Consider the following 115343-nt stretch of genomic DNA (forward strand, 5'->3'; position numbering starts at 1 on the left):
TGATAGTGACACAGTTCATGAATCACAATTCCGCGGAAGACTTTCATGTCATCGATGTATCGTTTATTGAAGTCTAAGTGATGATCGCCTATGAAGTAGCGACCACCTGTCGTCTTTAGGCGTGGGTTAAAATAAGCTTCATGTCGAAACGATAAGGAAAATACGTCGAGCGAAAGTTGCTCGACGTATCGTTGTAATTGTTCATTCGTCATTTCGGCGGAACCAGCGTCAAACCAATGCGTCCTCGCTCCGGTTCAACATTCGTCACCCATACCGTCACGATATCCCCGACAGCGACAACATCAAGTGGATGTTTGACACGCTTACGACTGAGCTTCGAAATATGGATCAATCCATTCTCTTTCACCCCGATATCAACGAACGCACCAAAATCAAGAACATTACGGATCGTCCCTTGGAATTCCATCCCGACTTGAATCATATCCATCGATAGAACATCTTGACGAAGTAACGGTTTATCGAGTGCTTCTCGCGGGTCACGTCCCGGACGTTGTAACGCCTCGATGATGTCACGTAACGTTGGCTCTCCGATCTCGAGCGTCTGGGCCATCTCCGGTAATGCCAATGTGGACAATTGTTCCCGGAGTGCATCCGTTCCGACTTGATCGAGCGTTAAACCTAGTGTCTTGAATAACCTTTCGACTGTTTTGTACTGCTCCGGATGGATTGGCGTCCGGTCGAGCGGATGCGTTCCATCTAAGATCCGGAGGAATCCAGCTGCCTGTTCATAAGCTTTTGCCCCAAGACGAGGGACTTTCAATAATTCCTGACGCGTCTTGAACGTTCCAAGTTCCGAGCGACGTTCGACGATTTTTTTCGCCGTCGCTTTCGTGATTCCTGCGACGTAACTCAAAAGCGGTTCTGACGCTGTATTGACATCAACTCCGACCTGGTTGACGACCGTTTCGACGACAAAATCAAGCGTCTCCTTCAATTTCGTTTGCGAGACATCATGTTGATATTGACCGACACCAACAGATTGCGGATCGACTTTGACGAGTTCTGCCAGTGGATCCTGCAAGCGACGTGCGATCGAAATTGCGGATCGTTGTTCGACTTGAAGCTCCGGAAACTCCGTTCGGGCAATCTCTGAAGCGGAATAAATACTTGCCCCTGCCTCGTCGACGATCGTAAAGGCAATATCTTTCTGCCCCTTCATCCAATCCGCAACGAATGCTTCTGTTTCCCGCGAAGCCGTCCCATTGCCAATCGCAATCAATTCAATACCATACGTGTCGACGAGCTTTGAAAGGGTTTGGCGCGCTTCTTTCGCTTTTTGCTCTGACATCGTCACGTAGATGACACCGACTTCCTTCATCTCACCCGTCGGATCAATGACCGCCCACTTACACCCCGTCCGATAAGCCGGATCAAGACCAAGCATGACTCTCCCTTTCATCGGTGGCTGCATGTAGAGTTGACGGAGGTTCTTACCGAAGACGTCAATCGCCTGAAGTTCTGCTTTCTCAGTCAGTTCGTTCCGAATTTCTCGTTCGATAGCAGGAAAAACGGATTTTTTATACCCCGTTGTGATTGCCGCTTCGACGATGTCACGTTTCTTTGGCGCCAGTTGTGCATATGAACGAAGTAACGTTGGTAAAACCTGCTGTTCCTCTAATACGACCTTCACCGAGACGATTTTCAACGACTCAGCACGGTTGATCGCAAGAATCCGGTGCGGAACAATCTGTTGAATCCGTTCGTTGTAAGCATAGTACTGTGCAAAGACACCTTTTTCATCGACTGCGTCCTTTTTCTGTTTCGTAACGATTTCTGCTGAACGACGTATTTGCTTGCGTATGAACTCACGCACCGTCGCTTGTTCGCCCCACTCCTCAGCGATGATTGATTGAGCTCCGGCAAGTGCTTCTTCCGAATCGAGTGTACCGCTCAAACGCTGAAATGTTGCCTCATCATAGGCAGACTTGTCGCGTAACCAGTCAGCAAGTGGCGCAAGCCCTGCTTCCCGTGCAATTTCCGCCTTCGTCCGACGTTTTGGTCGAAACGGTAAGTAAATATCTTCCACTTGTTGTAAGGTCGTCGCTTCTTCAAGCGTTCGACGGAGTTCCGACGTTAGTACACCTTGTTCCTCGATTTTTTCAAGGACGTCACTTCGTCTACTTTCAAGTTGTGTTAATTGTTTATGTCGATCGAGGATCGCTTTAATCGCGACCTCATCGAGTTCTCCAGTCTGTTCTTTCCGGTAGCGGGCGATGAACGGAATCGTACCGCCTTCTTCCGTCAATTGTAAGACTGCCTTCACTTGAGCAGGACGTACATTCAATTCACTTGCGATTCTCTTTTCCATCTGCTTCACCTCTCATTCATTATACCGAAGAATGCATGGAAAAGAAAAAAGACTGACACGAGGTCAGTCTTTTGAGAATACTTCATTTGGTTCAACTTTAATCGCTTCACGTAACTTCTGCAAAGCACGTCGTTGGAGACGGGACACATGCATTTGTGAAATGCCGAGTAGTTCTCCCGTTTCTTTTTGACTCATATTGCGATAATAGGCACATTCGAGGATAGAACGCTCGCGGTCCGTTAAGACAGCAAATGCCTTTTCAAGAATCAGACGCTGATCGACAGAGTCATAGCCATTCTCTTGATTACCAACGAGGTCGAGCAAGGTAACGGTACTACCTTCCTGATCTGCCTCAATCGAGCTATCGACGGAGAGAGCTTGATAACTCTTACCCATCTCGAGTGTTTCAAGGACTTCCTCTTCTGATACTTCAAGGCGAGCAGCAATCTCATCGATGCGCGGAGAGCGTTGTAGCTCCGTCGTCAATTCCTCGACTGCCTTCTTAATTTTCGGACCGAGTTCCTTAATGCGACGTGGAACGTGGACGCTCCATGTCTTATCGCGGATGAAACGTTTGATTTCTCCGATGATCGTCGGAACAGCAAACGATTCAAAACTGCGACCAAACTCCTTATCGAATCGACGAAGCGCCGCGAGTAACCCAATCATACCGACCTGAACGAGATCGTCATGAATCGGTCGACCACGCGAAAACTTTCGGGCCAAAGCTTCTACCAAGTCTGAATAACGCTCGAGTAATGCCGCATGCACTTCCTCATCTTGGTCGTCCTGCTGATACAAATCAATCAGTCGAAGTACTTCATCATCACTGTGATGGCGTTGTTGAGACTTTGCTGGCACTTTGACCCACCTCATCTCTATTCATATATTTTGTCATATGGACAGTGACGCCGTTCGCTTTCTCGATCGTTACTTGATCCATCAATGCTTCGATCATCAAGATACCAAGTCCTCCTTCATGCAAGGAATCGAGATCGTGTGCGTCCGTAATCGGCTCACTTTGGCGTTTAACCTCATCTTTATCGAACGTAATGCCGTTATCTTTAACGATGATCTCAAGACGATCATCTGGATAGACGTTGCATGTCAAGGCGATGCTACCATCTTCTTTTCCTTCGTACGCATGTTGAACAGCGTTCGCACATGCTTCTGAGACAGCGATTTTGATATCTTCGATGTCATCGTACGTATACCCCATTCGGTTCGCGACGCCTGAAACCGTCAAACGAGCGATGGCTACATATTCCGGTTTGGCCGGTAATGTCATGTTCAGTTGTTCGTTCTTCATTGCGTTCCACCTCGTACACCACTATCAATTGTAATGATGCTTGAAAGACCTGTGATCTCGAATAGACGACGGATACGTTCAGAGACGCCAACGAGCGTGAACGATGTTCCGTTCTTTTTCGCTGCTTTGAGGGCACCGACGAACACACCGAGACCGGTTGAATCCATATAATGAACTTCATCCAAGTGCACGATGACATCATTCGTTTCGACTGCCGGGACTAATTCTTGGCGAAGCTTTGGTGCCGTATACGTATCAATCTCACCTGCGATATAAAGATGCGTCTGACCGTCTAGCTGCTCTGTTTTAATTGTTAAATCCATCTTCAAGTTCCTCCTCAAGGAAAATCTGTCTATGTGGTCTTGCTATTCATCCTACCTCTTCCCTTTATAAAAAGGTCACTTGGGTATGTTTCCCCGTAAAGAAAACTTTGAAACCCATTTTTAAAAAAAGAGGTCAAAAAAAGTCGTATACGCTAGTATCGACTCTTCTTGTGTTGCGCTTCTATGTAAGTGCCTAAAAATCAACCAAGCCTAAGCTGATTGCGACGGCACTATTTACTTTCATCATCGTGTCCGGATCTAGATGTGTGACTTTATCCGTTAGACGGCGTTTATCAATTGTACGGATTTGCTCAAGTAAGATGACCGAATCACGTTCTAATCCGTGTCGCTCTCGATATACTTCCACATGGGTCGGTAGTTTGGCTTTGTCGATCTGTGCCGTGATCGCAGCCACGATGACTGTCGGGCTGAATCGGTTACCAATATCATTTTGTAGAACAAGCACGGGACGAACTCCCCCTTGTTCCGATCCGACCACAGGTGACAAATTTGCATAAAACACGTCGCCACGTTTGACTATCAAAGCTTACACCCCGCTTACTTGACGTAGGAGTGAGAACTCCGCCTCCGTTTCAATCTGGAACATTTCGCCTACGATCGATAAATTGATTGCTGCCATTTCTTCGTAACCACGCTTCAATTCCTCACGTAGCTGACGCTTGCGTTCTTCGGTCGTATGATTCGACTTCATCCCAATCGTCTCCTTCGCTACATTTCGCTCAACAAACTGCATTTCCCGTTGTTGGACCAAGATAATGGCACCTCCAGATTCACTGAAACCTTAACGAACGACTCACTTTCTACTTCAATATATCAGTCGAATTCAGAAAATACAATCAAAATTCAAACAAATAACATATTTTTGCCATCTTATTGATGTCTTATTCGAATCACTGACGCGGAACACGTTTTGAGAATTGACAGAGAACTTCATAGTTGATCGTCCCGAGCCAATGGGCCGCTTCCTCGATTGGTGCCCCTTCTCCAATCAAGATGACTTCCGTTCCAATCGGATATTCTCGCGGTAAACGAATCATCAAGCGATCCATACAGACACGACCGACGATTTCGCACGGTAGACCGTCTACAATCAGTGAATAGCCCTGAAACTTGCGTGACCAGCCATCTGCATAACCAATCGGAACGGTACCGATCCATTCATCTGTCGGTGCCGTATAAGTCGCTCCGTAACTGATCGTCTGACCCGGTTCGACTTGTTTGACCTGCATCAGACGACTCTTCAGTGAAAACGCTGGTTTTAAAAATTCATAATGTCCTGCCATCTCATCCGACGGCATCGCCCCATATAACGCGATACCGACCCGAACGACGTTAAACGGCGCTTGTCCCGCTAAGCGAATCGCTGCCGCTGAATTAGCACAATGTACGTAACGAATGTCCGGTACTAGCGCGACATAGGATAAAAATGTCTCGAGCTGACGTTCGAACAATCGACTGTTCAGCTCGTCAGCGGTTGCGAAATGCGTATAGATGCCTTCGAGTTCGACAAGATCATCATTACACTCAACCAAAATATGCTTCAACTCATCGACATGCTGCAGTCCGAGTCGCCCCATCCCGGTATCGACCTTGATATGCAAACGGAGATGATCGATTTCCGTCAGATGCCGTTTCGCTTCTTGGAGCCAATCGGCTGAAAAGACAGGAACGGCGACATCGTAATTCGAAGCGACTGGCGCATGCTCCGGCAGTAAAGCTTCAAGCATCAAAATTGGCGCTCGGATACCCGCTTCTCGCAACTCAATCGCTTCTTCAAGGAGCGCAACAGCGAGTAAGTCAGCTCCATTTTCAAGGGCAATCTCAGCGACTGTCACTGCACCGTGACCATAGCCGTCTGCCTTGACGACTGCCATCACCTGTTGCTCGCCCATTCGTGTTTTAATTTCGCGTATATTGTGTGCGATCGCTTCCCGATCGATTTCAATCCAAGTTGGTCGATACATCCTAATCCCTCTTCTCTAATAAGACTTGCGCAGACGCGTAGTGCTCTGAATGTGTAATCGAGACATGGATGACGCCATCGAATGGTCCGCTCATGATCGGTCGTCCGGTCTCATCGTTTAAAACTTCGACGTCCTGCCAGGAAACCTCTTTTCCGACACCGGTTCCAAATGCTTTAACGAACGCTTCCTTTGCGGCGAAGCGACCTGCCAGGTACTCAATTTGCCGGTGTCCTGAAAGCGATTGAAATCGTTCCTGTTCTGCCTGCGTCAAAATTCTTCCTGCAAAACGTGGCTGTCGCTCGAGCGTTTGCTCGATTCGATTTAGTTCGACTAAATCGATCCCAATTCCATAAATCATCCGAGACGCCTCCACAGTTCTATTCTTCGCCATCTTCATATAGAATGAAGATGAAGCGAGGTGTTGTCATGTTTAGTCGAACGGAAAATCTACAAACGTTCACACGTTCTTATCCGGTCGTTTCGTTGTTCATTTTAATCCAAGTCGCCCTGTTTGTCATCGAACAGTTAGGTGGACTCCTTAATCTGACGTTCTCTCCCTTAAGTGCAGGCGCAGCAATTAATCTCTTAATCGGGCAAGGTGAATGGTGGCGCGTCGTCACGGCAACGTTCTTGCATTATGATTTTTGGCATATTGCGTTCAATACGTTTGCTCTCGTCATTTTCGCACCGCCTCTCGAGCGGATGATCGGGCATACTCGATTCGCTACTTTTTACTTGCTCGTCGGTACGCTTGCGAACGTCTTGACGTACTTCACGAAAATCAATGAACCGTTCTATGGACAAGCCGGAGCATCCGGTGCCATTCTTGGTCTGCTTGGTTTTTATGTCTACTTGAGTCGTTTCAAACGAACGGTCATCATGGCAGACGATACACGGCTTGTGTATATCTTCACTGCAGTCACGGCAGTCTTTACGTTACTTGGATCGAACGTCGCTGTCTTCGGTCACTTGTACGGTTTCGTCCTCGGATTCCTTTTCGGATTCGTCTTCGGCAACCGCGCCGTGCCATTCACACGTCCGTTCCAAACGGGTCGTCGGACAAGTGGTGGTCCTGTCTTCGTAAGCGGTTCTGGGCAGTTGGGTCGTATCTTCTTCTATGTCATCATCGCCTTTGCTGTACTCGGATTATTCTTCCGTTACCTGTAAACCAGCATACAAAAAAAGGACTACGCTACATGCGTAAGTCCTTTTTTTGATTATTTGCGTAGAACTTCTGCCAAGTCCTTCACATCATCAATCAAGTTATGGATCGTCTCCTGATTATCCGTATAAAGTGCTTTTAATTCCTCAAAGCGTCCTTTCGGATCTTGTTTGACAGCAGACAATTGTGTTCCTGCGCCACTGAATGTTCGTTTCACTGCCGTGAACTGCGCTTGACGCGTATCTTTATGCAGTAGTGATAAAGTAGCGCCGACAAGTGCGCCACCAAGTGTTGCTACGACAAAATAGTTCTTCTTCATCTGTTAGTCCCCCTGCATCTCACTCATTTGTTGGTGGTACGATTTGATACCGTTTCATGACGGGAGAAGGCGCGAACGACTTCCCTGCCTCTTCAGCATACTGGTCTACCGTGAGACGTTCAACTGATTTTGCATAACGAGCCCCGTCGCTTGTCTCATGGAACTGAATCAATAAGACGAGATCCGTCCCCTTCTCGACACGTCCAATTCGAAAAGCCTGGAAGCCACCATATTCTGCTCCAATGACTTTTGGATTCGACATCACTTGATGTACGAATAAATCTCCGCTATTTTGATCTGCCGGAATCGACCAGTAGAAGAGACTGCCTTCATCCGAAAAATTTCCACGTGATTCGAGCAACGTGTAGGTATTGCCACTTTGAAAAGGTGATTTCGAGTCCGTCTCTATCCAGAGGATAGCGTCACCGCTTCCGCTAGCAACACGAATGTGAGCGTCCCGAGAACGAATTTGTTCAACAAACGAACCGCTACCGAATGTGATCGAAAGTTTAGATGGCATCACAGGCCTCCGCAAGTTGAAAGTCTTTTTCCGTCAATCCGTTTTCATCATGAGTCGTCGCCGCAAGTGTGACGTTTTTATAGTCAATCACGATCCGTGGATGATGATTCAAGTTTTCGGCGATACTCCCGACTTCCTGTACGAAATCCAGTGCAGCAGGAAACGATGGAAGTGTATACGTTCGGACGATTTCATCATCGACGATACTCCAATCCTGCAATCGTTCAAGACGCTCTTCCACTTCATACTCATTCAACCTAGCCATCCCTTTCTCCTCCTCTACTATCATTTTCGTCCTATACTTTATACCCCATTCTATTACTTCTCTATACCTGTTTGTATCCGATTTCTTCCTTTCGCCTTCTATGTGAGATAGAGTACAATGTGAAAGAGAACACTAATTCAAAACCGAAAGGGGCTCACGCACATGCGCGCTCTGATTGTCATTGATTACACGATCGACTTCGTTGCTGACGAAGGGAAGCTGACTTGTGGAAAACCAGGACAGGCGATTGAAGACCGGATCGCTACATTGATGGAGGAATTTTCAACAGAGGACTACGTCGTCATTGCCAACGATATTCATGAGGAAGGTGATACGTTCCATCCGGAAACTGTCCTTTTCCCGCCGCATAATATTCGCGGAACACATGGACGTGATTTGTTTGGGAAAGTCGCAGCCATGGCACGTGTCGCTGATCACGTCATTGATAAGACGCGTTACAGTGCGTTCGCCGGGACGGACCTTGATTTACGCTTGCGTGAACGTGGTATCCGCGAAGTCCACCTCGTTGGCGTCTGTACGGACATCTGTGTCCTTCATACAGCTGTTGATGCCTACAATCTCGGATATCATATCGTCGTCCATGCCGATGCGGTCGCAAGCTTTAACGCGACGGGTCACGACTGGGCGCTTACACACTTTAAACAATCGATCGGCGCAGAAGTCGTCGGCGAATAAGAAGGGATTTGTCCGTTATGTTACAACGTAATCTTGCACTCCATACCGATCTATACTTACCACGGTGGATGTATATCTACTGGAAAGAAGGACGTCACAATGAACGTGCCGTCTTCGATGTCTACTACCGTTCGAATCCGTTTGCAGGAGGGTATGTCGTCTTTGCGGGTCTTGAGAACATCATCGAGTACATTCAAACACTCCGTTTCACGGAAGAAGACATCACGTACTTGCAAGAGATGATCGGCTTCCCAGATGAATTCAAGGATGAACTGCGTCAATTCAAGTTCAACGGTTCGATTTCCAGTGTCAAAGAAGGTGAGATCGTCTTCCCGAACGAACCATTGATTCGGATCGAGGCACGAATTTTTGAAGCGAAACTCTTACAGACCGCGATTTTGAACATCGCGAACCATGAATCACTCATCGCGACGAAATACGCACGCATTCGTCAATCGGCACCCCGTGCGAAGTTTCTTGAAGCCGGTGCCCGACGTGCGCAAGGCATCGATGCTGCTTACTTCGGAACGCGTGCTTCGTACCTCGCTGGTTTTGACGTCACAAGTCTTGCTTCAGCAGGACGCGATTTCGGAATCCCATGTGGCGGAACGATGGAACATGCCGACATTCAATTCCATGATGATGAACTAACAGCATTCCGGACATTTGCTTCTCACTATCCGGATCAATCGACGTTACTCGTCGATACGTATGACACACTCAAGAGTGGTCTGCCGAATGCCATCACGGTCGCAAAGGAACTCCAAGCCAAAGGACATAAACTGCGCGGAATCCGGATCGATTCTGGTGACTTATCTTATTTGTCAAAACGTGCTCGTAACATGCTTGACGAAGCCGGCTTCCCAGAAGTCGACATCGTCTTGTCAGGGGATCTCGATGAGTACGTCATCCAAGATTTGCGCATCCAAGGCGCCCAAGCGAATACGTTCCTCGTCGGAACACGTGGTATTACAGCTTACGAGCAACCCGCTCTCGGAATGGTCTATAAACTGGTCGCACGTGAAGTAGACGGCGAACTCACGCCTGTCATCAAAGTGTCCTCGTCAAAAGCCAAGACGACGACACCACACATCAAGGAAGTCTATCGCATCATCGATCCGGTGACGGATAAGTTTAAAGGGGATTACGTGACGTTGATGGATGAGGATCCATCGACACTTGAAGCCGTCGATCTCATCGACGTCCGGGACCCATCGTTCCGTAACCGTGTGGAGCAGTTCAAGGTCGAACGCTTGCTTGAACCGATCTTCAAAGATGGAGAGCTAATCTATACAGTTCCAACGATTGAAGAGATCCGTCACTTCCATGAAACGCAGATTGGTCGTCTTTGGGAGGAGTACAAACGTCTCCGTTTGCCAGAGATTTATGCCGTCACATTCAGTGACCGTCTCTGGAAACTCAAACTCGACATGATTCGGGAAACACGACTCGCGAGTGGTTTAAAATAAGACGCACAAACAAGCGCCGTTCTTCCTCCCTCAGGATGAACGGCGCTTTTCTCATGTTAATCCTGCTTCGTTTCCGACAGGTGTCATTTCTGTTGGCGCTTGTTCCATCTTCTTACGAAAGTACCACGCGAAACCAAGCGCACCTCCGATGAAGACGATATACGTTATGCGTTGACCGAATTCTGCTAAGGAATCCGCGTAAAAAATACTGATTAAATGATCACTTCCACTAATGAGTAGCAAACAGGCAATCAGGAGCGCAATGCGATATGCAAGCGTCGGGCGGTCTGTCGGTTCAGCATGCCAATACATGATGATATGGTGGGCAAGTAAGACAATACCCAGGATTCCTAATATTCCAATGAGTACTTGCGGCATAATGAACGATCCTCCTGTTAGTAATATCTAGTCTTATTTAAACATAGTTCACACGAATTTCGTCAGGAAAAGTTTCCCGTCCCCCATTCCTCACGGTATACTGTAGAAAAATCGTAAGCGATCAAGGGAGGGCATTTTTTCATGAAAACCTTTAAATTATGCACATTGCGCATTTTAATGGACGAGTCAGGACGTGATACGACGATTCCCGTCGCCATTCAAGACGGACTAACGGTCAGTACCGAACAAACGGCACAATGGGTCGCAGAAATCGTCGTTCCTTCGAGCGATCAGCCGATCGTCGATGAATTGTTCACAAAACATTTACGTGCTTTGATTGAAATCACGATCTCACGACCCGATAATGACCCTGCCGCGATGATCGTCACGCCTCTTGAACGGACTGCCTTAAGCGAACACGTCTCCTATGTCTTCACTGGTAAGATGGTCATGATGAAGAATGATTTATCCGAATCGATCTTACGTGAAGTCGTTGAGGATGGATTCGCTGGTGAGGAACTCGTCCAAGAATACAAGGATCGTCGTTCAAAACGCGGTGCACATATCACGAGTATCGCTAAAGAAACATTTAAACAGTATCTAGCAGAACATCCAGAAACACCGATTTCTTAAGGTTTTTCGACTTCGTCCGTGATGTGATCCGCTACATTGATTCGATCAATCGTATAGTGGTCCGTATATTGGATATAATTCGCACATGCATTTTTCAAAGGTGTCCGGTAACTGAATGTCTCATCAATCGACGATAAGGCTGCTTTGATCGTATGCGAGTGACAGACGATTAAGATTCGTTTCCCCTCATACGTTCGTGTCACTTCCTGTAATACTTCGAATACGCGATCCTGAATCGCTTGTTCCGTTTCAAGACCCGGAACACGTTTCGTATCGTTCGCTTGAACAGCTTCATAAATCGACGCAACCGGTTCACCGGAAGCAGCACCAAATTCACGCTCGACGAGTCGGTCATCGGTCGCTGTGATCGTCAATCCGACCGCACGTCCGATGATTTCTGCTGTCTCAACAGCGCGAGACAACGGGCTTGCTAGCAAGACATCCCACTTTTCATTGGCTAGATAAGCGGCGCTGAGTTCCGCTTGTCTTTTTCCTGTTGCATTCAACGGGATATCTTCTCTTCCTTGGATTCGTTCATTTAAGTTCCAATCCGTCTGACCATGTCGCACTAAACAAATTTCAGTCATGTCTCTGTCTCCTTCATTCAAGAAATATGACTGATTGTATCATGTTTTTCATCGGGAAGTTGTCGCGGTGGCAATAACAACACCTGACAAGTGAAGCGTTCAATTCGTTCGAGCAGTCGTTCAATTTTCAATGGATTTTCTGTCTGTGCAAAACTAGCAAGTGAGTGGGTACCGTTCGGAAAAGAAAACAAACGGACATCAGCTCCGACATCGGCTCCTTTTTCAACGAAGTGAAGAGCTTGGGAAAACGGAACGATTGGATCTTTTTTGCCATGTAGGAGCATGATCGGTGGGGCGTCTGACGAGAGATGCGTCACAGGTGAAACGTGGGTCATGAGCTTGCGCCATTCTTCCCGTCCACCTTTATAAAACTTAATGTGAGCGATCCAGGTCTGAATGAAAGTAAACAATAAAAAATTCGTCGGTGGATATAAGGCAATGACACCACTAATCAATGGCATGTGTCGTTCATCGCACTCACCAACGAAAGCAGATGGGGCAAGTGCCGTCGTCAGCATGAGTGCAGCTCCGGCTGAGTCTCCCCATACCATCATCCGTCCTCTTAAAATGCGAAGATCTTCTGCTTCTTTGTTCAAAAAGCATAAGGCATCCCGTACATCTTCGAGATTATCCGGAAAATAACTCCCTTCTTCAAACAGACGATAATCGATACTACAAACAGCAACCCCAAGTTCAAGCAGGCGATCAACGATCGGGCTAAAACAGAACATATCCTCGCGCTCTCCACGAACGAATGCGCCACCGTGCGCGTAGATCGCGACCGGAAACGGTCCTTCCCCCGGCGGATAATAGAGATCGAGTTGTAAGGTACGGTCTCCCACTTGTTTGTAAGTGAGTGTCCGCGGTGCGAGTTGTTTTTCTGTGATTGGCAAGGCGGGTTCAGTCCACCGAAGTAATGCACCGTAATTATTCCAGATACTTGCTCCCGCAGCTGCCGTCGTTAGTAATGCAGCTCCCCCCATTAGCCATGCAGTTTCACGTTTCACTTGATCACCTCCAAAAGACGTACCAATTCCTTCACTTTTTTATCCTTTTACCCCGTTTTAAAAGAAGTCGAACGTCTCGGTATTCGTACTTGACGCTTCTCAAACGTTCCGCTATAGTGAAAAAGTCCAAATCGGAATAATTACGTTTTAATAACGGAGGTAACATATAATGAAAAAAATCATTCCTGCTTTAACGGTCGCATTCGCGAGCGCAAGTATCCTCGCAGCTTGTGGATCAAACACCGATTCATCGACTTCAGATGATAAAAAGATGGAAATCTATACATCGACGTTCGCAACAGCTGCCATTGCCCGTGAAATCGGTGGTAATCAAGTCAACGTCAAGATGATCGTCCCACCTGGAGCAGATCCGCACTCCTATGAACCGACGTCAAAGCAACTCACTGAGATTGCCAAAGGTGACCTTTTCCTTTTGACGGGTACGACACTTGAACCCTATTCAAAAAAAATCCAAGAGAGTCTAAAAGGCACGGACGTCCGGTTCGTCGAGACGAGTAAGGATGTCACTTTGCTGGAATCGGATGCTACGCTTCACGCACATGAAGAAGAGGGACATACTGAGCATGCGCACGAAGAAGCAGGGCACGATGATCACGCAACTGATGAACATGCTCACGAAGAGGAAGAACACGATCATGGAAAATACGATCCACACGTCTGGCTTGATCCTGTCAACGCCAAAGCAATGGCACGTTCTATCACAGTCGCCTTATCAAAAGAAGTACCAAAAGACAAAGCAACATTCGAAAAAAACTTGAAAGCGTTCGATCAGCAAGCTGACGCACTCGATAAAGAGTTCAAGCAAGCCGTCGCTGACGGATCAAAAAAAGAACTTCTCGTCACACATGCCGCTTACGGTTACCTCGCCGAACGATATGGTTTCACGCAGCTTCCAATCGCCGGAATTTCCCCTTCCGATGAACCGTCACAAAAGCAACTGGCTGCTTTAGTGAAAGAAGCGCGGATGCATGATTTGAAATACGTCGCGTTCGAAGAAACGGTTTCACCAAAGGTTGCGCGTGTCATCCAAAAAGAAATCGGAGCTAAATCCGTGACGATCCATAACCTCGAGTCGGTGACGAAATCGCAACAAAATAGCTCGTATTTCAAATTGATGGAAGAAAACGTCCAGACGTTAGAACAGGCACTTCAGTAAAGTACAGTTGACACGCGTTACTCAATGCGGTACGGTAAGAAACGTGTTTTACAACAATTGAATGACTTCTTTTTATCGCGAGAAACGGAGGGACTGGCCCAATGATGTTTCGGCAGCGGACGATTTGATTCGTACTGTGCCAAATCCAGCAAGCGAAAGCTTGAGAGATAAGAAGAGCGTCTTTATTTCATAAAGACCTCCTTCTTTCTTGCGAAGGGGTCTTTTTTTGTATCTTTGAGAAATGAGGTATCAACAATGAAAGAAACGATTACGCCTAACAAATGGGCACTGCTTCCGCTCGTCGTATTCCTGGTCCTCTTCATCGGAGCCGGTATCTTCTATGACGATTTTTACAAATTTCCGATTCTGATCGCCGCTTTGATCGCGTTGATCTTTGCTGCAATCATGACGAAAGGATCGATCAATCAAACGGTCGAACGTATCGCAACCGGTGCCGGAAATCCTGATATCATGATCATGGTCTTCATTTTCTTATTAGCCGGTGCGTTCTCTGGAACAGCGGAAGCGATCGGCGCAATCGAAGCAACTGTCAATGCTGCTTTGACGTTCTTACCTCCTTCACTCCTGATGAGTGGGATATTTGTTATCGCAGCATTCATCTCGATGGCAATGGGTACCTCGACAGGAACGATTGCCGCTCTCGCACCGATTGCCTTCGGTATTCATGAAGCAACAGGTATCAACGTTGCGATCGCAGCAGCGTCAGTCGTTGGTGGTTCGATGTTCGGTGATAACTTGTCGTTCATCTCGGATACGACAATCGCTGCCGTTCGGACACAAAAAACGAACATGCGCGATAAATTCCGGACGAACTTCATGATCGTTCTCCCGGCTGCCGTCTTAACGGTCATCTTACTCGCGTTCGTTTCTGGTTCTGGCGATGCGGCAGCAGCTAAAGCATTCGAGTTCTACAAATTAATTCCGTATCTCGCCGTCATCGTCCTTGCACTATTTGGTGTCAATGTCATTCTTGTTCTCGTCGGTGGCACATTGCTCACTGGAATCATCGGTATGATCGACGGTAGCTTTGGCTTAAGTGGGTTCGTCCTTTCGATGTCTGAAGGAATGATGGGCATGGCAGAAATTTCAATCTTGACACTCCTCATGGGTGGTCTCGTCAGTTTGATCACGTTCAATGGCGGAATCGCCTACTTGAAAGAGACGTTGACGCGCAAGATTTCACAGCGTCGCGGTGCTGAATTCAGTATGGCAGCACTCGTCAGTGCGACGAACCTCGCAACGGCGAACAATACGATCTCGATTCTCGTCGCTGGACCACTCGCGGCTGAAATCGCTGATACGTATGAAATCGACCGCAAGAAATCAGCGAGTATTCTTGATATCTTCTCTTGTGGTATTCAAGGCATCATTCCGTATGGGGCACAACTGCTGATCGCAGCAGAGTTGACGAAGACAGCTTCACCAGAACTGATTCCGTATCTGTTCTATCCGTTCCTGCTCTTCGTCTGTGGATCGATTGCCATCATCTTTGGTTTCCCACGTCCGAAAAAATCAGTTGCTCAACAGGAAAAAATCTCTTCTTAACCAACGACAGGTCCGATCATGGTGATCGGACCTGTTTCATTATTTTTTCTGCTTCGCTTGTCGTTCTAAAATCAAATACGCGATTGCTGGAAGTGGAAACTGAAGGAGTCCCGCGCCTCCCCATACCCACGGATTACGTCCTGATTTTCGTGCACTGAAAAATAGGCTAACTGCTTGCGTGACCAACAAGGCACTAATACTAAGCCAAGCTCCCTTTGATAGCTTTTTATTCTTTTGAGCCATCCTTTCTCCCCCTCTTTCTGACATACGGTCAGATGTGATGAAATCTCTTTTATTTTAACCCATTCTATTCCTCCATGAGCATGGAAACGGACGGTTTCGTTCGTTCGTGCTAAACTAAACGAGCAAATCTAAACTACGTTTTATGAGGAGGAGTAACACATGCAATACGCAAAACTTTCAAACGGTATTACGATTCCCCAAATCGGATTCGGTGTCTGGCAAGTAGACGAAGAAACAGAAGCACCCGCTGCTGTTGCTGAAGCACTACGTGTCGGCTATCGTCATATCGATACAGCTGCTGTCTATAAAAACGAGCGCGGTGTCGCAAAAGGAATCAAAGAAAGCGGCGTGAAACGTGAGGATCTCTTCTTAACGTCGAAAGTCTGGAACGATGATATTCGTGCCGGTCGGACGAAGGAAGCATTCGCAGAATCGCTCGAACGTCTCGAAACAGACTACCTTGACCTCTACCTGATCCACTGGCCAGTCGAAGGCTATATCGAAGCGTGGAAAGCAATGGTTGAACTTTATGAAGCAGGCAAGATCAAAGCGATCGGTGTCTCGAACTTCAAGGAACATCACCTCGATACATTGGCAGAAGAGGGCTTGATGGCACCAATGATCAACCAAGTCGAATTGCATCCACAATTGCCGCAACACGAACTGCACGAATACTTGCAAGATCACAACATCCAAGTCGAAGCATGGAGTCCACTCATGCAAGGGAAATTCCTCGAAATCAACGATTTCAAGGAAATCGCAGAGAAGCATGGTAAGACACCTTCACAAGTCGTCTTGCGCTGGCACCTCGACAACGGTATCGTTGCTCTTCCAAAATCCGTCACACCAGAACGCATTGCAGAAAACTTCGACGTCTTTGATTTCCAACTCGATGCCGATGATCTTGAGAAAATTGATCGTCTAGCAACGGATGTCCGCCTCGGACCGGATCCAGACGAAATCGATTTTTAATCTAAAAGTTATTGTAAAAAGAGTGATTTCCATGTGAAGTCATCTTGATTTAGATGAACGACAAGAGACCCGTTTCCAGTCGACGACTTGGAAGCAGGTCTCTTTTTTATAGATGGTACTAGTCATACGTAATAAATCAAAATCGTATCTTCCGCTTCTTCTGCCTTTTGAAAATAGGCACGCAGATCGGCGAACTGCTCCCAGACATATTCGAATTCGCCCGGTATTCCAGCTTCATCATGAATCGAAGCGAGTGCCCGTTGATCGAAGTTTCGCATCACTTCAGCGGAAATGATCAAAAGCGGTAAAGGAAGAATACCGACGATTGCCGCTTTTTCCTCATTGACGATCAACTCTTCACCAATGATCGCTCGCCCTAGATTATAGTGCGTGTCCTGATCAATATAGATATCGATTTGATTCATCAAATGGTAGATGGCATTCGTTTGTTCGAGGGCAAACAATTGTTCATGGTCGGGTTGTGTCTCATGAATGAATAATATCCAGTCCATGATGATGTGGGGATCGTTTCCGAACGACTCCCAGACCGCATCTGTGACGCGAACGAAATGTACGTTTTCCATTCTCCCCCTCCCTTCTGTACTCTGTATTCCCTTTTTAAATTCGTTCTATACAAAAAAAAGAGCCAGATTTCTCTGACTCCCTTTTCTTAGATCGCTTTTTCGTCTTCTTCTGACCCATGCCATGCTTCAAGCGTATGTTTTCCTGGCAAGTTCGGAATTGAATCCGCATAGAAACGCGGCTCTTTTCCTGCTTTTCGTTGTGTCACGTAATCATCGAGCGCAAGCTTCGCGATTTTTGCGAGGCGGAAAATCGCATATAGATTAACGATTGCCATCAGTCCCATACAGATGTCCGCTAAAGCCCAAACGAGACTAGCCGACTCGACAAGTGAACCGAAGACGATCATGACGAGGACGAGTGCACGGTATGCCATCATGACTTGTTTATTGTCACGGATGAACGTGATGTTCGATTCACCGTAATAGTAGTTTCCAACGACAGAACTAAAGGCAAAGAGGAAGATGGCAAGTGCCATGAATCCTGTCGCAAGTGATCCAACTTGCGACGCAAGTGCCCCTTGCGCTAAATCAATACCGGCTAAGGCATCTCCATTCGCATCTTTTGTCGGAACACCACTGACGAGAACAATCATCGCTGTCGCCGAACAGACCATCAACGTATCAACGAAGACCGCGAATGATTGAATCAAGCCTTGTTTGACCGGGTGGGAGACTTCAGCCGTTGCTGCTGCGTTCGGTGCCGAACCCATACCGGCCTCGTTCGAGAACAAACCGCGACGAATACCATTTAAAACGGCCGCTCCGATTGCTCCCCCTGCTAGTGTCTTAAATTCGAATAATCCTTCTTGGAAAATCAATTTAAAGACGTTCGGTAATACTTCAAGATTCGTCACCATGATATACAGGGCGATCAGGATATAACCACCTGCCATGATTGGAACCATGAACGAAGCGACTGTCGCAATACTACGAACACCACCAAAAATGATCAGTGCCGTCAAGACGACCAATCCGACCGTAATCCACATCTTATCCACACCATATTGACTTTGCAGTGACAAGGAAATCGTATTCGATTGGACAGAGTTGAAGACAAAACCAAATGAGATCGTGATCAGAACACTAAAGACGATTCCTAACCACCGTTGTCCAAGCGCTTTTTCCATGTAATAGGCTGGACCACCACGCCATTCTTTTCCGTCACGTACCTTATAAATCTGAGCAAGTGTACTTTCAACGAATGCTGATGCCGATCCAATTAAGGCAATCAACCACATCCAAAAAACTGCTCCTGGACCACCTAGTGCAATTGCAGCCGCTACACCCGCGATGTTTCCAGTACCAACACGCGCTGCCGTACTGATTGCGAATGCTTGAAATGGAGAGACACCGTCTTTTCCATCATCTGTTCCTTGGAACAATAAGCGAATCATCTCCGGAATCATCCGGAATTGAACGAACCGCATTCGGAGTGTAAAATAAATACCTAACACGACTAGCAGTGTGATCAATACATTTGTCCATAACAAATCACTGACTCTATTCACTAACTTCATTAATTCCTTTTCCATCAAAACTCCTCACTTTCATCCATCTTTTCTCTCTATTTGTATGTAAGTTTTTTTCACATGTGATTTATCATACGCAATTTTTTTTGAAAAATCAAACTCACTTTTACCTCGGAACATAAAAAACGTGTTAAACCTCACATCAGATGTCAGGTTTAACACGTTCACATAGTTAATTCTTTTATTAGATGAACAGATTCAGGTTAGCACCATCTGTTGCGCCGAGATAACTCGCGACACCACCGTAATCAATGCCGTCGAGGAGTTCTTCTTTCTTAATGCCCATGATATCCATCGACATCGTGCAGGCAATCATGCGGACACCGGCCGCTTGCGCTTTTGCCATCATCGTCTCGAGCGCATCGACTTGTTTATCCTTCATGACTTTTTTCATCATTTTTTGACCAGCACCTGCCATATTCATGTTCGAGAGTGGCAGTTCCCCGGCGTGTTTCGGCATCATCATCCCCATCATCCGCTCAATACCGGCTTTCTCGACGGCAGGAGCATCCGGTTTTCGAATGATGTTCAAGCCCCAGAACGTAAAGAACATCGTCACTTGCTTCCCCATTGCTTGTGCACCTTGTGCGATGACAAAGGACGCAAGTGCTTTATCAAGATCACCACTAAAGACGACCATCGTCGCATCATCTGCCGGATTGACTTGAACCGGTGTTGCAGCAGGTGTCTCCCCTTGCCCTTTTTCAAGCAAGACCTCAACGACCCCTTGATTCATCTCCGCTGAATGGACCGAGTGTCCTAGTTTTTTCGCCCATGCTTGAACGTCCGGTAAGAATCCCGGATCCGACGCTTTGACAAAAATTTGCTCGCCATCCGTCATCTGATCGATTTTTGTTTTTAACTCTAAAATTGGACCCGGGCACTGTAAGCCGCACGTATCGAGCAACATCACTTGTGCCGGTGCAGTCTTCGTTTTTGGTTCACGTTTCGTTAACGTTACAGCTGTCTCCTCCTCCGCTTGGTTTCGTGCCTTTTGATCTCGATGCACGACCGACCATGTTTTGTAGCCGCCGCTTAAGTTTTTGACATCATAACCGTGTTGTTGCAACAATTGACTCGCGACATATCCACGTAATCCGACTTGGCATGTTACATAGATCGTTTGATCCTTCGGCAGATCATCTAACTTCTCACGTAACGTCGGTAACGAGATGTTGACCGATCCCGGAATCGCACCTAACTCGTTTTCCGATGGTTCACGGACATCGAGTAACAAACCACCGTTTGCGACGATTGCATCGATTTCGTGCCAATGAACGTTCGTACTGTCACCTAAGACGATATTCGACGCGATATATCCTGCCATGTTAACCGGATCTTTTGCTGAACTATACGGTGGTGCATATGATAGTTCAAGATCTGGTAAATCAAGCACTGTCAAGCCGCCTTTAATCGCTGTTGCGAGGACATCGATTCGTTTCTCGACACCTGTCATACCGATTGCCTGTGCACCATAAATCGTTCCTTCAATTGGATCAAATAACAGCTTCATCGAAATGGGACTCGCCCCTGGATAGTAACCCGCATGGGATCCCGGATGGAGGTGAATCGCTTCATAACGCATACCGAGCTGACGCAATCGTTTTTCGTTGTTACCGGTAGAAGCGACTGTCAAATCGAAGACTTTCGCTACTGCTGTACCGAGCGTTCCACTGTACCGGACATCGCGCCCGGCAATGATGTCGGCGACGAGGCGCCCTTGACGGTTCGCAGGCCATGCGAGCGGTACATGTGTCGCTTCCTTCGTGATAAAATCTTTAACTTCGATCGCGTCACCAATCGCAAAGATCGACGGATCGGATGTCCGCAGTTGATTGTCGACTTGAATCGTCTGTTTGATTCCAAGCGTTAAACCAGCATCTGCTGCGAGCGTGCTCTCCGGTGCGACACCGATTGATAAGATGTTCATCTCTGTCTCAATCACGCGTCCACTTGTCAAGACGACACGACGACCTGCTTCTTCAAAACGAGCGACGCCATCTTCTAGAATCAGCTCGACGCCTTTTGCCCGAAGATGTTCATGAACGATCGCTGCCATTTCCGGGTCGATCGGAGCCATGACTTGGTTTGCCATTTCAACGAGGGTAACGTGTGCCCCACGTTCGACAAGATTTTCTGCCATCTCGAGACCGATGAATCCTCCACCGATGACGACTGCCCGTTCCGGACGTGTCGTATCGACGTATTCTCGCATCCGGTCCGTATCCGGAATGTTCCGTAACGTAAAGACATTTGTTGCATCACTCAGTCCTTTAATGTTCGGACGAATTGGTTTTGCACCTGGAGAAAGAATCAGATGATCGTACGATTCATCGTATTCTTCACCTGTGTCAACGTTACGGATCGTGACAGTCTTCGCTTCACGGTTGATCCGAATCGCTTCCGACAAGTTACGGACGTCTAAATTAAATCGTGCATGCATCCCCTCTGGCGTTTGGACAAGTAATTTATTGCGATCTTTAATGACATCTCCGATATAGTAAGGCAGTCCGCAGTTCGCGAACGAGATCTCTTTTCCGCGCTCGAGCAAAATGATTTCTGCCGTTTCGTCAATCCGGCGTAGTCGTGCCGCTGCCGTTGCGCCACCTGCGACGCCACCTACGATGATCGTTTTCATCTAAATGATTCCTCCTTGAAGTACTATCTGCCACTCAATATACCCTGTTAGGTATGTATTTTCAAGTCAGTTGCTTGCAGCTTCACAGATATGACATATCCCATTCGTTTTGTATTTTCTTCCTATCTGAACGGACATTAGTTGCATTTCCTTCTGAAATGCTTGAAACTAAATCTATAGTATATAAAGGGGGATTTTGCAATGGACCAGGAACGTAACTCGAACGAATCAAACGAGAACAATAAAGTGACACCGATTCACCAAGATCGTCAACCCGAAACAAACGAACAAGGAATCGCGCCACAACAGCAACAACACTTGGAAGCTTTCCAAGCTTTCCTCGTCGAAAAAGGCATTCCAATGGAAGCGCGTGAGAATGAGACACACGTCTTCTTCATGACACAAGAAAAAACACCTGCTGGAGCAGAACCGATGATGATGATTGTCTTCAGTAAGACGACGACAGATGTTGAATTGTTCGCTCGTACGGTGACACACGTACCAGACGGTGTCGAGGATCTTCCGATTCTTAATGCCATTAACGATTTCAACCAAGAGTTCAAATACTTCCGCGTCGTTCTCGATAGCGACCGTGATGTCACGATCGCATCGACAATTGATCTGGATCACGGCTTCAATCCAGCAGCGATCTTCGGACATTCTGTCATGATGTTCCAAGCATCGGACGAAGTCTATACGTATTTGACAAAACTGTATGAACAGTTCTGATTTTTGATTTTGGACGGCTTTGGATTCTTATTCCAAAGCCGTTTTTTATTTAAAGTTCAATTAAAAATATGAATTATTCTCCTTACGTTCAGATTTCTGAAAACAACTACATGATAGAAACTTCTTATCACTTTTGTAGGAGGTCACGATTATGAAAAAGCGCATAAAAGTAGCTTCGATCTTTATGTTAGCTGGCATCTTAGCTGCCTGCGGTTCGAACGAAACCGATACGACTGTACCGAAAAAAGAGCAGTCGACAGAAACGAAATCAGCGGATGCTGGAATCGCTGCAACGACATTGATAGATGAATTGACGATCTACAGCTCGATCAAAGCAGAACTCGACAAAGCGAAAGACGGACAAGCAATGGATTGGAAGATGGTCAAGACGAGTTATGAAGCAAAACTAAAAGGTGGTGTCAAAACGGTAGCACCAGAAATCGACCAAGTCATTCAATCCGCTTTAATAGATGTTGAAGCGAAGAATCTCGATCAGAACATCGCACGTCAACTCGTCGATAAAGGTCTACAATCCTATTTCTATCAATTACAAAAGGCAACTCAAGCAAAAGCTGAAGAAGCACTCGTTGCGGGTAAACCGGAAGCTGCAACAGAAGCACTCAAAGATGTCGAAGCAATGGCAAAGACCGTTTTCATCCCGACAGCGAAAAAGTGCGACGTAAGCTACGATTTCAAAAATGAAGACGCGATTGCTCAAGCAATTACTTCTGGTCTATCTGCCCAGCAAGAAGCCATTGATACTAAAAAAATCGGTGACTTCAATGTCGCGAAACAAGTGACGGATAAATCGATTTATCGTTCGTTCTACTTGGCTGCACTCGATTATGCTCAAAAAATCGAGGATGGTGTCAAAAGCGGGACGGACGAAAAAGAATTACAGGTAGGGCAAGCAGAAGGATATGCTTCCCTCCTTGCAGTTGAAAAATCTTTAGCGGATGGCGAGGAAGAGACTGTCAAAATACTAAAAGAACGTTATGACTTCTCGAAGACAAAGCCAGCTGACGTTTCTTACAAAGAAATCGAAGGATTATTCGCACAAGCGTTGACGGAAAAAGTCGACGAATCTTATGAAGAAACACAAGAAGCAATCGAGAAGAAAGACATCGATACAGCACGGGCAAAAGCAATGGAAGCTAACCTGTTCATCGTTGCGATGAAACCCACGCTTGAAAACCGTCTCGGTAAAGAAAAAGTAGCGCAAATCACTAAAGATGCGAACGAATGGTTCGCGCTCGTTGAAAAAGGTGACGTCAAGGCCAAAATGATAGGTGAACGGATTACGGACGCACTCAAACCATTTAACTAAGCAAAAATGTTATGAAAACGGAGTGCTAAGGTGAACCTCTTCATGTCTACACCAAGCTTCCGCTTTACGAGTGATGCCCGATACGAATCAGAAGACGCGCAAGCGATTTGTATCAACTAACGATGCCATGATGGCATGACTATAAAAACCATGTCGATTCCCGAATGACACTGTGGAGATCGACATGGTTTTTTCATTGCTGTATATCGTAACGACGTTCCATATAATCAAAGGTACCGCCGCTAATTTCAATCGTCCGGACCGGTTTAAAGCCAAGACGGCGATACAGTCGCCGCGCTCCAACGTTCGTTTGATCAGCGTTTAACGTAAACGCTTCTAGTCCCCGTTTCTCGCCTTCTTCCGCTGCTGCCTGCAACAGTTCCGTACCAATTCCTTTTCCACCATGACGCGCATCCACTGATAAGGTATCCAGGTAATAGACCGGTCCTTCCGTCTCGACGTCGATCTGGACGTCTTGACCTGTCCACTGTTTCAATTGTTCTTTAATTGGTTCGTCGAGTTGTTTCGCCTCTGTTCCGGCATAAGCGATCACGATGCCCGCTACTTCGTCCTTGATGATTTTCACGAGGATGTTCTCATGACTGAGCCGGTTTCCGGTTTGGGAAACGAAATAAGCGAGCCTTTCTAGAACCTCTTCTTTTTCTGTCGTTCCCGTCAATGTCTCAGCAATCTCATGAATCGCTTGCTCAATCAACGGGGCAATCTGTTGTGCTTCAGAAGCATCTGCTTGTCGAATCATCTAATCGTTCTCCTTTGAACTTATTTTCTAATTAATGAACCTGAAAAATCGGACTCGACGATGTCGAATCCGATACATGATTTTTTTAGATATTCATCCGTTTTTACTGCGTCACTCTCTTTATGACAGGTGCTGGTACGATGATAGGCTCCCGTGTCATGACAGCAACGACACGACCGGCAATCGCTACGGCCAGTAACGTATATAACGTTAAGCTAAGTGGCAGATAAACAAGTGAAATCACTAACACGATGGCATCGAGTCCGAACAAAATCGTCCCGATTGATAGACCTGTCAGTTTGCTGAGTCCCATCGATAGCAAATCGTCTCCACCTGTTGCCGCTCCACTTTTCAAAACAAGTCCGAGACCATACCCGGTCACGATTCCGCTAGCGATCGCTGCGATGAGCGTCGCTGGCCAAGCCTGTTCTGGAAAGTGGAACAAATCGAGTCGGTGCCACATTTCATAAAAGAGTGATAACGCACCTGCTGATAGTAATGCTTCACTGACGAAACGCTTGCCTTTGAAGTACAAGGCACCGATGAAAAATGGAATATCGAGCACGATCATCGAGATCGAAGGATTGATATCAAAAAAGTATCGACCAAGCAACGATAATCCGATAAAGCCGCCTTCTGCTAATCCGAACTGTTCATTCAATGTGTAGTAACCGAACGCCATGATCAGCGTTCCGGTTAAGATGGTTGCGATTCGTTTCATGTTTTATTGTCCTCTCCCATTTACATCGTGGGAGAGGTTTTATACGTCCCGTTTGGGTATTCATCTATTTTCGCTCTCCCTGATTTTTATAAGCCATTACCGTCTTGTTCGTCTTGACCGGTACTGCTAAAAATCAGGTAAGCTGAATAGATGATTGGTCCTCTCGGTATCCATCGGTTTCCACCCCTTCATTAAAAATCTATTTTCATTATAACCCGAATTTCAGTAACTAAAACAGTTTTACGCATTCTTCACATAATCCAAACACTTTTGCTCACTCATTCACAATTTAGACAAGATTATGCTCAATGTTGAACAAACTACTTGAAAGTGAACTTGTGAAGGATTACACTAAGTATATCAAATGAATGTGATTTACATCACAAACAAAACACAAAGGAGACTTTACCCATGAAAGTAGCAGTCATCGGATGTACACACGCAGGAACAGCAGCAGTCAAAGAACTCGCTTCACAACAAGATGTCGAGATCACCGTTTATGAGCGGAATGACAATGTATCGTTTCTCTCTTGTGGGATCGCACTTCACGTCGGTGGTGTCGTCAAGCACGCGGAATCGCTATTTTACTCGTCACCAAGTGAACTTGCTGAGCTCGGAGCCGAGATGCGTCTGAAACATGATGTACTTGAAATCGATAGTGAACGTCAAACGATCGTTGCGAAAAACCTCATGACTGGTGAAGTCGTTCACGATACGTACGATAAACTCATCATGACGACTGGATCTTGGCCAATCATTCCAATGCTTCCTGGCATTGAGTTGAACCAAATCGAGCTCTGTAAAAACTATCATCACGCTCAAACAATCATCGAAAAAGCAGCAGATGCAGAGCGGATCACGGTCGTTGGTGCAGGCTATATCGGTGCTGAACTCGTCGAAGCGTTTGAAGCCTACGGAAAAGATGTTACGTTCATCGACAGTGCAGATCGCATTCTCAACAAATACCTCGACCGCTCGTTCACTGACGTCATTGAACGCGAATTAACAGATCGCGGCATTCGTCTTGAACTTGGACAAACCGTCCAAAGCTTTAAAGGGGAAAACGGTACTGTCACACACGTCGTCACAGACAAAGGCACATTCGAAACGGATCTCGTCATTCTCTGTGTCGGTTTCCGTCCAAGCACGGAACTCTTAAAAGGACAAGTCGATATGTTACCGAACGGTGCCATCATCGTTGACGATTATATGCGGACAAGCAACCCGAACATTTTTGCTGCTGGTGACAGCTGTGCCGTCTATTACAACCCAGCTCGGACACATGCCTATATTCCACTTGCAACGAATGCTGTCCGGATGGGTACGCTCATCGGGAAAAACTTACTTGCTCCAAAGATTCGTTACCAAGGAACACAAGGCACATCTGGTCTTCGCTTATATGATTTGAACATCGCGTCGACTGGTTTGACAGAAGAAGCGGCACCCTTGTTCGGACTTGAAGTGAGCAGCACGACAGTTACCGATACGTATCGTCCAGAGTTCATGCCAACAGCAGAAGACGTCCAGTTGAAGCTCGTCTTCGAGACGGCAACACATCGTGTCGTCGGTGCACAAATCATCTCAAAAGTTGATTTGACACAGGCAATGAACACACTTTCTGTCGCGATTCAAAATGACATGACACTTGAAGAGCTCGCTTTCGTCGATTTCTTCTTCCAACCGCACTACAACAAACCGTGGAACTTACTAAACCAAGCAGCTCTGCAAGCCATGAGCGAGCGCCAATCAGCTCGTGTCTAAATTTATTACAAGATAGATTAAGTGCAATTTTTCTCTATTATGAGGAGAAAGATTGCACTTTTTGTTCATTTCGAATCATCTTCTACAAAAGAACACGTCATGCAGTTTGCCCTTTGAATGCATAATCAATGACTGAACGTTACAGTCACCTCTTCATTTTTTCCGTTTCAGTCTGATAAAGATGCTGCCAGTCCTGATACGACATCGTTCCGTTCATCGTCTCCATATCAAAGCGTAACGGTGCGATCAATTCGAGTGAATTGCCATCTGGATCCTCGAAATAGATCGCTGCGTGCGCATGTGGATGATTATCGAGAACGAGCGGTTGATTAGCTCCTGCTACACCAAAGGCTGATCGAACTTCAATCCCTCTCTCCTTTAACCAGTCCTGTGCTTTATCGATATTTTCTTGCTCCATCCGAAACGCAACGTGGCGAATCGACGGATGATACGGTAACTCAGCTTGACCTGCTTTCCATAGCCCCAACCAACTCTTACCGTGCTCGATCCAAAAGAAAGCGACACGTTCATTTCGGAACGCACATTCAAGACCTAACTCTTCGTAAAAGACAATCGATCGTTCGAGCTCTTTGACCGGTAAATGGGCTTCATACAGTCCAGCAATCATCTTCTTCACACTCCTCTTTTTCGAGTGTAAACCATCAATTTCCAAATTTACTACCATCAAAAACGTTTAATCCGACTTGTTGAGGGAACATACAACCTATACCAAAACCAACTTTCAGGAGGAATGTTTACATGGCTGCATCGAAAAATCCGTTAACACAATACTTCAATGACGATTTCCCAAAACAATATCAGGACGCCCCAGCGGTTCAAGCAAAAATGGAACCTGTCCCCGATTGTGGAGAAGAAAGTTATAAAGGTTCTGGCAAATTGATCGGCAAAAAAGCACTGATTACGGGTGGCGACTCCGGCATCGGCCGAGCAGCAGCAATCGCCTACGCTCGTGAAGGGGCTGATATCGTCCTTAACTACTTACCGGAAGAACAACAGGATGCTGAAGAGGTCAAAGCACTCGTTGAAGCAGCGGGACAAAAAGCATATCTCTTACCTGGTGATTTAAGTGATGAAGCGTTTTGTGGACAACTCGTCAAAGAAGCACACGAATCACTCGGTGGACTCGACATTTTGGCACTTGTCGCTGGTAAACAACAAGCTGTCGAAAACATTCTCGACCTTTCGACGGAGCAATTACGCAAGACATATGAAATCAACGTCTTCTCCCTCTTCTGGGTCGTCAAGGCAGCCTTGCCACTCTTAAAGGAAGGCGCTTCGATTATCACGACGACATCTGTCCAAGGATATAATCCAAGCGCGAATCTCTTGGATTACGCTTCGACGAAATTTGCCATCAACGGTTTCACACGTGGACTCGCTAAACAAGTCGCGCCAAAAGGAATCCGTGTCAACTCCGTCGCACCTGGTCCGATTTGGACACCGCTTCAAATCTCGGGTGGTCAGCCAAGCGAGAACATTCCAGAGTTCGGACAGGAAACACCACTGAAACGAAGTGGTCAACCGGTCGAACTGTCCGATGTCTATGTCTTCCTCGCTTCAGACGCTGCAAGCTATGTTACAGCGCAAATCTATGGTGTCACAGGTGGAATCGAGTTAGCATAAGGATCGAATCTCGACAGGGTAGCTTCGGCTATCCTGTTTTCGCGTGTCTTAACGGGATATCAGTTGCATCACCCGGTGCCATTTAGTCTAATGAAAGTAATAACGATGAAGGAGTGAGTCAGATGACTGAAAAAGAAAAGATGATTCAAGGAGAACTCTATTTAGCACAAGATCCAGAACTTGTGGCCGACCGCATCCGAGCACAATCGCTCTGCTATGAGTTCAATCAATTGAGTGTCCATGATCGTGCCAAGCGAAAGATGCTTTTACAGCAATTGTTTCAGACGGAGCAAGCCGACTTTTACATCGAACCAACCTTTAAATGTGATTATGGCTACAATATCACGTTAGGGGCTCGTTTTTATGCCAACTATGACTGTGTCTTGCTCGATATTTGTCCGATTGCGATCGGCGACAACTGCATGTTTGCTCCAGGAGTACATATCTATACCGCGACCCACCCACTCGATCCTGTCGAGCGCAATAGCGGTTATGAATTAGGAAAACCGGTCGTCATCGGGAACAATGTCTGGATCGGTGGACGCGCGGTCATCAATCCCGGTGTGACGATCGGAGATAATGCAGTTATTGCCTCAGGTAGTGTCGTCGTCAAGGATGTACCGGCAAACAGCGTCGTTGGTGGAAATCCAGCTCGGATCATCAAGACGATCTAATTCTCATCAAATTCTAATCTGTTCCTCAGTTTCCTTTCACGTGGTCTGGTTATTCTATGTATAAGAACAACAGCCACTACTTAAAGGAGGACATCATCATGACTGAAAAACGAACAGATAAAGGAAATAAACGCTTCAAAAAAGGAATCGCTACACTTGCCGTAACGGGTACAGTCTTAACAGGAGCCGGTGCGTTCCTACTCCTCACAGGCCCAGGACACTCTCTCGTCAACTCGACGGTCACCACTTCACAGCAGGCAGAGCAAAAAGTCGAAGCTGCTTCGCGCCAAGTCGAACAAAAGCTTCCTGCTTCCATGCGTGACAATCAAGAAATCGAAGGCACATTGCAGAAACTATCGGATCGTTCGATGACGATCGACGTTAACGGTGACGCTCAGACGTATGACTTTGCATCGTCAGTCGAACGCGAAGACGTGCAAGAAGGCGATTGGGTTAAAATCGATTTGAATGCGAATCAGCAAATCACGGAACTTGAGCGAGAAGATCAAGATGATCGCAATGACCGAGAGGACGATGGCAATCGTTCAAATGATTCATCGAACGATGCGAATGAACGGTACGGCATCCTTCGTGCCCTATCACAAAGTGAATTGACACTCGAACAAGAGGGACAAGAGACGATCTACGCAATGGCGGATCGTGCGGAACGTGACGCTGCGAAATCTGGGGATATCGTAAAAATCGAATTGAATGCAGACGGTCAAGTCCGTGAGCTTGATCGGGAAGATGACGACGAAAATCGTAATGATACACGCGATGAAGACCGTAACGATGCACGGGAGCAAGAAGTCCGCGGTACACTCTCTAAAATAACGAATCAAGAGATCATCATTGAACAGAATGGTGCGCAAAAATCGTACTCTCGTGCATCAAACATGGAACAAGATGATGACGTCCGAGTTGGTGGTTCCGTCAAACTTGAGTTGAACGCGTCAGACGAAGTGACAGAAATCGATGAATGATCATTAAAGGAGGATGTTTATGCCAACCACCATCTTAATCGTTGAGGACGATGCGAAAATCGCACGCCTCCTTGAACTCGAACTCCAATATGCCGGGTACGCGACACGTGTCGCCTCCAACGGAAAAGATGGTCTCGCTGCCGCTGAGCATTCGGTTGATCTCGTCTTACTCGACGTGATGATGCCGGAGCTGAGCGGCTTCGAAGTGTTGCGCAGGCTCCGTGGAAAAGGTATTCACGTCCCCGTCATTATGCTAACAGCACGCGGAGAAGTCTACGATAAAGTCGCGGGACTCGATCTTGGTGCGAATGATTATGTGACGAAACCGTTCGAGATGGAGGAACTCCTTGCCCGGATCCGAGCGTTATTACGCACTCCGACTTCAACTAGTAACGCATCGCGCACGTTACAGTTCGCCGATCTTGTACTCAATCTTGATCGACATGAAGCATTTCGCAATGAAGGGCGACTCGATTTGACACCGCGTGAGTTCGAACTTCTGACATATTTACTAGAAAACAAGGAACATGTCCTGACACGCGAACAAATCCTAAATCACGTCTGGGGGTACGATTACTTCGGCGAGACGAACATCGTCGACGTCTACATCCGTTATCTTCGCAAAAAAGTCGATGCCCACCCTCCAGCTTTGATTCAGACCGTTCGTGGGGTTGGTTATGTGCTACGGGAGGCGATCCCATGAAGCTTCGAACGAAGCTTGCTTTATCCGTCACCGCCTTTACGACACTCTTGTTATTCCTTTCGTTCATCGTCGTGACACTCGTCGTCCAAAATCATTTAATTGAATCGCGTTATACCCAACTGGAACAGGCAGAGGAATTGATGGAAGATGATTCATCGGTCCGGACATTGCTGACGCTTCATGAGGATGCTGTCGTCTTATCGAACGAAAATGGACGCTGGGTCATCTCAAACGATGAAGATGGCGACGACTCGTCTACTGTTAACGGAGACGTACAAGCAAATGACCTCCCCGGTATCCCACGCTCGAAGGAACCTTTTAAGTCTGGCGATTGGTTCGGCATCGTCTATCAGGATCAAGCCTATCTGTTCGAAGATGAGAGCGTCGATGATACAGTCTCGACACTCGTTTTGACCTTCACCATCGTGTTGGTCGTTGGAATCCTGATCGCGTTCATCAGTAGCTTCTGGATTGCTTATCAGACGCTCCGCCCGCTCAGGCAACTAAATGATACGATGCAACGAATCTCCTCTTCTGGAACGCTTGAGACCGTGCAGACCAAACGTGATGATGAGATCGGTCGCCTCGGTCGCGTCTTCAATCAGATGATTGGTCGTGTCGATCAGACGATGGAACAACAACGGCAGTTCGTCGCGGATGTCTCGCATGAAATGAAGACACCCTTGACCGTCATTGAGGGATACACTCAATTATTGAAACGCTGGGGCAAAACGAAGCCCGACGTACTCGATGAATCGATCGAACACATCTTGCAGGAGACACATGCGATGCGGACGACCTTGATTGAGCCTATGCTCGAATTGTCTCGTCTCGGTTACGAGGAAACATCTGTCGAAGTGATTGACTTAGCAGAGCTTGGAAGCGAACTCGCTGATCGGATGTATCACGCAACAGGGACGATCATTCCTGTTGATGCCTCCGGAACGATTCGGGCAAATCGCGAAGCGGTGTTACGTATCTTGACGATCTATATCGATAATGTCCTGAAGTATGCTACTTCACCAGAATTGTACCTGCGCAAAGAACGTCTGGCTGTCCTTGATCGGGGAACGTCTCTAACGGACGAAGAACGCGCTCGGTTATTCGACCGGTTTTACCGACTCGATGCAGCACGCGATCGTTCAGGAAGTGGACTCGGATTGTCGATTGCTGCTGCACTTGCGACGACACATCATTTTAAGGTTGGTAGTGAAGAGCGTCAGCCAGATGGAAGCTGCTTCTATTTAATCCCCGAGCAGTCTGAATGAAACTTTTTCTACAATTGTGTCGTACACTTAAGGAAGAACGTCACATGATGAAAGAAGGAATTTCACGATGGCTAAAAAACGTTGGGGTGGACTTGCTGTTGCCGGCGCCTTTCTCTTGACGAAAGGAAAGGTCATCCTTGCCTTATTGAAATTTTCAAAGTTCGGAGGCACTTTGATTTCGTTCGGAATCTCTCTTCTCTTTTACGCTCAAATATTCGGTGTTTGGTTCGGGGTCGGATTGCTCTATCTCCTATTCATTCATGAGATGGGACATCTACTCGCCGCTAAACGACTCGGTTTTAAGACCGGTCCTGCCATTTTCGTTCCGTTCATGGGAGCCGTCATCGGCATCAAGGATACATTTCGAACGCCAAAACAAGAAGCGATTCTCGCGTACGGTGGACCACTCGCTGGTCTCGTATCCCTGATTCCGCTTGCGATCGGATATGCTGTGACGGGAAATGACTTCTGGCTCGTCATCTTCCACCTCGGGGCTCTATTGAATCTCTTCAACCTACTTCCCGTCAGTCCGCTTGACGGCGGACGGATTCTTGCGGGACTTCCGATCATCGTCTGGGTCGCGGGACTTGCTGCCTTGATTGCCTACGGTATCACCCACTTTAGTCTGATTTTGCTCTTGATTGCCTTTTTAGGCGGTAGTGCCGTTTGGAAAAGGTATAAGTTCGCGAAACAATATGAGGCGAACCGGTCGACCTTAATGTTGTACCGTGCCGCACGTGAACGCGTTTTACGGGCAAAGGCAGAACAAGAACGTGCAGACGCTGAAGTTGCACTTGCTCCAGAACTAGAAGGTGAGGAAGAACAAACAATCGAGAGTACCTACGATCCGATCGCTTGGTCGCTTCGTCTCGATTTACAAGACTTGCGACAAGCGAGTCCGGAAGAGGCACGTCAGGAAGCAGATGATCTGTTACGGTATCAATATGATGCCGCCAACGATTACGATGCCTTATTGCGACGGATCGATCAGCGGATTGAACCACTTCGTCTTGCTGAAGAGTCTGTTCAGTATCATCAGATGCCGAAAAAACAACAAACGATCACGCTCCTCGCTTATTTGGCGCTCGGTGCTATTTTATTCATTGCTTTCGAATATTCGAAAGGTTACCTGCCTACACCATCTTAAATCGAGATCCATCGGATGCGCTTCATGGCGCATCCTTTTTTCATAGAACGAACACATTGACTAGAGTGATTTCTTGCATCTCGTTAAAGAAGCGACTACTCTGAGTAAAACCCTACTTACCACTTGTCTAAAATAGGAGGTCCTCCTTCCATGAATAAAAACACTGCCCGTTTGGGTGAAGCACCTGTTAATCAGCTTTTACTTAGTCTCTCTTTACCAGCGATGGTCGGGATGCTCGTCACGGCACTCTACAATATCGTCGATACGATTTTCGTCGCTCAAGGAATCGGTACGGCTGCCGTGGCCGCCGTCGGAATCGCTTTCCCCGTCCAGCTCGTATTAATGGCAATCGCCAACTCGATCGGGATCGGTGGTGCTGCAATTGCGTCACAACGACTCGGTCAAAAACAAACAGATGGTGCCAGTCGTGCTTATGCCAACGTCTTGATGGCTGTTTTCTTCATCAGTATGCTCGCTATCATCAGTGCTTTCATCTTCGTCGAACCGTTGCTACGTCTCTTTGGAGCGACGGATGAGATCATGCCGTACAGTATCGCTTTCTTACGTGTCCTCTTGATCGGATCTCCTTTCTTCATGTTGACGATGGCGTCGAGTGCGATGCTCCGCGCAGAAGGACGCGCGAACTATCAGATGCGCGTCATGCTGACGACGGTTGCGATCAATATCGTCCTGACACCGCTGTTCATCTTTGGTCTTGATTGGGGCATCCAAGGTGCTGCACTCGGGACAGTCGTTGCGCAAATCGTTGGTGCTGTACTTGTTTTTCGATTCTTCTTTACGAAACGCCGACAAACTGGCTTGACGCTCAATCGGAGTGCTTTTAAACCTGATTTCCGATTAACGTTCCGGATGATGCAAATTGGATCATCGTCGTTCATCATGCAAGTCTCTCAATCCGTTCTATTCATCACCGTCAATCATATGCTCGTCCGGTACGGGGGTACGACAGAACTGGCAACGTTTGCGGTCATCAATAAGTTCATGGCGCTCGTCGGTATGCCGATCATGGGGATCGTGCAAGGGATGCAACCGATTGTCGGGTATAATTTCGGATCCCGGCAGTTTAGCCGGATGTCGCTTGCCATCAAGTTGGCAATCCGCTACGGCTTATCGTTATCGATCAGCTTGTGGTTACTCATTCAACTGTTCCCTCGTTTTTGGGTCGGCTTGTTCACAGAAGAAGCGACACTTCTACAGGAAGGCTCGAGTGCGATGCGTATCTTATTCGCCTTATCGTTCGTCTACGGAATTCAAATGATTGTCAACGGAATGTACCAATCGCTTGCAAAAGCAAAAGTCGCTTTATTCTTGTCCTTGTCACGCCAAACGTTATACACGATTCCACTCGTCTTGATATTGCCAGTGTTCTTCGGTGTCAATGGTGTCTGGTTCGCTTTTCCGATCGCTGATGCAATGGCTGTTTTGACGGCCCTTGTTTTCGCCTATAAAGATCGCGTTCTGTTATTTAAACCGGAAGAGTACGTCGCAGAGGAACAAAAAGTCGCTACCGCGAAGTGAATGGAATGGATCTAAGATCGTCTGCTTTGCAGATGGTCTTTTTTGATGGACTTCCAGAATACGAACATGTATTCTGTTACTAGTGAATGACAGAAAGGAGCCTGCTGGATGTATACATTAGCAATTGACTTTGAAACGGCAAACCGAAATAGCCGAAGCATTTGTGCGTTTGGTTGGTCCGTTCTCTCGAACGGTCGTGTCACGGAGAGTAAACAGGTCTTAATCAATCCAGAAGAAAATTTCGATGCTGGAAACATTCGGGTCCACGGAATTCGTCCGAGCGATGTCTTTGATGCGCCGACGTTACCTGAAGCAATGGAAGCCCATGGCTTATACGATTTGATTGCAGGCGCTCAACTGATCGTTGCTCACAATGCATCATTTGATATGGGGGCACTCCAAAAAGCGATTCAAAAATACGATATGTACCAGATGCCCGCTTTCACCTACGGCTGCACGGTCAAATTATCCCGCAAATTGTATCCTTGGTTGCCGAACCATCGATTGAATACGATGGCAGAGTTTCTCAACGTCTCTTTCCAGCACCATGATGCGAAAGAAGATGCCTACGTCTGTGCGTTACTCTTAAACGATATGTTGGAACGAACGAACCTACAGGATCCGGTCACTTTGCATACGTTCTGCGGCGTTCGGATGGGACAGGTTGCCTACTAAACAAAAAAACACTCCCGACTGATGTCAGGAGTGTTTTTTTCATGGTGTTATTTGCTCGTTTGTTTGATTGGGAACCAGCCTGGGCGACTTGTGATGCCTGCCCATAATGCATCTGGAACGACGAGTTCTGCTTGTGCTTCTGGATCAAGTTCTGTCCGGATTGACGCAAGGTCACCCGCTTCGACTTTCTCAACCCATTTCGGTTCCATGATCAGTTCACGACCAAGAGCGATCATTGGAACGACAGCCAAACTTTGTTCGACTTCGTCCGCTGTGTGAAGCGATCCGACACCGATGATAGGTACTTGTTCACCAACACGTTCTTGAACGAGTGTAATAGGTGATGTCGTTTCATTTTCATCACGAATTGAACCTGCGAAGAAGTCCATCACGGAAACGTGCAAGTAATCGAGGTCTTTTTTCGCCAGCTCATCGACGAGGCGCATCGTATCATCGAGTGTGATTCCTGGATTTTCAATTTCTTCTGGAGAGAAACGGTATCCGACGATGAACGAAGGATTTTGTTTAGCGACAGCTTCGACTGCATCCACGACAGCTAATGGGAAGGCGAGACGTTTTTCTAAGCTACCGCCCCATTTATCTTCACGACGATTTGAGTGTGGTGAGAAGAACTGTTGGATCAAGTACGTGTTTGCACCGTGAATCTCAACACCATCAAATCCAGCTTCCATCGCACGGCGTGTCGCTTGACCGAATGCTTCGATGATTGCTTCGACTTCTTCTGCCTCTAACGCACGTGGTGTCATCGCACCTTCACGCACGGGTGCAATAGCACTTGCACTGACCGTTTGCCCACCGACGAGTTCTGGTGGTGCCATACGACCAGCGTGGAAGATTTGTAAGATCGCTTTTGCGCCTTTATCTTGAATCGTTTTCGCGAGTCGCTTCAGACTCGGCACGAGATCGTCACGATGCGCACCAAACTCATTCGGGAATCCTTGACCGTCTGCTGTGACGTTCGCACATGCTGTAATGACAGCGCTGACGCCACCTGAACGTTCTGCGTAGTACGCGAGTTCCGCATCCGATACTTCGCCGTTCTCTTGTGCCGCATAGTTCGTCATCGGTGCCATCAAGACGCGGTTTTTCAGCGTCACACCGTTTGGTAGTGTAAATGGTTCAAACATTGCTTGAGTTGCCATGAGTGAAGTGCCTCCTCTAATTTCTTGAATTGAATATCGACAGTATACGCTCGTCTTCCTCTGAATAGCTACTGATGTGCTTACGCGATGTGTCACTTGCGGATCGCTTTACGACGCCCTCCCGGCCACCACCAGTTCCAGTGACCAAATAGCTTCATCAGTGCGGGGACAAGGAGCATCCGGACAATCGTAGCATCAATAAAAATTGCAAGCGCGATACCGACGCCAAGTTGTTTGATCGGACTAACACCTGTAAAGGCAAACGCACCAGTGACGACGATCATGATCAAGGCAGCGGACGTAATGATTTTACTCGTCTTCGCCAGTCCCATCTCGGTCGCATGATCGTTATCGCCCGTCTCGTCATAATATTCTTCCATTCGCGAGACGAGGAACACTTCATAATCCATCGATAAGCCGAAGACGAGTGAGAAGATGAAGACCGGTGTTAGAATGCCGATCGTCTCCTGCGGAAGAACTGCGCCGGACTCGAACAAGACGACGAGTAATCCAAACGTTGCTCCTAAACTGAGCAAATTCATCAGAATCGCTTTGATTGGAATCAAGATGGATCGGAACGCGATTAGCAGAATGATGAATGTCGCCAAGACGACGACACCGATAGCCAGTGGGAGTTTCGATTCAATGGCATCATAAATTTCCTGATTAAAGGCTGCTGGTCCCCCGACAAGGTAACCGTCCGCCTGCACCTTCCGTACCCAGTCTTGCGAAGTAGCATCGCCGGGATTTCCTTTTAAATTGACGTTGATCCGTGCTTGATCGTTCTCTGATAGAAACGGCTTCAGTGCATCGCGCCCAGCCGAAACAGCGAGTAACTGCTCGAGCGGAACCTGTTGCTGTTCCGCGATCGTTGCGGCGGACACGACGGAACGCACTTCTGAATCTGATTCGAGTCGAATCGTCACATCTTCGATTTTTTCTCGTCCCACCTCTGAGGAAGCATCCGCAGACAAGATGAGAACGGCGTCCGTTCCATCGTTCCCGAATGTTTTTTCCCACGACTCAAAGGCCAGACGCGACGGATAGGATTCCGGCAGGGCAGTTGCTTGCGGAATGTTCAACGTCAAGTCACGTAACGGAAATAAACAAGGTAAAAGAAGTAATAAAGATAGAATCGTCACTGTGACAGGGCGCTTCATGACGAAACGTGCGAGGCGGCGCCAACGATCTTCTCCACGACCTGCTTGTTGCCGGAAAAGTCGTCCTTTTTCTAGTACCTTCCCGAAAACGATTAATAGTGCCGGTAGTAATGTCAACGCACTGACAACCGCCCCGAGTACCGAAACGAGTGTCCCGATTGCGACAGCGCGGAAGACATCAACATCAATCAACAACAATCCGGCAAGTCCGACGAATACACAGATTCCGGAAAATAAAATCGAGCGTCCTGCCGTCTCGACCGAACGAATCGCTGCCGACCGAATCCCTTGTCCGTCCTGCCGTTCTTCACGGAACCGATTAACGTATAACAACGAAAAATCAATGCCGAGTGCCAGCGAAATCATTGCGACCGCATTCAAGACGAAGATCGATAACTCTTGTTGTCCGGCAACGAAATAAAGAACACCGGCACCAAAAACAAAAGTGACGAGTCCCATGATCAAGGGTAAGATGGCGGCAACGGGTGTACCGAAAACGAGTAGTAAGACGATCAATGCTGCCGGAATTCCGATTAACTCAGCTCGGATAAGGTCATTTTTGGACGCTGTATTCAAATCATCAACGACGACCGGTTCACCCGTTAGCCGAATCGTCCCGGTACCATCCAGTTGACGTGTGACCGCTGTTGCCCATTTCGCATCAAGTGTTGGTACACCGACTGTCACGTATCCCTTATCGTCCCGCATCGCTCGCTGATTTTCGACGGGACCAATGACGTTCCCGACTCCTTTGATGTCACGGAAGCGCTCGACATGTTGTACCATCATTTGTCGTAGATTCTCTTGATTCTCAAATAGGACGATGATCGTATGTGGATCCTGCCCAAAATCTTGAGCGAGCACCGTTTCGACACGTTGAAAATCACCGTCACGTGTAAATCCATTTCCTTCTAGACGATCGGGTAATTGATATGCAAAATAACCAAGCACGACGAGTAGAAGCCCCCAAACGACCAACACTCCTCGAAAATACGCACTAATCAGATGACCAAGCCGTTCCATGATGCGTCTCCTTCCTGTATAAACGTACAAAAAACATCCTTCTTGCTGAAAAGCGAAAAGGATGTTTCATTACGTCTTTTGAAAAATTTGAACCCATGTGTTGCCGAATGTAGTCGATGTCGACACGATCGCAAGACGCCGCGCCTCTTCATCGAGTAACACACTTTTGAGTAAAACGGAGGAGTAGCATCCCTCGAACTTATATTTCAGCTGACTCTTCTCATACAAGTAAAACCGAGAGGAATCGGTGATCGAAAACAATTGGTGCCGGTGGTCAACGAGTGAATACTCCGCGTAATCCGAAAAAGGAATGACCGATTCCTGATTCGTCGCGGCATCCCAAATCACATACCGTTCTTGTAGATCATCATAGGAGATGATCGTCGTAGGTGCGATGAATCGCTCGAACGTCAAACGTGTATCATATCCTCGCTCAACTAAGCGTCCGAACAGCGGCACCTCTTCATAGTTTGAGTACCGCCAGTCCCCTGTTTGAACGTTCACACAGACGACGTCCGTTTCTGCCGTGTATAGGAAGATTTCATCATCTTGCCACAAGAATAAATTACTGAACCATGCTTCGGAGAAAGCAGCGGGTCGCTTAATGTAATTTAAATGCCCTTGCTCTAAATCCAATAAACCAAAATAAGCTGACTCTTCAAATACGATGAACAATCGTCCACCGCCTGGCTCAATGTACCAGGAGAATGGAACATACGCACATGCTGTTTCCCACAGTGGTCTTAAATCCGCATCACATTTCATAAATCCGTGGCGATCTCGAAAAAGAAGCAAATCCTCCCCGATGCGATCAAACAGTGAGACGGATTCATGGAGTAACAGCTCTGCAGCAGGTTTATACATATGCATCACTTCCTACTTCATACGGTATCAACCTTCTCAGTTTCTCGCTACTATTGATGCGCTTGGCTTGCACCTCCTGTTATACTAACTTCATGGAAAAAGGAGGACGAACACGATGAAACCTTTACAATTATCCGCAGAGACAGCTGTCGAACTTGCGAAACGTCTGAACGTACCACTTGAACAACTAATGCATATGCCACGCCATATCTTGATTCAAAAGCTCGTCGAACTCGAGCAGGAACAAGCGAACACGGAACCTGATTCGTCTAGCGAATCGGAATCTTGAGTAAGTAGCCTCTTTTCCAACGGTGGAAGGAGGCTTTATTTTTTACCTTAGGATTGCGGATGGTATTCTGATTTACCGTACCGGAAGACATTAATGATCGCTTTCCCATCACTCGGATAACCGTTCGGATGATCGATCGGGAAGAGGGAGAAAAAGACGAAATAAAACGAAAAATACGCGAATTGATAGGTAAAGATCGACGCCTCGAACACACCGGCATAAATCAGACCATTGATGGCTAAGATACTCACCACGTTTGCAATCGATCCACCGGCATAAACCAGAATGTTAGCGAATTTCGTCTCTTTACGTAGTGCCTCATATTGACACCAGCCATCCCAAAAATAGACGCGATTCAAACGAATCGGACCAACACGAAGCAACGACTTTCCTGAACCGATATTGATCTCCATGTTTCCGCCGAATAATCGGGCAAAAAAGTAATGTCCCATCTCATGAATCAATGTCACGATAGGCAATAGTAAAAAGAACGACAAAAAGAATTTCCATAAATCACCGAAACCGAACATACAACGTACATCCTTTCACGTCAAAACAACATTTAAAATACTACATATGAATTGTTCCCGAAAGATGTATGTTCAAACAATCTTTCAATGATTTTCGTAAGTCAATTGTATGACAGGCTGACATCGGACTGTCATCCGCACACAAAAGAAGGACGAAGCCATTTAGTGCTTCATCCTTCTCCATTTAATCGGTTTTCTTTCGACGCTTGTTCGCTGCGTACAACAATCCGATGATCGTCAGTGCTGCACCACCTGCTACCGCGTATTTCTTGTAATCTGCTTTTCGTTCCGCAATAACCGTAGTCGTCAATGCTGGAACGACTAACTGTTTTTCTTCGTGCAACCGTGGTGCGTGTAATTTAACGGCACCCGACTCAACCAACACCTCGAATTCACCATTTGGCAATTCAATCGTGATATCTTTTTCCGTCGCATTGTGATAGACACGCTGCCGTTCGACGTATCCTTCATATGTTCGCTTCAGTTCAAAGGCAATGACACCTTCCTCTTCTTCAAGGAAACGAAGATGTTTTTTAATCATCGCCGCGTTTGCGAGACGGAACATCGGATACTGACGACGAAGGGCAATCAATCCTTTGACGTACTCGACTGCTGGACGCTCTGTTTCTGCCCGTTCATAGTCGAGACGATTCACGACCTCTCCGGCATTGAAGCTGTCACGAATACCGTCTTTCGTCCGGAAGAACTCTTGTCCGGCATGGAGGAAAGGAATCCCTTGTCCCGTCAAAATGATCGCATTCGCAAGCATTTGCCGTTTCCGACGAAGCTCTTCCGTGTCTTCTGGACGAGACACCGTCAATTTATCCCAAATCGTCAAATCATCATGAGCCTCGACGTACGAGACGACTTGATTGGGCTCATCGGCAAACCCTTGCGAAGAGACGTTACCAGCGATTCCCCGTTTGACTTCACTCGTCCGGTCAAATGCACCACTGATGAAACCACGGTCTTCTGGCGTTTGGACGTCGCCTTTGACCCCGTCCCGTAAACCGTTGTTGAAATGAGCGATTCCTGGCATCTTCGGTGCGTTGAAATAGTTCGCTTTTTCTTCCGGATCAAGTGGCGTATCGAGATCCCAGCCTTCACCGATGATCAGAATCGATGGATCAATCCGGTCAAGTGCATGGCGCACTTGATTCATCGTCTCAACATCATGAAGTCCCATTAAGTCGAAGCGGAACCCATCGAGATGGTATTCTTTCGCCCAGTACGTCACACAATCAAGAATGAACTTTCGCATCATCAGACGTTCAGATGCAGTATCATTTCCACAGAAACTACCGTTTGAGAGACTCCCATCCGCCTCTTGACGATAAAAGTATCCAGGAACGAACTGACCAAGCGGAACCGTCGCCGCATCATACGTATGATTGAAGACGACGTCCATGATGACACGGATCCCGCGATCATGTAACGCCTGCACCAATTGTTTTAATTCAAGGATCCGCGTTCGTGGATCATCCGGATTCGAGGAGTACGAACCTTCCGGCGCAAAGTAGTTCACCGGATCATAACCCCAGTTATAGTTATCCGGGTCGTTCGGCGCTGTCTCATTGACCGAGCCAAAATCATAGATCGGTAGTAACTGGACATGTGTCACACCGAGGTCTGCCAAATAATCAAGCCCTGTCAATCCACCATTTGGTGTCCGTGTCCCTGCTTCCGTCAGTCCAGCGAACGTACCACGTGCAACGACACCACTGGCCGGATGACTCGTTGCATCGCGTACGTGTAATTCATAGACAACTGCGTCTTGCGAAGAATGGAACAATGGACGTTCTTCAATCCATCGTTCTGGTGTCACACTGGTCGGGTCAATTAATGCGCCGCGCTTTCCGTTCGTTCCGACGGCTTTCGCATACGGATCGACCGCCTCGACCTTTTGTCCGTTGATGCTCGCTTGAAACGTATAGAAATAACCTTCATATGTCGCTCGATCGAGTTCAACGACGTACGTTCCCCGTTCGTCTGCCACCATCTCGACCTCTTCGACTTTTCGTGCGCGTAGTGTCTTGTAGAGACGAATCACGACACGTTCTGCTGTCGGCGCCCACAAGCGCAAGTGAATCGCTGTCTCTGAGAAGGTCGCTCCTAAATCATTTCCACTATAGGCAAATCGCTCATCCAGTTCTTGCGGTGTGAGCGTCAACATGTCTGCTGTTTGTTTCAAAGCTAAGCACCCCTTTCATTTCATGGTTTTTATTATAACAAAATTTCAAAGCAGTGGACGCTTCCGGTATTCCTCTCTAAAATAGAGAGTGGAATGAAAGGGGAGATTGAAATGGCAGCAAAAGATAATTCATTTGATATCGTGTCACAAATCAACATCGAGGAAGTCAAGAACGCGGTCCAAATCGCACTGAAGGAAATCACGAACCGCTTCGACTTCAAAGGTTCAAAAAGCGACATGAAGCTCGAAAAAGAGGATTTGATTCTAATCTCAGATGACGATTTCAAACTCGATCAAGTCAAAGATGTCTTAACAGCAAAATTGATCAAGCGAGAAGTCCCAACTAAAAACCTGCAGTACGAAAAAGTCGAGCAGGCTGCCGGGAATACAGTCCGACAACGTGTCATCCTGAAAAGTGGAATCGACCGTGACGACGCGAAAAAGATCAACAATGCCGTCAAGGAATCGAAATTAAAAGTGAAGACACAGATCCAAGATGACCAAATCCGCGTCACAGGTAAATCACGTGACGACTTACAACAAGTCATGCAGATCGTTCGTGAGCTTCCATTATCAGTCGATGTTCAATTCATTAACTTCCGTTAATCGATTGATCTGAACGCTCATATTCAAAAGATAGGCATAACGCATTTTCGGGTATCTCCTTAACAAAGGAGTGGTCGATCATGCGTTATGCCCTTTTTGCGGATCTTCACAGTTCAGTAGCCGACACAGCGGCTGTCCTAGCTGACATACGACAGCTCGCTCCCGATGCGCATTTGTTTTGTCTCGGTGATGTTCATGAATGCCATGTCGGTAAAAAGCGAGCGAAGCGCTATTCTTTCGAATCGCTCTCCCTCGTCGTGACGCTTGATGATGATTTTTTAAACCTAATTGATTTTAAGACGTTACTGGGTAATCAAGAAGAGCGCATCCTGTCGCTCGTTCCACCGCAACTATCTCCTGTCATCGATGCGTTACGCGACTGCCCTCGAAAACAACACATCGAGGGTGCATTGTTGATTCATGGAGATCAATTGAATTGGTCCCGTGATTTTTTGCCTGATCTGTCACAGCAACGTGAACCAGTACTCTTTTTTGGTCATAGTCATATCAGAGGTTTGTTTCGAAATGGTATTGCTCTGTCGAGCCCATTGTATCAATCTTTATCCATTAATGGAGGACGATATGCCATCAATCTAGGTCCTGTCGTGTTCGAACGAGAATGGTGTCTTTACGATTCAGTGCAACAATCGATCGTATTCTATCAGGCGAAGTAAGAGGATACGACAAAAGCCGTCGGGCACAGGGCTCGACGGCTTTTGTTCATGCATCTTATTGATCAGAGATAACGGACAAGCGATGCCTTGACGATATCCACTTGTGTGAAGTTCGTCTCTTCCGCGAATGCTTCGATGACTTGACGGACATCCCCTTGACGACGAACGAAGCTCGTCGGAACTGGTGTTGTACCGACAAGTTGCTCATGCAAACTCGTCAATCGATGATCATCGATGATCGTCGTCATCAAATCAAGGAACAGAAGAACATGCAGACGGTTCAAATAATCCCATGGTTTATCTTCCGAACGGAATTCATTACGAGCGAGCCATTTTTTTAATCCGATCGCATCGATTTGACTCAACGTCTCTGTCGTGCGTGCCGACTTCCAAAGCGTCAACAGTTCGCCGAGTTTTTTTCGTGTCTGTTTCTTACGCATGAAGAATTCAAAATTGTCTTTCGTGCGCAACGCGTCTCCTTCGATCGGAGCAATCAAATCAGCTTCCGGCGCCGTCACGAAATCGTGAACGAAATCGACAGACTCTCCCGGTAACCAAGCAGCGACTTTCCCGTGAAAATCAGCCATGAAGGCGACGGTTTCTGCCAAAGGCTCCTGCTTCATCTGTGAAGCAGCTTGCTGTAATCGGTCTTTCGTCTCAGTCTTCATAATCTACCTCTTCTTATTCGTGGATTGGTCTTACATTTCTTCCGGAGCGCCGACACCAAGTAAACGAAGACCTTCTGTCAAGACGATCGTGACAGACTTGACGAGTGCAAGACGCGATTGTTTTGCTGCGTCATCTTCGAGAACACGGACGTGTCCGTAGTATTTATTAAAGCTTTGTGCAAGATCTAAGACGTAACGGCTGATGATTGACGGCTCGCGACGTGTGAATGCACGATCGATGACCGTCGAGAATTGGTTCAGCATCGAGACGACACCCCATGCATGATCATCGGCACTACCAGCGAATGGTGTGCCATCATAGCTACCTTTACGGAGCAATGAGTGCGCACGAGCATTCGTATACTGGACATACGGTCCTGTTTCACCTTCGAATTTCAACATCTGCTCAAGATCGAACTCGATATTATTCATCCGTTCATTTTTCAAATCATGGAAGATGACGGCGCCGACACCTACTTGACGAGCTGTGGCTTCGGCATTCGCTAAGTTCGGATTTTTTTCCGCGATGTTTTGCTTCGCGACGTCGATTGCTTCTTGTAGTACTTCTTCAAGCAAGACGATCCGACCTTTACGCGTCGACATTTTCTTTCCGTCTTTCATAATCAAACCGAACGGTACATGGTGCATTCCGTCGACGTTCTCAAATCCAAGTTTCTTCAGGACTGCGAACAATTGCTTAAAGTGAAGCGCTTGTTCACCGCCAACGACGTAGAACGCTTGCTCAAAACGGTACGTTTCGAGACGATAGACAGCAGCTGCTAAGTCACGTGTCGCATAAAGCGTTGCGCCATCTTTCTTTTTAATCAAGGCAGGTGGCATACCTTCTGCTTCGAGGTCAACGACCATTGCCCCTTCTGATTCGACGAGGAGATCTTTTTCTTCGAGCAAATCGATGACGTGTTGCATCTTATCGTTGTAGAAGGCTTCTCCGTTCAAACTATCGAATTTAACACCGAGCATCTCATAGACACGGTTGAACTCGACGAGTGAGACTTCACGGAACCACGTCCAAAGCGTCGTTGCCTGCTCATCACCTTGTTCGAGTTTTTTGAACCAGAGACGTCCTTCGTCCTCAAGCGTCGGATTTGTTTCCGCTTCTTCGTGGAACCGGACGTATAATTTCAACAATTCCTTGATTGGTTCTGCACGGACCGCTTCTTCCTCACCCCACATCGTGTAAGCCACCATCAATTTCCCGAACTGTGTTCCCCAGTCCCCTAAGTGGTTGACACCGACGACGTCGTACCCTTTTTTACGTGAGATTTGGTTGAGCGCATTTCCGATTACTGTTGAACGTAAGTGACCCATCGAGAAAGGTTTTGCGATGTTTGGTGATGAAAAATCAGTGACGATCGTTTTTCCATTCGCTTCACTTGATCCGAACGCCTCTTGCTCCGTCAGGACTTGGTTGACGATTTCTTGCGAGACGACTTCCCGGTTCAAGAAGACGTTAATGTAAGGACCAACAGCTTGAACGTTTGAGAACAACGGCGCATCAATTTTTTCTGCGAGCTCCGAAGCAATCATGTTCGGTGCTTTACGGAATGCTTTCGCGAGCATGAAACATGGGAATGCCAGATCTCCATGATCTTCATGTTTCGGTTGCTCGATCAGTTGTTCGATTTGTTCAACCGATAAGGCACCTTCCATGACTTGATGTAATACTTCTGCGTATTGCGTTTTATAACTCATCTTTATTTCCTCCTGCTTCACTGATTTTTGGCAATAAAAAACGCCCCTTGCGCCACGCGCAAAGAGACGGAATGACCGCGGTACCACTCTTCTTGGTGTCATTTTTGACACCCACCTTGTTCGGGGATAACGGGGTTCCCCCGGCTACGCCTTTTCCTTCAGGAATCGGGTAGCGTCTCAGAAGTGCGCTTCACGACCGGTTCGTCCTCAGGCTTCCACCATTCCCTGATTCGCTAGTTGACGAAAATCAACCGTTACTCTCTTCATCATCGACTGTATTCGATATCTTTCACATTATACGCAATTCTTTCTTTTCTCTCAACCTTATTTTTTTGGTAAATGGCTTATCAAAATTTCCACAATTCGGGTATAGGAATAAAAGATACTTCTCAGGGGGAGGGATGTTTCATGCGCTACTACCAACAGGTAGCCCGGACGAGCTGGATCGTTTTCAGTCTCGTCGCCTTGACATTATTAGTGATTGGCATCGTTCATCCACCTACCTTCCATCCTTCCATCTCCATCGTCAATACTCTTTATTTGTTTGGGCTCGTTCTCCTGTTTCAGTTCGATAATGTCCGTCGTGGCGGCATTTATTATACATTCCAAGAAGGAATCATCTTATTTTTATTCCTCAATTACGGTTTGACGTACGCTTTGATTTTAAGCCAAGTCGGTATTCTCGTCTTTCAATTCATGTCTCACCGAAAAGCGATTCGCTGGAAACGTTTCGCCTATCTCTACCCGATCAACGCCTTGTTTGATTTAGTCTACATCTCGCTTCCGGTATTTGCGTATGAAGCGCTCGGTGGACCGATCGGCTCAAACTTTACGTATACGAAAGCCCTGCTTCCCTTCATCGGCTTTTTGATCACTGTCTTCCTTGTCTCTTACTTCCAATGTCTGTTCGTCAATCGCTTCCTCTACTTGAAATACGATTGGCGACGTCTCGTGAAGTTGCAGTCCCTCGTTTATGGAATCAGCATGTTAAGTGCTCTACTTGGAATCTGGTTCTACGATGAAAGTCCGCTTGTCGCGGCTACAGTATCCGCCTTGATTCTCTTCTTGTTCAAACGTCTGTTGCAAGAACGTGGTGACTTCCTTGAAGCAAACGATAATGCCAAACGATTTGATGATGCGAAGGAACACTTGTTGATTTCCCGCTTCGAGCGCGAGACGATCGATTCGTTACTCCTCGATTTACCACATCTGTTGCCGTTTTCTGAAGGTTGGATCTCAATTCAACAACAGCGGAAACAAGTCATCTATAACATTCGGACGAAACAACCAATCGACGTGTTACCACTATTTCATTCCTTGTCAGCTGACGATTTGCATACCCCAATCATCTATGGTCTGCGTTGCGACTGGGGAAACGATATTCAAATCGGATTGCCTGTCGATCGTCACTCGATGCTAGCGATTCCTTCGATTACGAGCGGAGAGGTCGATGTTTCGATCATCCTGTTCCATCAAGTCGCAGACGCCTATGATGTGACAAATGCTGACGAATTATCTCGTTTGCTTCGTACCTTTTGTCGCGTCTTAGAACGCTCACGTGAAACGGTCCAACTCTATACGGAAAGTCGGACCGATGCTTTGACCGAATTACCGAATAGCCGTGCTTTTTATGAACACGGTCGGCAGGAATTTGCCGCTGACTCCTACCCGCTCTCCGTAATTCTGTTCGATATCGATCATTTCAAACGTGTCAATGATACGTACGGTCATAAAGTAGGTGATCTCGTCCTTCGTGAACTCGGTCGACGCATCCAGACGATCCAATTGCAACATGATGATGTCTTTGCTGCTCGTTATGGTGGGGAGGAATTCGTGCTTCTGTTGCGAAATGGTAGTCAAGAGGCTGCTATTCAGATTGCCGAGACGGTCCGCCATACGGTCATGGATCGTCCCTTCCTCGTCGATGGTCACCGACTGTCCTTAACCGTCAGCCTCGGAATTGATACAGTGGATGAAAGATATCAACGGACGTTCGAAGAATCGTTACGTCAAGCCGACCATGCACTCTATGTCGGCGGAAAACACAACGGACGCAATTGTACCGCGCATTATGCAAACCTTTGAAAGGTCGTGACTCTATTGTCGATTACGGAAATTGAAATGACGCTACCGACATCACAAGCCCACCGGACGATTCGAATTCATCGTCCGCCCCATTTGGATCCTTCTGAAGCATTACCAGTAATTTATATGCACGATGGACAAAACGTCTTTAGTGGAGAAACCGCCTCGTTCGGAAAAGGCTGGGAGATTCATCTTGCACTACAACAGACACAGATTCCGGCAATGGTCGTCGCGATTGACAGTCCAGAAGATGGAATGGATCGGTACGATGACTATGCTCCTTGGAGCGACGAAGCCTTATTGATGCGGAGCGCCTATCCTTCGCATCGGACGTCAATTGGTGGCAACGGTAAGGTCTATATGGACTGGATCATCCGCGAGTTAAAACCATACATTGATGCCAACTATGCGACACGCCCTGATGATACGACAATGATCGGCAGTTCGATGGGTGGCGTCATCTCGCTATATGGATTATTCGCGTATCCGGAAGTCATCACGCGCGTCGCTGCCTTATCGACTGCCGGATGGGCAAACTTCTCCTCACTCCTTGAATTCATAGAGCGAAGCCCGTCTCTGTCTGCAACGCATCGCTGTTATATGGACGTCGGCACAAAAGAAGTGAGTGGTCCGATGACCGAGACGGATTATTTACACACGAATGATGTCTTAGCGCGAGCGGTTGAACAGAAACTCACTCAAAGTCGCTATACGATCATTCCGGAAGCAATCCATCATGAAACGGCCTGGGCCAAACGTTTGCCAGATATTTTACGTTACTTGTTCCCGTCCTCTTGAATACACAAAAAAAGCCGGACGGTTTCTATTAAAGAAATCATCCGGCTTTTTACGCGTGCCTTATACTAATTCTTCTTGTTGCTCTTTTTCATAACGGTTGCGCGGATGCTCCCGGCATTCATCGGAACACGAACGCATGACTTTTGGTTCGCATTCTTCACAGCAGAAGTGCTGTCGATTACATTCCGGGTTTGCACAATTAACATAGCGCGTCTCCGGTTTTCCGCAGTAGTAACATTCTGAGACGACAGACGGATTGACGGCATTGACAGGAACTTGTACACGCTCATCAAAGACGTATAGTTCACCTTCCCAGTCTTCTCCTTGTGTCTGTTCATCTTTTCCATACATGACGACTCCGCCTTTCAGGTGGAAGATATCATCACTCTGTTGCCGTTTACGGAAGTACGCCGTGAATTTCTCACAACGAACGCCACCCGTACAGTATGTGAGAACCTTTTTCCCTTCAAACAAATGCTCGTTCTCGTCTAGCCATTCAGGGAATTCCCGTGAAGCATCGACATCGACTTTTACGGCATTCTTGAAGTGTCCGAGGTCGTATTCGTAGTTGTTGCGTACATCGAGAATGACGACGTCATCTTGTTTCATCATTTCTTTCCACTCTGCTGGTTCAAGATACGCAGCGTGTTCTTCTGGTACGTTGAATTCGTCCTCAAAACGCCATGTGACGAGTTCTTTTTTGTAACGGACGAACGTCTTTTTGAAGGCATGCTCTTCAACTTCATCAATTTTGAATTCGATGTCAGCGAATCGTGGATCCGCCGTCAAGTCCTTCATGTATTGTTCCGTTTGTTCGACCGTTCCAGAGAGTGTGCCGTTGATTCCTTCTGGTGCAATCAAAATCCGACCTTTGATACCGAGCTCTTTACAGTAAGCAAGATGCTCTTTCGTTAGCTGTTCCGCATTTTCAATTGGAACATACTTATAAAATAATAGTACGCGATAAGGTTTCATATTCCTCATTAGCCCCCATGTCAGTTTTTTGCAGTAAAACGAACGTTGGCAAACGAAGCGTCTAGCTATTGACTAGCTGGGAACGCCTGCAAAACGCACCCATTTAAGTATAATACCAACTCCCTTTCGAATGTACAATCTACAATTCCTGAATCCCTTTCAAGGAATTTCATTCCCTTTCTGAATCAGAAAGAGGTAAAATAAAACACAGTAGTACATCTCGCAAGGAGGATTCCGAATGCTCCATACACTTCGTGACTGGATCGAGCAGATGATTTTCTTTCTCCAAGACTTACCTGGAGGAGCTGCCACCGGTTTGATTGCCCCGTTTCTTGAGTCTCTATTTCCTTTCCTACCACTCGTCCTGATCATTTCCGCGAATGCGGCAACTTATGGTTTTGGTATGGGTGTTCTCGTATCATGGGTCGGGAGCATGCTTGGATCACTCGTCGTCTTCGCTTGTATTCGATATCTATTTCGTCGTCCGGTCACGCGTTGGCTTGAAAAACACCATGCCGCGCAACAGTGGATTGAACGTGTTCGTCACATGAGTCCCATCTCACTCGGATTCTTTTTTTCGCTTCCATTCATGCCTGCGTTCATCATCACGTCCATTTCTGCCATGATTCAACTATCGCTGCGGACGTATTTGATCGCTGCTGGTGCCGGGCGTCTGATCGTCGTCATCATCTTCTCGCTAATCGGAAAGGAATGGTCCACGTTCCTCGAACGTCCGATGCGTCTTGTCCTTCTATTTTTGATTTTACTCGCCATCTGGGGAGTTAGTCGCGGGACGGAAGAATGGTTGAAGCGTCGTGCCCTTTCAAAACGTGCGGATCATTTACGAGAAATCGAAGATAAGATCGAACGTCCATCTGAAAAATGACTCAAGCCTGTCTATGATTCCATAGACAGGCTTTTTAAGCTGTTCTCATTTTTCTAGGGACTAGGTCTTTTGAATCATTTTATAAAGTGATTAATATATAAAAATAACGTTCAAACAATGTTCAATATTGAAAACGCTTACATTAAATTGGTATGACCAATATTAATATAATAATGATCTTTTCTTCTTAAAAATTAGGATAGCTTTTCCAGAAACGACATCCTTATAATGAATTTACATTCATTCCTTAAAGGAGGCGTCCTCATGCATCAAATGTCCGAAGTTCAAAAAAATGAAGCGACTCAATCTGCTCCAGCAATCGTCGAGAGTGCTACCTTTCAACAATTGATGCGCCAAAAGAACGGCTTCATTCTTCCAGCTATTAGTTTTTGCCTTATTTTTTATTTTGCGCTTCCGATTTTGACAAGTTACTTCACGATTTTGAATGAGCCAGTATTCGGTGATATTACAGGAGCTTGGGTATTCGCATTTGCCCAGTTCATCATGACGTGGACGTTCTGCATGATGTATAGCAAAAAAGCACGTGCCTTTGATCGACTCGTCGAACAGATCAAGGAGGAGTCGAAATGAATTATACTGCCATTGCCCTATTCGCAGCGATCGTCGGTTTGACGCTCGTCATTACATACTTTGCTGCCCGTAAAACAAAAACAGCTAACGACTTTTATACAGCGGACGGCGGACTCACTGGTGCACAAAACGGGATGGCGATTGCCGGCGACTACATGTCAGCCGCCTCGTTCCTCGGAATTGCCGGGATGATCGCTTTAGCCGGATTCGACGGATTCTTTTACTCGATCGGCTTCCTCGTTGCTTATCTTGTTGTCTTGTACCTCGTTGCCGAACCACTTCGGAACCTCGGAAAATACACGATGGCTGATATGATTGCCGCTCGTTTTAACGCCTCAAAAGTTCGTGGAGTCGCTGCCATGAACTCGATCGCGATCTCGATTTTTTACATGATCGCGCAACTCGTCGGTGCAGGTGCCTTGATTGAATTGTTGTTAGGAATTCCTTATACGACGAGTGTCATCATCGTCGGTATCTTAATGACGGTCTACGTCGTCTTCGGTGGTATGACTGCGACTTCGTGGGTTCAAATCATCAAAGCGATTCTCTTGATGGCAGGAACAGCCGTCATCTCGTTCATGGTCTTCGCGAAGTTCGATTTCTCGATCTTCAAGATGTTTTCAGAAGTGAAACAAGCCACGCCGCTCGGGGATTCATTCTTGAATCCTGGAAACAAATTTAAGTTACCACTCGATACGATTTCGCTCAATCTCGCGCTCGTTCTTGGAACAGCTGGATTACCACATATCTTAATTCGTTTCTTTACTGTTAAGGATGCTCCGACAGCTCGTAAATCCGTCGTGTACGCGACATGGATCATTGGTGTCTTTTATATCTTGACGATTTTCCTCGGCTTTGGTGCTGCTGCTTTCGTTGGTTCTGAAGATATCATCGCTGCTAATGCTGCTGGTAACATGGCTGCGCCACTTCTCGCTAAAGCACTTGGTGGCGATTTACTCTTTGCATTCGTCGCTGCGGTCGCTTTTGCGACAATCCTCGCCGTTGTTGCAGGACTTGTCTTATCCGCTGCGTCTGCCTTTGCTCATGATTTTTATAGTCATATTCTACGCAAAGGGCAAGCAACGGAAAAAGAACAGATGACGGCAGCGCGACTTGCTTCCATCGCTGTCGCCTTGATTTCGATGGTACTGGCATTGTTCGCACAATCGATGAACGTCGCGTTCCTCGTATCGCTTGCCTTCGCTGTCGCGGCAAGTGCCAACTTGCCAGTCATTCTCTTGACGATCTTCTGGCGCCGTTTCAATACTGGCGGAGCTGTCACAGGTATGGTCGTTGGGTTATTCTCTTCACTGATTCTCGTCGCACTCAGTCCAAACCTTTGGGCAGTCGACGGTTCAGCCTTGTTCGTCGGGGAAGCCCTCTTCCCGCTGACGAATCCAGGAATCGTCTCCATCCCGCTTGGTTTCCTCGGAGCTATCGTCGGGACATTGTTGACGAAATCGAACGAGGTTGCCGGTAACTTCGAACGTATCTTAGTCAAGGCCAATACCGGTATCGATGCAGCAACGGAAGTCGCCGCGTCAAAAGAATAAGTTCCCCTTAACGGCTCCTTCAACCCCCTTGAAGGAGCCGTCCCCTTTTACATTCTTCTCATTCATTGCCATACTAAGTGAATAATAGAGAAGAAAAGGAAAGGAAGACTGTACATGGATCTCGCTTTTTATTATTTCTTAATCCTCGGATTTTTCATTGGAATCATTTCCGGATTTTTCGGAATCGGTGGCGGTATCATCTTGACGCCCCTGTTACTCATTTTAGGATATGCTCCAAGTGTCGCGATCGCGACGAGTCTTATGCTGACACTTGGATCTACCGTTTCAGGAACGATCTCTCACTTACGTCTTAAAAATGTCGTCTGGCGCGATAGTCTCGTCGTCGGTGGCGTCGGAATCATCGGTTCGACGATCGCGACACCACTCGTTCTTCGTCTAGAGGCAGTCAATGGTGCTCATCTCGTTATCTCAATCGTTTATATCGGTCTCTTACTCTACTTCGCGAATAAATTCTTACGTCCGAAATCAACGACGGGTGAACAGACGGGGTGGAAAAATCGATATCTCGCTCTTGCCTTCACTGGTTTGTTCGCCGGATTCATTTCTTCATTACTTGGTGTCAGCGGTGGCTTCATCATCACCCCGTTACTCGTCGGGATCGTTGGCTATGAGTTGAAACGTGCGGTCGGAACGAGTATTGCTTCCGCGTTGCTGATTGTCCTATCGGGACTTGTCAATTACACGGTCGCAAGTACGAACATCGATATCCTGGTCGGAATCATGCTGATCGTCGGTGCCTTGCTCGGAGCACCGATTGGCGCAAAGCAATTGACGCACTTCGAAAGCCCATTCGTCAAAAAGTACCTCGGTATCTTCTATTTGACGGTTGCGATCAGTGTTTTACTCGAGGTCATCGGCTGGAACGTCGCTTCACTCTCTGTCCTCGTTGCGCTGAGTTTGATTTTCTTACTGACACTCCTCATCTACAGTCGTCGTCGGACGAATGGATGAATCGTCTCATCATAAAAGCCGTGGTGCCTGTTTAAAGGCATCACGGCTTTTGTTCGTTTAAGCGACTCGTTTATGACCCGCCCGTTCGTAATTCCTCGTTTGTTCAATGACCAAGTGCGACAAGAACAGCATCCCGATCAAGTTCGGAATCATCATCAATCCATTTGCGATATCTGCGACGAGCCACAACGGTTCTAATTGCGCGACGGCACCATAACAGGCTGCGAGTGCAAAGAATACACGGTATCCTTCGTTGAAACGTGTCGTACCGCTCAAGTACTCCAAGCACTTCTCTCCATAGACATACCAACCGATGATCGTCGAATAACCGAAGAAGAAGACGGAGAATGCGACAGTCCATTCTCCAAATGATCCAAGGACGCTCGCAAAGGCGGTTGCTGTCAGTGCTGCCCCGGAAAGATTCGCATCATGCTTCATACCTGAATGTAGTCCGCCTGACGGATCCCAAAAGCCTGTCGTCAGAAGGACGAGTGCCGTCATCGTACAAACGATCAAGGTCACGATGAAGGTACTCGTCATCGAAATCAATCCTTGTTCGACCGGACGCTCACTTTTCGCAGATCCGGCAATCAATGCTGCTGTCCCAAGTCCTGCTTCGTTCGTGAAAATACCACGTGCTACACCGACTTGCATCGCCATCATGATCGATACACCGGTGAAGGCTCCTGCAGGCGCAAGCGGCTGGAGGGCGTACTCAAAGATTAAACCAAAGGCTGGTAGAATCTGATCCGCCTTCAATATTAAAAGGACACAAGCGGCACCGATATAAAGTAAGCTCATGATCGGAACAAAGATCGTCGAGATCGCACTGACGCGTTCAAGTCCACCACGAATCGATACATAGACTGCCAGCGCGAGCAGAATGCCGAAGAGTAGAAGCGGTACATGAAACGATTGCTCAAGCACCGTTGCCATCGCATTCGCTTGCACGGTGTTCCCGACACCAAATGATGCAATCAAACCAAATGCCGCAAACAAGATGGCGAGGAATTTAAATTTTGCACCTAGTCCCTTTTCGATATAATACATCGGTCCACTGACAGCTTCGCCGCGTTCATTTCGACTTCTAAAAAGAATCGCAAGAAGACTTTCCGCATATTTCGTCGCCATTCCGATCAAACCGATGATCCACATCCAAAAGACTGCACCCGGTCCGCCCATCGTCAAGGCGACCGCGATTCCCGCGATGTTTCCGTTCCCGATCGTCGCTGCAAGAGACGTCATTAACATCTGAAAGCTACTAATTTCCCCTTCACCCTGTCCTGATTTTTGAACAGACAATTGAAACGCTTGTTTCAAGCGACGAAACTGAAGACCACGTAAACGAATCGTAAAGTACACTCCCGTTCCTACTAACAACACCATGCTTGGAATTCCCCAGACCCAAGCAGATATCAGACGTAACACATCCATGCCATTTCATCCTCTCTCTTTTTTCCGAGGCTTACCGTAGCATGGAGTTGTGTTTTTATACAATACGAAAGAATAATTTTTGTGATTTTACACAACAGAAGCTATACTAAAGATACTGAACGAGAGAGAAAGAAGGGATTCCTCCATGTTAGAAGCTTCATACCATTCGTTAGACGATTTAGCGGAAGCGATCGGTATCGCCTTAAATGCGCCGATTACGATTGAAGATCGTAATCACCGTCTCCTTGCCTATAGTACGCATACTGCTGACACGGACCCTGCTCGTGTCGCAACGATCATCGGTCGCCGGGTACCGGAATCGGTCATCGACCAACTCTGGAAAGACGAAGTCATCCAGAGTCTCGCTACTCAAGACGATCCGCTCATCATTTCTGCGCGCACGGATGTTGGACTGAATGACCGCGTCGCCATTGCCATCAAACAAGATTCAGAAATTCTCGGCTACATTTGGTCGATTGCTCGCAGTACCCCGTTCACTCCATCAGAACTAGCAGATTTAAAGAAAGGAGCTCTGCTTGCTCAACGTCAATTACTAGCGATCGACATGCAGAAAAAACGGAAGGAAGAGCAGACGGAACAATTCTTCTTTGAGTTATTACATGAAGAACTATCCGAGTCGGAGATCCTGAAGATGTTTTCTAAGCTCCATGTCGCACCCCCTGGTATTAGTCGTTTGACGGTCATCCGTTTTTCAGAAGCAATCACACCACGACTTGCGGATCGTCTGCGCTATTTATTGACGATCCAACAGACGGTTCGTCCATTACTTTACGCATATGATGAAACAGATTTTATCTTGTGGATCAGCACAAACGACCGCGACGCAGAACAAGAGCGTCTACAGTTTGACGCCTTCATTCAGTCCTTCCGTCAATTGCTCGCGGAGCGGTTTGATTATACGGATTTCGTTGCGGCAAGTAGTGAAGTCTTCACGGGCGTTCAAGCGCTTCCGGAGCGTTACGAAGAGGCGGGTATCGTCTTACGTTTGAAAGATGCCTTTCCATTCGAACTGAAGAACGTGACGCGTTACGAACGTCTCGGCTTGTTTCAGCTCTTGCCAATTTTTTCAGAACGTTTGCGACGACGAACGGTTCGTCTCGAAGAAATCGAGCGATTGCGTGCTTACGATGTGAAACATGCCTCCTCTTTATGTGAGACGCTAGAATGGTTTCTTCATTATGATGGGAACGTCAAGCAAGTCGCTTCCCATCTCCATGTTCATCCGAATACGATCCTATATCGGATGCGACGGATCGAGGAGGAAGCTGGTATCCGGATGGAATCACTACCCGAACGTTCCTTGCTTTATTTGTACCTAAAAGCAGACCGATATCCTTTGTGATTTTACACAAAGGATATCGGTTGTTTTTGAAAACGCCGATAAAGTAGAGCGCTTTCATTTCTCGTATAATGAAGAAGAAGAGAAATTGATTTGTTTATTTGCGAAAGGGGATCGCGTTCACATGATCATTGGAGTATTAAAGGAAATCAAAAACAACGAAAACCGTGTTGCATTAACACCTGCCGGGGTAGCAGCGTTACATGCACAAGGACATCGTGTCATCATTGAATCGATGGCAGGCATGGGGAGTGGCTTCACGAACGAGGAGTACGTCAAAGCTGGTGCTGAAATCATCGCGACTGCTGCTGAAGTCTGGGCAACAGCCGAACTGGCTTTAAAAGTCAAAGAGCCAATCGCTTCAGAGTACCAATATTTCCGTCCGGACCTGACATTATTCACGTATCTCCATCTAGCTGCTGAGCCAGAACTGACACGTGCACTCGTTGATTCGAACATCACAGCAATCGCTTATGAGACAGTCGAGAAGAACCGCACACTTCCATTGTTAACACCAATGAGTGAAGTCGCCGGTCGTATGGCATCACAAATCGGTGCACAGTTCTTGGAAAAACCACACGGTGGTATGGGCATCCTTCTTGCAGGTGTCCCTGGGGTTCGTCGTGGAAAAGTAACAGTCATCGGTGGCGGTGTCGTCGGAACAAATGCTGCGAAACTCGCTGTCGGTCTTGGTGCAGATGTTACGATCATTGATGTTAGTCCAGAACGCCTTCGCCAGTTAGATGATATCTTTGGTAACTCGATCAATACATTGATCTCAAACCCGTACACGATTGCTGAAACGGTCGCTGAAAGTGATCTCGTCATCGGTGCTGTCTTGATTCCAGGTGCAAAAGCACCGAAGCTCGTCACTGCCGACATGGTCAAACGGATGAAGCCAGGTGCTGTCATCGTTGACGTTGCCATCGACCAAGGTGGAATCTTTGAGACGGTTGACCGCATCTCGACGCATGATGATCCAACGTACGAAAAATTCGGTGTCGTTCATTACGCGGTCGCGAACATGCCGGGTGCCGTTCCACGTACGTCTACCCTGGCATTGACGAACGCAACGCTTCCGTATGTCCTTGAACTCGCGAATAAAGGCACACATCGTGCGCTTGCTGAAAACGATGCTCTCGAAAAAGGATTGAATGTCGCGCAAGGCTTCGTCACGTATGAAGCGGTCGCACGCGATCTCGGATACACGTACAAATCCGTTGAAGATGTACTTCACTTACACGCATAATTTCGAAAGTAAAAATAGCCGATGCTTCCTTTTCTAGGAATGATCGGCTATTTTTTATGAAAAGAAGAAATTGCGGACGAATCTCTTCATTATTTCTTGAGGCACCACTCGGCTTGTCATATGATGAAAATAAAAATATATGATTTTGAACTAATAGAGGTGATTTCATTACATGACACAAACCGTAACCGCTCATTCTCATGAACTTCAGAGCCATGTCGCTGAAGTTGCGTTACTCGAAGCACTGACATCTGATACAGAAGAGAACGTACGTATTGCCGCAACCGAGCGCTTACGTGTTCTTGTTCCATCCCATCCATTGCTCAACATTGCTACAGCCCATTCCCTTTATTTTAAGAACGAACTCACTCAAGCGCGTCGACTTATTGAAGAGACGCACCAGCAAATCGGCGAGCATGTGCAAGGATACATTCTTCTCGGTATCATCAGTGAAGAGGAAGGATATATGCACGAAGCAGAACAGTTTTTCCTTTCAGCCATCACACGTTTCCCGGAAGAACCGGCAGGACATCGTTCTCTTGCCGTCCATTACAATCATCGACAATTTTATGGAGAATCAGCCGTCCATGCGTTTACATATTTAAAGAAAGTTGGCGCATCTGGAATCGATACGCTGATGGCTATTGATTCCATCCAACAACTAGACGGTCATTCGATCGATATGTTGGAAACACTCTATGCGTTAATCATCGGGGTATCTCATCTCGATAAAACGGCTGTCTTTCATGCGACTGCTTCTGCTAATCAAGGTATTCAATACGAGATGCTACATGCTACATTGAGCGAAGACAGCGACGATACACTCTACGCTAAACTCGACGAACGCATTTCCAATATGCTCGAGCACGGCTTGTACGCAGCTGTTTATGACGATTCCGAAGAAAAAATCTATCGCTATGTTTTCCGTGATATGTGTCGAGATATGACCATCCGTCATGCAGGATGGCGTGCGTACCCAGACTATATTCGACTACGTTTTCTCTATTTCAAACAATTGTTGTTACGCGACTGAAAGTCAAAAAGCAAACGCAACGAGTGCCGCGATCGTCCATGGCAAGATTAAGTTGTCGAGATCGCGATATGAGATTGCTTCGATTAAGGCTGCGATGTTTGCAAGCAAGAAGCCGTAACTGACAGCGAGCCAAATCGGTTGTCCATAAAATAAGAACGTTACAGTCAAAACAAGGAATGACGCTAAAAACAAAGCGATACTTCCTTCAAAGGAACGTTTCGTCTCACCGCGGACGTAAAACGTCTTCCCGAAGCGTTTTCCGACGAGTGCCGCGAGACCATCTCCCCAAGCGAGCACCATGCTTCCCGCAACGAGTGCCATCGGTTGTCGTTCGAAGAAGAATAGGACGAGTCCTGCCAATGCGAGCGGATAATAGACCGTTCCATAAGAAGGACGGTCGACGCCATGCATCTGTCCAATTCCTTTTCGTAATGTCAACAGATTGACGAGAGCAAAGAAAAGTAATGGTACGATCGCGATGTACCAGTGATCAAGCCATAGCAGCGCAAGAAATACCCAGTGACCGACAGCGACATGAATCCATTTCCGAACCGTCTCGGGAGAAAAACCGAAACGGCGTCCAACGAATTCAAGAATGACGAGAATGAAGCCGACGATTCCAATCGTGCCAATGGCAGCAAACCATTCCATCGTGATTCCCCCTTTCCTATTATTGTACGTTGTTTTAGTTGCCATTTGCCCTATTGAACCTTCATTTGATAACATAAGGTCAAATGACGTCCTAGAGAGGAAGTTTTGGAAATGTATGATGCTCAAGCAGTCCAAACATTATCAAGTTGTCTGCAACGCCTGAACGAGGGGAAAGGAATCGAACCCCTCGTCGCAATAGAAGGAACGGAATTGCCAAAGGTAATCAATCGCCTGAAACAATTCGATCCATTAAAAAATGGTTTATCGATCAATGAAATCGTTCATTTGGCAAATGCTCTAATCGGAGAACACATGTCAGCGACGACGATCCAGAACTGGACGAAACGTGAAGTTCGGGACATCATCGGCGTACCGCATCGTGGGAAAAAATACTCGATCAATCAAGCCGCCATCATCTACCTGTTGGATGATTTAAAACACCTCTTTTCGTTAGAAGAAACACGGGAACTGCTGACGATCGTCTTCCAGAACCCAAATATCGATGAGGATGATTTAATCAGCCCTCTTAATTTTTATCTCGTCTATACGCAGCACGCGGAGACAAGTGGACCGATCGAATTAACGGAGAAGCGTCTCAAACGCTCGCTCGAGCGGATTAACGCCTACCGCCCTGAAACTGTTCATGTCTTACAACTCTGCCTCTACGCCCGTCGTGTGTCGCATTTGACACACGAAGCCAAACAACGCCTCCATCATGTCCTGCAAACGACATGATGAAAAAAAGATGCCATCCATGTCATGGAAGGCATCTTTTTTTATTTAAACAGCTGTCAGTGATTTATAGTGAACGTTGTTCGTCAGACTTTTCAGGACAGAGAGTAGTTCGTACATCGAGAGCTTGTCAGCATCCTTGACAAGACGGTATTCATCACCGTCCTGCAATAATTCCGCAACGACTTCTCCGGCTGCACTCCGTACGGAGAATTTTCCTTTTGTCAGGTCGAAGGAAATCGTGAACGTACCACGCTCATATACGTTGTACTCACATTTCTTCGAGAAGAGCGAAAACTTCTCGCGCATTTGACCTACCTCTTGTCCATCATGGTTCATCACGACCCATTTCTTACATGTCGGAATGAACTTACCAAACGCTACCCCTCTACCTTCACCATTCATTACTTGAACACGACCGTTTTCGTCGTGTTGAACCGCACCGATCATTTGGTGCGCTTCATCATAAATCGCGGCATGACCTTGCGAAAAAACGCAACCCTGCACATAGACAACTTTGCGCAACAGAAATTCTCCTCTCACTGCTAAAACGTGCTGGTTTTTCGTCCCCAGTTTATTTAGACATCCTGTATAGTTTAACTTTCTTTATCTGTATGATATTTCGTTAACGAAAATGATTATTGCACCGTTTCTTCAAATTGACAACCCCCTTTTGTCGACAATCATTCGACAAGTTCAATGCAGGTTCATCTCCTTTGCAAATGCGAGCAATTCTTCCCGATCGATGAGGCGAACTTGATTCGGTTCTGCCAGTTGATACGCGGCTTCTGTAAAGGTCGAATTCGTAACGACCCATCCCTCGTCCATTTCGTAGAATGGAACCGAGGCAGCGACCTGTTGAACCGCTTCGAGCCCTACAGCCGCACTGTATCGCTTCGCCTGGATGGCAATCTTATACCCTCGTTCATCCTCTATCAACAAATCTGCTCCGAAGTCGCGTGAGGCAGGTGTCAACTCGACCCGATATCCTGCTGTTTCAAATAAATCGGCAAGCCATTCTTCAAATTCTCGTCCTTCCATTCGATCGAGTCTTTTTTCAAGCGACGGCGTTAAAACGGACAAAAGAAGAAAAAGGATACACCCTACTATACTGATGATTAAGATTAAAGGTTCCCAAGAACTCGAAAAAAAATAAGTTCCGAAAATTCCTATCATGGCAAACAAAGCTGCTAGTAACAATCGTTTTCTTTTTAATTGTTTCATCCTACTTTTCCCCTCTACTTCGTCGTGACCTTTTTTTCACTATACTAAAATTCTTCGTTGGTTGCTTCCTTCGACAGGAAACGCGGCTTGTCTTGCAGAAGTAAACTAACGAGGAAAGACTGTCTTAAAATCCACGGTCGAAGACCAGTCAGGAGGTAGCTCATGGCAGAACATTCATCTCCTTCATCGCTACGGATCATCCATTCGACGTTACGTGCTATGAAAGAACCCGTACTTCTTGTCGATGCAGATGGAAAGATTCACTTTCATAATGACGCGTTTCAACACCAGTTCATGACCGCTCCGGATAAAGAAACGATCCAGGAACTTTTTTCGATTACGGATGATTTGTTTCCGATCCAACAGGAAACCATCATTTTGACGACACATCAGTTAACAGTCACAGCGATTGAAGAGACGGACTATTTTCTTGTCCATGTCGCTTCTCTTAAAATAGAAGACTTATTCGATTCAACGCTTGATGCTGCCTTATTCATCACAGATCCGGAGTTTCAGATTCGAGCATACAACGAGGTAGCCAGTACCTTATTCCGATTCGATCTTGCTGAAGACATCATCGGTCTAAAACCGACGATTCTCCATGACGCAAAGGAAGTCGCTACCCGCCGTCAACATCTTGAACAACTGAACTTAAAAGATTTATCAGATGAACAACTCTTCTTACTCCATGGTCGGGAAGCGGAAAATGAATGGACCTATCATCGTCTGGATGGTTCGACGTTCCATGGACGGCTTTATATGACACGTCTGCCGAATGATACGTACTTTTTACTCATTCAGGACATCACGACACAAAAACAAATCGAATGGCACCTGACGAAAAGTGAACGCCGCTTCCGACTCTTCTCGGAGTCCGTCGTCGAAGCCGTCATTTTTCATGATCATGGCATCATCATCGATGCCAACCGTGCAGCAGAGGTCATCTTCCGGACGAAGCTTGAAAAGATGAAAGGAAAAACGACACTTGAGTTGATTCATCCGGATCATCATGCGCGTGTCTTACAACGAATCGAAGAGCATCGAGAAGAGCCCTATGAAGTTCTTGGTCAACGTGCTGACGGAACTTCTGTCGAAATCGAAGTTTTCCCACGTGAAATCATCTACAACAATATTCGCATGCGCGTCGCCGTCGTTCGTGATATCACGGAACGAAAAAAAATCGAGAAAATGCTTGAACGTGAAAAAAATGCCATCATGCGTCAACGTGACATCACACAATCGATTCTTCAAGCCTCTAATGAAGGATTCCTGCTGACGGAAGAGGATGGAAGTTTCATCTTCATGAACGTCAAAGCACGCAAGTTACTTGATGTACCAGGGATTGCGCCAAGTAAGATCCAAGAACGGATCAGCTTGATCCCGAATCTTGATTTGAATACCCGATTCGATATGTTACGACAAGTCGAAGAGCTACTCGCCGGAAAACATTCTGAACTATCGTTTCGTTTTACGTTACAGCGACCGAACGAATCAAGTCCACTTTATTTTGAATTTTATGCGACGGCGATCAAGAAGGAAAAGAGTCGTATTTCTCGTCATGGTTTCTTATTCGTTTTCCGTGACCGAACTGAGGAAGCAAAGATGGATCAAGTCAAGGATGAACTTGTCAGTACCGTATCGCATGAGTTACGGACGCCACTCTCATCGATCCTTGGGTATATGGAATTGCTTCGCTACCGAGAGCAACCAGCTGATAAAATCAAACGTTATGTCGAAATCGTTCACGAAGAGACCAAACGGCTGACGACACTATTAAATGAGTTTTTAGATATTCAGCGTCTAGAGGGTGGAAAACAGGAGTATATCTTTACCTCGTTCTCATTACGCGATCTCCTCACATCGACCGTCGATGCATATCGGGAAACCGTCGAACACCGGATTGAATTGGAACTGCCGGAAGATCCTGTACTCGTTTTTGCGGATGAGCACAAAATCAAGCAAGTCATGTTGAACTTGCTTTCGAATGCTATTAAATACTCTCCACAGGCGGATCACATCCAAGTCCGTCTCTCGGCAAACGAAGAGAAAGCGACGTTCTCCGTGACCGATTACGGACTCGGTATTCCACAAAATGCATTCGACAAACTCTTTACGAAATTTTACCGGGTCGATAACTCAGACATCCGGAAAATCGGCGGAACCGGACTCGGTCTTGCCATCTGTAAGGAAATCATCGAATCACACGGAGGAGCGATTTCAGTTGAATCAGAAATCAATGATGGTTCGACGTTCACCGTCGTTCTCGAACGCGATCCAAGAAAGGAATGGAATTGATGCGGACCTATTTCATGACGGGTTTTCCCGGCTTTTTAGCGACCAAACTAATTGAACAACTCGCACGTATTCCAGATCAAATCGCTTGTTTTCATGTGCTTCATTTATCGTCAGAACGAAACGCAGCTGTTAAGCGACGCGATGATCTTTTAGAACGCACATCCTTACGACCTGAGCAACTCGCGTTGCACGAAGGCGATATCACGCTCGAACAACTTGCTTTGTCGTCTGATACACGGATGATCCTGCAACAAGAGGTCACACATATCTTTCATCTCGCCGCACTGTACGATTTAGCTACGGCATATGAACCAGCCTTTCGGATCAATGTCATCGGTACCGCGAACGTGACACAGTTTGCCCACACGTGCCGTGCTTTAGAACGCTACATCTACTTCAGTACAGCGTATGTCTCCGGTCTGCGCTCCGGAACGATTCTCGAAGAGGAATTACAGGCAAGTCGCTTTAAAAATGCTTACGAAGAAACAAAATACCTTGCTGAAGTGCGCTTACGCAAAGAACTCGGAACGATTCCCTATACAATCATCCGCCCCGGCATCGTCGTTGGACATTCTGAAACAGGTGAAACACCGAAATGGGATGGTGTTTATTTCGTTTTGAACGCGATGCGTCTCCTGCAATCCTTTGCTCCTCTTCCGTATCCTGGTCGAGCAAACGCGCTCGTCAATCTCGTGCCATATGATTATGTCATTGAAGCGACTGCTTATCTCAGTCATGCACCCGTCGGAAAAAATAAGACATATCATCTGACGGATCCATTTCCACATGGCGCACGCGCGATTTTCGAGATGTTACATGTCGCCTATTATGGACGTTACCCGCGTGGTATCGTACCATTTCGGCTCATCAGTACAGCGTTGACACCCACCGTCGCAAAACGACTCCAGATGCAACGGCAGACACTTGACTACTTCATTCATCCCGTTCAATACGATACGACACATGCCTTACGTGACTTACGGGACACTGGTATTATTTGTCCAGATCTTGCAGAAACGATGCCTCGACTCGTCCAGTATTACCAAACACACGCAACACACTAAAAAAAGTCCAATCGTTCTTCCACAAGGGAAGTCGATTGGACTTTTTAAATCGGTTACCCGATCAACATATTTTCTTTTGGATAACGAATCGTCCGGTCTCGTTGTGCCGCAAACGTGAACAAGATCGTCAAGGATCCCACACGCCCGAGCAGCATCATGAACATGATCAAGAACTTCCCAAAGCTATTTAACTCTGGTGTCACATTCAATGATAGACCGACCGTCCCGAATGCAGAGACGGTCTCAAAGAATAGACCGATGAACGATAGATTCGGTTGACTCAACGCAAGGAGCGTCGTAATCAAAGCGATGAACAATAAACTGAAGACAGCAATCGCATACGCTTTTTGGATTGCCTGTGCTTGCACCGTCCGTCGCATCAGAACGGTCTCACGCTGTCCGCGTAGATACGTCCAGACATTCTTTAAGATGACCGCCGCCGTCGTAACCTTGATCCCGGAGCCTGTCGACGCGGAACCTGCTCCAATATACATTAAGACCATCATCAAGCCGATCGAGAGCGGCACCATCGTCGTTAAGTCGATTGTCTGGAAACCAGCCGTCCGTGTCGTGACGACTTGGAAGAATACGATATGAAGTGCATGAAAGAACGACTCGTCGCGTAATGAACCTAAGTGAGACACCCATTCATAGAGCATCATCGCTAAGACACCCAGTCCGTTAATGACGAATAACGACAGCACCATCAATTTCGAGTGTAGGGAGATTTTTTTGAAGCTTCGTTTTCCCGCGATGTCAGCAATGACCGTAAAGCCTAATCCACCAATCATCAAGAGCGCCGCGATCGTCAGGATGAACGTCGTATCTTGTTGGAAACCAATCAAGTTATCGCCCCAAAGTGCGAACCCTGCATTGTTAAAGGCAGATACGGCATGGAACAAACCGTAGTAAAGTGCTTTCCCAAAGCTATATTTGTATTGAATGAACAAATCCAGCGCAATCAAGAACATACCAACGATTTCGACAAGGACTGTCGTGACGATGATATTTCGAACAAGACGAATCGTTCCCCCTGGGCTATCGAGGTTGAACATTTCTTGGATGATGATGCGCTGACGAATTCCGATCTTTCGCCCTGTCACGCTCAGCAAGACGAGCGCAATCGTCATGAAGCCGAGCCCTCCGACCTGAATCAAGAGCATCATGATAAGTTGCCCGAACAGATTAAAGGCTTCCGCGATATTAATCGTCGATAGACCGGTAACGGTTCCGGCAGAAGTCGCGACGAACAAACAATCGATGAAGGAGATATCTTGCCCCTCCTGTTGCGAAATAGGCAACCATAACAAAAAACCACCTAGCAAAATCGTCAATGTGAAACCCGTCGCGATGAAGCGTGCCGGTTTATCGAACAACTGATGGTACATCAATTCACCCACACGACCAAAACGTGCCAGTGGTGAACGTCTTTTATGCGAGAACATCTTACTCCCCCTAGATTTTTTTCAGACAGAATTGTCTTTATCATACTCCCTCGAATTAAGAAGTTCTATCGAAATATGCAATCGACTAAACGTTTTCTTATTTTTTTGGTAAACTAGATAAAAGTGGACGTGTAATCATTAAAGGAGGTTGAGGGAAACAGTGGACCCTAAGACGGCTGATCATTCGATTGAGGATGTCTGGCGAAGGCTGGAACGGCAATCACAATGGATGCCTGCGCAATTGTATTATCAATTTGAGGAACTCTTGTCACTACATTTGGAGCAACCGATTCTAAATGAATTGTATCAAGTGTTAAAAAAATACGACGTACTGACCGATATAGAGCGTGACGAACGAAACGAAAGCATTCAAATGCTAATCGATGAAAACGGCGCTTGATTCTCGGTTTTTGGATTTCCGAGCAGAAGAAGTGTCTTCTGCTCTTTTATTTTTCGTTCTTATACGCATTACATACAGAAAGGTGGCACACATCAATCATGGATATCGTGTCGATAATCGGGATCATACTAGGTCTTATCACATTGATCGGAGGAATGATCTTAAAAGGTGCGCCTCCAGTCGCCCTACTTAACCCTGCAGCCCTCGTCATCATCTTCGTCGGGACAGCCGCTGCCATCATGATTTCCTTCCCGAAGGAACGCCTAAAGGTACTACCGGCACTGTTTAAAGTCATCTTTTTCGAACAAAAATTAATGACGAAACAAGTCTTACTCGGACAGTTTCTGACACTTTCGACGCAAGCACGGAAAGAAGGACTGCTGTCATTAGAAGCAGCTTTAGAAGAAGTCGACAATGCGTTCATGAAGCGTGGTGTCATGATGGTCATCGATGGGCAGCCATCTGAATATGTCGAGGACGTCATGACGCGCGACCTCGAAAACATGACGGAACGGCATCATGCCAATGCAAACATCTTCACGCAAGCTGGAACTTACGCTCCGACCCTTGGAGTTCTCGGTGCCGTCGTCGGTCTTGTTGCCGCTTTATCCGATCTGTCGGATATTGAAAAATTAGGTCATGCGATCTCAGGTGCCTTCATCGCGACGCTGTTCGGGATTTTCACTGGGTATGTCCTTTGGTTCCCGTTCGCAACGAAACTGAAGCAAAAATCAGCGAGCGAGATTCAACTGTACGAGATGATGATCGAAGGCATTCTTTCGATCCAAAACGGTGAATCACCAAAAAACTTAGAAGATAAGCTACTCGTGTACCTGACACCGAAGGAGCGTGCGAACTATGAAGCGGAAAAAGAAGCCGCATGACGAACATATCTCCGAAGGCTGGTTGATTCCCTACGCCGACTTATTGACCTTACTTCTAGCACTCTTCATCGTTCTTTTTGCTTCGAGTAATGTCGATGCCGTCAAGCTAAAAGCGATGTCCCAGTCGTTTAGCTCCGTCTTCAATGGTGGTTCAGGGATGATTACGAACAGCTCGCTCTCCACTCAAGAAGAAGAGGATTCGAAAAAACTCGACGCGCGAACGAAGGCACAAAGCTATGAAATCGCAGAACTCGAGAAGATTAAAGACGAAGCAAACAAATATATCAAAAATGAACAGCTCGAAAAAGACATCAAGGTGGAAATTACAAATGAAGGACTTGTCTTCACGATTCGTGACCGAGCCCTCTTCTCGCCAGCTCAAGCAGAAGTAAGAGGACGCTCGCTTCAAATCGCAGAAGGCATGAGTGCACTACTCGTCAAGGCAGGACAACGTCAGATTCAAGTCTCCGGTCATACGGATAATATCCCAATCAATACGGCACAGTATCCATCAAACTGGGAACTCAGTGCAGACCGGGCGATCAGTTTCATGCGTGCCTTACAACGCAATCCAAAGCTCGAACCAAAACGGTTTACTGTCAGCGGTTACGGAGAGTTCCAACCGATTGCGTCCAATCAAACAGAAGCCGGTCGTAGTCAGAATCGACGTGTCGAGGTATTGATTCGACCATTGATCGACTTAAAAGCAAACGTACTCGACGAAACGAAAGTTAAGTCCGGCACGTAAAAAAAGATCCTTCGTGGTTACCCACGAAGGATCTTTTCAATAATACGGACGAATCATGATATAGACGATGACGCCAGTGAAGCTGACGTATAACCAAAGCGGCATCGTAAAGCGTGTCCATTTTTTATGCTTTTCGAAATTTTGATTCACAGCATGCGCGAGTGACATCAAGACGAGCGGAACGATGACTGCAGCTAGAATGATGTGCGTAATCAAGATGAAGAAATAGATCGGACGAACAAATCCTTCTCCACCAAACTTCGTCGATTCACTGACTGCATGGTACGTGACGTATGAAATCAAGAATAGCGTTGTCGTCGTCATCGCACCACCAATGAAGCGGCGATGATTCACGCGGTTACCGCGACGAATCGAAATCCATGCGCCGAGCAACAGCATGAAGGTAAAACTATTAAAGATGGCGTTCAAAAAAGGAAGTAACGTCCAATCGAATCCTGAGTCGACTTGTACAGGTGGCGCAAAAAATAAGAGAGCCACGAGTAGGTTGATGACAAGAGTCAACAGGATGACGAGTGGGACAAAATTCCGTTTAGTAGCAGGTTGTTGCATGAATCATTCTCCTTGTTTCCAGTCGAAATAACGTTTCAACCATTTTGGGATCGGACCAGCGAATAAACGCTCACGCCAGTAGACATCAGCAGCACGCTGAACGGCAGCACCACGAATCGGATACGGATGCACGACACGTGACAGTTGACCGACCTTATCTTTACGTGCCATTGCATAGACGACTTCTTGCATCCACTCGCCGGCTTGTTCTCCGATCGCATGTGCCCCGATCAGTTTCCCGCGTTTATCGGCGATGAGCTTGACGCGCCCTTCCGTCTGACCATTGATGACGAAACGATCCACTTCATCGAGACCCGTCTGGTAGACTTTGATGTCACCGTGTTTCTTACGTGCTTCTTCTTCTGTCAAACCGAGATGGAACAATTCAGGCGTTGTGAATGTTACCCACGGGACCGCTCGATAATCAGGTTTCGTCCGTAAACCGAACAAAGCATTTGTGACGACGGTTTTTCCTTCTAGTCCTGCGACGTGCGTAAACGGTAAGGAATCAATCGTATCTCCGACGGCAAAGATATGCCGCTGACTTGTCCGGAGCGAACCGTCGACTTGGACGAATCCTTTTTCGACATGAACACCAGCCCGGTCAAGACGTAACGCCTCGATGCGTGGCTTACGACCGACCGCGACAAGAACGGCATCCGTTTCGATGACACGTGATTCCCCATTTGCTTCGACCGTCACTTCGATGCCTCCAGCTGACTTGCGGACATGCGTGACCTTCGTATCGAGATGCAACGTCAATTCTTGCTCGAGCTGACGTTGAATGACTTCGACCATGTCACGATCTTCTTTTCCGAGCAGCGTCTTCATGCCCTCGATAACTGTGACTTCCGTTCCGAGGTGCGCGTAAGCTTGCGACAGCTCAAGACCGATCGCCCCACCACCAATAACGAGCAGCCGCTCAGGACGCTCTGTTAATTCAAAGATCGTCTCGTTCGTTAAATAATCGATCGTATCTAGTCCATCAATCGGTGGAATGATCGGTTGGGATCCTGTTGAGATCGCAAACTTTTCACCAACGACAAGCTGTCCCGCTACTTCGACTTCATGTGCACTAAGGAATGTCGCTTCTCCGATATAGACATCGACACCAAGATCTTCAAATCGTTTCGTTCCATCATGTGATTGAATGATGTTACGCGCACGATCAACGCTTGCTTTCGTTTTGGAATAGACCGCGTCTCCGTTCAGCGTCACGTTGTATTTTTCAGCCGTCCGCTTCATGACGTGCACGTCGTGTGCGGCTTCAATCAAAGCCTTTGAAGGAACACAACCATAATGGAGACAATCTCCACCTAGATGTGCATGACGTTCAATCAGGGCAACATGTGCACCAAGACTTGCTGCACCGGCAGCAATCGTCATTCCGGCTGCACCACCACCGATGACAACTAATTGATAGGTCTTCATCGCAAACCCTCCTCATACCGACGTGTGATGTCTTCCATCCGTTTACGGTTGACGCCCCAGTCAGAGTATCCGACGCGTGATGCCGAACGGAAATGAATCACTTGTGCGGCTTCATCGAAGTAAAATTCGACGTCATCCTTGAAGCGAAAGACTTTACTCGTAAAGATGGCATGGATGTATGTTCCTTCCTCCTTAACGATTTTTACTCGGTCGAGGCTTTGTAGAATACGTAAGAGGTGGAACTTCGAATCCGCAAGCGTTCCTTTGAACGGGAGCGGACGCATTTTCATATCCTGTAGATCGGTTTGAGTAGATACCGCATTCGGTTTTCCGGAGAGCGGTTGAAGCGTACCATTTGAAACACCAAGTGCCATGACTGATTCCTCCGTTTCCTATCATCTGATCCATTTCGTACTATAATCCACTTTACTTTACCAGTTTCTGTTTCACTCTGCCTGTCTGAGTGTTTACGCTTTCGTGACAGGGAGCAGAATCGTCGCGATGACGCCGCCTTCTGGCTGATTGTCGATGAATAGCTTGCCTTCATGTGCTTCAACAAGCTCTCGACAAATCGATAGCCCGAGTCCCGTTCCGCCCTTTCCTTTTTGCACTTGATAAAACTTTTCCGTGACATGACGTAGGTGTTCTTTCGGAATACCAGGTCCTTCGTCACTGAAAGAAAGGAATAACACACGCTCGGAACGAACGAGTCGAACCGTAATCGCTCCTCCAATTGGTGAAAAACGGATTGCATTATCAAGCAGGTTCAAGAAGACTTGTTTCAATCGGTTTTCGTCGTATAGACCAATGACTTGCGCCGGTAACTTTTGCACAATCTGAACATTTTTCTCTTCCAGCTTTTGACGTAGTTGCGCTGCGACGGTCTCGATGATTTCCGTTAAGTTGACTTCCTGACGGTATAGGACGAGACGACTCGTCTCGAGTTTTGAGAAATCGAGTAACTGTTCAACGAGCGAAATTAAACGCTCCGTCTCTGAATGAATGATGCCCATCCCAAGCGACGCCTCTTCCGGCAACTGATCCTGTTCGACGAGTAACGTCTCACTCCAGCCTTTGATCGATGTCAACGGTGTCCGTAACTCATGGGAGATACCCGAAATGAATTCATCTTTCAATGTTTCCTGTTGTTTGATCTGTTGCCCCATATAATTGATCGTCCGTGCTAGTTCTCCAAGTTCGAACGAATACTCCTCGTTCACCTTAACGTCGTAATGTTGTTTCGCGATTTGGTCCGACGCACCGATTACCTCTTGAATAGGTCGAACGATCGAAGACACCAGACGTGAGGAATAAATGAAGGCAAGTCCCCAAACTACTGTACCCAAGAGGACGATCGCTAAACAAATTTCAATCACACGTCGGTCGATTCGTTCAAGCGATGTCGTATAACGGAGCGCTCCCGTCGTCTGACCGAATGACACGACAGGTTCCGTCACTTCCAGCAAATGCTCTCCCGTCGCCTCATCGTCATATCGTTTCGTGACGGTTTGACCCGCTCTTACTTGATTGACTGCTTCTCGCGTCAATTTACGTTGCGAAATGAACCCTGTCGAGGAATAACGCGGAATGCCTGTCGCATCCAACACTTCGATTTCTGCATCTGGATAGGCATAAGAATCGAGTACATCATGAATCGTCGCTTCGGAATCCGTGTAATCATAAGCGAGACCGCTATTTGCAAACAACACCGCACTCGCATTCGCATGACGTTTCAAGACATCCGTCGCCGTCACGTAATAATAGTTATAGGTCACGAACGAGAGAATCCCGATGACAAGTAGGACCGTCACCGTGATGATCGTCATGAACCGCATTAATATCTGGCGCTTCATTCTTCGTTACGCCACTTGTATCCATGTCCCCACAGTGTCTCGATGAACTTCGGTTCCGCTGGATTTTCTTCGATTTTTTGACGAAGACGGCGAATGTTGACATCGACTGTCTTTCGATCGCCGAAATAGTTCTCGCCCCATACCGCATCGAGTAGTTCATCTCGCGACATGACTTGATCCTCATTTTTAATGAAATGACAAAGTAAATCATATTCAGTCGGCGTCACTTCGACGTCAATGCCGTCTTTTTGGACACGCTTCGCTCCTAAATCAATTCGGAACGGTCCAGAAACAAGTTCACGCGGCTGTTTTCTGCGGCGTAATGTCTCTACCCGTCGTAACAGCGACTGGATACGTGCGAGTAATTCTGCTGGACTGAACGGCTTCGCGATGTAGTCATCCGCCCCTACGCTTAGTCCCATGACTTTATCTTCTTCTCGCGTCCGTGCCGTCAGCATGATGATCCCGACCACTTCATCCTTCGCCCGCGCCTGTTCACAGACAGCGAAACCATCGACTTCCGGCATCATGATATCCAGTAACAGAATATCAAAGGTTTGTTGATCAAATTGCGCGAGTGCCTCTTTTCCGTTTTCCGCTTCAATGACGTCATAGCCTGCCCGTTTCAAATTGATGACGATGAAACTGCGAATCGCGTGTTCATCCTCGGCTACTAGTATTTTGGTCATTCTTTTCTCCCCCTGATTCTTTATTCCACGAGTGTGACACGATTGACGAACATTTCATAATCCTTCGTCGCATCGATCACATAGACATAATCGATGCCCTCTTTAATTTTTCGTTTTTGGTCACTAGCAATGTATTGATTCTTTGGAATGATCTCTAATTCAAAATCAACCTGCTTCGTATCCCGATTGATGAAACGAACGCGATTTTCACGTTTTTCGATCGTTTCCCGTGTCGCCCAATTGGCCGGGAAACGCATAACGAAATTGTATTCCTGATCAATGTACTGCTCTTCCCGTAGTTCGAATCCACTCTCAAGAAATGGCGGATTGTCCGATCCATTCCATGTGTAGTACGCGGTGATACGTGGTTTCGGCTCACCTTCACGCCCTTCACTACCGCCCGGCGTATATTGATGACCGAACTCGACGATTCCGTCTTGATCGACATCCTTCGGAAACGTATACATCGGTTCAACGATCTCATCGACTTGACCGAAGCGCACTTGTTCCAACGTATCGTTCGCTAAACGGAATAATGCGATGTGCATCTTAGCATCACGTGTATAAGAGACAATCAAGCCTTTATTGCGCGCAGCATTGATCGTATCGACTTCAAATAAATCATGTTCTGCGAATAAATCGCCATCTTTTGTCGCTAGCGTCGTCTCTTGACGCTTTTTCGACAAGATATCCTTATAATAGATCAAACGAGATGGACTTCCCTTTTGTAGAAGCACCATATCTCGCTCGCGATCTTGATTCAAATCATCCACCGACAGGCGGTCATACCGATCCACCTTCGTGACATCTCGTTGCTTCGACAACAGCTGTTCAATGATATATAACGTGTTTTCACCATAACTGGTAATCCCGATGACTAAATGGTTTTGTTTATGTTGCGCGTCAGATACGACTTCGAGTCGATCGATGGCTCGCCCATCAGCAACTGTCTGCCGTGTCACAAGTCGCCATTTTTCACCTTGTCGTTCATGAACGAGAAGATGAATCGTGAAACGTCCATCCTGCTCACTACGGTAGAAGGTGATCGCCTCATCCTTACCGTTTCGATCTAAATCAACGAGTTCGTATAGACGGGATACTGCTTGATTTCGTGGCGCCACGATTTCTGCCTGTTTCGGCAAATCGCGGTCAATCCGCTCTTTCAACGACTGCTCCCATGCCGGAAGGGACGGATGTTGGAGTAGAGAGGCGGGATGCGGAAACATCGTACTGCATCCTGCTAATAATAGACTTGATATGATCATGAAGAGATATTTCATAAAGTTGGAATCCTTTCCGTACGGGCTCTGTTTCCACTTTATCATACTCTCTCAATGGAGAGTATATTGTCGAATGGGACACAAGTTGTTACGATATACAGATAATTGAAAGGGGTTTGAATGTATGACGTACAAAATGATTGTTCTCGATTTAGATGATACCTTGTTGACAAGTGATCATACGATTTCACCACGTACGAAAGAAGCCTTACTTGCTGCGCAACGTCGTGGGAAGAAAGTCGTTCTTGCAAGCGGTCGTCCGACATATGCGATGCTTGATCTTGCAGAAGAACTAGAACTCGCACGATACGGAAGCTACATCCTGAGCTTCAACGGAGCTTCGATCATCGATTGCAAAACGAACGAATCACTTTTCCTCAGTACCCTCTCTCCGGAGACGGTCCATCGTCTTTATGATGTAAGTAAACGGGAGGATGTCTACATTCACACGTATGTCGGACATGAGATTCTGACAGAACAACCGAACGAGTATACGACACTCGAAGGACAATTGACTGGTATGGACGTCATTCCCGTCGCTGATTTTAAAACAGCGATTCAAACACCTGTCGTCAAGTGTTTAATGATGGCAGAAGAGACACACCTCGCGCGGGTCGAGCAGACGCTTCAACAAGAGCTTGCAGGGGAACTCGCGGTTGCTCGCTCAAAGCCATTTTTCCTTGAATTCACGGAAGACGGTGTCACAAAAGGCACAAGCCTTGCCTTACTGTCTGAGAAGCTTGGTATCGCTCAGGAAGAAGTCATTGCTTGTGGAGACGGCAACAACGATCTATCGATGATCGAATGGGCAGGTCTTGGCGTCGCGATGGCGAATGCAGCCGATACCGTTAAAGAAAAAGCCCAGTATATGACCGCTTCGAACGATGAAGATGGTGTCGCCCTCGTCGTCGAAAAGTTCATGATGGATGAAGAACCGACTATCTCAAGTCACTAAGTAACTCAAAAAAGCGTGTGTTCCGCATTCAACGGAACACACGCTTTTGATTTACGATAAACACCAGTCAATTGGCTCTCTTCCCTGCTCTTTCAGCCAAGCATTCGTTTGCGAATAAGGTTTGCTACCGAAAAATCCTCGGCTCGCTGATAAGGGACTTGGATGAACGGCCTCGAGAACAAGATGACGATTCGTATCAATCAGCACCTTTTTACTCTTCGCATGATTTCCCCATAGGATGAACACGATCGGTTGTGTCTGTGTTCCTAGGACTTCAATGACCCGATCCGTGAATGATGCCCAGCCTTTTTTAGCATGCGATCCCGCTTTTCCTTCTTCAACCGTGAGCGACGTATTCAGTAAAAAGACACCTTGTCGTGACCAAGCTTCGAGATTTCCGGATGTCGGAGCCGGACAACCGATATCCGCGACGAGTTCCTTATACATGTTTCGAAGGGACGGCGGGATCGGAACTCCGTCATGGACAGAAAAGCTGAGTCCGTTCGCTTGTCGTGGACCATGGTAGGGATCTTGTCCTAAAATGACGCACCGGACGTCTTCCGGTGCGACCGCATCAAACGCATGAAAGATCCGCTCTTTCGGAGGATAGACGGTCGTCGTTTGATAGGCTTCCTTCAAAAAAGCCCACAATTCCTGAAAATAAGGTTTTTCCTTTTCTTCTTTTAACACCGTTTGCCAAGATGGATGCACATGGATCCGCTCCTTTTTCAGTCTCAAGTCGCTGTTCGTACGTCTTGATTCTGCTATGATGGATGATGAGGTGGGAAACTATGATTCAGACAAAACAATTATTTGGACTACCATTCGTCGATGCGACACCTTCGCAATGGTATACCCATATTAAAACAATCTTACACGACCGCGGAAAAGCCTTTCTTGTCACGGCGAATCCTGAGCTCGTGTTGCGTGCATTGCGCGAACCTTCTTACGAAGCCATTTTACGGCAGGCGACGTTTATCACACCAGATGGAATTGGTGTGACCGCTGCCAGTAAACGAATGGGAGCGCCCCTCACTGCGACATTGCCAGGGATCGAGACGGCACGTGAACTATTGCGGACGGCAGATGCACTGAAGAAGCGTGTATTTTTGCTTGGTGGACGCCCGGAAGTTATGAAATCGTTGATCCATCAGTTATCGATTCGTTTTCCGAACATCCGCTTCGTCGGAACGTTTCACGGTTTTGGAAAGACAGAGGAAGCAACGCAAGCGATCGCAGAAGCACAAGCTGATCTTATCCTCGTCGCACTCGGTGCGCCAAAACAGGAGGAATGGATCGCTTCTGTTTATGATCAAGTCGATCACGGCATCTTCATCGGTGTCGGTGGTGCATTCGATGTCTGGTCCGGACATAGTAAGCGTGCTCCAAAATTATTCCGTCGCCTCAAGCTAGAGTGGCTCTATCGTATCTCGACGCATCCCCGCGGCTTTGAGAAATTAAAAGATTTGTTGCTCTTCCTGACGCTTGTGCTTCGCAAAAAATCAACGCTCTCTTAACTCAATACAAATACAAAAAGGCTCCCGACACGGCGGGAGCCTTTTTTACGCTTATCTTATGCGTTGACAGTCGAGAATGAACGACCGAGTTCTTTCGCTTTTGCGATTGCTGCTTCTTTGATTTCTTCTGCTTTTTCTGGGTTCATCGCCATACCTTCGATGAAGAGGGCATCGTAGTCTGTTACACCAGTGAAAGCAAGTGCTTGACGGAGGTAGTCATCACCGAAGTTAAGACCAGATCCTGTGTACACGCCACCTGTCGCTTGGATGTGGAGTGCTTTTTTGCCTTCCATCAAACCTTTAGGACCTTCTGCAGTGTAAGCGAATGTTTTACCTGCAAGAAGTACGCTGTCGATGTACATTTTGAGACGTGCTGGGAAAGAGAAGTTCCACATTGGTGTGACGAAGACATACTCATCTGCTTCCATGTATTGTTCGAGATGTTTTGTCATCGTACCAACTTTTGCGATCTCCACTTCTGTTAATTCTTCGCCTGTTGCGAATTTGCCCCATGCGCTTAACACGTCTGTGTCGATTTCTTGGACTGTTTCGTTATATAGGTCAAGAACTTCTACTTCAGCTGAAGGATTCGCTGCTTTATAGCTTTCGAGGAATGCTTCACCGACTTGAAGGCTGAAAGAGTGTTCTGTAGCTTTTGGGTTAACAGTTACATAAAGTAATTTAGTCATTATTATTTCTCCCTTTTATTTAAAGTAAATTCTGTAACTAAACATACCAACCACCTTTTCGTTTGTCAATTAGTTTGACTTCTGATTGTAGAAAAAAAGCTCAAGTCCGTGACTTGAGCCTTTTCCATCATATGAGTGCTAATCCTTATGCATTTTCGAGCGGCGTATAATGTTCGGCTCGTAAACCGATTCGTTTCAATTGATCAATCAACTGTTCCTTTTCCGACACTGACAAATCCTTGAACAAGTCTGCTAAAAAGGCTTCATGCTTCGGGAATGTCTCTTCCATCAGTTCGCGTCCAGCTTCCGTTAATGTTCCAAACGTGACACGACGATCCGTCGCACATGATTTTCGCGCAATCAATCCACGCTTTTCGAGTTTATCGACGACATACGTCACACTGCCGCTCGTTAACAGAATTTTATCACCGATCTGTTGTAAAGGCGTATCCCCTTTGTGGTAAAGCAATTCCAGGACTCCGAATTCCGATAAATTCAACTGATGTGTTTTGATGTCTGCCTTTACTTGCTCCGTCACCGCATGCATCGTCCGAGATAGAACAACGAGCATTTTTAATGCCAGCTTCGAGTCTGTCGATTCCATTTTACGTTCGCCCCTCTTTGTGTTGTATCGTCACAATCATAGACTTCTTTGTCTACTCGGTCAATTCTTGCTGAATTTTCTCAATCAATCCATTGCTCAAAAATAGTTCTTGCCGTGAAACGCGTTTCATACCCTATCGTCTTGATATACACTAAAAAGGAGGTAATCATCATGTCGATCCATACTCGGTTAACCCAGCTATTCAAGCGGAATGTTGCTTTTGAATGGGCGATTGAACAATTGCATACACCAGCAGGCTATTATTTGTGTCAACACACGTTGGTTGATCAATATCCTGATTTGTCTCCTCAAGAAAAAACACGACTGCTCTCAAAAATCAATGAATTGGCTGAACAGACATCTCCATTCTCGGCTCCCGTCTCCCGACAGGATTGGCGCCGACTTGAACAACGATTATCTCGCCAGACCTAAAGGAGGGATGCGCGATGACGAACATCCGAGACTTGGCACGTGAAGCAAACGTGTCCGTCACGACAGTCTCACGTGTACTAAATGATCACCCATACGTGGCGAACGAGAAGCGACAAGCTGTCCGAGAAGCGATAGTAAAACTTGGCTATATCCGTAATCAAACCGCTGTCCATCTTTCGACGGGCATGACGAAGACGGTCGGTGTCATGCTCCCATTCGTTGATCATCCATATCACGCCGCCATTCTCCAAGGCATCGCACAAGCGGCTTTTGACGCCAGTTATCGTTTCTTGACGTGGCAAACGAATTATGTGGAAACGCGTGAGCAACTCGCTCTTGATGCGCTAGCGCAACAGGAGATCGACGCACTCATCGTCGTGTCGCACAGCCTTCCGTTATCAGCGATTTTACCGTACGAACGCTATGGACCGATTGTCTTTTGTGAACACCACGAAGACGTCGCTGCTGTCTATATCGATCACTATACGGCCTTTCAACAGGGACTTGCACATCTACGACAACAAGGACATACAAGCATTGGTATTTGTCTCGGGCGCCCTGACAGTACGAATAGTTTGGCGCGTAAACATGCGTATCAAGAAGTTGTCAGTGACGCGTTCGTCTACGAACTGACATTGACGATCGAAGATGGTGCGAACGTCGCAAGGCGCTGGATGCAACAGAAACAACGACCGAGCGCCATCTTGACTGCCAGTGATCACGTTGCCGCGGGACTGATCTTGGAACTACGAAAACAAGGCTATCAGGTCCCGGGAGATCTCTCTGTCATTGGCTTTGATGGAAGTGAACTCGCTGAAGTCTTATCGATGACGACGATCGCGATTCCATATGCTACGATCGGACGACATGCTTTTCAGCTAACAGTTCGAAACGATATGAATATTCGTCCGCAAATCGAAGTACCGTCAACGTTCATTGCTGGAACGACCGTTCTTCCTTATACCTGAATCCATATAAAAAAGCGACGAGTTCATCGATTTGAATTCGTCGCTTCATTTCGTTTAAAGTGCCCCTGCTGCTACATACCGTGATCCCCAGTAGCCGCCACGGAACGATTCTTTGACAACTCTTCCATAATACGAGTTCGCATTGATCATCGTACTCCCATCGACAGCGATCCCAACGTGCTGAATGCCACTACCGTGTGTAAAGAAGACGAGATCCCCGGCACCAGGAGCTGTACGTTTCGTCGATGAATACTGAGCAGCTGCTGTGCGCGGAAGTGATTTTCCTAGTGCTTGATAGACGTAACGTGTAAATCCAGAGCAATCAAAGCTAACTGGACCCGTCGCGCCAAAAACATAAGGGCGTCCTTTAAGACCTTCCGCTACCGATACGATTGTTGACCCTGTTTTGCTCAATCCTTTTGTTGCTTTTGCATTGTATGCTTTCGTATACATCGAAGCGATATACGCTGTTTTTCCTTGATGACGAATTTGGTACCAATCTTTCACTTTTCCGCTCACTGCCACAGACTGTCCAAGTTTCAATTGACCGACTCGCTTACTCGATGCTGTCGCTTTCGCTCGGATATTTAACACATCCACGGAGATCGTGACTTTCTTACTCGTTGCGGCTTGTGTTGATGACGGAACGAGTGTCCAGCTACTGATTAGTAACGTTAAGGTTAGCAAAACGCGAGTGACAGTTTTCATCGATTCATTCTCCTCTTATGTATGAGTATAATATGCACTTGAATTGTCAGATAATTTCTGTTTTTATCCTATCACGTTCCAGATTTTCATCATGTTACAGTTATTTAACGCGAATTCTTTCTTGTAATACTTTTGTAACAAAACAAAAAAACAGATATGCTGAATGGCTTATTCTCGCCATTTCTGCATATCTGTCCGTTTTAGTGATTTAATCGTTTTTTCAAGAATCAATTGACTTCTTTTTTCGGAAACGTGCTAAGAATTCGTACACGATTGGAACGATAAGAAGTGTCAACAATGTCGAACTTGTAAGTCCACCGATGACCGTCACGCCTAATCCTTTTGAAATTAATGCGCCACCTTCGAGTCCAAGGGCGAGTGGTGCAAGGGCACCGATCGTCGCAAGGGCTGTCATCAAGATTGGACGTAAACGTGTACCTGCTGCATCGAGTAGTGCTTGACGCGTCGATAAACCTTCTGCTTCTTTATGAATGACACGGTCGATCAAGACGATCGCATTTGTCACGACGATCCCAATCAACATCAAGGCACCGATTAAGGACGATACAGAAATCGTCTCGCCTGTAATCAGAAGTGCAACGAGCCCACCGATGATTGCGAATGGAAGTGAGAACAAGATGACGAGTGGCGTCAATGCTCCTCCGAACGTAATGACAAGGACGAGATAGACGATGGCTACAGCTGCTGCCATTGCTAGACCGAGTTGTGTGAATGATTCTTGGATCTGTTCAGTAACTCCGCCTTGCTCATATGAGACACCCGTTGGACGATCGATATTCTTGACGGATTTTTCAATCGCTTGAGAAGCTTCTGTTGCTTTATCCGTTTTCAGTTCTGCTGTCACAGTAGCAACGAGTTTTCCATCGCGTTCGTTGAGTGAGTCAGGTGTCGTTCCTTTTTTCACTTCAACAAAATCGGACAGTTTACGAACACCAAGTGGTGTCACGACATCTGTCTCTTCCAAGTCTCGTATCGAATCATATGTCGTTTGTTCGTTTGGAACGATGACATCGAGTTCCTTCCCATCCACCTTAATAGTAGAAAGTGGTTTTTCCTCACCTTGGACATTCGCGATACCTTGTGCGAGTTGTGCTGTTGAAACACCGAACTCAGCCGCTTTTTGCTGATCGACTTCGAACGTATACTGCGTGTAAGCTTCTTTTAAATCTGTCGTTACTTTTCGAACATATTTCGTTTCGCCTTCGATCGCATCGACGAATTTCGGTGTAACTTTTTCTAAATCTTCAATGTTATTCGCGAAGATCGAGTACGAGACACCTGACGACGCAGCTCCACCACTAAAGTCTTGCTCTTTCCATTCTCCTGTCGGAATGTCGGCATTCAACTGCTTGATTGCTGTCTGTTTAACATCTGCGAAATCTTCTGTGTCTGGATCATACTGGACGATAAAGACACCTTGTTTTGTATTCCCTGGGTTCAATGGATTTTCTCCACCGACGGTAAACTGAAGATTGTCGATATTTTTTTGTTTGTTGAAATAATCTTCTGCTTGATCAGCTGCTTTTAACGAATCATCCAACGTTTGTCCTGGTTTTGGATTGTACGTGACATACAGTGTTTTTTCTCCTTCTTGATTCAAGAAGTTGACACCAATTGTTGGTACAAGTGCAAAACTTCCGATCAATAGTAGGACGGATAGTCCAAAGACGATGAATTTATGGTTCAACGACCAATTCAGCATACGACGATAACCGTTCGCTAACTTCCCACCTTCTTCTTTTTCTGGTTTTGGTGCCTTACCGCGCTTAAAGAGCGAGTCCGCAAACATCGGAACGACCGTGACCGCTACGATCAAGGACGCAAATAGTGCAAAGACGACTGTCAATGCGAACGGTAAGAAGAGTTCTCCGACGAATCCCGTAACAAATCCGAGTGGTAAGAATACAGCAATCGTAACGACCGTTGACGATGCGATTGGAATGAATACTTCTCGTGTTGCACTGATGATCAGTTCTTTTCCTTTTAACTTTTCTGTCGGATCCGTCAAACGACGGTAAATATTTTCGATGACGACGATGGAATCATCAACGACTCGACCAATTGCGACCGTCATTGCCCCAAGCGTCATGATATTTAAAGAAATATCCATCTGCTTCAGCACAAGAATCGCCATCAGAAGAGATAGTGGAATCGAAATGACTGCGATGATCGTTGATTTGATGTTTCGAAGGAACAGCAAAATGATGACGATGGCAAATAATGCACCAATCAGTGCCTTACTAATCATCGTTGAAACGGATTCCTCGATTGGTTTTCCTTGATCAAGTGTCACAGATGCATTGACCGAACCGTTTTCTTTTTCAAAGTCTTTAATCGTCTGCTTGACGCCATTGACGACATCAACCGTATTTGCGTCCTGCGATTTCGTCACTTGAACACCGATCGATCTTTCGCCATTCGAACGAGAAATCGATTCTTCAATCCCTTTGTCTTCAATCGTCGCGACTTGCGACAACGTGACAGTTGGTACTTGTGTTGGTGCTTGAGTTGCTTGTCCCGACGTAGCACCTGTCGACGGTGTCGTTTGGGATGCTGCCTCTGCCTCTCCTGTTGCTGATGGTGCTTGCCCTGCTTGCCCTGCTTGCCCTGCTTGCCCTGCTTGCCCTGCTTGCCCTGCTTGCCCTGCTTGCCCTGCTTGCCCTGCTTGCCCTGCTTGCCCTGCTTGCCCTGCTTGCCCTGCTTGCCCTGCTTCAGGAGTATTCGCTGCTGGCGGTGTATATGGAAGACGAAGATCTTTTAATTCTTTGACCGTCGTTGCTTTTCCATCTAGTACAACTGCCTGTTCTTTATCTCCTAGCTCGTACAAACCAAGCGCTAAACGTGAATCATTAGCTTGAATTAATTGTTTCGCATTCTCTTCTGTTAAACCGTAACGTTCGAGTTTTTTCTCATCAAATTGAATCTCAATTCGACGAATTTCTTGACCTGCAACTTGAACCGTTTGAGCACCTTCGATTCCCTCAAGCTTCGGTTGAAGTTCGTTTTCGACGAGTTTCGTCAACTCAGACAGAGAGCGTTCCTTGTCTGAGACAGCGAATCCGATGACTGGAAATGCATCAAAGGAAATCCGTGATACTTGTGGCTCTTGGACACCTTCTGGTAGTTCTACGTTTGAAAGAGCTTCTTTTACCTTTTGCTCTGCTTCTTCCATGTCTGTACTGAAGTTGTAGTCAATTTGTAAGTTCGATGCATTTTGGAAGGACGTCGAACGTACAGTATCGACACCTGGTAAATTTTCGACCTTACTTTCAAGTTCTCGACTGACTTCATCTAAAACCTGTTCTGGTGTAGCACCCGGATAAATTGTCGTCACGGACACGGTTGGTGTCGTGATGTCTGGCAATGTCTCAAGCTTCATCGATGTTCCCGCATAAATACCGGCAACTGTGATGATGATCGTCATAAGCCAGAGGGCAAACTTATTGTTCACCGAAAACTGGATGATCTTTTTCATCGTATGGTTCTCCTTCACTCTTCAATTTGCTTGTCTAATTGTCGTGCACGTTCTATTAATTGCTGAATCAATTGTTGTCGGATAGTCGGAGAAGGTGCACCAAACTGAAAATGCTCCGACAGTTTCAAACCGTCTAATGTAAAACGAATCGATAACACCTCAACCGGATCCATCTGTTCTGTCAGTTGGCGGAAGAAATGCTCAACTTGTCGCTTTCGTTCCTCGACGAACGTCGCGTGATCCTTTAACAAGGACAATAAGTAAAGAAGCGCATCCATATCGAGGTGGAATTCCTCTTGTTGCTGGATTTGCAACGTCACGAACGCTTCCATCGGTCCCATCGTCAACTGATGCTGTTCGTACAGTTCAAATTGACGTGCTTCTTGCGCTTCGATGACTCCCATCAGCAACGCTTCTTTCGAAGCAAAATGATACAATAGTCCACCTTTCGAGACATTTGCCTGTTTCGCGACTTCATCGAGCGTTAGCTGAGTAAAGCCTTGTTGCAATATGATCGCTGTCGTTGCTTCAAGAATCCGGCGACGTGTCTCTTGTGCTTTTGCACTAGCCAAAAGCCTCCCCCTTTTCCTATCTATTTTACTGTACCGTCTGGACGGTTTCTTTTTATAGTGTACGGATTCTCATTTCGAGATGCAATCGCTTTGCTTATGTTTCACGTGAAACTTTCGTGAACAAAAAAAACGCTTACGCATTTTATTATACGTAAGCGTTCTGAAGTGGATTATTCGTTTGCTTCACGTGCACTCTCTCGTAGCGCCGCTTGCATCGTTTCGAACAGGTGACGCTCCCGTAACACTTGGACACCACGATCCGTCGGTCCACCAGGTGCTGCAACGTCAGCAATGAGACGATCTGTGCTCTCATTAGAACGCATGAGAATTTCAGCTGAACCTTTCATCGCTTGAGCAACGATTCGACGTGCATTTCCCTCTTCAAAACCGGCATCCGTCAAAACTGGTACCATACCAGCTACGATTTCATAGAAGAATGCTGGACTACATCCAGCTGCCGCCATGAACGCTGGCATCGTTGTTTCATTTGCCTCCGCGATTTCTCCGACACGTTCAAATAATGCCTCGACTACACTTCGGATCTCTTCGTTCACGCGTGAGCCGAACCATAGTCCAGTCATTCCTAATCGATGGGCAACGGGTGTATTCGGCATGACAGCAACTGTCGGACGTTCCGTTAACCGTTCGATTTCGTCCGGTGTAATATGAGCCGCAATCGAAACGATCGTTTGATGCGTCCATTGTTGGTTTGCTACGTAGGCAAGTACACCATCGGGTTGCATGCCAAGCATGACGACATCATATAAGGAGACATCTTCTTGCTCGACTGTTTGAATGCCGTGTCGCGCCGCGACTTCCGTCAAGCGTGCTCCACCACTGCGATTCGTCATCGTAATGTCCTCACGCTTAAATCCAGAAGCGACCCACCCTTGAACGAGCGCCTCACTCATCGCACCTGCTCCTACTACTAATAGTTTCATCGTCTATCCTTCCTTTCCCTCAAAAAAAGACCAGTCATGACTGGTCTTATGCGGGTCCATTATACACGAACAGCTAAATCTTCAACAGCGACGACACGAAGACCCTTGTCGTCAAGTTTCTTCACGATTTTTTTCTTCGTCTTCTCGTCACAATCCGTTGGTAACGTAATTAATACGCGACGCATGACACTACTCTTTGCATCGAGAGTCATCAGACTCGCCACCGTTGAATATTTGTTAACGATCTTCGAAATTTTCTCGAGCGCCCCTTTTTGTTCACTTAAGGCTACCGTTAAGACGTAACTTCCCGAATCACGATTCCACGCTTCCTCAAGCATTCCAAGCATCTTCCCGTGCGGTAAGATACCGAAGAAATGACCGTCGTCATTTAAGACCGCAATATACGGTAATTCCTTAATTGAGAAGAAGACTTCAAAGAAATTACTTCCTGTATAGATGTATTTGGATGTATTCTTAATCAGCGACATGACATTGTCGTCTAAACTGCCACCATTCATCCCATGACGATAAATGTGCATCTTATAGATATTCCCCTTGAAATCCTGTCCTGTCTGACTAAGAACCGGGACACATCGGTATCCGGTTTTTTCAAGCGTGTCAAGCGCTTCACGGATCGTCGCTGTTTCGGAAATCGTGACACATTGGTGCTTCGGGATACATAAACTTTGAACGAGCATAATAAAATCCTCCTCTTTTACCTAATTACGCAGACTTAATCATATCATTCGATTTTCATACGCCATATCCTCTTTTCCCACTTCTGATGCGCTTTTATTCTTACAATCACAAGACATTCGCTTGTAATCACAACGCAATCCAACCTATTTCAATTAAGTACACATGTAATCTCCTATTGTCAGATAATTTATTAAATCTACAATCACCTTCATATTAAGATTTATTAAGATTTCGTAAAGACGCTTCATAAATGTATTCTTTTACAATACCGTCTGCTACAATCGAACTCGTGAAGTTGCTTCACTATTCTATTCTTGTTCTTAATATGGAGGCAGAAGAAATGTTTAGTAAAAAACAAGATCCATTCGCAGTTAAATTATCAGAAATCGCAGGACACTTAAAAACGACTTCGCAATTCTTCGTTGACTTTAAAATCAACGGCATCGCGGATGTAAAAGAATTTGCACATAAAGTAAAAGACTTCGAAACAGCTGGGGACGATTTGATGCATCAGTTGATCATCGACTTGAACAACGCGTTCATCACGCCAATCGATCGCGAAGACTTACTCGCACTCGCTAACGCACTCGATGACGTCTTAGATGGCTTTGAAGAATGTTCTGCTATTTTCGAAATCTACAATATCGTTCAAGCAGACGAGCACATGATTAAGTTCGTTGATGAAATCAACATCGCTGTTTCAGAACTCGCAACGTCAATGGATCTTCTTGTTGCACGTAAATTGCAACCGATGCGTGAACACGTCATTAAAATCAAAGAACAAGAGACTATTTGTGACAACTTACGCCGTAAATCAATCAAAGCGTTGTTCGCAACAGAAACAGATCCAATTAAAATCATTCAATACAAAGAAATCTATGAATCGCTCGAATCAATCGCGGACTACTGCCAAGACGCAGCTAACGTCATTGAAACGATCATCATGAAAAACGCTTAAGTGAGGAGCTAACGAGATGGATAGCCTGTTTATCATCACCGCCATAATCGTGATTCTCGCACTTAGCTTCGACTTCATCAACGGTTTCCACGATACAGCGAACTCAATCGCGACTGCTGTATCGACTCGCGCTTTGAAACCACGCCATGCCATCATTTTGGCTGCATCGATGAACTTCCTAGGTGCAATCACATTCACTGGAGTCGCAAAAACGATCTCTGGTGACATCGTTGACCCGTCAACACTTGAACACGGGAGCTATGTCGTCATCGCTGCCTTGATTTCAGCCATTGCTTGGAATCTCTTGACTTGGTACTTTGGTATTCCGTCAAGTTCGTCGCATACACTGATTGGTTCGATTGCTGGTGCAGCTGTTGCCTCTGTTGGATTTGGTGGCATCGAAGCAAAAGGGTTCTTGAAAATCGTTGAAGCTTTGCTGATTTCACCAGTACTCGCCTTCACACTCGGTTTCATCGTATATGCAGTCTTTAAAATCATCTTCAAAAAAGGAAATTTGGCGAAAACGAATCGTCGCTTCCGCCACGTCCAAATCGCAACTGCTGCATTACAATCGTACACACACGGTACGAATGATGCGCAAAAAGCGATGGGGATCATCACACTCGCTTTGATTTCGTCTGGTTTCCAAACGGATCACGAAGTTGCCACTTGGGTTAAACTTTCCTGTGCGATCGCAATGGGTCTCGGAACATCTGTCGGTGGATGGCGCATCATCAAAACCGTCGGTGGTCAAATCATGAAAATCCGTCCAGTCAATGGTGTAGCAGCTGACTTAACATCAGCAGCAATCATTTTTGGTGCAACGGCGATTCATCTTCCTGTTTCGACGACACACGTCATCTCATCTGCCATCTTAGGTGTAGGTACATCGCACCGTAAGAAAGGTGTCAAGTGGGGAACAGCGCAACGCATGCTTATCACATGGGTCATCACATTGCCGATTTCAATGGCTTTAGCTGCTATGATCTACTATATTCTCGACTTCTTATTCATTAAATAAGTACGCACCCCGCCTATTCAAGATAGGTGGGGTTTTGTCTACGCTAGAAGCGTCGACAGTTGTTGTTTTTCCCATAATTCGCTATCATGAAGAACAAGAAGGATTGTCTATTTCTTTAGGAGGAATGCCCCATGACAAAACGTAAAGCCTTAACGATTGCTGGTTCCGACACGAGTGGTGGAGCTGGCATTCAAGCTGATTTAAAGACGTTCCAAGAACTTGGCGTCTACGGAATGAATGCCTTGACGGTCATCGTCGCTCAAGATCCTGATCACTCTTGGCATCATGCGGTTTACCCAATCGACACAGAACTCGTCCGGACACAAATCCACACGGTCCTTGGAGGTATTGGTGTTGATGCGATGAAGACGGGAATGCTCCCGACTGTCGAAATCATTGAAGCCGTTGCCGAAAAAATCAAATCATCCGGCGTCCAAAACGTCGTCATCGATCCTGTTATGGTCTGTAAAGGCGAGGATGAGGTGCTAAACCCTGATACAGCGAACGCACTTCGTGATGTCTTGACACCACTTGCGACAGTCGTCACACCGAACGTCTTTGAAGCAGGTCAATTATCGGGTCTTGGTAAAACGCCAGCAACGATAGACGAAATGAAACTTGCAGCAGCGCGGATTCATGAAAAAGGTGCGCAATACGTTCTTGTTAAAGGTGGCAGTAAGATTGACCATCCACAAGCAGTTGACGTGCTTTATGACGGAAAAGAGTTTATCCTGATTGAGGACGAACGAATCGAGACACCGTACACGCACGGTGCCGGCTGCACGTACTCTGCAGCAATCACGGCCGAACTCGCAAAAGGTGCATCGGTAGAAGCTGCTGTCCGTACAGCAAAATCTTTTATCACTTCTGCGATTCGTCATTCATTCCGTTTGAATGAATACGTCGGACCAACTGATCACGCTGCACATCGTACAGTCCAGTCTTGATCCGCTTAAGAAGTCCGCGATATCCGCGGACTTCTTTCTGTATAGGAGAGGAGAATGATTTATGCAAGCCATTGATTTACAAGAGATACAGCGTTATATCGACGAACATGCGAATACACCGTTATACGTACACGTTGAGACGACGAACGGTGCCTACGCGACGCACCAAGATCCGACCTTCCATAGCGCAGGGATGTTTTTCCGTAATGCGGAAATCACTTACGAACGTGGTTTGATCACAGGAAACGGTCCTTACCGGATCGGTTTGAAACTTGCACACGGCTGGTTATACGGTGAGGGATTAACTGATTTCGAATTTGCTGGGGATCAATTGTTGATTGCCGGTCACGATGTCGAAGGACGTCTTGCGATTGCTTTTGAACTTAGCCCGACACCATTTGCTCAAGGTGCAGAGGAGGTAGACGCATGACACACGAAGATCATTTACTCGTCGTCTTCCCTCACCCGGATGACGAAGCCTTCAGTTCTGCTGGTACGATCATCGAGCACGCAGAAAATCGTGGTCCTGTCACATATGCTTGTTTGACGCTCGGTGAGATGGGCCGTAACATGGGACGCCCTGTCTTTACGAACCGGGAACAGCTCGCAACGATTCGCAAACGTGAGTTGATCGATGCAGCTGAAAAAATGAAGATTTCGGATCTCCAAATGTGGGGACTTCGCGATAAGACCGTTGAATTCGAGGATGAAGCGGCACTTGCTGACCGTATCTTTACGTTGATTCAACAGACGCGCCCGACTCGCTTGATTTCATTTTATCCGGGTTACGCGGTCCATCCCGATCACGAAGCGACAGCTCGCGCCGTCGTTCGTGCCCTTCGGATGATGGATCCTGCCAATCGCCCTGAGTTCCTTGCGGTCGCTTTTGCGAACAATACGAAAGAAGAGCTTGGAGAAGGAACATTCATTCACGATGTCAGTGCCTATACGGATCAAAAGATCAAGGCACTCGAAGCACACGCTTCTCAAACAGGTGGTTTGATGAAAGTCATCTCGGAAGACTCGAACATCCGTGACCTGCTCGTCAAAGAACGCTATTACCACTATCCGCTGTAATTTCCTATTAAGAGATGCCGATCGTCCGAGCGACAATCAGCATCTCTTTTTTGGCCTTCATTAGAAAACGTCGACTTTTTTGATGGCTTCTGCTAGTGTGAATAGTTGAGACTACGTCTCCGGAGTTCGTAACCTCCTCCGTTATAAAAACTAGGAATGGAAGTGTACATTATGAAAAACGAACGTGCTCTTGTCGTCTTCAGTGGCGGCCAAGACTCAACGACTTGTCTGTTTCAGGCACTGAAACAGTACGAAGAAGTCGAAGTCGTGACGTTTAATTACGGACAACGTCATGCACAAGAACTCGAAGTCGCACGCGACATCGCCTCTGAGCTCGGTGTCAAACACCATGAGCTTGATCTCTCTCTTCTCAGTCAACTAACGAGTAACGCCTTGACTGACCACAGCCAAACCATCACGACGAACGAAGATGGTCTCCCTTCTACTTTTGTAGATGGACGGAACCACCTGTTTCTTTCGTTCGCAGCCGTCCTCGCGAAAGGACGCGGAATCCGTCATATCGTCACTGGCGTATGTGAAACGGACTTTTCTGGTTACCCAGACTGCCGTGATGCCTTCATCAAGTCACTGAATGTGACATTGAACCTTGCAATGGACTATCCATTCGTACTGCACACGCCACTCATGTGGCTCGACAAAAAAGAAACGTGGGCGCTTGCCGACTCGCTCGGTGCGTTTGATTTCGTTCGAAATCGCACGTTGACGTGTTACAACGGCGTCATTGGAGATGGTTGCGGCGAATGCCCGGCCTGTGAATTACGAAAAAATGGATTAGATGCATACATCAAGGAGGTTCAACACACATGACATTCAATTACGAAGCACCTGAAACGGTCGAGCGCCCGACTGGCGACTCGCTTATCTATACGAAATCCCGCGTCATGATCGTAAAAAAATTAACGTTTGACGCAGCACACCACCTATATGATTACGATGGGAAATGCCGTGCGCTTCATGGTCATACGTACCATGTCGATATGGGCATCAGTGGTTTTCTTGATCACCGCGGTATGACACTTGATTTTGGTGATCTTAAGAAAATCTTTAAAACACATCTCGAACCACTTCTCGATCACCGTTATTTAAATGAATCATTACCATACATGAATACGACAGCTGAAAACATGGCGGCGTGGATTTTTGAGACGCTCGGACAACACCTTCCAGACGAACGTGGACTTCGTGTCGAATTCGTCAAACTTTATGAGACGCCGACTGCTTTTGCTGAAGTCCGTCGTGAGTGGATGAACGAAGCATGAGTGCCTTAACGAAAACGCCAAAAATTCCGGTTCTCGAGATTTTCGGACCAACGTTCCAAGGGGAAGGACGATCAATCGGTCAAAAGACGATGTTCGTCCGAACCGGTGGCTGCGACTATTCCTGTTCATGGTGTGACTCCGCCTTCACATGGGATGGTTCTGAAAAACCTGAACTCTTGACGGCAGAGACGATCATGGAACGCCTCGATGCACTCGGCTCTTACGGACATGTCACGATTTCTGGTGGGAACCCGTTACTTCATGCTTCGATCGGTACGCTGGTTGAGGCATTAAAAGAACGAAACATCACGATGTCGGTTGAGACACAAGGTTCTTACTGGCAAAATTGGTTACTTGATATCGATGACGTCACACTCAGTCCTAAACCGCCTTCAAGTGGCATGAACATCGATTTTGATCGTTTGGATGTTTTTTTCAAGCGTCTACCAGAACAACAGCGTGCCGTTAAAATCGTCATTTTTGATGAAGCAGATCTTGATTTCGCGGCGATGATTTCAGAGCGATATGCCTTAAAAACGCTCTATCTATCACTCGGAAATCCGGATCCGCACGAAGAAGGTACGATCGCCCCACGGATGCTACACGATTTAAAAACACTTTGGGAACGCGTTGCTCGTGATGAACGTTTTAATCACGCACGTGTCCTACCACAACTACACGCCCTCGTTTTCGCGAACGATCGTGGCGTCTAAGGAGAAATGATTCATGCGCCCTGAAGATCTAAACGACTTATCGTTACTCGGCCAAAAAGCCGTTCCATACATTTTCGAATACCAACCCGAAGTTCTCGAAGCATTCCCGAACCGCCATCCGGAAAATGATTACTTCGTAAAATTCAATGCACCAGAATTTACGAGCCTTTGCCCGATTACGAATCAACCGGACTTCGCGACGATCTACATTTCGTATATCCCGGATGAAAAACTCGTCGAATCGAAATCACTTAAATTGTATCTATTCAGCTTCCGTAATCACGGTGATTTCCACGAGAACTGCATCAACGTCATCGGGAAAGATCTCGTGAAATTGATGGAACCGCGCTACCTCGAAGTGTGGGGGAAATTTACGCCACGTGGGGGAATTTCGATTGACCCGTACTACAACTACGGAAAACCTGGTACAAAATATGAACGAATGGCAGAACATCGTCTATTCAATCACGATCTCTATCCTGAGACTGTCGATAATCGTTAAACGCTCAAAAGAGGAACAGTGGACTTTTCCACCGTTCCTCTTTTTCATACCCATTAACTCGATGGGATGTCGATCAAGGTCGTACGATCGTGCTGACAGATGACTTCAGATGACCAAATATAAATATGCCGTAACAAATGATCCGAAGGAATCTGCAAAGCACGGACCAGCCGCTCAATCATCGAAAAAGACGGATTCACAATGCTATTTTCGATACATTGAATCATCTCAAGTGTCATTTTAGTCAATTCAGCTAATGTATGCTGATCTAACTGATGACGTTCTCGTAATGTACGAATCCGCTGACCGTACTGCCCGATCGGTTGAATCCATTCTTTCATCCGCCCAACATCTTTTCTTTTTTGAAACCAAACAATGTTCACTGTAGCCTTTTTCTCTTTTTTTTTAATTTGAATACCTTTCCGAACTGTCATTTTTCCACTGAAATAAATTTCCGAATGTTTTTCTTATAAAACACTAGCTTTTTAAAAAGTTATCGCTTACAATTCTATATGCAAACGGTTGCATTAATCGCTTACATTATTGCACTGTTCTTACACAAATATTAGAGAAAAAGAGATCCAAAAGGAGTGAATGATCTTGAAAAATGCTATTTCGTTCGATTTTTGGCAAAAACTCGGTAAAGCGTTGATGGTCGTCATCGCTGTTATGCCTGCTGCAGGAATCATGATCTCGGTCGGGAAACTGATCGGCATGTACGGAGGCGACATCGTATTAATGCAAACGATTGCCCGGATCGTTGAGGATTTAGGTTGGGCTATTATTACGAATCTCCACGTCTTATTCGCTGTCGCGATTGGTGGATCGTGGGCAAAAGAACGTGCTGGTGGTGCGTTCGCAGCGTTACTCGCCTTCATTTTGATCAACCGTGTCACAGGCGCTATCTTTGGCGTCAATGCTGACATGATCGCGGACCCAAAAGCAACGGTCAATTCATTGCTTGGTTCTGAGCTCATCGTAAAAGATTATTTCACTTCAGTTTTAGGGGCACCTGCGCTTAACATGGGGGTCTTCGTCGGAATCATTTCTGGTTTCCTTGGTGCCGTTCTCTTTAATAAATTTTATAACTTCAGTAAATTGCCAGATGCGCTCGCCTTCTTTAACGGAAAACGTTTTGTTCCATTCGTCGTCATCGGTGGATCGGTTGTTGCAGCATTCGCATTGTCACTCGTTTGGCCGTTCGTCCAAGGATTGTTGAATGACTTCGGGCGCTGGATTGCCTCTTCACGTGATTCTGCACCGATCATTGCACCGTTCGTATACGGTACACTGGAACGTCTATTACTTCCGTTCGGTCTGCACCATATGTTGACTGTACCGATGAACTACACGGAATTAGGTGGAACGTACAAAATCTTGACAGGTGCTGCTCAAGGATCGACGGTTGCTGGTCAAGATCCGCTTTGGCTCGCTTGGATCACTGACCTTGTCAACTTAAAGCAAGCCGGTAACACACAAGGATACAATGACTTAATCAACAGTGTCGTTCCTGCCCGCTTCAAAGAAGGACAAGTCGTCACATCACTTGCTTCATTGATCGGTATTGCTGTCGCAATGTACATGTCAGTCGATGAAGATAAGAAAAAAGCATACAAACCGGTCTTCCTATCTGCAGGACTCGCTGTCTTCTTGACAGGTGTCACAGAGCCAATCGAGTTCATGTTCATGTTCATCGCTCCTGTTCTTTACGTCATCTATGCTGTACTAACAGGTGTTGCCTTCGCACTAGCGGATGTCATGCATCTTCGGATTCATGCGTTCGGTGCGATCGAACTTCTGACACGCATTCCATTGATTGCAAAAGCTGGTTTGATTGGTGACTTAATTCGTTTCATCGGTGTGTGTGTGTTCTTCTTCTTCTTGAACTTCTTTACTTTCCGTTTCGTCATCAAGAAGTTCAACTATGCGACACCAGGTCGTAACGGGAACTATCTGGACGATATCAACGTATCGACTACTGAAGCTTCAGATGAGGCTGCTGCGACATCCGCTCCTGCCGATGGTTCACAAGCTTCTCAAATCATTGATTTACTGGGTGGACAGCAGAACATCGAAGACGTCGATGCCTGCATGACACGTCTTCGTGTCACCGTTAAGAATCCAGCGCTTGTCGCACAAGAAGCGGACTGGAAAGCAAACGGTGCACTTGGTCTGATCCTTAAGAACAATGGCGTGCAAGCCATCTACGGTCCAAAAGCCGATATCTTAAAATCAGATATCCAAGACCGGATCGGCGCATAAACCTGCGAGATTAGGGAACTACCTAAAGGTGAAGCTCTTTCATAAGAGTTTCACCTTTCTTATTTGAAAAATCAGGAGGATCACTCATGCGTCTACTCACATTGAACTGTCATTCGTGGCAAGAAGAACAGCCACTCGAAAAATTAAAGCAGATCGTCCAACAGATCCTCGCACAAGATTATGATGTCATCGCACTGCAAGAAGTCAGTCAATTAATGGATACACCGATCGTCCATGATGAGGTGCGTAATGATAATTTTGCTTATTTAATTCAGCAAGCCTTAAAGGAACAAGGTCAAACCTACTCCCTCATCTGGGATTTTGCCCATATCGGATACGATAAATACGAAGAAGGACTCGCCTTATTGACGAAACACCCGATCTTGAAGTCAGACAGTTATTATGTCAGCCGTAGTCAGGATACACTCGATTGGAAATCACGGAAAATCGTCCGTGCCACGATCCAAGTCGACGGAACACCCATCACGTTCAATACCTGTCATCTCGGCTGGTGGGCAGATGAAGTCGAGCCATTCCAGGAACAATTCAACCACTTGATGGCTCGGATGGATCCACTTGAATGGACGTTTTTCCTCGGGGATTTCAACAATGATGCCTTAGAACGAAATACAGGGTATGACTATATGATGCAACGAGGATTACATGACGTTTTTCTGCTTGCTAAGGAAACGGTCGGGATTGAAACGATCGATGGCAACATCGATGGATGGGAAGACAATCAACAAGGATTACGCATCGATCTTGTCTTATCGAACCGAAAGATCGATGTCGAGCGCGTCGGTGTCGTCTTCGATGGGATTCACGGACCCGTCGTTTCCGATCACTACGGGGTTGAGGTTGATATTCGGATTCAAAAAAATGAAAATTGATTGTTGACAACGCTTTCTTTTCTGCTTTATGATGAAATCAAATCAATAGTGCGGATTGTGACAGTATGGCTGGCAAGACCGAAATGACACCTTCTTAGGAGAGGTGTCGTTCGGTCTTGCCTTTTTTTGTCTCATCTAGCGTGTTTCACGAAAAAAGGAGGACTTTTCCGATGGACTATCAACAAACTGCTAAACGTGTACTTGAACTTGTCGGTGGACGCGAGAACATCATTACTGCCGCTCACTGCGCGACACGCTTACGCCTTGTTTTACATGACGAATCAAAGGTAGATCAAGCGGCACTTGAAGATTTGGATGGTGTAAGTGGTGCCTTCTCGAGCTCTGGTCAATATCAAATCATCTTCGGGACCGGTACCGTTAATAAGGTATTCGCTGCGTTTGCACCACTCGCTGGTGTGAAAGTCGATGGAGAAGAGCCACTCGACGTTAAAAAGGCTGCATCTCAAAAATTAAACCCGTTCGCCCGTCTTGCCCGTTCCCTTTCGAACGTCTTCGTTCCACTCATTCCGGCCATTGTCGCAGCTGGTCTCTTGATGGGATTACTCGGTATGATCAAAGCATTCGGTTGGGTCGAGGGCGATTCGCCGATTGTTCAACTACTTGATATGTTCTCGTCTTCAGCCTTCATCATCTTACCGATCCTGATCGGTTTCTCGGCAGCTCGTGAATTCGGTGCAAATCCGTATCTCGGTGCCGTCATCGGGGGAATCATGACACACCCGTCCCTCTTGAATCCATGGACACTTGGGAACAGTGATCCTGAAGTCATGAAATTCCTCGGAATGAACATCGAGTTAATCGGATACCAAGGAACGGTCTTCCCGGTTCTCTTAACTGTCTGGGTCATGGCAAAGATTGAACAACAAGTCCGGAAACGAACACCTGAAACGCTCGACTTACTCGTCACACCATTCGTTACGGTCCTCGTCACTGGTTTCCTAGCGTTGATCGTCATCGGTCCAATCGGAACGTTGCTCGGGAAAGGAATCTCATTCGTACTCGTCTTCTTCTACGAACAGTTCTCAGTCGTCGCTGGTCTCCTCTTTGGTGGACTTTACTCGACGATTGTCATCACTGGGATGCATCACAGTTTCCATGCAATCGAAGCAGGGTTACTTGCCGATAAAAGTATCGGAAAGAACTTCCTTTTACCGATCTGGTCGATGGCGAACGTCGCTCAAGGCGGTGCCGGACTTGCCGTCTACTTCTTGACAAAGAACGTCAAACTCAAAGCACTTGCCCTACCGTCTGCGTTCTCAGCCTTTCTCGGTATCACGGAACCTGTCATCTACGGCGTCAACTTACGTCTTGGAAAACCATTCATCGGTGGTGCAATCGGTGGTGCGATTGGTGGCGGTTATGTCGTCTTGACGCAAGTCGCGGCGAACGCCTACGGACTAACTGGAATCCCGATGATCGCGATCGTCGCCCCGCTCGGTGCAACGAATTTGATCAACTACCTCGTTGGATTCACGATTGCGGTCGTCACTGCTTTTGTTTCGACTGTCGTCTTGATGCGTCTTGATGCACGTAAACAAAAAGAAACAGACATTGCTGCTTAATCCTTCATGCGACCAAACCGGGTCCACTGACTCGGTGGTCGCATTTGTCGGTTCGCAAAGCTCTACGTTCGCTTTATAATAAAGAAAAGACTGGAAAGGAGGACGTCAGGCTGATTATTCATAAAATCCTCAACAACAATGCAGTTGTCGTTAAAGAAAATGGACAAGAACGCATCATCATGGGACCCGGTATCGCCTTTGGAAAAAAGAAAAAAGATCCGATCCAAGCGACGAAGATCGAAAAAATGTTCATCCCTTCGTTTGAAAATGCGGAACAGTTCAAAGAGATTCTGACGACGACACCACTTGAGATCATCGACTTATCCGAACGCATCATCTCGCATGCAGAAGGTGAACTTCAGACGCCGTTTCATGACTATATTCATGTCAGTCTGACGGATCACCTCGCTCATGCTGTACGGCTAGCACGTGAACAACTCGTCGTGCATAATAGACTAGCAGAAGAGATTCGTCTTTTATATGGACCAGAATATGCGATCGGAGAATGGGCAGTCCTTGAAATCGAACGCGCGTTACAGGTCACCCTCCCTAAAGAAGAAGCAGCGAACATCGCGCTTCACTTATATAATGCACGCCAGACTCATCCGAACATGGCAACTGCTTTGCAGACGGTCACGTTACTCAATGAACTGCGTGAACAGATTGAAGTCTTTTTTGGAAAAACGATCGAGACATCGTCGATGACGTACTATCGTTTCTTCACGCATATGAAATTGGTCCTCGCTCGGATCGAACAGGGAGAAACGTTACACGATATGGATGACGTAATTCTATCAGCTGTCAAAACCCGTTATGCAGACGCCTACGCCTGTGCGAATCAGATGGGAAACTGGCTGGCAGTCGAACTCGATACGCGTGTCCCTGAATCAGAAATTGGTTATATGGCTTTACACATTGAACGGATTCGTCCCGACCTTGAAAGGAGTTCTACGTATGAAAATCTTTAGTTTGGGGGAAGCACTGATTGATTTGATTCCTCTTGATGCCGAGAACATGACATTTCAAAAAAATCCTGGGGGTGCTCCTGCCAATGTCTCCGTCGGACTCGCTCGATTAGGCGCAGACAGTTATTTTCTTGGAGCGGTCGGAGATGATTCGATGGGCCACTTCTTGAAAGATACGTTACATCACTATGGCGTCCGCACGGATTACCTCATCCATGATTCAACACAAAAGACAGGTCTTGTCCTCGTCACGAATGGGCAGGATGGCGAGCGGTCATTTGAGTTCATCAATGCGGAACGCGCTGATATGCATTTTCACGAAACACATGTACCAGAGGACTTCGAGTCTGTCGATTTATTACACATCGGCTCTATCTCTTTGATCACTGGTGAAGCCGTAAACGCTACACGAACAGCTATCGCTCGTGCGAAAGCACACCAAGTGCCTGTCTCGTATGATCCGAACTTGCGTGAATCGTTATGGCCAAATCTCGATGAAGCACGGACGACGATCCGGTCCGTCCTACCGGATGCACAAATCGTCAAACTCGCCGAGGAAGAGTTAACGTTTTTAACAGGACAAACAGACCTTGATGACGGGGCTGCCGAATTGTTAGCTGAATACCCGATCCGTCTTCTCGCTATCACGCGTGGAAGTGAAGGGTCGATTCTGTATACGGATCACGCGATGGCTGTCATCGATGCGATTACGGTCGACGCGATTGATACGACAGGAGCTGGGGATGCTTTCATGTCCGGGTTACTCTATCAGTGTGCGTTACGTGATTTTTCATTCGCTTGGTCAGCAGATGAACTTCATGATATCGGACGATTCGCAGCGATTTCAGGTGGGCTTGCTGCTTCCGTCAAAGGTGCAATGGCTGCCTTGCCAACACTTGATGAAGTCGCTCATCGCTTGAGTTAAATCCGTAAAAAAAGATGGAGAGATTCCGGACGCAGTGCCGGAATCTCTCCGTCTTTTTCGTTTGGTTGATGAATCGTTTCTTCCTAAAGAATCGATCAAGGCATATCGATAAATTGTTTGATTTCGTCTAACGCCTCATCTTGTTGCTCTTTTGACGTCAATGGGCTCCTGTTGTCCCCTTTTTGTGGTCCATACATACCAAAGTTCGCATGATTTCCTTGTTTGATTTCATGGAATACCGCATCTTTTCGAACATTCTGCTTACTTTTTTCGATATCAGCGATTGGTAAGACACCATCTTGTCCACCATAGACCGTTAGTGAGGGCACATCAATCGAATCAATCGGATAGGATGCGAGGAAGATGATTCCTTTAATCTTCGAATGTTGTTCGACGATTGTCGAAGCTGCGCTTCCACCTAGTGAATGCCCGATCAGATACCACTTTTTGACCTGCGGATATTCCTCGACGATATCGAGTCCTTCGTTTGCATCGAGCAAGGCAATCCGAAACGGTAGCTTCGGTATGATGACAAAATGTCCATCTTTCGCTAGTTGATTACCATAATAACTGTAAGCAGCTGCATCGACTTTTGCCCCTTGATAAAAGATGAATCCGACGTCACTCGTCTGTTTTCCAAACGTGACTTCACGTGGTGTTTCCGTCTCCACGTAAGACGCCGCTTGCTGCGAAGCGTCATAATCGAATTGTGCCCAAATCATAAAGGCAAATACGAGTAGCGCAAGTACTGCAACAATCGTTCCAAGGATTCGTTTACTCCATTTTTTCATGTCATTCCCTCCCTATAGCGTTATACCCATTATTATGTGTTAAATCACATATGAAAACAAATGATAGAATTTTCAGTCATTGTAAGCATCCCTATCTCTTTTTCATGAATTGGTTTAAGATAAAGTCACTATTGTTTTTTCGAAAGGAGATTTACGTTTTGCCGCGTACCCTTGTGTCTACGATTCAATGGTTTTTATTCATCATCTGTACCAACATTGCCCCACCCCTTGCCATCGCAGCATCGTTTGAACTCTCGGGTGCCGAGACGCTTTCCTTTTTATCTCGTTGTCTATTCGTATTTGCCATCTTAAGTCTATTTCAAGTCCTACTCGGACACCGTCTTCCAATCATGGAAGGTCCTGCTGGAATTTGGTGGGGAGTATTCGCTCTCTATTCATCGATTGGTGTCACGCTGTACGGCAGTTATTCGAACACGCTACAATCGCTCGGATTCTTACTCTTACTCAGCGGAATCATCTGTATCATCTTGACGGTGACAGGTGTCTTACGACGCTTAGTTCCGCTCTTCACTCCACAAGTCATTGGTGTTTATATGTTATTGCTGTCGGCACAGCTGTCGGGATCCGTCATGAAAGGATTGTTGAATATCGAAGACGGACGGATTCAAGCATTACCTGCCGTCATCTCGATTTTGACCGTCTTGATCTCGCTCTATTTAGAACGCAGTGATCGCTTACGACAATATGCTTTATTGATTACACTACTCGTCGGTTGGAGTATGTTCGCACTGATCGGACGTGCTGAGATGCCGAGCTTCGACGGTCCACTGTTCACTTTACCGAGCCTATTACCATTCGGCGGTATTCATATCGATTGGAGCCTATTACCGACTGCTATCATCATCTCGTTACTCTTGATGACGAACGTCTTAGCGAACATCAAGGTCATTGAACGAATCATCAGTGCGAAGCGCGGAGAAACGGTCAAAGGACAAGTCGGGACGGCTGGTATCACGGCTGGTATCGGACAACTCTTCGCCGGTCTGTTCGGTACAGTGGGTCCTGTTGCTATTTCCGGAACGGCTGGATTCATCGCCTCAACGGATAATACGGACCGCAAAGCGTTCGTTTATGCGAATATCACGTGTCTCTTCCTCAGTATCGTGACACCGTTCGTCGGTTTGATTGCTAAAATCCCTGTCGCTGTTGGTTATGCGATGGTCGCCCCGATCGTTGCCGGCATGGCAATCATCGGCGTCACGGAAGCGGCTCGCGATTTGAATCGTCAAACAGCGATGATCACAGTTGGTCTTCCAGTTCTCGTCGGCATCGGTGCGTTGTTGTTACCGAAAGAAGCAACGGCCGATTTACCACCACTCATGACGACACTGATGTCGAACGGTCTCGTCCTCGGAACGTTAGTCGCCTTGCTTGCAGAGGCCTTACGCCATATCCGGACGAATGATTAATAAAAAGACGCTTTCTCGATCGAGAAAGCGTCTTTTTTGAATATCTTAACGAATGCCGCGCATGTATTTTTGAAGTTTTGGTGCGAAAGCGAATAAGAGTAATCCGAAGATGACGGCAACGATACCTGTGATACCGAAATATAGAATCTCTGTATCCGCTTTATAGTACTTAACGATTTGCGCGTTGACCGCTTGTCCCGTTGCGTTCGTCAAGAACCATAGACTCATTGTTTGCGCTGAGAAGGCTGCCGGCGCCAATTTTGTCGTTGCCGATAAACCGACTGGTGACAAGAAGAGCTCACCGATGACGACGAGGAAGAAGCTGAGCGTCAGCCAGAGCGGACTAACTGTTGTTTCAACACCGAATAGGATACCTGGTAGTGTCATGACGATGAACGAAAGCCCTGCAAACAGAAGACCGAACGAGAACTTTTGCATCGTCGTCGGTTGACGATCCCCTAGCTTGACCCAGAAGCTTGCAAATACAGGTGCTAATACGATGATGAAGAGCGGATTCAACGATTGGAAGAATGCCGGTTGAATCTCAAATCCTAAGAATGAAAGGTTCGTCCGTTCACTTGCAAAGATCGAGAGGACATATGAACCTTGTTCTTGGATCGCCCAGAAAATCGCTGCTGCGATGAAGAGCGGAATATAAGCAATCAAGCGCGATCGTTCGTCATCTGTAATCTTTGGACTACGAAGCATGACTGTGAAATAGGCGATTGGAATCAAGATTCCGAGAATCGTGACCATCAAGGTAAAGCGAGAAATCGTCAACAATCCTGTCATCGATGCAATGACACCGAGAACCGCAATGACGACGACAACGATCGACGCAATCGTGATGAAGCGTTTTTTCTCGTCCCCTTTTAATGGGTTTAAGACATACGTACCTGCTTGACCAAGGTTTTTCTTTTTCGTCAGGACGAAGACGATAAGTCCTGCGAACATTCCGATGGCGGCGAGTGCGAAACCAGCATGGTACCCACCACGGTCAGCCACTTCACCGACGACGAGTGGTGAAAGGAATGCCCCAGCGTTGATCCCCATGTAGAAGATACTAAATCCAGCATCACGACGATTATCCGTCTTACTGTACAAATCTCCAACGATATTCGATACGTTCGGTTTCAAGAAACCGGTACCGATGACGATGAGTCCCATCGAGACGAAGAGTGCCGTAATGCCTGCTGGTAAAGCAAGAACGATATGCCCCAGCATTATCAAGATACCACCATAGAATACAGTTCGAGACGTACCGAGCAAACGGTCAGCTACCCATCCACCAATGATCCCAGACATGTAGACGAGTGAACCGTAAACGGCCATGATTGACGCAGCTGTCGTCTTGTCAATTCCTAGACCACCATTTGCGACTGAGTCGTACATATAGAAGATAAGGATGGCACGCATACCATAGTAGGAGAAACGCTCCCAAAACTCGGTGAAGAAGAGGGTGAATAACCCTTTCGGATTTCCAAAGAATCCTTTTTGCGGAACGGTCTTATAGACCTGATCGCGATCAAACTCTGCCATATGATTGGCTCCTTTCATCTGCCCTGAATAAGTGCATAATCCATCATCTTTTCCCGCTTTCCCCAAACGATAAGCGTGACGAAACAGATAGGATACGAATACACTGTTTTGCCTGAATTGTCTCACTTCTTTTTTTATATATGAGACAGCACTTTACCATTCAACCGCAAATCATTTGATGAGTCAAATATTATTTATATTACAAGAATAATAAAAGAGCAACCGACAAGTCGGCTGCTCAAGATTGCATCTGTTTTGATTCGATGATCGTAATTCCAGGCGGCGCATGTAGCGTTTCATGAATCATCGCCGCAGCGACTTGACCGGCTTCGATCGGAGCGATGGCACTGCGTTTTAATAACGGTCGTAACACCGTCGAAATTTTCGCAGCTGCCTGTTCGCCTAAACGAAACTCGTCTCTTTCTCCTAACAAGAGCGAAGGTCTGAAAATTAGTAATGCATCGTATCCTAGTACGCGTAGTCCATTTTCCGTATCCCCTTTTACGCGATTGTAGAAGGTTTTGGCATTCGGATGGGCACCAAGAGCTGAAATCAAAGCAAAACGTGTCGCACCGAGATCTAACAGTTCACGACCAAGTTCAACCGGATACGTATAATCAACTAGACGGAATGCATCTTGCGAGCCTGCTTGTTTAATCGTCGTACCTAGTGCACAGTAGACGTGATCAACGACAGGCAATTCGATTTCTGTCACACGATCAAAATCAATCACCCATTCTTCAAGTTTCGGATGAAAACGGCGTATCGGTCGGCGAACAAGAACATGTACCTCGCTATATGCCTCTTCTGCCAACAAACGGTCTACGAGTTCTTGGCCAACTAGACCGGATGCTCCTAAAATGGCTGCTTTCATATGTTTTCCCCTCCTTCATGCTGTCGACCGATTGGTACGAAATAGGAACGATTCCCAGTAATCCGTTCTCCAGCACGTACACCAATCGCACTCGGTCTTCCACCTAAAATAAAAACACCGTACATATACGCGACGTCTCCCTCTTCTTGAAGTGGATACGTCGGTAATTCTCGATACGCTTGATAGACAGCCGGTTGATCAAGAAACGTATGCTGTTCATTCTTTAGCAGCACTTCTCCCTGTCCGTCATGGACCGTTACAGTGTCCCCTTCGCGTCCAAAGATCGGTTTCTTGACGAACGGTTGTCGGCTTGAGATGAATGCATCTTCTGATAAGTATGTCGGTAAAAAATAACGTGCAATCATCGTATGATCCATTTCGCTCAAGTATGGATGCTTGGTTTCGTGTAACATCCAGATCAACGCAAGAACCGACTTGGCTTGCATTAAAAAAGCGGACGGTGGATTGATGATTTCTAGCCGCCCTGTCTCGACAAGTTGCAACAATAACTGTCCTAGGTTTCGCCCCTCTTCATCCCGGTCCAGCAAAGCCATCTCGATTGGAAAGGTTTGCCGATATAAAATATCAATTCTTTTACCTGTCTCATCGTACAAGCCCTCTTCCGGGCGAATCTCTAGTGCATCAAGCGGACAATAGACCGCGCTACTCCAGAACGACTGCAAATACTCAGACGTGAGCCGATCTTCGATATGGTCGCCATGTGAAGTGAAGACGACATGCGGATCCTGCTTCGTCCGATATGTCGCTGCTTCGATTGCACGACGGACAGCTTCCTTGAGCCATTCGTTTTCTCCATCATTGACACGTTTAAATCCTTGTTTCTCTGCTACAACATCGTTGACTTCAAATACTTCCTTAATGAAGGTCGGCGTATCGGCATTCCATTCCATGAGTGAAATGCGATCAGCCGTCGCAATGAAATCAAAGCGCCCGATGACGGTCAGCGGTCGCATCGTCTCGAGTCGTAAGAAGGCAAGACTTTCGACTGGGAAGCCAAGTTCGAGTAGTGCCTGATCATCCATTGAGCGAAGAATCGGAAGCACTTTTTCAAATATCCGATACACTTCTTGCGCCGCGATATGCAGTTGATCGATTCGTTTGTCCGAAATCGGCATGATTTCCGTCACAGCGTACGGTTCCCCGTCTAGCACATCCCAAAAACGATCGATGTCTTCATAAAAGGTCTGTCGTTTATTCATCCGCCGAAAAAGCCGGAGGACGAGCCCGTTCCGAATCCTTTTGTTTTCGTATTGTAACTCTTTACTTTTTTCGATTTCGGCGTATATCCTTTCGTTCGCATCGCACTGTGCATCAAGGCACGTGAAGCGAAATAACTACCACCCCAGTAATAGTAGCCTGAATGAGTCGACGAACTATCATCACAGTACCAGACACCTTCATCGTTATCATATTCATAGTCATCACAATCCGGATCATCTGGTCGTTCCGCTCGCGCATCATCCGATCCACACCCACTTAATGTCGTTCCGATCAACAGTGTCGCAGCTAGTGTAGCTTGTTTCATCCAATTCACCTTCTCAGTCCCCTTTCCTTTTACTCTCGTTATGGATAGTATACGCTTTTTCGAAGAGAAAAGTTTCTTTGTTCTGCCGGAACTTTTTTTATCAAAATGTGGTAATAGTATCTATAGAATGAAAAGGAGGATTTACGCATGTCACTTGCCTACTATGTTGAAGAAAATAGTGAATTCCAGCCGATCTATCAATATGATCGTTATGCGATCGAACCGGAAGAAATCATCGCCCACCAACTCTGCGAATTCCATATCATCGAAGGACATCAATACGAGCTTCGTTCCAATGAGATGGCAGGTGAATACGATCAATTGATTGTCGACCACATCAAAGCATCACCGCGTGCGACGGAAGAACGTGTTTATCCACCGCATCAAATTCATATTGAATTCAGACAGTATCTATCCGACAGCGCCCAACCGCTTTTAAAGACATCAACGGTTCCAAATCACATCCAAGCGATGCGTTTTTTGATCAAAGACAAGATTGAAGTCGAAGGACACGGTATTTTTGAGCGTGACAGCTGTGAAATTGATATCGATCGGAATTGTTATGTCGTCTATCTTGCAGATACACTTTGAGATGTAAAATCGAGTCTCTTCATTTCCAAGAGACGTTTTTTTTGGCATACTAGAAGGTAAGAACGAATCAATCGAGGTGAACGAACATGAGTGAACAACCAAAAAAACTATCATTGCAAGAGGCAATGATCGAGCGCTTGAAAGCAAAAAAACAAGCGCAAACTAAACGTCCGACTGGCTTACAAGGAACACAAACGAAACAATTGACGAGCCAACAGACGAAAAAAGCGAATAACCAGAAAAAACGGACAGGCGTCTAAGTCACAGGAATTCATGAAATAAGGAGCAATTATGAGTATTTTAACGGTATCTAACTTAAGTCACGGATTCGGTGACCGCGCCATTTTCGAAAATGTCTCCTTCCGCCTGTTAAAAGGCGAGCACATCGGTCTCGTTGGTGCGAACGGTGAGGGGAAATCGACGTTCATGAATATCATTACGTCGCAACTTGAGCCGGATGAAGGGAAAGTTGAATGGGCGAAGCATGTGCGCGTCGGCTATTTAGACCAGCACGCTGTCCTTGAAAAAGGATTAACGATTCGGGATGCTCTCAAAGGTGCATTCCAGTACATGTTCGATATCGAACAGGAAATCAATGATTTGTACGGTAAAATGGGCGAAGTCGAGCCAGAAGAACTCGAAAAAATGCTCGAAGAAGTCGGTGTCTTGCAAGACATTTTGACAAATAACGACTTCTATACGATTGATGCAAAAGTCGAAGAAATCGCACGCGGTCTTGGTCTCGATGAAATCGGACTTGACCGGGATGTACAGGAGCTCAGTGGTGGACAACGGACGAAAATTCTGCTTGCGAAACTCCTTCTTGAAAAACCAGATATTCTCTTACTTGATGAGCCGACCAACTATCTCGATGTCCAGCATATCGAGTGGTTAAAACGCTATTTAAATGAATATGAGAATGCATTCATCTTGATTTCGCACGATATTCCATTCCTCAATAGCGTCATCAACTTGATTTATCATATGGAAAATCAAGAATTGAACCGTTATGTCGGTGACTACGACAACTTCGTCACGATCCACGAAGCGAAGAAAAAACAACTTGAGTCTGCATTCAAGCGTCAACAGCAGGAAATCTCTGAGTTGAAGGATTTCGTTGCCCGGAACAAGGCGCGTGTCTCGACACGGAACATGGCGATGTCACGTCAGAAAAAGCTTGATAAGATGGATGTCATCGAACTCGCACAGGAACGGCCAAAACCAGAGTTCCACTTCCTCCAAGCACGGACACCAAGTAAATTGATGTTCGAAGCAAAAGGTCTTGTCATCGGATACGATGAGCCACTGTCTCGTCCTCTTGATTTGACGATCGAACGCGGACAGAAGATCGCCTTGCACGGTGCGAACGGAATCGGGAAATCGACGTTGCTCAAGAGTTTACTCGGTGAAATCCCGGCTGTCTCGGGTGTCGTTGAGCGGGGAGAGAACTTGCATATCGGGTACTTCGAGCAAGAAGTCAAAGAGAAGAACTCGAATACGTGTATCGAAGAGATCTGGAATACGTTCCCGTCTCTGACACAACAGCAAGTCCGCGCCATGCTCGCGAAGTGTGGTTTGATGACGAAACACATCGAATCGAAAATCGAAGTACTCAGCGGTGGAGAAAAAGCGAAAGTCCGTCTTTGTAAATTGATGAACACGGAATCGAACATCCTCGTACTCGATGAGCCGACGAACCACTTGGACGTCGAAGCAAAAGAAGAATTAAAACGTGCGTTACAAGAGTACAAAGGAACCGTCCTCTTAATCTCACACGAACCAGAATTCTATGAAGCTGTTGCAACAGACTTATGGAACTGTGAATCATGGACGACAAAAGTATTCTAAGCCATGCTTTACAAAAGATGGGATGCCCAGACGGGTATCCCATCTTTTTAGTTCATACACTTAATCATTGCATGATTGTGCATCTTCACGCACACTAAGACTTAGAAAATGGTTATGAAGGAGCGTGTTTTTTTGGAAACGATCACGAAAAAAGCAACTTTATCCTATTTACATGTTCCAAGCGGTGGTTCGGAACAATTGATTGCCCGCCTCTATTCACCTGAACATACAGAGGATGCTCCATTAATTGTCCTCTTTCACGGATTTCCCGGGAAACAGTTAAACATGGACTGGGCAGTACAACTTCAAAGCGCAGGATACCATGTGCTTGTCACGTCATATCGTGGAACGATCGGAAGTCCCGGAACCTTCCGATTCCAACATGTTCTGGAAGACGCAACGGCAACTTTACGTTACGTCTGCTCCAAGTCTTTCACTACTGAACACGGTATCAAGGCTGATCAGATTACCGTTGTCGGTCATAGCATGGGTGGGTTCGCCGGTCTGCATGCTTTTTCTGAGACACCGGAGGCTGCACATTATGTTGGGATTTCTCCGTTTAATTTTGGACTCGTCGGTCAGCTCGTCCTCGAACATCCGGAATACGAGCCTGTGCTTCATGGTATTCTCGAGCGAGGAGCTGCTTTCCTAAATGACGCCACTGCTGACGCGTTACTCGACGAGTTAAAGCACCATCATACGACCTGGAACTTACTAACGCTAAAAGAACGTCTAGCCGATCGCTCGATGTTGCTCATGACGTCAGAACGGGACGAAACATCGATCAAAGCGCTCCATCATGACTTATTGGTATCGGATAGTCCGTTTGAGGAAGCGATCGTCGATAGTGATCACAACTATATTGAGAATCGGGATGCTGCCTTTAACGAATGGACAGCTTGGCTCGCCCGACAATGAAAAGAGCGCTCAGTGTACGACTGAGCGCTCTTTTGCTGAAGTTCGAGTCCGTTGCATAGGACGGATCCGCATCCGGTACAGAACAAGTGTGAACATCGTCAATGTCGAGACAGCGTACCAAACCGTCGTAAATAGTGTTCCGGTATCTGTACCGATGAAAAGACCATGTGCCGTCATCAATAGCCAGGCAGGTAAAACAAGCCAGTGTGTCAATTTCCAAAGCGTCTTGCCTAGCGTCTCCTTCAAGAAATCCGAAGTCACGAGAACGAACCCGAATAAGTAGAGACTGATCGTTCCAAATGCATTCCAAAGCGGTTCATAGGAAGCTTGTCCTGGAATCAAGACCTCGAAGATTGTCAGTGGTGCGTACGTATCCACAATGATGAGCGTCGCATGGAGGACGATTGCGAGCAATCCTGCCCAACCACTATATAAGTGCACGTGATGCAATCGTGCTTTTTGCTTTTTGAGAGCTGGGTAGGAACCAAGCAATCCTGCTAGGACTGAAATCGTCATGAAGAAGTGTCCGCTTAAGCCACTCAAGCGAATCATCGTCCATGTCGAGAACAACCATTTCATCCAGTCCATATCTCACTCACTCCTTTCTGTTCGCTTCGCCATTCTCCTGTAGTGTCTAAAATCAGTAATCGTCCTTTTGGAAACCAACGAAACAATTTTTCTTGACGTTCTGCTTCTGTCATCTGAAAGGCAAGCTTTGTCATGACTTCCGCTTCATAGAGTTGTGGAGCAGACGCCGTCGCTTGCAGAATCGGACTCCTCGTCGGACGCCCTGTTCGTCCATCTAACAAATGATGATGCGTCTGTCCGTCCGTCTTCCACGATCGATAGACACGGTTCGATGTCGCAATCGCACCTTGTCGTAATTGCACATCAGCGACGCGTTGTTCGGTCTCGGGATGCGTAATTGTGATATTCCATGGTTTCTCCTCAGACCAGACGATGACGTCACCTCCCGCTTCAATCAGTCCACGGTTCCAGGTTTTTCGTAGGCGTTGCGCCGCGATCATCGCGGCAGCACCTTTTCCGATTCCACCTAGATCGATAAAGCCGCCTCCAACTCGAGTCACGTCGCATCCTTCAATGATGAATGGTGCGATTTCCGGTGGAGCCGTTTCTTCATAAGCGATGGCTTGCGTGAACGGAAACGATTGCCGGTAACCATTAGCTTGTTGTTGAGCTAGCAGAAACGGAGAAAAATAATGTTCCGTCTGTTCGAAGTATCGTGTGGCGCGTGCCAGTAAGCGGGCTAACGGTAAGGACACCGATATCATGTCCCCGATCCGCAAACGATTCAATCGACTAACCTCACTTTGATCATCAAAGCGTGACCACTGTCGATCGACGTAATGAAAGAAACGGATGAGTTCCTCCCACTCGGCTTCATCAATCGGCTGATCCGTCACGAATCGCACCTGATTATGCATCGCATACAATTGTCGCTCCATTTTCCTCCTCCTTACCTCGAATGACTGGACTGACCGTCACTCGACCCACCTGGTTGACTGAATCCAGACGATTCGTCGCCCTGCCATTGACCATCATCATCTTCTCCATATTCGTCTTCATCATCGCTATATTGATTTCCTTGGGATGGTAATGTCGTATCATTCGAATACGTATCGCCTGTCGAAACAGGTGTCGTCGAGGAATCGCTCGAACTGACACTCAACTGACCAATCGCAAGTCCGATGAAGACGGAACTACTAAGCCCGACGAGCCATTTCGCAAATGGTTTTGGTTTCATCTGTTTCCTCTCCCTTCTTGTTACGTTTACTGTATCGAAAAAAACTGACAACTAACTGACGGCAACTATGGGATAATGAGAAAAAAAGAGGAGCGATGTGCATGCGCGTTTTGGTAGCAGAAGATGATCAGCGTCTTGCGAAGATGTTACGCCTCCATTTGGAGCGGGCAGGATATCAGGTAGATGTTGCACGGGATGGAGTGGAGGCGCTCCTCCAATGTCAGACGTATCGCTATGACTTACTCGTTCTCGATTGGATGATGCCTCGCAAGAGCGGAGTCGAAGTCGCCGCTACTTTACGCCAAGAACAGTTTGAAGGCGGCATCTTGATGCTGACTGCTCGCGATACGGAAATTGATCTCGTCCATGGTCTTGATAGTGGAGCGGATGACTATCTCGTCAAACCGTTTCAATCAAATGAACTTTTGGCACGACTGCGCGCGCTCAGTCGTCGTCAACAAAAGGCATTCGTGTCGACGGTCACCTTCAATGGACTAGTCCTTGATCTGTCCTCACAAACGATTTCCTATGAACACCATCCGATTGATTTAACACGACGTGAATTCGAATTCCTTTCTTTGCTCCTAAGACGACCTGAACAGGTGATGAGTCGTGAATTAATCATCGAAGTCGTGTGGGGCATCGGTGCGGATATTACGGATAACGCGCTCGATGCGCTCGTCCGACTTGTTCGAAAAAAACTAGATGCGGTCGGTGCTCCTAATTTGATCCGGACAGTTCGCGGATTCGGTTATCGATTAGGTGATCCGCATGCTTGACTCGATTCGAAAACGACTGACGTTATTATTCAGTGGTTCGTTCTTTTTTGTACTAGTGCTCATCCTGATTGGTGTGTATGTCACGAACGCTCAATTGCTGAATCGAATGGAATTGAATCAATTGAAGGGCATATCTGATCGAGATATCTTCGAACGGATCGAGCACGGAGAAGATCAATTCATCCAAAATCCGATCTACTTTCAGTTACTCGATGATTCAGGAAACGAACGCTATGAAAGTCTGCCGCCAGACGTCGAGTCCAAAACACTGCGTCGTTTTTTAAGGTCAGATGATACGACGAAACAAGTGGACTGGGATGATCGACACTTCTTACTGTATCAACGGAGTACCGAAGAAGGACGACTACTGCTGATGAAGGACATCTCTCCGACAGAAGATACCTTACAGCGATTGATTGCCGTTCTTGCGGGGATTGCGGTTCTCGCAACGATTGTCCTGACACTAGTCGGATACATCCTTGCTGGTCGAGCCGTCATACCGGTGCAACAAGCATTCGATCGCCAACGTCGTTTTACGTCCGATGCTTCACATGAACTACGGACACCTTTGACAATCGTCTACAGCGGGATTGAATTGCTAGAAGCGGAATCACTTTCGAATGAAGGACGAACGATTCTAGAGGATATCAAAGCAGAAACGGCAAGCATGCAGTATTTAGTCTCTGATTTACTATTGCTTGCGCGAGAAGGACAACTTTCACCGAAACAGGAAGTTGACCTTAGTTCACTCGTTCAAAAGACCGTCGAACGTTTTCAGCATGCCTACTCGGATCGCATCATCCACGCTTCGATCGCGCCTGACTTACACATGAAAGGGGATGCCCATCAATTGAATCGCTTATTGACGGTCTTTCTTGAGAATGCTCTTGTCTACAGCGATAAAGTCATTGATGTCTCCCTCGAAGAAACTACTACAGAACGCCAGTTGACGATACAGGACCGTGGGATCGGTATCGCTTCCGATCAACAAACTAAAATATTCGAGCGTTTTTACCGGGGGGATCATTCACGTCACGGAACAGGTACGGGCCTCGGCTTATCGATTGCTCAATCGATTGTCGATCAACATGGCGGTACGATTTCTATTGATTCAACATTAGGTGAAGGCACACGCTTCATCATTCATTTCCCAACTCTTTAAAACGGTGTCAGTTAGCTGTCAGATAAGCAGGGTAAAGTGAAATTATTCTTTATCATACTTATCTAAGGAGGTCTTTGATATGTTGGGAAACGTACCGCTTCATCCACTTCTTGTCCATGCACCGATCGCACTTTTATTATTCGCAACGTTATTGTTACTCGTCAGTCTGAAATGGACGCAATTCAAATTGTTCGCCCTCTTTACGCTAGTCGTTGGTCTGATTTCTGGGGTCGCCGCCTATTTGTCTGGAGACGGAGCAGAAGAGTATGCGGAAGCGAACTTAAGTAGCGTTACCCATGCTGCTATCGAAAATCATGAGCATTTCGCGTTGTTCAGCCTTGTTGCCTTTGGTGTCTCGCTGTTATTTTTGTTATTGGGTTACCGCTCAAACAAAAAAATGTTTTTATTACTCAGTTTTGTCGTTGCCATCGTCGGTAGTGGATTACTTGCTTATACCGGTCATCTTGGTGGTCAGATGGTATATGCTAAATAAAAAAGAGCCGGTTCATTTTCTCTTTTTCAGAGAAAATGGACCGGCTCTTTTATCTTGTTTCTGTTTATTTACGATGTGCGCGTCCCGGGTGACGATTACTCGAACGACGTGTGTTTCCACGTCCTTCTGTCGTCTTCCGTGATCCTTTACTCTGGTCGTGCTGTGCGCGAATCGCCTCTTCAGACAATTCGACGACGATTGGCGTGACCGAGATGTTCAATTCACGTTCCATATCACGGAACGTCCGACCATCTTTCGGCGTCACGATCGAGACGGCAATTCCATCGTTCCCAGCACGTCCTGTCCGACCGATCCGGTGAACATAACTTTCGGCATCGTCCGGTAAATCGTAGTTGAAGACGTGTGTCACACCTGTCACATCGAGACCACGGGAAGCGACGTCTGTTGCAATCAGGAATTGTGTTTTTCCTTGATAGAACTTCGCCATTGCCTTTTCCCGTTTCCCTTGCGTCAACCCACCATGCAGTTCATCCGTCGGATACCCTTGCATCTGCATTTCTTCGTTTAATTTACTGACACGACGTTGCGTACGGCAGAAAATGATAGCTGCATATGGACGCATCTCGTCAAGCATCGTCCGTAGTGTCGCCTGCTTGCGACGATCCGTCGTCTCGACGACGAACTGCTCGATCGCTTCTACAGTGATGCTTTCCGCTTCTACCTGCACTTCGACTGGGTTACGCAAATACGTTTTCGCCAGTTCCTCTACTTTAGGTGGCATCGTTGCTGATAACATGACGAACTGGCGATCAACAGGTGCTGCCTCAATGATATCTTCAATTTCTGGCAAGAAACCGATTTGAAGCATTTGGTCTGCCTCATCTAAGACGAGTGTACGTAATTCGCTTAAGTCTAGTGTGCCGCGACCGACATGATCGAGAATCCGTCCTGGTGTTCCGATGATGATTTGTGGCATCCGTCCGAGTCGTTGAATCTGTTTAAAGACGTCTTGTCCGCCATATACTGCGAGAGCACGGTACTGTTCCGTATTGCGAATCAGCTTATGGGTCTCATCTGCGATTTGACGCGCGAGTTCGCGAGTCGGTGCGACGATCAATGCTTGGACCGTTTGCGATTCGACATCGATTTGCTCAAGAATCGGTAAGAGGAACGCTAGTGTCTTTCCTGTTCCGGTTTGCGCCTGTCCAATCAAGTCGCGTCCGTCAAGTAATGATGGAATCGCTTGTTCTTGAATCGGTGTCGGCTCCTTGATGCCTTGTTTTTGTAATTTTTTTATCCACAGGTCACTGATGTGTAATGTTTCAAATGTTGACATAATATATCCTCCTAAAAATTATCCACAGAAAAAAGCTGTGGATAACCTGCTTCGCATAGACAAAAACAGTTATCCACAGCCGTGCTCTATTCAGTATACACAATTTACGCGTTTGTTGCTTCCTGTTTTAACTTCCGATCGAGTATGAACGTGCCGAACGGGATGAATGATGCGATGAACGCAATACCCGCCTTGATGATCGACCAATCGTATTTGAATTTCACAACGGCGAGCCAGATCGCGTACATGACGAATAAGACACCGTGAAGTGCACCAACGACCGAAACTGCTTGTGGAATGTCCGCCATATATTTCAGCGGCATCGCAATCAACAGTAAGACTAAAAACGAAATTCCTTCTAATATCGCAATCATCCGGAATTGCCCAAGCGTAGTTCTTAACATCCCGTCACTCCTTTTTCCTGATTCCTGCTCTTAGTATACGGGATGGACGATCCATCTGTGACCTGTGTCACAGGATTGTCAGATTTCGAGTGGTCGTAACCGAGCTTCGATGGCAGCTCGTTTTGGCTCAAGAAACGGAGGTAACGCAAGTGTCTCCCCTAATGTTTCAACCGACTCATCCGTCGCAAATCCTGGTGTATCTGTCGAGAGTTCAAATAAGATATGATTCGGTTCCCGGAAGTAAAGGGCTTGGAAATAGTGACGATCGACTTTACCGGAGTTCGGTAAGTGATAAGCATTCAGACGTTCGACCCACTTCTCGTACTCCTCACTGTTCGGTACACGGAACGCGACATGGTGCACACCACCACGACCTAAACGTTCCCGATCAAGGTCTGGACGCGCTTCGACGTGGACTTCTGCTCCGATTCCCCCTTCTCCTGTCGCATAGACTTCGATTGGAGCAAAGTCACCTGCTAGTGAAGGATAGCGACCAA

At 46.7% G+C, this 115343-nt stretch carries 123 protein-coding genes, 1 riboswitch and 1 other annotated feature (2 of these 125 running past the window's edge); of the genes, 62 read left to right on the forward strand and 61 right to left on the reverse strand.

Features of this window, described 5'->3' with window-relative positions; translation table 11 throughout:
• The 9 genes from ACY2IG_RS15435 to acpS form a co-directional block, all read right to left on the reverse strand.
• On the reverse strand, positions 1-212 hold the 5' end (the start) of the coding sequence (locus ACY2IG_RS15435) for a SprT family protein (protein ID WP_462618169.1). Its footprint begins 229 nt before the window's first position; 212 of the gene's 441 nt are visible here — the first part of the coding sequence; it begins with the start codon at positions 210-212; its stop codon lies off the left edge, out of view.
• A complete protein-coding gene (locus ACY2IG_RS15440; protein ID WP_462618170.1) occupies positions 209-2329 on the reverse strand; it encodes a Tex family protein in 2121 nt (706 codons plus the stop codon). The genes ACY2IG_RS15435 and ACY2IG_RS15440 overlap by 4 nt, the downstream gene beginning before the upstream one ends.
• Before the next feature lie 63 nt (positions 2330-2392).
• On the reverse strand, positions 2393-3190 hold the full coding sequence (sigB, locus tag ACY2IG_RS15445) for an RNA polymerase sigma factor SigB (protein WP_023469620.1): 798 nt from the start codon (positions 3188-3190) through the stop codon (positions 2393-2395).
• On the reverse strand, positions 3156-3638 hold the full coding sequence (gene rsbW, locus ACY2IG_RS15450; protein ID WP_035412210.1) for an anti-sigma B factor RsbW: 483 nt from the start codon (positions 3636-3638) through the stop codon (positions 3156-3158). Before rsbW ends, sigB begins: the two co-directional genes overlap by 35 nt.
• The gene (locus tag ACY2IG_RS15455; RefSeq protein ID WP_029342841.1) at positions 3635-3961 is read right to left on the reverse strand and encodes an STAS domain-containing protein; all 327 of its coding nucleotides are present in this window, start codon (positions 3959-3961) and stop codon (positions 3635-3637) included. The genes rsbW and ACY2IG_RS15455 overlap by 4 nt, the downstream gene beginning before the upstream one ends.
• Before the next feature lie 193 nt (positions 3962-4154).
• Positions 4155-4505: a type II toxin-antitoxin system PemK/MazF family toxin gene (locus ACY2IG_RS15460; protein ID WP_023469623.1), complete on the reverse strand. Its 351-nt coding sequence runs from the start codon at positions 4503-4505 to the stop codon at positions 4155-4157.
• A gap of 3 nt (positions 4506-4508) precedes the next feature.
• Positions 4509-4733 (reverse strand): hypothetical protein, encoded by a 225-nt coding sequence (locus tag ACY2IG_RS15465; protein ID WP_023469624.1) that lies wholly within the window; start codon positions 4731-4733, stop codon positions 4509-4511.
• Positions 4734-4872: 139 nt separating this feature from the next.
• Complete coding sequence (alr, locus tag ACY2IG_RS15470; RefSeq protein WP_035412208.1) at positions 4873-5946, reverse strand: alanine racemase; 1074 nt, start codon at positions 5944-5946, stop codon at positions 4873-4875.
• Position 5947: 1 nt separating this feature from the next.
• Entirely contained in the window at positions 5948-6304 is a 357-nt protein-coding gene (gene acpS, locus ACY2IG_RS15475) for a holo-ACP synthase (RefSeq protein ID WP_035412205.1), read from the reverse strand.
• 68 nt (positions 6305-6372) lie between these two features.
• Here acpS and ACY2IG_RS15480 point away from each other — a divergent pair, with 68 nt between their 5' ends.
• Positions 6373-7113, forward strand: coding sequence for a rhomboid family intramembrane serine protease (locus tag ACY2IG_RS15480; protein WP_035412202.1), 741 nt, complete (start codon positions 6373-6375; stop codon positions 7111-7113).
• A gap of 50 nt (positions 7114-7163) precedes the next feature.
• Here the strand turns inward: ACY2IG_RS15480 and ACY2IG_RS15485 are convergent, their stop codons facing one another.
• From ACY2IG_RS15485 to ACY2IG_RS15495, 3 genes are read right to left on the reverse strand one after another with little or no spacing between them, the layout of a single operon-like run.
• Entirely contained in the window at positions 7164-7427 is a 264-nt protein-coding gene (locus ACY2IG_RS15485; RefSeq protein ID WP_035412200.1) for a hypothetical protein, read from the reverse strand.
• A gap of 19 nt (positions 7428-7446) precedes the next feature.
• Positions 7447-7947: a hypothetical protein gene (locus tag ACY2IG_RS15490; protein WP_035412198.1), complete on the reverse strand. Its 501-nt coding sequence runs from the start codon at positions 7945-7947 to the stop codon at positions 7447-7449.
• The gene (locus tag ACY2IG_RS15495) at positions 7937-8212 is read right to left on the reverse strand and encodes a 4a-hydroxytetrahydrobiopterin dehydratase (protein ID WP_035412195.1); all 276 of its coding nucleotides are present in this window, start codon (positions 8210-8212) and stop codon (positions 7937-7939) included. The genes ACY2IG_RS15490 and ACY2IG_RS15495 overlap by 11 nt, the downstream gene beginning before the upstream one ends.
• A 162-nt stretch (positions 8213-8374) precedes the next feature.
• On the opposite strand from ACY2IG_RS15495, the gene ACY2IG_RS15500 reads away from it, so the two are divergent.
• Both ACY2IG_RS15500 and ACY2IG_RS15505 read left to right on the forward strand, forming a co-directional pair.
• The gene (locus tag ACY2IG_RS15500; protein ID WP_056059910.1) at positions 8375-8908 is read left to right on the forward strand and encodes a cysteine hydrolase family protein; all 534 of its coding nucleotides are present in this window, start codon (positions 8375-8377) and stop codon (positions 8906-8908) included.
• 17 nt (positions 8909-8925) lie between these two features.
• Positions 8926-10377 carry a nicotinate phosphoribosyltransferase gene (locus ACY2IG_RS15505; RefSeq protein WP_035412190.1) on the forward strand — a complete coding sequence of 484 codons (1452 nt, stop codon included), beginning with the start codon at positions 8926-8928 and terminating at the stop codon, positions 10375-10377.
• Between the two features lie 51 nt (positions 10378-10428).
• Here ACY2IG_RS15505 and ACY2IG_RS15510 read toward each other — a convergent pair whose 3' ends face one another.
• Positions 10429-10755: a hypothetical protein gene (locus tag ACY2IG_RS15510; protein WP_029342848.1), complete on the reverse strand. Its 327-nt coding sequence runs from the start codon at positions 10753-10755 to the stop codon at positions 10429-10431.
• 141 nt (positions 10756-10896) lie between these two features.
• Here ACY2IG_RS15510 and ACY2IG_RS15515 point away from each other — a divergent pair, with 141 nt between their 5' ends.
• Positions 10897-11388: a YwpF family protein gene (locus tag ACY2IG_RS15515; protein ID WP_035412187.1), complete on the forward strand. Its 492-nt coding sequence runs from the start codon at positions 10897-10899 to the stop codon at positions 11386-11388.
• Here ACY2IG_RS15515 and ACY2IG_RS15520 read toward each other — a convergent pair.
• Together ACY2IG_RS15520 and ACY2IG_RS15525 are read right to left on the reverse strand one after the other, a co-directional pair.
• Positions 11385-11975 (reverse strand): histidine phosphatase family protein, encoded by a 591-nt coding sequence (locus tag ACY2IG_RS15520; protein WP_308102268.1) that lies wholly within the window; start codon positions 11973-11975, stop codon positions 11385-11387. The two genes, ACY2IG_RS15515 and ACY2IG_RS15520, sit on opposite strands and share 4 nt — an antisense overlap.
• Positions 11976-11992: 17 nt before the next feature.
• Complete coding sequence (locus tag ACY2IG_RS15525) at positions 11993-12982, reverse strand: alpha/beta hydrolase (protein ID WP_462618171.1); 990 nt, start codon at positions 12980-12982, stop codon at positions 11993-11995.
• Between the two features lie 169 nt (positions 12983-13151).
• On the opposite strand from ACY2IG_RS15525, the gene ACY2IG_RS15530 reads away from it, so the two are divergent.
• Together ACY2IG_RS15530 and ACY2IG_RS15535 are read left to right on the forward strand one after the other, a co-directional pair.
• Positions 13152-14159 (forward strand): metal ABC transporter solute-binding protein, Zn/Mn family, encoded by a 1008-nt coding sequence (locus tag ACY2IG_RS15530; protein WP_308102270.1) that lies wholly within the window; start codon positions 13152-13154, stop codon positions 14157-14159.
• Positions 14160-14228: 69 nt separating this feature from the next.
• A riboswitch (SAM riboswitch) is annotated at positions 14229-14333 on the forward strand.
• Between the two features lie 81 nt (positions 14334-14414).
• Positions 14415-15725 (forward strand): Na+/H+ antiporter NhaC family protein, encoded by a 1311-nt coding sequence (locus ACY2IG_RS15535; protein ID WP_290753404.1) that lies wholly within the window; start codon positions 14415-14417, stop codon positions 15723-15725.
• Between the two features lie 39 nt (positions 15726-15764).
• On the opposite strand, the gene ACY2IG_RS15540 is transcribed toward ACY2IG_RS15535, so the two are convergent.
• Positions 15765-15968, reverse strand: coding sequence for a hypothetical protein (locus tag ACY2IG_RS15540; protein ID WP_035412176.1), 204 nt, complete (start codon positions 15966-15968; stop codon positions 15765-15767).
• A 159-nt stretch (positions 15969-16127) separates the two neighbouring features.
• On the opposite strand from ACY2IG_RS15540, the gene ACY2IG_RS15545 reads away from it, so the two are divergent.
• Complete coding sequence (locus ACY2IG_RS15545; RefSeq protein ID WP_050678472.1) at positions 16128-16940, forward strand: aldo/keto reductase; 813 nt, start codon at positions 16128-16130, stop codon at positions 16938-16940.
• A gap of 122 nt (positions 16941-17062) precedes the next feature.
• On the opposite strand, the gene ACY2IG_RS15550 is transcribed toward ACY2IG_RS15545, so the two are convergent.
• The 3 genes from ACY2IG_RS15550 to ACY2IG_RS15560 form a co-directional block, all read right to left on the reverse strand.
• Positions 17063-17524 (reverse strand): YfbM family protein, encoded by a 462-nt coding sequence (locus ACY2IG_RS15550; RefSeq protein ID WP_214856632.1) that lies wholly within the window; start codon positions 17522-17524, stop codon positions 17063-17065.
• A gap of 86 nt (positions 17525-17610) precedes the next feature.
• A complete protein-coding gene (locus ACY2IG_RS15555) occupies positions 17611-19056 on the reverse strand; it encodes an alanine/glycine:cation symporter family protein (protein WP_462618172.1) in 1446 nt (481 codons plus the stop codon).
• Positions 19057-19237: 181 nt separating this feature from the next.
• Entirely contained in the window at positions 19238-21691 is a 2454-nt protein-coding gene (locus tag ACY2IG_RS15560) for a CoA-disulfide reductase (protein WP_462618173.1), read from the reverse strand.
• Between the two features lie 201 nt (positions 21692-21892).
• On the opposite strand from ACY2IG_RS15560, the gene ACY2IG_RS15565 reads away from it, so the two are divergent.
• On the forward strand, positions 21893-22420 hold the full coding sequence (locus tag ACY2IG_RS15565; RefSeq protein ID WP_023469644.1) for a type III secretion system chaperone family protein: 528 nt from the start codon (positions 21893-21895) through the stop codon (positions 22418-22420).
• A gap of 151 nt (positions 22421-22571) precedes the next feature.
• The gene (locus ACY2IG_RS15570) at positions 22572-23747 is read left to right on the forward strand and encodes a hypothetical protein (RefSeq protein WP_290772501.1); all 1176 of its coding nucleotides are present in this window, start codon (positions 22572-22574) and stop codon (positions 23745-23747) included.
• A 193-nt stretch (positions 23748-23940) separates the two neighbouring features.
• Here the strand turns inward: ACY2IG_RS15570 and ACY2IG_RS15575 are convergent, their stop codons facing one another.
• Positions 23941-24507: a GNAT family N-acetyltransferase gene (locus ACY2IG_RS15575; RefSeq protein WP_462618174.1), complete on the reverse strand. Its 567-nt coding sequence runs from the start codon at positions 24505-24507 to the stop codon at positions 23941-23943.
• A gap of 103 nt (positions 24508-24610) precedes the next feature.
• Positions 24611-25228: a YitT family protein gene (locus tag ACY2IG_RS15580; protein WP_290753423.1), complete on the reverse strand. Its 618-nt coding sequence runs from the start codon at positions 25226-25228 to the stop codon at positions 24611-24613.
• Between the two features lie 411 nt (positions 25229-25639).
• On the opposite strand from ACY2IG_RS15580, the gene ACY2IG_RS15585 reads away from it, so the two are divergent.
• Positions 25640-26989, forward strand: a complete 1350-nt coding sequence (locus ACY2IG_RS15585) for an FAD-dependent oxidoreductase (RefSeq protein WP_462618175.1) — start codon at positions 25640-25642, stop codon at positions 26987-26989.
• A 145-nt stretch (positions 26990-27134) separates the two neighbouring features.
• On the opposite strand, the gene ACY2IG_RS15590 is transcribed toward ACY2IG_RS15585, so the two are convergent.
• Positions 27135-27617, reverse strand: a complete 483-nt coding sequence (locus ACY2IG_RS15590) for a VOC family protein (RefSeq protein WP_462618176.1) — start codon at positions 27615-27617, stop codon at positions 27135-27137.
• Between the two features lie 131 nt (positions 27618-27748).
• Between ACY2IG_RS15590 and ACY2IG_RS15595 the strand changes: the two genes are divergently transcribed.
• The 8 genes from ACY2IG_RS15595 (at position 27749) to ACY2IG_RS15630 (ending at position 35622) form a co-directional block, all read left to right on the forward strand.
• Entirely contained in the window at positions 27749-28633 is an 885-nt protein-coding gene (locus ACY2IG_RS15595; protein WP_214856640.1) for an SDR family oxidoreductase, read from the forward strand.
• A 122-nt stretch (positions 28634-28755) separates the two neighbouring features.
• Complete coding sequence (locus tag ACY2IG_RS15600) at positions 28756-29307, forward strand: maltose acetyltransferase domain-containing protein (protein WP_462618177.1); 552 nt, start codon at positions 28756-28758, stop codon at positions 29305-29307.
• A gap of 98 nt (positions 29308-29405) precedes the next feature.
• Complete coding sequence (locus ACY2IG_RS15605) at positions 29406-30290, forward strand: hypothetical protein (RefSeq protein ID WP_462618178.1); 885 nt, start codon at positions 29406-29408, stop codon at positions 30288-30290.
• A gap of 19 nt (positions 30291-30309) precedes the next feature.
• Entirely contained in the window at positions 30310-30993 is a 684-nt protein-coding gene (locus tag ACY2IG_RS15610; protein WP_462618179.1) for a response regulator transcription factor, read from the forward strand.
• Entirely contained in the window at positions 30990-32261 is a 1272-nt protein-coding gene (locus ACY2IG_RS15615; RefSeq protein ID WP_308102275.1) for a HAMP domain-containing sensor histidine kinase, read from the forward strand. Before ACY2IG_RS15610 ends, ACY2IG_RS15615 begins: the two co-directional genes overlap by 4 nt.
• A 67-nt stretch (positions 32262-32328) precedes the next feature.
• A complete protein-coding gene (locus ACY2IG_RS15620; RefSeq protein ID WP_035412136.1) occupies positions 32329-33408 on the forward strand; it encodes a site-2 protease family protein in 1080 nt (359 codons plus the stop codon).
• Positions 33409-33558: 150 nt separating this feature from the next.
• Positions 33559-34947 (forward strand): MATE family efflux transporter, encoded by a 1389-nt coding sequence (locus tag ACY2IG_RS15625; RefSeq protein ID WP_290753444.1) that lies wholly within the window; start codon positions 33559-33561, stop codon positions 34945-34947.
• Between the two features lie 108 nt (positions 34948-35055).
• Positions 35056-35622 (forward strand): 3'-5' exonuclease, encoded by a 567-nt coding sequence (locus ACY2IG_RS15630; protein ID WP_290753447.1) that lies wholly within the window; start codon positions 35056-35058, stop codon positions 35620-35622.
• 47 nt (positions 35623-35669) lie between these two features.
• Here ACY2IG_RS15630 and ACY2IG_RS15635 read toward each other — a convergent pair whose 3' ends face one another.
• The 3 genes from ACY2IG_RS15635 to ACY2IG_RS15645 form a co-directional block, all read right to left on the reverse strand.
• Positions 35670-36785: an NADH-dependent flavin oxidoreductase gene (locus ACY2IG_RS15635; protein WP_462618180.1), complete on the reverse strand. Its 1116-nt coding sequence runs from the start codon at positions 36783-36785 to the stop codon at positions 35670-35672.
• Between the two features lie 92 nt (positions 36786-36877).
• A complete protein-coding gene (locus ACY2IG_RS15640; RefSeq protein ID WP_462618181.1) occupies positions 36878-38968 on the reverse strand; it encodes an MMPL family transporter in 2091 nt (696 codons plus the stop codon).
• Positions 38969-39037: 69 nt separating this feature from the next.
• Positions 39038-39832 carry a hypothetical protein gene (locus ACY2IG_RS15645; protein WP_081780437.1) on the reverse strand — a complete coding sequence of 265 codons (795 nt, stop codon included), beginning with the start codon at positions 39830-39832 and terminating at the stop codon, positions 39038-39040.
• Between the two features lie 115 nt (positions 39833-39947).
• Here ACY2IG_RS15645 and ACY2IG_RS15650 point away from each other — a divergent pair, with 115 nt between their 5' ends.
• Positions 39948-40121 (forward strand): YycC family protein, encoded by a 174-nt coding sequence (locus tag ACY2IG_RS15650; protein ID WP_069201452.1) that lies wholly within the window; start codon positions 39948-39950, stop codon positions 40119-40121.
• Positions 40122-40168: 47 nt separating this feature from the next.
• Here ACY2IG_RS15650 and ACY2IG_RS15655 read toward each other — a convergent pair whose 3' ends face one another.
• Positions 40169-40651, reverse strand: coding sequence for a site-2 protease family protein (locus tag ACY2IG_RS15655; RefSeq protein ID WP_035412122.1), 483 nt, complete (start codon positions 40649-40651; stop codon positions 40169-40171).
• 184 nt (positions 40652-40835) lie between these two features.
• Entirely contained in the window at positions 40836-42842 is a 2007-nt protein-coding gene (pulA, locus tag ACY2IG_RS15660; RefSeq protein WP_462618182.1) for a type I pullulanase, read from the reverse strand.
• Between the two features lie 111 nt (positions 42843-42953).
• On the opposite strand from pulA, the gene ACY2IG_RS15665 reads away from it, so the two are divergent.
• Positions 42954-43448, forward strand: coding sequence for a YajQ family cyclic di-GMP-binding protein (locus ACY2IG_RS15665; protein WP_023469671.1), 495 nt, complete (start codon positions 42954-42956; stop codon positions 43446-43448).
• 80 nt (positions 43449-43528) lie between these two features.
• Positions 43529-44122, forward strand: coding sequence for a metallophosphoesterase family protein (locus ACY2IG_RS15670; RefSeq protein WP_290753467.1), 594 nt, complete (start codon positions 43529-43531; stop codon positions 44120-44122).
• Positions 44123-44184: 62 nt separating this feature from the next.
• Here ACY2IG_RS15670 and ACY2IG_RS15675 read toward each other — a convergent pair whose 3' ends face one another.
• Together ACY2IG_RS15675 and argS are read right to left on the reverse strand one after the other, a co-directional pair.
• Entirely contained in the window at positions 44185-44790 is a 606-nt protein-coding gene (locus ACY2IG_RS15675) for a hypothetical protein (RefSeq protein WP_035412119.1), read from the reverse strand.
• Between the two features lie 30 nt (positions 44791-44820).
• Entirely contained in the window at positions 44821-46503 is a 1683-nt protein-coding gene (gene argS / locus ACY2IG_RS15680) for an arginine--tRNA ligase (RefSeq protein ID WP_056059865.1), read from the reverse strand.
• A gap of 59 nt (positions 46504-46562) precedes the next feature.
• Positions 46563-46782, reverse strand: a binding site (T-box leader).
• 129 nt (positions 46783-46911) lie between these two features.
• On the opposite strand from argS, the gene ACY2IG_RS15685 reads away from it, so the two are divergent.
• Both ACY2IG_RS15685 and ACY2IG_RS15690 read left to right on the forward strand, forming a co-directional pair.
• Positions 46912-48588, forward strand: coding sequence for a GGDEF domain-containing protein (locus ACY2IG_RS15685; protein ID WP_462618183.1), 1677 nt, complete (start codon positions 46912-46914; stop codon positions 48586-48588).
• A gap of 36 nt (positions 48589-48624) precedes the next feature.
• Positions 48625-49386 carry an alpha/beta hydrolase gene (locus tag ACY2IG_RS15690; RefSeq protein WP_375092322.1) on the forward strand — a complete coding sequence of 254 codons (762 nt, stop codon included), beginning with the start codon at positions 48625-48627 and terminating at the stop codon, positions 49384-49386.
• A gap of 60 nt (positions 49387-49446) precedes the next feature.
• Here the strand turns inward: ACY2IG_RS15690 and trhO are convergent, their stop codons facing one another.
• Entirely contained in the window at positions 49447-50361 is a 915-nt protein-coding gene (gene trhO / locus ACY2IG_RS15695; RefSeq protein WP_023469680.1) for an oxygen-dependent tRNA uridine(34) hydroxylase TrhO, read from the reverse strand.
• 238 nt (positions 50362-50599) lie between these two features.
• Between trhO and ACY2IG_RS15700 the strand changes: the two genes are divergently transcribed.
• The 4 genes from ACY2IG_RS15700 (at position 50600) to ACY2IG_RS15715 (ending at position 54363) form a co-directional block, all read left to right on the forward strand.
• Positions 50600-51247: a TVP38/TMEM64 family protein gene (locus ACY2IG_RS15700; RefSeq protein ID WP_023469681.1), complete on the forward strand. Its 648-nt coding sequence runs from the start codon at positions 50600-50602 to the stop codon at positions 51245-51247.
• 264 nt (positions 51248-51511) lie between these two features.
• Positions 51512-51838, forward strand: coding sequence for a DUF485 domain-containing protein (locus ACY2IG_RS15705; RefSeq protein ID WP_462618184.1), 327 nt, complete (start codon positions 51512-51514; stop codon positions 51836-51838).
• Positions 51835-53391 carry a solute symporter family protein gene (locus ACY2IG_RS15710; RefSeq protein WP_462618185.1) on the forward strand — a complete coding sequence of 519 codons (1557 nt, stop codon included), beginning with the start codon at positions 51835-51837 and terminating at the stop codon, positions 53389-53391. The genes ACY2IG_RS15705 and ACY2IG_RS15710 overlap by 4 nt, the downstream gene beginning before the upstream one ends.
• Before the next feature lie 114 nt (positions 53392-53505).
• Complete coding sequence (locus tag ACY2IG_RS15715; RefSeq protein ID WP_035412101.1) at positions 53506-54363, forward strand: sulfite exporter TauE/SafE family protein; 858 nt, start codon at positions 53506-53508, stop codon at positions 54361-54363.
• Positions 54364-54420: 57 nt separating this feature from the next.
• Here ACY2IG_RS15715 and ACY2IG_RS15720 read toward each other — a convergent pair whose 3' ends face one another.
• Positions 54421-55797, reverse strand: coding sequence for an alanine/glycine:cation symporter family protein (locus ACY2IG_RS15720; protein ID WP_462618186.1), 1377 nt, complete (start codon positions 55795-55797; stop codon positions 54421-54423).
• Positions 55798-55942: 145 nt separating this feature from the next.
• Between ACY2IG_RS15720 and ACY2IG_RS15725 the strand changes: the two genes are divergently transcribed.
• The 3 genes from ACY2IG_RS15725 (at position 55943) to ACY2IG_RS15735 (ending at position 59439) form a co-directional block, all read left to right on the forward strand.
• Complete coding sequence (locus ACY2IG_RS15725; protein WP_290753489.1) at positions 55943-57160, forward strand: PucR family transcriptional regulator; 1218 nt, start codon at positions 55943-55945, stop codon at positions 57158-57160.
• Between the two features lie 121 nt (positions 57161-57281).
• Positions 57282-58406 (forward strand): alanine dehydrogenase, encoded by a 1125-nt coding sequence (gene ald / locus ACY2IG_RS15730; RefSeq protein WP_308102282.1) that lies wholly within the window; start codon positions 57282-57284, stop codon positions 58404-58406.
• Between the two features lie 172 nt (positions 58407-58578).
• On the forward strand, positions 58579-59439 hold the full coding sequence (locus ACY2IG_RS15735; RefSeq protein ID WP_313489487.1) for a tetratricopeptide repeat protein: 861 nt from the start codon (positions 58579-58581) through the stop codon (positions 59437-59439).
• 3 nt (positions 59440-59442) lie between these two features.
• Here ACY2IG_RS15735 and ACY2IG_RS15740 read toward each other — a convergent pair whose 3' ends face one another.
• Complete coding sequence (locus tag ACY2IG_RS15740) at positions 59443-60090, reverse strand: diacylglycerol/polyprenol kinase family protein (protein WP_035412085.1); 648 nt, start codon at positions 60088-60090, stop codon at positions 59443-59445.
• A gap of 111 nt (positions 60091-60201) precedes the next feature.
• Between ACY2IG_RS15740 and ACY2IG_RS15745 the strand changes: the two genes are divergently transcribed.
• Positions 60202-60825: a DUF1836 domain-containing protein gene (locus tag ACY2IG_RS15745; protein WP_035412080.1), complete on the forward strand. Its 624-nt coding sequence runs from the start codon at positions 60202-60204 to the stop codon at positions 60823-60825.
• A 45-nt stretch (positions 60826-60870) separates the two neighbouring features.
• Here the strand turns inward: ACY2IG_RS15745 and ACY2IG_RS15750 are convergent, their stop codons facing one another.
• Positions 60871-61347, reverse strand: a complete 477-nt coding sequence (locus ACY2IG_RS15750) for a hypothetical protein (protein ID WP_023469691.1) — start codon at positions 61345-61347, stop codon at positions 60871-60873.
• A 171-nt stretch (positions 61348-61518) separates the two neighbouring features.
• Positions 61519-61863 (reverse strand): restriction endonuclease, encoded by a 345-nt coding sequence (locus ACY2IG_RS15755; RefSeq protein WP_231496919.1) that lies wholly within the window; start codon positions 61861-61863, stop codon positions 61519-61521.
• Positions 61864-62208: 345 nt separating this feature from the next.
• Here ACY2IG_RS15755 and ACY2IG_RS15760 point away from each other — a divergent pair, with 345 nt between their 5' ends.
• Together ACY2IG_RS15760 and ACY2IG_RS15765 are read left to right on the forward strand one after the other, a co-directional pair.
• Complete coding sequence (locus ACY2IG_RS15760) at positions 62209-64341, forward strand: PAS domain-containing sensor histidine kinase (RefSeq protein WP_462618187.1); 2133 nt, start codon at positions 62209-62211, stop codon at positions 64339-64341.
• A complete protein-coding gene (locus tag ACY2IG_RS15765) occupies positions 64341-65405 on the forward strand; it encodes an SDR family oxidoreductase (RefSeq protein ID WP_462618188.1) in 1065 nt (354 codons plus the stop codon). Before ACY2IG_RS15760 ends, ACY2IG_RS15765 begins: the two co-directional genes overlap by 1 nt.
• A gap of 53 nt (positions 65406-65458) precedes the next feature.
• On the opposite strand, the gene ACY2IG_RS15770 is transcribed toward ACY2IG_RS15765, so the two are convergent.
• A complete protein-coding gene (locus tag ACY2IG_RS15770) occupies positions 65459-66850 on the reverse strand; it encodes a TrkH family potassium uptake protein (RefSeq protein ID WP_035412070.1) in 1392 nt (463 codons plus the stop codon).
• A gap of 160 nt (positions 66851-67010) precedes the next feature.
• Between ACY2IG_RS15770 and ACY2IG_RS15775 the strand changes: the two genes are divergently transcribed.
• The 3 genes from ACY2IG_RS15775 (at position 67011) to ACY2IG_RS15785 (ending at position 68882) form a co-directional block, all read left to right on the forward strand.
• Complete coding sequence (locus tag ACY2IG_RS15775; protein ID WP_023469697.1) at positions 67011-67250, forward strand: hypothetical protein; 240 nt, start codon at positions 67011-67013, stop codon at positions 67248-67250.
• A 98-nt stretch (positions 67251-67348) separates the two neighbouring features.
• Positions 67349-68134, forward strand: a complete 786-nt coding sequence (gene motA / locus ACY2IG_RS15780; protein WP_035412066.1) for a flagellar motor stator protein MotA — start codon at positions 67349-67351, stop codon at positions 68132-68134.
• The gene (locus ACY2IG_RS15785) at positions 68109-68882 is read left to right on the forward strand and encodes a flagellar motor protein MotB (RefSeq protein WP_035412064.1); all 774 of its coding nucleotides are present in this window, start codon (positions 68109-68111) and stop codon (positions 68880-68882) included. The genes motA and ACY2IG_RS15785 overlap by 26 nt, the downstream gene beginning before the upstream one ends.
• 36 nt (positions 68883-68918) lie before the next feature.
• On the opposite strand, the gene ACY2IG_RS15790 is transcribed toward ACY2IG_RS15785, so the two are convergent.
• From ACY2IG_RS15790 to ACY2IG_RS15815, 6 genes are all read right to left on the reverse strand, one after another.
• The gene (locus tag ACY2IG_RS15790) at positions 68919-69452 is read right to left on the reverse strand and encodes a DUF420 domain-containing protein (protein WP_056064864.1); all 534 of its coding nucleotides are present in this window, start codon (positions 69450-69452) and stop codon (positions 68919-68921) included.
• Between the two features lie 3 nt (positions 69453-69455).
• The gene (locus ACY2IG_RS15795; protein ID WP_035412058.1) at positions 69456-70883 is read right to left on the reverse strand and encodes a dihydrolipoyl dehydrogenase family protein; all 1428 of its coding nucleotides are present in this window, start codon (positions 70881-70883) and stop codon (positions 69456-69458) included.
• Entirely contained in the window at positions 70880-71257 is a 378-nt protein-coding gene (locus ACY2IG_RS15800; RefSeq protein ID WP_056064860.1) for a DUF1499 domain-containing protein, read from the reverse strand. The genes ACY2IG_RS15795 and ACY2IG_RS15800 overlap by 4 nt, the downstream gene beginning before the upstream one ends.
• A 93-nt stretch (positions 71258-71350) precedes the next feature.
• Positions 71351-72709, reverse strand: a complete 1359-nt coding sequence (locus ACY2IG_RS15805) for a sensor histidine kinase (protein ID WP_368916083.1) — start codon at positions 72707-72709, stop codon at positions 71351-71353.
• 23 nt (positions 72710-72732) lie between these two features.
• Entirely contained in the window at positions 72733-73425 is a 693-nt protein-coding gene (locus ACY2IG_RS15810) for a response regulator transcription factor (protein WP_035412051.1), read from the reverse strand.
• A gap of 20 nt (positions 73426-73445) precedes the next feature.
• Positions 73446-74690, reverse strand: a complete 1245-nt coding sequence (locus ACY2IG_RS15815; protein ID WP_308102287.1) for a hypothetical protein — start codon at positions 74688-74690, stop codon at positions 73446-73448.
• Between the two features lie 139 nt (positions 74691-74829).
• Between ACY2IG_RS15815 and ACY2IG_RS15820 the strand changes: the two genes are divergently transcribed.
• Positions 74830-75660, forward strand: coding sequence for a Cof-type HAD-IIB family hydrolase (locus tag ACY2IG_RS15820; RefSeq protein ID WP_290755363.1), 831 nt, complete (start codon positions 74830-74832; stop codon positions 75658-75660).
• A 51-nt stretch (positions 75661-75711) separates the two neighbouring features.
• Here ACY2IG_RS15820 and ung read toward each other — a convergent pair whose 3' ends face one another.
• Complete coding sequence (gene ung / locus ACY2IG_RS15825) at positions 75712-76371, reverse strand: uracil-DNA glycosylase (protein WP_197026245.1); 660 nt, start codon at positions 76369-76371, stop codon at positions 75712-75714.
• An 80-nt stretch (positions 76372-76451) separates the two neighbouring features.
• Here ung and ACY2IG_RS15830 point away from each other — a divergent pair, with 80 nt between their 5' ends.
• Positions 76452-77177, forward strand: a complete 726-nt coding sequence (locus ACY2IG_RS15830; protein ID WP_035412042.1) for a WecB/TagA/CpsF family glycosyltransferase — start codon at positions 76452-76454, stop codon at positions 77175-77177.
• A gap of 56 nt (positions 77178-77233) precedes the next feature.
• On the opposite strand, the gene ACY2IG_RS15835 is transcribed toward ACY2IG_RS15830, so the two are convergent.
• Entirely contained in the window at positions 77234-77866 is a 633-nt protein-coding gene (locus tag ACY2IG_RS15835; protein WP_023469709.1) for an NAD(P)H-dependent oxidoreductase, read from the reverse strand.
• A 145-nt stretch (positions 77867-78011) separates the two neighbouring features.
• Positions 78012-78470 (reverse strand): MarR family winged helix-turn-helix transcriptional regulator, encoded by a 459-nt coding sequence (locus tag ACY2IG_RS15840; RefSeq protein ID WP_035412039.1) that lies wholly within the window; start codon positions 78468-78470, stop codon positions 78012-78014.
• A 171-nt stretch (positions 78471-78641) separates the two neighbouring features.
• Here ACY2IG_RS15840 and ACY2IG_RS15845 point away from each other — a divergent pair, with 171 nt between their 5' ends.
• Positions 78642-78902 (forward strand): hypothetical protein, encoded by a 261-nt coding sequence (locus tag ACY2IG_RS15845; protein WP_035412036.1) that lies wholly within the window; start codon positions 78642-78644, stop codon positions 78900-78902.
• Positions 78903-78916: 14 nt separating this feature from the next.
• Complete coding sequence (locus ACY2IG_RS15850) at positions 78917-79870, forward strand: LacI family DNA-binding transcriptional regulator (protein WP_462618189.1); 954 nt, start codon at positions 78917-78919, stop codon at positions 79868-79870.
• Between the two features lie 54 nt (positions 79871-79924).
• Here the strand turns inward: ACY2IG_RS15850 and ACY2IG_RS15855 are convergent, their stop codons facing one another.
• The 5 genes from ACY2IG_RS15855 to cbpA form a co-directional block, all read right to left on the reverse strand.
• A complete protein-coding gene (locus tag ACY2IG_RS15855; protein ID WP_035412031.1) occupies positions 79925-80578 on the reverse strand; it encodes a C40 family peptidase in 654 nt (217 codons plus the stop codon).
• Between the two features lie 220 nt (positions 80579-80798).
• Positions 80799-84074 carry an efflux RND transporter permease subunit gene (locus tag ACY2IG_RS15860; RefSeq protein WP_462618190.1) on the reverse strand — a complete coding sequence of 1092 codons (3276 nt, stop codon included), beginning with the start codon at positions 84072-84074 and terminating at the stop codon, positions 80799-80801.
• A gap of 14 nt (positions 84075-84088) precedes the next feature.
• The gene (locus ACY2IG_RS15865) at positions 84089-84646 is read right to left on the reverse strand and encodes a TetR/AcrR family transcriptional regulator (RefSeq protein ID WP_290788302.1); all 558 of its coding nucleotides are present in this window, start codon (positions 84644-84646) and stop codon (positions 84089-84091) included.
• Positions 84647-84816: 170 nt separating this feature from the next.
• Positions 84817-85587, reverse strand: a complete 771-nt coding sequence (locus ACY2IG_RS15870) for a pyrroline-5-carboxylate reductase family protein (RefSeq protein WP_035412024.1) — start codon at positions 85585-85587, stop codon at positions 84817-84819.
• Positions 85588-85646: 59 nt separating this feature from the next.
• A complete protein-coding gene (gene cbpA, locus ACY2IG_RS15875) occupies positions 85647-86285 on the reverse strand; it encodes a cyclic di-AMP binding protein CbpA (RefSeq protein WP_035412021.1) in 639 nt (212 codons plus the stop codon).
• 341 nt (positions 86286-86626) lie between these two features.
• On the opposite strand from cbpA, the gene ACY2IG_RS15880 reads away from it, so the two are divergent.
• The 9 genes from ACY2IG_RS15880 to queF all read left to right on the forward strand — a co-directional run bounded on the left by ACY2IG_RS15880 (position 86627) and on the right by queF (position 92784).
• Positions 86627-87244 carry a DUF47 domain-containing protein gene (locus tag ACY2IG_RS15880; RefSeq protein WP_035412018.1) on the forward strand — a complete coding sequence of 206 codons (618 nt, stop codon included), beginning with the start codon at positions 86627-86629 and terminating at the stop codon, positions 87242-87244.
• A 16-nt stretch (positions 87245-87260) separates the two neighbouring features.
• Entirely contained in the window at positions 87261-88265 is a 1005-nt protein-coding gene (locus ACY2IG_RS15885) for an inorganic phosphate transporter (RefSeq protein ID WP_035412015.1), read from the forward strand.
• A 131-nt stretch (positions 88266-88396) separates the two neighbouring features.
• Positions 88397-89212, forward strand: a complete 816-nt coding sequence (gene pdxK, locus ACY2IG_RS15890) for a pyridoxine/pyridoxal/pyridoxamine kinase (RefSeq protein ID WP_023469720.1) — start codon at positions 88397-88399, stop codon at positions 89210-89212.
• Positions 89213-89273: 61 nt separating this feature from the next.
• Complete coding sequence (locus ACY2IG_RS15895; protein WP_035412012.1) at positions 89274-89642, forward strand: YojF family protein; 369 nt, start codon at positions 89274-89276, stop codon at positions 89640-89642.
• Positions 89639-90289, forward strand: coding sequence for a bacillithiol biosynthesis deacetylase BshB2 (bshB2, locus tag ACY2IG_RS15900; protein ID WP_056064839.1), 651 nt, complete (start codon positions 89639-89641; stop codon positions 90287-90289). The genes ACY2IG_RS15895 and bshB2 overlap by 4 nt, the downstream gene beginning before the upstream one ends.
• Before the next feature lie 171 nt (positions 90290-90460).
• On the forward strand, positions 90461-91117 hold the full coding sequence (queC, locus tag ACY2IG_RS15905) for a 7-cyano-7-deazaguanine synthase QueC (RefSeq protein ID WP_023469723.1): 657 nt from the start codon (positions 90461-90463) through the stop codon (positions 91115-91117).
• Positions 91114-91569 carry a 6-carboxytetrahydropterin synthase QueD gene (gene queD, locus ACY2IG_RS15910; RefSeq protein WP_023469724.1) on the forward strand — a complete coding sequence of 152 codons (456 nt, stop codon included), beginning with the start codon at positions 91114-91116 and terminating at the stop codon, positions 91567-91569. The genes queC and queD overlap by 4 nt, the downstream gene beginning before the upstream one ends.
• Positions 91566-92282 carry a 7-carboxy-7-deazaguanine synthase QueE gene (gene queE / locus ACY2IG_RS15915; RefSeq protein WP_035412005.1) on the forward strand — a complete coding sequence of 239 codons (717 nt, stop codon included), beginning with the start codon at positions 91566-91568 and terminating at the stop codon, positions 92280-92282. The genes queD and queE overlap by 4 nt, the downstream gene beginning before the upstream one ends.
• Before the next feature lie 13 nt (positions 92283-92295).
• Complete coding sequence (gene queF / locus ACY2IG_RS15920; RefSeq protein WP_035412002.1) at positions 92296-92784, forward strand: preQ(1) synthase; 489 nt, start codon at positions 92296-92298, stop codon at positions 92782-92784.
• A gap of 53 nt (positions 92785-92837) precedes the next feature.
• Here queF and ACY2IG_RS15925 read toward each other — a convergent pair whose 3' ends face one another.
• Positions 92838-93125, reverse strand: coding sequence for a helix-turn-helix domain-containing protein (locus tag ACY2IG_RS15925; protein WP_056064836.1), 288 nt, complete (start codon positions 93123-93125; stop codon positions 92838-92840).
• A 259-nt stretch (positions 93126-93384) separates the two neighbouring features.
• Here ACY2IG_RS15925 and ACY2IG_RS15930 point away from each other — a divergent pair, with 259 nt between their 5' ends.
• The 5 genes from ACY2IG_RS15930 to ACY2IG_RS15950 all read left to right on the forward strand — a co-directional run bounded on the left by ACY2IG_RS15930 (position 93385) and on the right by ACY2IG_RS15950 (position 99409).
• Entirely contained in the window at positions 93385-95046 is a 1662-nt protein-coding gene (locus ACY2IG_RS15930; RefSeq protein ID WP_056064873.1) for a PTS transporter subunit IIBC, read from the forward strand.
• A gap of 86 nt (positions 95047-95132) precedes the next feature.
• Entirely contained in the window at positions 95133-95936 is an 804-nt protein-coding gene (locus tag ACY2IG_RS15935) for an endonuclease/exonuclease/phosphatase family protein (RefSeq protein ID WP_035411996.1), read from the forward strand.
• 170 nt (positions 95937-96106) lie between these two features.
• Entirely contained in the window at positions 96107-97519 is a 1413-nt protein-coding gene (locus ACY2IG_RS15940) for a sucrose-specific PTS transporter subunit IIBC (RefSeq protein ID WP_462618191.1), read from the forward strand.
• A 44-nt stretch (positions 97520-97563) separates the two neighbouring features.
• Positions 97564-98487, forward strand: coding sequence for a PRD domain-containing protein (locus tag ACY2IG_RS15945; RefSeq protein ID WP_462618192.1), 924 nt, complete (start codon positions 97564-97566; stop codon positions 98485-98487).
• Positions 98474-99409 (forward strand): carbohydrate kinase family protein, encoded by a 936-nt coding sequence (locus tag ACY2IG_RS15950; protein ID WP_035411991.1) that lies wholly within the window; start codon positions 98474-98476, stop codon positions 99407-99409. Before ACY2IG_RS15945 ends, ACY2IG_RS15950 begins: the two co-directional genes overlap by 14 nt.
• Before the next feature lie 95 nt (positions 99410-99504).
• Here the strand turns inward: ACY2IG_RS15950 and ACY2IG_RS15955 are convergent, their stop codons facing one another.
• The gene (locus ACY2IG_RS15955; protein ID WP_462618193.1) at positions 99505-100200 is read right to left on the reverse strand and encodes an alpha/beta hydrolase; all 696 of its coding nucleotides are present in this window, start codon (positions 100198-100200) and stop codon (positions 99505-99507) included.
• 173 nt (positions 100201-100373) lie between these two features.
• On the opposite strand from ACY2IG_RS15955, the gene ACY2IG_RS15960 reads away from it, so the two are divergent.
• The gene (locus tag ACY2IG_RS15960) at positions 100374-101630 is read left to right on the forward strand and encodes a purine/pyrimidine permease (protein WP_329469523.1); all 1257 of its coding nucleotides are present in this window, start codon (positions 100374-100376) and stop codon (positions 101628-101630) included.
• Between the two features lie 45 nt (positions 101631-101675).
• Here the strand turns inward: ACY2IG_RS15960 and ACY2IG_RS15965 are convergent, their stop codons facing one another.
• From ACY2IG_RS15965 to ACY2IG_RS15980, 4 genes are all read right to left on the reverse strand, one after another.
• Positions 101676-103169, reverse strand: a complete 1494-nt coding sequence (locus tag ACY2IG_RS15965) for a peptide MFS transporter (RefSeq protein ID WP_035411982.1) — start codon at positions 103167-103169, stop codon at positions 101676-101678.
• Between the two features lie 238 nt (positions 103170-103407).
• A complete protein-coding gene (locus ACY2IG_RS15970; protein WP_056064825.1) occupies positions 103408-104043 on the reverse strand; it encodes a Rossmann-fold NAD(P)-binding domain-containing protein in 636 nt (211 codons plus the stop codon).
• Positions 104040-105263 (reverse strand): glutathionylspermidine synthase family protein, encoded by a 1224-nt coding sequence (locus ACY2IG_RS15975; RefSeq protein WP_462618194.1) that lies wholly within the window; start codon positions 105261-105263, stop codon positions 104040-104042. The genes ACY2IG_RS15970 and ACY2IG_RS15975 overlap by 4 nt, the downstream gene beginning before the upstream one ends.
• The gene (locus ACY2IG_RS15980; protein ID WP_035411974.1) at positions 105260-105589 is read right to left on the reverse strand and encodes a hypothetical protein; all 330 of its coding nucleotides are present in this window, start codon (positions 105587-105589) and stop codon (positions 105260-105262) included. Before ACY2IG_RS15980 ends, ACY2IG_RS15975 begins: the two co-directional genes overlap by 4 nt.
• Positions 105590-105736: 147 nt before the next feature.
• On the opposite strand from ACY2IG_RS15980, the gene ACY2IG_RS15985 reads away from it, so the two are divergent.
• From ACY2IG_RS15985 to ACY2IG_RS16000, 4 genes are all read left to right on the forward strand, one after another.
• The gene (locus ACY2IG_RS15985) at positions 105737-106180 is read left to right on the forward strand and encodes a hypothetical protein (RefSeq protein WP_056064819.1); all 444 of its coding nucleotides are present in this window, start codon (positions 105737-105739) and stop codon (positions 106178-106180) included.
• 86 nt (positions 106181-106266) lie between these two features.
• Entirely contained in the window at positions 106267-106440 is a 174-nt protein-coding gene (locus ACY2IG_RS15990) for a hypothetical protein (RefSeq protein WP_023469740.1), read from the forward strand.
• Between the two features lie 31 nt (positions 106441-106471).
• Positions 106472-108028 carry an ABC-F family ATP-binding cassette domain-containing protein gene (locus tag ACY2IG_RS15995; protein WP_023469741.1) on the forward strand — a complete coding sequence of 519 codons (1557 nt, stop codon included), beginning with the start codon at positions 106472-106474 and terminating at the stop codon, positions 108026-108028.
• Positions 108029-108160: 132 nt separating this feature from the next.
• Complete coding sequence (locus ACY2IG_RS16000) at positions 108161-108946, forward strand: alpha/beta hydrolase family protein (protein ID WP_462618195.1); 786 nt, start codon at positions 108161-108163, stop codon at positions 108944-108946.
• A 9-nt stretch (positions 108947-108955) separates the two neighbouring features.
• Here ACY2IG_RS16000 and ACY2IG_RS16005 read toward each other — a convergent pair whose 3' ends face one another.
• Genes ACY2IG_RS16005 through ACY2IG_RS16015 form a run of 3 tightly spaced genes read right to left on the reverse strand, consistent with a single transcriptional unit; the run spans position 108956 to position 110711 of the window.
• Positions 108956-109534 (reverse strand): hypothetical protein, encoded by a 579-nt coding sequence (locus tag ACY2IG_RS16005; protein ID WP_035411965.1) that lies wholly within the window; start codon positions 109532-109534, stop codon positions 108956-108958.
• Positions 109522-110412 carry an FAD:protein FMN transferase gene (locus ACY2IG_RS16010; protein ID WP_290788282.1) on the reverse strand — a complete coding sequence of 297 codons (891 nt, stop codon included), beginning with the start codon at positions 110410-110412 and terminating at the stop codon, positions 109522-109524. Before ACY2IG_RS16010 ends, ACY2IG_RS16005 begins: the two co-directional genes overlap by 13 nt.
• Positions 110413-110423: 11 nt before the next feature.
• Complete coding sequence (locus ACY2IG_RS16015; RefSeq protein ID WP_462618196.1) at positions 110424-110711, reverse strand: hypothetical protein; 288 nt, start codon at positions 110709-110711, stop codon at positions 110424-110426.
• Between the two features lie 101 nt (positions 110712-110812).
• On the opposite strand from ACY2IG_RS16015, the gene ACY2IG_RS16020 reads away from it, so the two are divergent.
• The 3 genes from ACY2IG_RS16020 (at position 110813) to ACY2IG_RS16030 (ending at position 113145) form a co-directional block, all read left to right on the forward strand.
• Entirely contained in the window at positions 110813-111490 is a 678-nt protein-coding gene (locus ACY2IG_RS16020; protein WP_035411955.1) for a response regulator transcription factor, read from the forward strand.
• Complete coding sequence (locus ACY2IG_RS16025) at positions 111483-112652, forward strand: sensor histidine kinase (RefSeq protein ID WP_035411953.1); 1170 nt, start codon at positions 111483-111485, stop codon at positions 112650-112652. The genes ACY2IG_RS16020 and ACY2IG_RS16025 overlap by 8 nt, the downstream gene beginning before the upstream one ends.
• A gap of 79 nt (positions 112653-112731) precedes the next feature.
• Positions 112732-113145, forward strand: coding sequence for a DUF2231 domain-containing protein (locus tag ACY2IG_RS16030; protein WP_214856704.1), 414 nt, complete (start codon positions 112732-112734; stop codon positions 113143-113145).
• 64 nt (positions 113146-113209) lie between these two features.
• On the opposite strand, the gene ACY2IG_RS16035 is transcribed toward ACY2IG_RS16030, so the two are convergent.
• The 3 genes from ACY2IG_RS16035 to ACY2IG_RS16045 all read right to left on the reverse strand — a co-directional run.
• Entirely contained in the window at positions 113210-114442 is a 1233-nt protein-coding gene (locus ACY2IG_RS16035; RefSeq protein WP_462618197.1) for a DEAD/DEAH box helicase, read from the reverse strand.
• A gap of 104 nt (positions 114443-114546) precedes the next feature.
• A complete protein-coding gene (locus ACY2IG_RS16040) occupies positions 114547-114846 on the reverse strand; it encodes a DUF3817 domain-containing protein (protein ID WP_035411945.1) in 300 nt (99 codons plus the stop codon).
• Positions 114847-114924: 78 nt separating this feature from the next.
• Positions 114925-115343, reverse strand: partial view of a ring-cleaving dioxygenase gene (locus ACY2IG_RS16045; protein ID WP_035411942.1) — the 3' end only. 547 nt of this gene lie beyond the right edge of the window; 419 of the gene's 966 nt are visible here — the last part of the coding sequence; its start codon lies off the right edge, out of view; its stop codon occupies positions 114925-114927.

The organism is Exiguobacterium sp. EF_C8 (assembly GCF_054956715.1).

Bases quoted from the DNA above. Each gene is read 5' to 3' on its own strand.
- queE (WP_035412005.1), top strand. From the start codon at position 91,566: ATGAGTGCCTTAACGAAAACGCCAAAAATTCCGGTTCTCGAGATTTTC.
- ACY2IG_RS15590 (WP_462618176.1), bottom strand. From the start codon at position 27,617: ATGATTGCTGGACTGTATGAAGCCCATTTACCGGTCAAAGAGCTCGAA.
- ACY2IG_RS15505 (WP_035412190.1), top strand. From the start codon at position 8,926: ATGTTACAACGTAATCTTGCACTCCATACCGATCTATACTTACCACGG.
- ACY2IG_RS15585 (WP_462618175.1), top strand. From the start codon at position 25,640: ATGAAAGTAGCAGTCATCGGATGTACACACGCAGGAACAGCAGCAGTC.
- ACY2IG_RS16030 (WP_214856704.1), top strand. From the start codon at position 112,732: ATGTTGGGAAACGTACCGCTTCATCCACTTCTTGTCCATGCACCGATC.
- ACY2IG_RS15850 (WP_462618189.1), top strand. From the start codon at position 78,917: ATGACGAACATCCGAGACTTGGCACGTGAAGCAAACGTGTCCGTCACG.
- ACY2IG_RS15690 (WP_375092322.1), top strand. From the start codon at position 48,625: ATGACGCTACCGACATCACAAGCCCACCGGACGATTCGAATTCATCGT.
- ACY2IG_RS15515 (WP_035412187.1), top strand. From the start codon at position 10,897: ATGAAAACCTTTAAATTATGCACATTGCGCATTTTAATGGACGAGTCA.
- ACY2IG_RS15770 (WP_035412070.1), bottom strand. From the start codon at position 66,850: ATGTTCTCGCATAAAAGACGTTCACCACTGGCACGTTTTGGTCGTGTG.
- ACY2IG_RS15795 (WP_035412058.1), bottom strand. From the start codon at position 70,883: ATGAAGACCTATCAATTAGTTGTCATCGGTGGTGGTGCAGCCGGAATG.
- argS (WP_056059865.1), bottom strand. From the start codon at position 46,503: ATGAGTTATAAAACGCAATACGCAGAAGTATTACATCAAGTCATGGAA.
- ACY2IG_RS15535 (WP_290753404.1), top strand. From the start codon at position 14,415: ATGAAAGAAACGATTACGCCTAACAAATGGGCACTGCTTCCGCTCGTC.
- ACY2IG_RS15615 (WP_308102275.1), top strand. From the start codon at position 30,990: ATGAAGCTTCGAACGAAGCTTGCTTTATCCGTCACCGCCTTTACGACA.
- ACY2IG_RS15640 (WP_462618181.1), bottom strand. From the start codon at position 38,968: ATGGAACGGCTTGGTCATCTGATTAGTGCGTATTTTCGAGGAGTGTTG.
- ACY2IG_RS15500 (WP_056059910.1), top strand. From the start codon at position 8,375: ATGCGCGCTCTGATTGTCATTGATTACACGATCGACTTCGTTGCTGAC.
- ACY2IG_RS15745 (WP_035412080.1), top strand. From the start codon at position 60,202: ATGTATGATGCTCAAGCAGTCCAAACATTATCAAGTTGTCTGCAACGC.
- ACY2IG_RS15550 (WP_214856632.1), bottom strand. From the start codon at position 17,524: ATGGAAAACGTACATTTCGTTCGCGTCACAGATGCGGTCTGGGAGTCG.
- cbpA (WP_035412021.1), bottom strand. From the start codon at position 86,285: ATGCTCGTTCAAAGTTTATGTATCCCGAAGCACCAATGTGTCACGATT.
- ACY2IG_RS15555 (WP_462618172.1), bottom strand. From the start codon at position 19,056: ATGGAAAAGGAATTAATGAAGTTAGTGAATAGAGTCAGTGATTTGTTA.
- ACY2IG_RS15610 (WP_462618179.1), top strand. From the start codon at position 30,310: ATGCCAACCACCATCTTAATCGTTGAGGACGATGCGAAAATCGCACGC.
- ACY2IG_RS15995 (WP_023469741.1), top strand. From the start codon at position 106,472: ATGAGTATTTTAACGGTATCTAACTTAAGTCACGGATTCGGTGACCGC.
- ACY2IG_RS15580 (WP_290753423.1), bottom strand. From the start codon at position 25,228: ATGAAACGAATCGCAACCATCTTAACCGGAACGCTGATCATGGCGTTC.
- ald (WP_308102282.1), top strand. From the start codon at position 57,282: ATGATCATTGGAGTATTAAAGGAAATCAAAAACAACGAAAACCGTGTT.
- ACY2IG_RS15835 (WP_023469709.1), bottom strand. From the start codon at position 77,866: ATGACTAAATTACTTTATGTAACTGTTAACCCAAAAGCTACAGAACAC.
- ACY2IG_RS16010 (WP_290788282.1), bottom strand. From the start codon at position 110,412: ATGGAGCGACAATTGTATGCGATGCATAATCAGGTGCGATTCGTGACG.
- ACY2IG_RS15830 (WP_035412042.1), top strand. From the start codon at position 76,452: ATGATTCAGACAAAACAATTATTTGGACTACCATTCGTCGATGCGACA.
- ACY2IG_RS15620 (WP_035412136.1), top strand. From the start codon at position 32,329: ATGGCTAAAAAACGTTGGGGTGGACTTGCTGTTGCCGGCGCCTTTCTC.
- ACY2IG_RS15605 (WP_462618178.1), top strand. From the start codon at position 29,406: ATGACTGAAAAACGAACAGATAAAGGAAATAAACGCTTCAAAAAAGGA.
- ACY2IG_RS15635 (WP_462618180.1), bottom strand. From the start codon at position 36,785: ATGGCAACTCAAGCAATGTTTGAACCATTTACACTACCAAACGGTGTG.
- ACY2IG_RS15965 (WP_035411982.1), bottom strand. From the start codon at position 103,169: ATGGCAGAGTTTGATCGCGATCAGGTCTATAAGACCGTTCCGCAAAAA.
- ACY2IG_RS15655 (WP_035412122.1), bottom strand. From the start codon at position 40,651: ATGTTCGGTTTCGGTGATTTATGGAAATTCTTTTTGTCGTTCTTTTTA.
- alr (WP_035412208.1), bottom strand. From the start codon at position 5,946: ATGTATCGACCAACTTGGATTGAAATCGATCGGGAAGCGATCGCACAC.
- ACY2IG_RS15715 (WP_035412101.1), top strand. From the start codon at position 53,506: ATGGATCTCGCTTTTTATTATTTCTTAATCCTCGGATTTTTCATTGGA.
- ACY2IG_RS15540 (WP_035412176.1), bottom strand. From the start codon at position 15,968: ATGGCTCAAAAGAATAAAAAGCTATCAAAGGGAGCTTGGCTTAGTATT.
- ACY2IG_RS15725 (WP_290753489.1), top strand. From the start codon at position 55,943: ATGTTAGAAGCTTCATACCATTCGTTAGACGATTTAGCGGAAGCGATC.
- ACY2IG_RS16035 (WP_462618197.1), bottom strand. From the start codon at position 114,442: ATGTCAACATTTGAAACATTACACATCAGTGACCTGTGGATAAAAAAA.
- ACY2IG_RS15950 (WP_035411991.1), top strand. From the start codon at position 98,474: ATGAAAATCTTTAGTTTGGGGGAAGCACTGATTGATTTGATTCCTCTT.
- ACY2IG_RS16015 (WP_462618196.1), bottom strand. From the start codon at position 110,711: ATGAAACCAAAACCATTTGCGAAATGGCTCGTCGGGCTTAGTAGTTCC.
- acpS (WP_035412205.1), bottom strand. From the start codon at position 6,304: ATGATTTATGGAATTGGGATCGATTTAGTCGAACTAAATCGAATCGAG.
- ACY2IG_RS15575 (WP_462618174.1), bottom strand. From the start codon at position 24,507: ATGATTCGACAAGCAGATGCTTCTGAAGCACAACAGATTGCCCCGTTG.
- ACY2IG_RS15755 (WP_231496919.1), bottom strand. From the start codon at position 61,863: ATGGAAGGACGAGAATTTGAAGAATGGCTTGCCGATTTATTTGAAACA.
- ACY2IG_RS16020 (WP_035411955.1), top strand. From the start codon at position 110,813: ATGCGCGTTTTGGTAGCAGAAGATGATCAGCGTCTTGCGAAGATGTTA.
- ACY2IG_RS15880 (WP_035412018.1), top strand. From the start codon at position 86,627: ATGTTTAGTAAAAAACAAGATCCATTCGCAGTTAAATTATCAGAAATC.
- ACY2IG_RS15705 (WP_462618184.1), top strand. From the start codon at position 51,512: ATGCATCAAATGTCCGAAGTTCAAAAAAATGAAGCGACTCAATCTGCT.
- ACY2IG_RS15940 (WP_462618191.1), top strand. From the start codon at position 96,107: ATGGACTATCAACAAACTGCTAAACGTGTACTTGAACTTGTCGGTGGA.
- ACY2IG_RS15685 (WP_462618183.1), top strand. From the start codon at position 46,912: ATGCGCTACTACCAACAGGTAGCCCGGACGAGCTGGATCGTTTTCAGT.
- ACY2IG_RS15630 (WP_290753447.1), top strand. From the start codon at position 35,056: ATGTATACATTAGCAATTGACTTTGAAACGGCAAACCGAAATAGCCGA.
- ACY2IG_RS15985 (WP_056064819.1), top strand. From the start codon at position 105,737: ATGTCACTTGCCTACTATGTTGAAGAAAATAGTGAATTCCAGCCGATC.
- queF (WP_035412002.1), top strand. From the start codon at position 92,296: ATGCGCCCTGAAGATCTAAACGACTTATCGTTACTCGGCCAAAAAGCC.
- ACY2IG_RS15820 (WP_290755363.1), top strand. From the start codon at position 74,830: ATGACGTACAAAATGATTGTTCTCGATTTAGATGATACCTTGTTGACA.
- ACY2IG_RS15440 (WP_462618170.1), bottom strand. From the start codon at position 2,329: ATGGAAAAGAGAATCGCAAGTGAATTGAATGTACGTCCTGCTCAAGTG.
- ACY2IG_RS15650 (WP_069201452.1), top strand. From the start codon at position 39,948: ATGAAACCTTTACAATTATCCGCAGAGACAGCTGTCGAACTTGCGAAA.
- trhO (WP_023469680.1), bottom strand. From the start codon at position 50,361: ATGAAACCTTATCGCGTACTATTATTTTATAAGTATGTTCCAATTGAA.
- ACY2IG_RS15510 (WP_029342848.1), bottom strand. From the start codon at position 10,755: ATGCCGCAAGTACTCATTGGAATATTAGGAATCCTGGGTATTGTCTTA.
- ACY2IG_RS15760 (WP_462618187.1), top strand. From the start codon at position 62,209: ATGGCAGAACATTCATCTCCTTCATCGCTACGGATCATCCATTCGACG.
- ACY2IG_RS15570 (WP_290772501.1), top strand. From the start codon at position 22,572: ATGAAAAAGCGCATAAAAGTAGCTTCGATCTTTATGTTAGCTGGCATC.
- ACY2IG_RS15895 (WP_035412012.1), top strand. From the start codon at position 89,274: ATGCAAGCCATTGATTTACAAGAGATACAGCGTTATATCGACGAACAT.
- queC (WP_023469723.1), top strand. From the start codon at position 90,461: ATGAAAAACGAACGTGCTCTTGTCGTCTTCAGTGGCGGCCAAGACTCA.
- ACY2IG_RS15840 (WP_035412039.1), bottom strand. From the start codon at position 78,470: ATGGAATCGACAGACTCGAAGCTGGCATTAAAAATGCTCGTTGTTCTA.
- ACY2IG_RS15545 (WP_050678472.1), top strand. From the start codon at position 16,128: ATGCAATACGCAAAACTTTCAAACGGTATTACGATTCCCCAAATCGGA.
- ACY2IG_RS15805 (WP_368916083.1), bottom strand. From the start codon at position 72,709: ATGACGATCATCACGGTGACGGTCCTACTTGTCATCGGGATTCTCTCG.
- ACY2IG_RS16025 (WP_035411953.1), top strand. From the start codon at position 111,483: ATGCTTGACTCGATTCGAAAACGACTGACGTTATTATTCAGTGGTTCG.
- ACY2IG_RS15810 (WP_035412051.1), bottom strand. From the start codon at position 73,425: ATGACCAAAATACTAGTAGCCGAGGATGAACACGCGATTCGCAGTTTC.
- ACY2IG_RS15560 (WP_462618173.1), bottom strand. From the start codon at position 21,691: ATGAAAACGATCATCGTAGGTGGCGTCGCAGGTGGCGCAACGGCAGCG.
- ACY2IG_RS15600 (WP_462618177.1), top strand. From the start codon at position 28,756: ATGACTGAAAAAGAAAAGATGATTCAAGGAGAACTCTATTTAGCACAA.
- ACY2IG_RS15885 (WP_035412015.1), top strand. From the start codon at position 87,261: ATGGATAGCCTGTTTATCATCACCGCCATAATCGTGATTCTCGCACTT.
- ACY2IG_RS15980 (WP_035411974.1), bottom strand. From the start codon at position 105,589: ATGAAACAAGCTACACTAGCTGCGACACTGTTGATCGGAACGACATTA.
- ACY2IG_RS15870 (WP_035412024.1), bottom strand. From the start codon at position 85,587: ATGAAACTATTAGTAGTAGGAGCAGGTGCGATGAGTGAGGCGCTCGTT.
- ACY2IG_RS15845 (WP_035412036.1), top strand. From the start codon at position 78,642: ATGTCGATCCATACTCGGTTAACCCAGCTATTCAAGCGGAATGTTGCT.
- ACY2IG_RS15595 (WP_214856640.1), top strand. From the start codon at position 27,749: ATGGCTGCATCGAAAAATCCGTTAACACAATACTTCAATGACGATTTC.
- ACY2IG_RS15710 (WP_462618185.1), top strand. From the start codon at position 51,835: ATGAATTATACTGCCATTGCCCTATTCGCAGCGATCGTCGGTTTGACG.
- ACY2IG_RS15455 (WP_029342841.1), bottom strand. From the start codon at position 3,961: ATGGATTTAACAATTAAAACAGAGCAGCTAGACGGTCAGACGCATCTT.
- ACY2IG_RS15860 (WP_462618190.1), bottom strand. From the start codon at position 84,074: ATGAAAAAGATCATCCAGTTTTCGGTGAACAATAAGTTTGCCCTCTGG.
- ACY2IG_RS15495 (WP_035412195.1), bottom strand. From the start codon at position 8,212: ATGGCTAGGTTGAATGAGTATGAAGTGGAAGAGCGTCTTGAACGATTG.
- ACY2IG_RS15740 (WP_035412085.1), bottom strand. From the start codon at position 60,090: ATGGAATGGTTTGCTGCCATTGGCACGATTGGAATCGTCGGCTTCATT.
- ACY2IG_RS15675 (WP_035412119.1), bottom strand. From the start codon at position 44,790: ATGAAGACTGAGACGAAAGACCGATTACAGCAAGCTGCTTCACAGATG.
- rsbW (WP_035412210.1), bottom strand. From the start codon at position 3,638: ATGAAGAACGAACAACTGAACATGACATTACCGGCCAAACCGGAATAT.
- motA (WP_035412066.1), top strand. From the start codon at position 67,349: ATGGATATCGTGTCGATAATCGGGATCATACTAGGTCTTATCACATTG.
- ACY2IG_RS15800 (WP_056064860.1), bottom strand. From the start codon at position 71,257: ATGGCACTTGGTGTTTCAAATGGTACGCTTCAACCGCTCTCCGGAAAA.
- ACY2IG_RS15565 (WP_023469644.1), top strand. From the start codon at position 21,893: ATGGACCAGGAACGTAACTCGAACGAATCAAACGAGAACAATAAAGTG.
- ACY2IG_RS15975 (WP_462618194.1), bottom strand. From the start codon at position 105,263: ATGAATAAACGACAGACCTTTTATGAAGACATCGATCGTTTTTGGGAT.
- ACY2IG_RS16005 (WP_035411965.1), bottom strand. From the start codon at position 109,534: ATGGACTGGATGAAATGGTTGTTCTCGACATGGACGATGATTCGCTTG.
- ACY2IG_RS15735 (WP_313489487.1), top strand. From the start codon at position 58,579: ATGACACAAACCGTAACCGCTCATTCTCATGAACTTCAGAGCCATGTC.
- ACY2IG_RS15490 (WP_035412198.1), bottom strand. From the start codon at position 7,947: ATGCCATCTAAACTTTCGATCACATTCGGTAGCGGTTCGTTTGTTGAA.
- ACY2IG_RS15700 (WP_023469681.1), top strand. From the start codon at position 50,600: ATGCTCCATACACTTCGTGACTGGATCGAGCAGATGATTTTCTTTCTC.
- ACY2IG_RS15925 (WP_056064836.1), bottom strand. From the start codon at position 93,125: ATGAAAGAATGGATTCAACCGATCGGGCAGTACGGTCAGCGGATTCGT.
- ACY2IG_RS15785 (WP_035412064.1), top strand. From the start codon at position 68,109: ATGAAGCGGAAAAAGAAGCCGCATGACGAACATATCTCCGAAGGCTGG.
- ACY2IG_RS15815 (WP_308102287.1), bottom strand. From the start codon at position 74,690: ATGATCATATCAAGTCTATTATTAGCAGGATGCAGTACGATGTTTCCG.
- ACY2IG_RS15625 (WP_290753444.1), top strand. From the start codon at position 33,559: ATGAATAAAAACACTGCCCGTTTGGGTGAAGCACCTGTTAATCAGCTT.
- ACY2IG_RS15645 (WP_081780437.1), bottom strand. From the start codon at position 39,832: ATGTATAAACCTGCTGCAGAGCTGTTACTCCATGAATCCGTCTCACTG.
- ACY2IG_RS15520 (WP_308102268.1), bottom strand. From the start codon at position 11,975: ATGACTGAAATTTGTTTAGTGCGACATGGTCAGACGGATTGGAACTTA.
- ACY2IG_RS15485 (WP_035412200.1), bottom strand. From the start codon at position 7,427: ATGAAGAAGAACTATTTTGTCGTAGCAACACTTGGTGGCGCACTTGTC.
- ACY2IG_RS15665 (WP_023469671.1), top strand. From the start codon at position 42,954: ATGGCAGCAAAAGATAATTCATTTGATATCGTGTCACAAATCAACATC.
- ACY2IG_RS15970 (WP_056064825.1), bottom strand. From the start codon at position 104,043: ATGAAAGCAGCCATTTTAGGAGCATCCGGTCTAGTTGGCCAAGAACTC.
- pdxK (WP_023469720.1), top strand. From the start codon at position 88,397: ATGACAAAACGTAAAGCCTTAACGATTGCTGGTTCCGACACGAGTGGT.
- ACY2IG_RS15935 (WP_035411996.1), top strand. From the start codon at position 95,133: ATGCGTCTACTCACATTGAACTGTCATTCGTGGCAAGAAGAACAGCCA.
- ACY2IG_RS15765 (WP_462618188.1), top strand. From the start codon at position 64,341: ATGCGGACCTATTTCATGACGGGTTTTCCCGGCTTTTTAGCGACCAAA.
- ACY2IG_RS15720 (WP_462618186.1), bottom strand. From the start codon at position 55,797: ATGGATGTGTTACGTCTGATATCTGCTTGGGTCTGGGGAATTCCAAGC.
- ACY2IG_RS15990 (WP_023469740.1), top strand. From the start codon at position 106,267: ATGAGTGAACAACCAAAAAAACTATCATTGCAAGAGGCAATGATCGAG.
- ACY2IG_RS15955 (WP_462618193.1), bottom strand. From the start codon at position 100,200: ATGAAAAAATGGAGTAAACGAATCCTTGGAACGATTGTTGCAGTACTT.
- ACY2IG_RS15855 (WP_035412031.1), bottom strand. From the start codon at position 80,578: ATGAAAACTGTCACTCGCGTTTTGCTAACCTTAACGTTACTAATCAGT.
- ACY2IG_RS15790 (WP_056064864.1), bottom strand. From the start codon at position 69,452: ATGCAACAACCTGCTACTAAACGGAATTTTGTCCCACTCGTCATCCTG.
- ACY2IG_RS15670 (WP_290753467.1), top strand. From the start codon at position 43,529: ATGCGTTATGCCCTTTTTGCGGATCTTCACAGTTCAGTAGCCGACACA.
- queD (WP_023469724.1), top strand. From the start codon at position 91,114: ATGACATTCAATTACGAAGCACCTGAAACGGTCGAGCGCCCGACTGGC.
- ACY2IG_RS15530 (WP_308102270.1), top strand. From the start codon at position 13,152: ATGAAAAAAATCATTCCTGCTTTAACGGTCGCATTCGCGAGCGCAAGT.
- ACY2IG_RS16040 (WP_035411945.1), bottom strand. From the start codon at position 114,846: ATGTTAAGAACTACGCTTGGGCAATTCCGGATGATTGCGATATTAGAA.
- ACY2IG_RS15480 (WP_035412202.1), top strand. From the start codon at position 6,373: ATGTTTAGTCGAACGGAAAATCTACAAACGTTCACACGTTCTTATCCG.
- bshB2 (WP_056064839.1), top strand. From the start codon at position 89,639: ATGACACACGAAGATCATTTACTCGTCGTCTTCCCTCACCCGGATGAC.